At 62.4% G+C, this 84,137-nt stretch carries 95 protein-coding genes, 1 tRNA gene, 1 pseudogene and 1 riboswitch; of the genes and pseudogenes, 83 read left to right on the plus strand and 14 right to left on the minus strand.

The features are described 5' to 3' along the window. The 31 genes from HV670_RS19255 to dsbD form a co-directional block, all read left to right on the plus strand. The coding region (locus HV670_RS19255; RefSeq protein ID WP_484555933.1) for an EF-Tu C-terminal domain-related protein at positions 1 to 110 on the plus strand (110 nt) is incomplete at its 5' end. 223 nt (positions 111 to 333) lie between these two features. Beyond that, a complete protein-coding gene (gene rpsJ, locus HV670_RS19260; RefSeq protein ID WP_175106476.1) occupies positions 334 to 645 on the plus strand; it encodes a 30S ribosomal protein S10 in 312 nt (103 codons plus the stop codon). 190 nt (positions 646 to 835) lie between these two features. Then, positions 836 to 1,495, plus strand: coding sequence for a 50S ribosomal protein L3 (gene rplC / locus HV670_RS19265; protein ID WP_175106477.1), 660 nt, complete (start codon positions 836 to 838; stop codon positions 1,493 to 1,495). Then, a complete protein-coding gene (gene rplD / locus HV670_RS19270) occupies positions 1,495 to 2,115 on the plus strand; it encodes a 50S ribosomal protein L4 (RefSeq protein ID WP_175106478.1) in 621 nt (206 codons plus the stop codon). The genes rplC and rplD overlap by 1 nt, the downstream gene beginning before the upstream one ends. Continuing rightward, positions 2,112 to 2,426: a 50S ribosomal protein L23 gene (rplW, locus tag HV670_RS19275; RefSeq protein WP_175106479.1), complete on the plus strand. Its 315-nt coding sequence runs from the start codon at positions 2,112 to 2,114 to the stop codon at positions 2,424 to 2,426. Before rplD ends, rplW begins: the two co-directional genes overlap by 4 nt. 2 nt (positions 2,427 to 2,428) lie before the next feature. After that, positions 2,429 to 3,256: a 50S ribosomal protein L2 gene (gene rplB / locus HV670_RS19280; RefSeq protein ID WP_175106480.1), complete on the plus strand. Its 828-nt coding sequence runs from the start codon at positions 2,429 to 2,431 to the stop codon at positions 3,254 to 3,256. A 10-nt stretch (positions 3,257 to 3,266) separates the two neighbouring features. Continuing rightward, positions 3,267 to 3,542: a 30S ribosomal protein S19 gene (gene rpsS / locus HV670_RS19285; RefSeq protein WP_175106481.1), complete on the plus strand. Its 276-nt coding sequence runs from the start codon at positions 3,267 to 3,269 to the stop codon at positions 3,540 to 3,542. Between the two features lie 11 nt (positions 3,543 to 3,553). Continuing rightward, a complete protein-coding gene (gene rplV / locus HV670_RS19290) occupies positions 3,554 to 3,883 on the plus strand; it encodes a 50S ribosomal protein L22 (protein WP_175106482.1) in 330 nt (109 codons plus the stop codon). A gap of 11 nt (positions 3,884 to 3,894) precedes the next feature. Then, entirely contained in the window at positions 3,895 to 4,713 is an 819-nt protein-coding gene (gene rpsC, locus HV670_RS19295; protein WP_175106483.1) for a 30S ribosomal protein S3, read from the plus strand. A gap of 2 nt (positions 4,714 to 4,715) precedes the next feature. Then, a complete protein-coding gene (rplP, locus tag HV670_RS19300) occupies positions 4,716 to 5,132 on the plus strand; it encodes a 50S ribosomal protein L16 (RefSeq protein ID WP_175106484.1) in 417 nt (138 codons plus the stop codon). A gap of 13 nt (positions 5,133 to 5,145) precedes the next feature. Next, the gene (rpmC, locus tag HV670_RS19305) at positions 5,146 to 5,340 is read left to right on the plus strand and encodes a 50S ribosomal protein L29 (protein ID WP_175106485.1); all 195 of its coding nucleotides are present in this window, start codon (positions 5,146 to 5,148) and stop codon (positions 5,338 to 5,340) included. Then, complete coding sequence (gene rpsQ, locus HV670_RS19310; protein WP_175106486.1) at positions 5,337 to 5,609, plus strand: 30S ribosomal protein S17; 273 nt, start codon at positions 5,337 to 5,339, stop codon at positions 5,607 to 5,609. The genes rpmC and rpsQ overlap by 4 nt, the downstream gene beginning before the upstream one ends. 333 nt (positions 5,610 to 5,942) lie before the next feature. After that, on the plus strand, positions 5,943 to 6,311 hold the full coding sequence (gene rplN / locus HV670_RS19315) for a 50S ribosomal protein L14 (RefSeq protein WP_175106487.1): 369 nt from the start codon (positions 5,943 to 5,945) through the stop codon (positions 6,309 to 6,311). Between the two features lie 9 nt (positions 6,312 to 6,320). Then, a complete protein-coding gene (rplX, locus tag HV670_RS19320; protein ID WP_175106488.1) occupies positions 6,321 to 6,629 on the plus strand; it encodes a 50S ribosomal protein L24 in 309 nt (102 codons plus the stop codon). A 16-nt stretch (positions 6,630 to 6,645) separates the two neighbouring features. Next, positions 6,646 to 7,185, plus strand: a complete 540-nt coding sequence (gene rplE / locus HV670_RS19325; RefSeq protein WP_175106489.1) for a 50S ribosomal protein L5 — start codon at positions 6,646 to 6,648, stop codon at positions 7,183 to 7,185. A 7-nt stretch (positions 7,186 to 7,192) separates the two neighbouring features. Next, positions 7,193 to 7,498: a 30S ribosomal protein S14 gene (gene rpsN, locus HV670_RS19330; RefSeq protein ID WP_175106490.1), complete on the plus strand. Its 306-nt coding sequence runs from the start codon at positions 7,193 to 7,195 to the stop codon at positions 7,496 to 7,498. 14 nt (positions 7,499 to 7,512) lie between these two features. Continuing rightward, a complete protein-coding gene (gene rpsH, locus HV670_RS19335) occupies positions 7,513 to 7,908 on the plus strand; it encodes a 30S ribosomal protein S8 (RefSeq protein ID WP_175106491.1) in 396 nt (131 codons plus the stop codon). A gap of 20 nt (positions 7,909 to 7,928) precedes the next feature. Beyond that, positions 7,929 to 8,462 (plus strand): 50S ribosomal protein L6, encoded by a 534-nt coding sequence (gene rplF / locus HV670_RS19340; protein ID WP_175106492.1) that lies wholly within the window; start codon positions 7,929 to 7,931, stop codon positions 8,460 to 8,462. A gap of 11 nt (positions 8,463 to 8,473) precedes the next feature. Next, positions 8,474 to 8,839 carry a 50S ribosomal protein L18 gene (gene rplR, locus HV670_RS19345; protein WP_175106493.1) on the plus strand — a complete coding sequence of 122 codons (366 nt, stop codon included), beginning with the start codon at positions 8,474 to 8,476 and terminating at the stop codon, positions 8,837 to 8,839. 10 nt (positions 8,840 to 8,849) lie between these two features. Beyond that, the gene (rpsE, locus tag HV670_RS19350) at positions 8,850 to 9,368 is read left to right on the plus strand and encodes a 30S ribosomal protein S5 (RefSeq protein WP_175106494.1); all 519 of its coding nucleotides are present in this window, start codon (positions 8,850 to 8,852) and stop codon (positions 9,366 to 9,368) included. A 12-nt stretch (positions 9,369 to 9,380) separates the two neighbouring features. Then, entirely contained in the window at positions 9,381 to 9,563 is a 183-nt protein-coding gene (gene rpmD, locus HV670_RS19355; protein WP_175106495.1) for a 50S ribosomal protein L30, read from the plus strand. A gap of 17 nt (positions 9,564 to 9,580) precedes the next feature. Next, positions 9,581 to 10,015: a 50S ribosomal protein L15 gene (rplO, locus tag HV670_RS19360; protein ID WP_175106496.1), complete on the plus strand. Its 435-nt coding sequence runs from the start codon at positions 9,581 to 9,583 to the stop codon at positions 10,013 to 10,015. Positions 10,016 to 10,062: 47 nt separating this feature from the next. Then, entirely contained in the window at positions 10,063 to 11,403 is a 1,341-nt protein-coding gene (gene secY / locus HV670_RS19365) for a preprotein translocase subunit SecY (protein WP_175106497.1), read from the plus strand. A gap of 25 nt (positions 11,404 to 11,428) precedes the next feature. Further along, a complete protein-coding gene (gene infA, locus HV670_RS19370) occupies positions 11,429 to 11,647 on the plus strand; it encodes a translation initiation factor IF-1 (protein WP_003264140.1) in 219 nt (72 codons plus the stop codon). A 20-nt stretch (positions 11,648 to 11,667) separates the two neighbouring features. Then, entirely contained in the window at positions 11,668 to 11,784 is a 117-nt protein-coding gene (rpmJ, locus tag HV670_RS19375) for a 50S ribosomal protein L36 (RefSeq protein ID WP_004199844.1), read from the plus strand. 39 nt (positions 11,785 to 11,823) lie between these two features. Next, the gene (gene rpsM, locus HV670_RS19380; protein ID WP_175106498.1) at positions 11,824 to 12,189 is read left to right on the plus strand and encodes a 30S ribosomal protein S13; all 366 of its coding nucleotides are present in this window, start codon (positions 11,824 to 11,826) and stop codon (positions 12,187 to 12,189) included. A 25-nt stretch (positions 12,190 to 12,214) separates the two neighbouring features. Beyond that, positions 12,215 to 12,619: a 30S ribosomal protein S11 gene (gene rpsK, locus HV670_RS19385; RefSeq protein ID WP_121090741.1), complete on the plus strand. Its 405-nt coding sequence runs from the start codon at positions 12,215 to 12,217 to the stop codon at positions 12,617 to 12,619. Between the two features lie 228 nt (positions 12,620 to 12,847). Beyond that, positions 12,848 to 13,471: a 30S ribosomal protein S4 gene (gene rpsD, locus HV670_RS19390; RefSeq protein ID WP_175106499.1), complete on the plus strand. Its 624-nt coding sequence runs from the start codon at positions 12,848 to 12,850 to the stop codon at positions 13,469 to 13,471. A gap of 197 nt (positions 13,472 to 13,668) precedes the next feature. Next, positions 13,669 to 14,646 (plus strand): DNA-directed RNA polymerase subunit alpha, encoded by a 978-nt coding sequence (locus HV670_RS19395; RefSeq protein WP_121090743.1) that lies wholly within the window; start codon positions 13,669 to 13,671, stop codon positions 14,644 to 14,646. A 132-nt stretch (positions 14,647 to 14,778) separates the two neighbouring features. After that, positions 14,779 to 15,174, plus strand: a complete 396-nt coding sequence (gene rplQ, locus HV670_RS19400) for a 50S ribosomal protein L17 (RefSeq protein ID WP_175106500.1) — start codon at positions 14,779 to 14,781, stop codon at positions 15,172 to 15,174. Between the two features lie 278 nt (positions 15,175 to 15,452). Beyond that, positions 15,453 to 17,489 (plus strand): protein-disulfide reductase DsbD, encoded by a 2,037-nt coding sequence (dsbD, locus tag HV670_RS19405; RefSeq protein ID WP_246257711.1) that lies wholly within the window; start codon positions 15,453 to 15,455, stop codon positions 17,487 to 17,489. 1 nt (position 17,490) lies between these two features. Here the strand turns inward: dsbD and hemB are convergent, their stop codons facing one another. Beyond that, positions 17,491 to 18,489 (minus strand): porphobilinogen synthase, encoded by a 999-nt coding sequence (hemB, locus tag HV670_RS19410; RefSeq protein WP_175106501.1) that lies wholly within the window; start codon positions 18,487 to 18,489, stop codon positions 17,491 to 17,493. 242 nt (positions 18,490 to 18,731) lie between these two features. After that, entirely contained in the window at positions 18,732 to 19,412 is a 681-nt protein-coding gene (gene yihA / locus HV670_RS19415) for a ribosome biogenesis GTP-binding protein YihA/YsxC (protein ID WP_175106502.1), read from the minus strand. A 183-nt stretch (positions 19,413 to 19,595) separates the two neighbouring features. Here yihA and HV670_RS19420 point away from each other — a divergent pair, with 183 nt between their 5' ends. From HV670_RS19420 to msrQ, 5 genes are all read left to right on the plus strand, one after another. Continuing rightward, the gene (locus HV670_RS19420) at positions 19,596 to 20,261 is read left to right on the plus strand and encodes a c-type cytochrome (RefSeq protein ID WP_175106503.1); all 666 of its coding nucleotides are present in this window, start codon (positions 19,596 to 19,598) and stop codon (positions 20,259 to 20,261) included. 193 nt (positions 20,262 to 20,454) lie between these two features. After that, on the plus strand, positions 20,455 to 22,617 hold the full coding sequence (locus HV670_RS19425; RefSeq protein WP_175106504.1) for a cytochrome c biogenesis protein ResB: 2,163 nt from the start codon (positions 20,455 to 20,457) through the stop codon (positions 22,615 to 22,617). A 5-nt stretch (positions 22,618 to 22,622) separates the two neighbouring features. Further along, positions 22,623 to 23,840, plus strand: a complete 1,218-nt coding sequence (gene ccsB / locus HV670_RS19430) for a c-type cytochrome biogenesis protein CcsB (protein ID WP_175106505.1) — start codon at positions 22,623 to 22,625, stop codon at positions 23,838 to 23,840. A 259-nt stretch (positions 23,841 to 24,099) separates the two neighbouring features. Next, the gene (msrP, locus tag HV670_RS19435; RefSeq protein WP_175106506.1) at positions 24,100 to 25,077 is read left to right on the plus strand and encodes a protein-methionine-sulfoxide reductase catalytic subunit MsrP; all 978 of its coding nucleotides are present in this window, start codon (positions 24,100 to 24,102) and stop codon (positions 25,075 to 25,077) included. Between the two features lie 111 nt (positions 25,078 to 25,188). Continuing rightward, entirely contained in the window at positions 25,189 to 25,860 is a 672-nt protein-coding gene (gene msrQ / locus HV670_RS19440; RefSeq protein ID WP_175106561.1) for a protein-methionine-sulfoxide reductase heme-binding subunit MsrQ, read from the plus strand. Positions 25,861 to 25,986: 126 nt separating this feature from the next. Here msrQ and lysA read toward each other — a convergent pair whose 3' ends face one another. Both lysA and lptM read right to left on the minus strand, forming a co-directional pair. Beyond that, complete coding sequence (lysA, locus tag HV670_RS19445; protein WP_175106507.1) at positions 25,987 to 27,246, minus strand: diaminopimelate decarboxylase; 1,260 nt, start codon at positions 27,244 to 27,246, stop codon at positions 25,987 to 25,989. Positions 27,247 to 27,250: 4 nt separating this feature from the next. Then, a complete protein-coding gene (lptM, locus tag HV670_RS32270) occupies positions 27,251 to 27,583 on the minus strand; it encodes an LPS translocon maturation chaperone LptM (RefSeq protein ID WP_175106508.1) in 333 nt (110 codons plus the stop codon). Between the two features lie 36 nt (positions 27,584 to 27,619). Between lptM and cyaY the strand changes: the two genes are divergently transcribed. Then, positions 27,620 to 27,940, plus strand: coding sequence for an iron donor protein CyaY (gene cyaY, locus HV670_RS19455; protein WP_175106509.1), 321 nt, complete (start codon positions 27,620 to 27,622; stop codon positions 27,938 to 27,940). 152 nt (positions 27,941 to 28,092) lie between these two features. Here the strand turns inward: cyaY and HV670_RS19460 are convergent, their stop codons facing one another. Beyond that, positions 28,093 to 30,534 (minus strand): penicillin-binding protein 1A, encoded by a 2,442-nt coding sequence (locus HV670_RS19460; RefSeq protein WP_246257716.1) that lies wholly within the window; start codon positions 30,532 to 30,534, stop codon positions 28,093 to 28,095. Positions 30,535 to 31,135: 601 nt separating this feature from the next. Here HV670_RS19460 and pilM point away from each other — a divergent pair. Further along, positions 31,136 to 32,131 (plus strand): type IV pilus biogenesis protein PilM, encoded by a 996-nt coding sequence (gene pilM, locus HV670_RS19470; RefSeq protein ID WP_246257718.1) that lies wholly within the window; start codon positions 31,136 to 31,138, stop codon positions 32,129 to 32,131. An 83-nt stretch (positions 32,132 to 32,214) separates the two neighbouring features. Here the strand turns inward: pilM and HV670_RS19475 are convergent, their stop codons facing one another. Continuing rightward, complete coding sequence (locus HV670_RS19475) at positions 32,215 to 32,721, minus strand: hypothetical protein (RefSeq protein WP_175106513.1); 507 nt, start codon at positions 32,719 to 32,721, stop codon at positions 32,215 to 32,217. A gap of 617 nt (positions 32,722 to 33,338) precedes the next feature. Here HV670_RS19475 and HV670_RS19480 point away from each other — a divergent pair. The 6 genes from HV670_RS19480 (at position 33,339) to ugpQ (ending at position 39,873) form a co-directional block, all read left to right on the plus strand. Beyond that, on the plus strand, positions 33,339 to 34,007 hold the full coding sequence (locus HV670_RS19480) for a hypothetical protein (RefSeq protein WP_175106514.1): 669 nt from the start codon (positions 33,339 to 33,341) through the stop codon (positions 34,005 to 34,007). A gap of 317 nt (positions 34,008 to 34,324) precedes the next feature. Further along, positions 34,325 to 35,995, plus strand: a complete 1,671-nt coding sequence (locus HV670_RS19485; protein WP_175106515.1) for a type IV pilus secretin PilQ — start codon at positions 34,325 to 34,327, stop codon at positions 35,993 to 35,995. Between the two features lie 199 nt (positions 35,996 to 36,194). Beyond that, positions 36,195 to 36,710, plus strand: coding sequence for a shikimate kinase (locus HV670_RS19490; protein WP_246257730.1), 516 nt, complete (start codon positions 36,195 to 36,197; stop codon positions 36,708 to 36,710). 105 nt (positions 36,711 to 36,815) lie between these two features. Next, positions 36,816 to 37,892: a 3-dehydroquinate synthase gene (aroB, locus tag HV670_RS19495; RefSeq protein WP_175106517.1), complete on the plus strand. Its 1,077-nt coding sequence runs from the start codon at positions 36,816 to 36,818 to the stop codon at positions 37,890 to 37,892. 38 nt (positions 37,893 to 37,930) lie between these two features. Continuing rightward, complete coding sequence (locus HV670_RS19500; RefSeq protein ID WP_175106562.1) at positions 37,931 to 39,085, plus strand: deoxyguanosinetriphosphate triphosphohydrolase; 1,155 nt, start codon at positions 37,931 to 37,933, stop codon at positions 39,083 to 39,085. Positions 39,086 to 39,093: 8 nt separating this feature from the next. After that, positions 39,094 to 39,873 carry a glycerophosphodiester phosphodiesterase gene (gene ugpQ, locus HV670_RS19505; protein WP_246257722.1) on the plus strand — a complete coding sequence of 260 codons (780 nt, stop codon included), beginning with the start codon at positions 39,094 to 39,096 and terminating at the stop codon, positions 39,871 to 39,873. Positions 39,874 to 39,884: 11 nt separating this feature from the next. Here ugpQ and HV670_RS19510 read toward each other — a convergent pair whose 3' ends face one another. Both HV670_RS19510 and HV670_RS19515 read right to left on the minus strand, forming a co-directional pair. Then, positions 39,885 to 40,265, minus strand: a complete 381-nt coding sequence (locus HV670_RS19510; protein ID WP_175106518.1) for an ElaB/YgaM/YqjD family protein — start codon at positions 40,263 to 40,265, stop codon at positions 39,885 to 39,887. A gap of 554 nt (positions 40,266 to 40,819) precedes the next feature. Next, entirely contained in the window at positions 40,820 to 41,545 is a 726-nt protein-coding gene (locus HV670_RS19515; protein ID WP_175106519.1) for an OmpW/AlkL family protein, read from the minus strand. Between the two features lie 187 nt (positions 41,546 to 41,732). Between HV670_RS19515 and HV670_RS19520 the strand changes: the two genes are divergently transcribed. From HV670_RS19520 to HV670_RS19530, 3 genes are all read left to right on the plus strand, one after another. Beyond that, positions 41,733 to 42,464, plus strand: a complete 732-nt coding sequence (locus HV670_RS19520; RefSeq protein ID WP_175106520.1) for a transposase — start codon at positions 41,733 to 41,735, stop codon at positions 42,462 to 42,464. Positions 42,465 to 43,016: 552 nt separating this feature from the next. After that, entirely contained in the window at positions 43,017 to 47,723 is a 4,707-nt protein-coding gene (locus HV670_RS19525; RefSeq protein WP_175106521.1) for a glutamate synthase-related protein, read from the plus strand. 114 nt (positions 47,724 to 47,837) lie between these two features. Further along, positions 47,838 to 49,304, plus strand: coding sequence for a glutamate synthase subunit beta (locus tag HV670_RS19530; protein WP_175106522.1), 1,467 nt, complete (start codon positions 47,838 to 47,840; stop codon positions 49,302 to 49,304). A 105-nt stretch (positions 49,305 to 49,409) separates the two neighbouring features. On the opposite strand, the gene HV670_RS19535 is transcribed toward HV670_RS19530, so the two are convergent. Then, positions 49,410 to 51,215 carry an ABC transporter ATP-binding protein/permease gene (locus HV670_RS19535; RefSeq protein WP_175106523.1) on the minus strand — a complete coding sequence of 602 codons (1,806 nt, stop codon included), beginning with the start codon at positions 51,213 to 51,215 and terminating at the stop codon, positions 49,410 to 49,412. 335 nt (positions 51,216 to 51,550) lie between these two features. Further along, a riboswitch (TPP riboswitch) is annotated at positions 51,551 to 51,653 on the plus strand. Between the two features lie 187 nt (positions 51,654 to 51,840). Here HV670_RS19535 and HV670_RS19540 point away from each other — a divergent pair. The 28 genes and pseudogenes from HV670_RS19540 to tatC all read left to right on the plus strand — a co-directional run bounded on the left by HV670_RS19540 (position 51,841) and on the right by tatC (position 73,764). Then, on the plus strand, positions 51,841 to 53,034 hold the full coding sequence (locus HV670_RS19540; RefSeq protein WP_246257724.1) for an FAD-dependent oxidoreductase: 1,194 nt from the start codon (positions 51,841 to 51,843) through the stop codon (positions 53,032 to 53,034). 19 nt (positions 53,035 to 53,053) lie between these two features. Beyond that, positions 53,054 to 53,251: a sulfur carrier protein ThiS gene (gene thiS / locus HV670_RS19545; RefSeq protein WP_175106525.1), complete on the plus strand. Its 198-nt coding sequence runs from the start codon at positions 53,054 to 53,056 to the stop codon at positions 53,249 to 53,251. A gap of 106 nt (positions 53,252 to 53,357) precedes the next feature. After that, positions 53,358 to 54,164: a thiazole synthase gene (locus HV670_RS19550; protein WP_175106526.1), complete on the plus strand. Its 807-nt coding sequence runs from the start codon at positions 53,358 to 53,360 to the stop codon at positions 54,162 to 54,164. Further along, complete coding sequence (thiE, locus tag HV670_RS19555; protein WP_175106527.1) at positions 54,161 to 55,399, plus strand: thiamine phosphate synthase; 1,239 nt, start codon at positions 54,161 to 54,163, stop codon at positions 55,397 to 55,399. The genes HV670_RS19550 and thiE overlap by 4 nt, the downstream gene beginning before the upstream one ends. 75 nt (positions 55,400 to 55,474) lie before the next feature. Beyond that, complete coding sequence (locus HV670_RS19560; protein ID WP_175106528.1) at positions 55,475 to 56,311, plus strand: ABC transporter ATP-binding protein; 837 nt, start codon at positions 55,475 to 55,477, stop codon at positions 56,309 to 56,311. Continuing rightward, on the plus strand, positions 56,308 to 57,078 hold the full coding sequence (gene mlaE, locus HV670_RS19565; RefSeq protein WP_175106529.1) for a lipid asymmetry maintenance ABC transporter permease subunit MlaE: 771 nt from the start codon (positions 56,308 to 56,310) through the stop codon (positions 57,076 to 57,078). The genes HV670_RS19560 and mlaE overlap by 4 nt, the downstream gene beginning before the upstream one ends. Positions 57,079 to 57,112: 34 nt before the next feature. Next, entirely contained in the window at positions 57,113 to 57,658 is a 546-nt protein-coding gene (gene mlaD, locus HV670_RS19570) for an outer membrane lipid asymmetry maintenance protein MlaD (protein ID WP_175106530.1), read from the plus strand. Then, a complete protein-coding gene (locus HV670_RS19575) occupies positions 57,655 to 58,563 on the plus strand; it encodes an MlaA family lipoprotein (RefSeq protein ID WP_175106531.1) in 909 nt (302 codons plus the stop codon). Before mlaD ends, HV670_RS19575 begins: the two co-directional genes overlap by 4 nt. Before the next feature lie 263 nt (positions 58,564 to 58,826). After that, positions 58,827 to 59,462, plus strand: a complete 636-nt coding sequence (locus HV670_RS19580; RefSeq protein ID WP_175106532.1) for an MlaC/ttg2D family ABC transporter substrate-binding protein — start codon at positions 58,827 to 58,829, stop codon at positions 59,460 to 59,462. 22 nt (positions 59,463 to 59,484) lie between these two features. Continuing rightward, positions 59,485 to 59,763, plus strand: coding sequence for an STAS domain-containing protein (locus HV670_RS19585; protein WP_175106533.1), 279 nt, complete (start codon positions 59,485 to 59,487; stop codon positions 59,761 to 59,763). Positions 59,764 to 59,998: 235 nt separating this feature from the next. Then, the gene (locus tag HV670_RS19590; RefSeq protein ID WP_175106534.1) at positions 59,999 to 60,925 is read left to right on the plus strand and encodes an ABC transporter ATP-binding protein; all 927 of its coding nucleotides are present in this window, start codon (positions 59,999 to 60,001) and stop codon (positions 60,923 to 60,925) included. Continuing rightward, positions 60,922 to 61,677 carry an ABC transporter permease gene (locus HV670_RS19595; RefSeq protein WP_175106535.1) on the plus strand — a complete coding sequence of 252 codons (756 nt, stop codon included), beginning with the start codon at positions 60,922 to 60,924 and terminating at the stop codon, positions 61,675 to 61,677. Before HV670_RS19590 ends, HV670_RS19595 begins: the two co-directional genes overlap by 4 nt. Positions 61,678 to 61,688: 11 nt before the next feature. Further along, on the plus strand, positions 61,689 to 61,928 hold the full coding sequence (locus tag HV670_RS19600; protein WP_175106536.1) for a BolA family protein: 240 nt from the start codon (positions 61,689 to 61,691) through the stop codon (positions 61,926 to 61,928). A 227-nt stretch (positions 61,929 to 62,155) separates the two neighbouring features. Further along, positions 62,156 to 63,406, plus strand: a pseudogene (gene murA, locus HV670_RS19605) (UDP-N-acetylglucosamine 1-carboxyvinyltransferase); the annotation flags it as partial. Positions 63,407 to 63,666: 260 nt separating this feature from the next. Further along, positions 63,667 to 64,359, plus strand: a complete 693-nt coding sequence (gene hisG / locus HV670_RS19610; RefSeq protein WP_175106537.1) for an ATP phosphoribosyltransferase — start codon at positions 63,667 to 63,669, stop codon at positions 64,357 to 64,359. Between the two features lie 21 nt (positions 64,360 to 64,380). Further along, the gene (gene hisD, locus HV670_RS19615; protein WP_175106538.1) at positions 64,381 to 65,694 is read left to right on the plus strand and encodes a histidinol dehydrogenase; all 1,314 of its coding nucleotides are present in this window, start codon (positions 64,381 to 64,383) and stop codon (positions 65,692 to 65,694) included. A gap of 60 nt (positions 65,695 to 65,754) precedes the next feature. After that, positions 65,755 to 66,831: a histidinol-phosphate transaminase gene (gene hisC, locus HV670_RS19620; RefSeq protein ID WP_175106539.1), complete on the plus strand. Its 1,077-nt coding sequence runs from the start codon at positions 65,755 to 65,757 to the stop codon at positions 66,829 to 66,831. Positions 66,832 to 66,867: 36 nt separating this feature from the next. Then, the gene (hisB, locus tag HV670_RS19625) at positions 66,868 to 67,461 is read left to right on the plus strand and encodes an imidazoleglycerol-phosphate dehydratase HisB (protein WP_175106540.1); all 594 of its coding nucleotides are present in this window, start codon (positions 66,868 to 66,870) and stop codon (positions 67,459 to 67,461) included. A gap of 88 nt (positions 67,462 to 67,549) precedes the next feature. After that, positions 67,550 to 68,170: a MarC family protein gene (locus tag HV670_RS19630; RefSeq protein WP_175106541.1), complete on the plus strand. Its 621-nt coding sequence runs from the start codon at positions 67,550 to 67,552 to the stop codon at positions 68,168 to 68,170. Then, positions 68,167 to 68,808: an imidazole glycerol phosphate synthase subunit HisH gene (gene hisH, locus HV670_RS19635; protein WP_175106542.1), complete on the plus strand. Its 642-nt coding sequence runs from the start codon at positions 68,167 to 68,169 to the stop codon at positions 68,806 to 68,808. Before HV670_RS19630 ends, hisH begins: the two co-directional genes overlap by 4 nt. Positions 68,809 to 68,946: 138 nt before the next feature. Next, positions 68,947 to 69,696 carry a 1-(5-phosphoribosyl)-5-[(5-phosphoribosylamino)methylideneamino]imidazole-4-carboxamide isomerase gene (gene hisA, locus HV670_RS19640; protein ID WP_175106543.1) on the plus strand — a complete coding sequence of 250 codons (750 nt, stop codon included), beginning with the start codon at positions 68,947 to 68,949 and terminating at the stop codon, positions 69,694 to 69,696. A gap of 125 nt (positions 69,697 to 69,821) precedes the next feature. After that, complete coding sequence (hisF, locus tag HV670_RS19645) at positions 69,822 to 70,595, plus strand: imidazole glycerol phosphate synthase subunit HisF (protein WP_175106544.1); 774 nt, start codon at positions 69,822 to 69,824, stop codon at positions 70,593 to 70,595. A gap of 2 nt (positions 70,596 to 70,597) precedes the next feature. Beyond that, positions 70,598 to 70,996, plus strand: coding sequence for a phosphoribosyl-AMP cyclohydrolase (gene hisI / locus HV670_RS19650; RefSeq protein WP_175106545.1), 399 nt, complete (start codon positions 70,598 to 70,600; stop codon positions 70,994 to 70,996). Positions 70,997 to 71,060: 64 nt separating this feature from the next. Then, positions 71,061 to 71,396 (plus strand): phosphoribosyl-ATP diphosphatase, encoded by a 336-nt coding sequence (locus HV670_RS19655; RefSeq protein WP_175106546.1) that lies wholly within the window; start codon positions 71,061 to 71,063, stop codon positions 71,394 to 71,396. Positions 71,397 to 71,432: 36 nt separating this feature from the next. Further along, a complete protein-coding gene (locus HV670_RS19660) occupies positions 71,433 to 71,795 on the plus strand; it encodes a histidine triad nucleotide-binding protein (RefSeq protein WP_175106547.1) in 363 nt (120 codons plus the stop codon). 190 nt (positions 71,796 to 71,985) lie between these two features. After that, complete coding sequence (gene tatA, locus HV670_RS19665) at positions 71,986 to 72,225, plus strand: Sec-independent protein translocase subunit TatA (RefSeq protein WP_175106548.1); 240 nt, start codon at positions 71,986 to 71,988, stop codon at positions 72,223 to 72,225. Positions 72,226 to 72,245: 20 nt separating this feature from the next. After that, complete coding sequence (gene tatB, locus HV670_RS19670) at positions 72,246 to 72,779, plus strand: Sec-independent protein translocase protein TatB (RefSeq protein ID WP_175106549.1); 534 nt, start codon at positions 72,246 to 72,248, stop codon at positions 72,777 to 72,779. Between the two features lie 247 nt (positions 72,780 to 73,026). Beyond that, positions 73,027 to 73,764: a twin-arginine translocase subunit TatC gene (gene tatC, locus HV670_RS19675; RefSeq protein WP_425511444.1), complete on the plus strand. Its 738-nt coding sequence runs from the start codon at positions 73,027 to 73,029 to the stop codon at positions 73,762 to 73,764. A gap of 34 nt (positions 73,765 to 73,798) precedes the next feature. Here tatC and HV670_RS19680 read toward each other — a convergent pair whose 3' ends face one another. Next, entirely contained in the window at positions 73,799 to 75,079 is a 1,281-nt protein-coding gene (locus HV670_RS19680) for a Do family serine endopeptidase (RefSeq protein ID WP_175106551.1), read from the minus strand. Positions 75,080 to 75,486: 407 nt separating this feature from the next. Between HV670_RS19680 and petA the strand changes: the two genes are divergently transcribed. The 6 genes from petA (at position 75,487) to HV670_RS19710 (ending at position 79,783) form a co-directional block, all read left to right on the plus strand. Continuing rightward, positions 75,487 to 76,107 (plus strand): ubiquinol-cytochrome c reductase iron-sulfur subunit, encoded by a 621-nt coding sequence (gene petA, locus HV670_RS19685; protein WP_175106552.1) that lies wholly within the window; start codon positions 75,487 to 75,489, stop codon positions 76,105 to 76,107. A gap of 2 nt (positions 76,108 to 76,109) precedes the next feature. After that, positions 76,110 to 77,492: a cytochrome b gene (locus tag HV670_RS19690; RefSeq protein WP_175106553.1), complete on the plus strand. Its 1,383-nt coding sequence runs from the start codon at positions 76,110 to 76,112 to the stop codon at positions 77,490 to 77,492. A 25-nt stretch (positions 77,493 to 77,517) separates the two neighbouring features. Beyond that, entirely contained in the window at positions 77,518 to 78,261 is a 744-nt protein-coding gene (locus HV670_RS19695) for a cytochrome c1 (RefSeq protein ID WP_175106554.1), read from the plus strand. Between the two features lie 94 nt (positions 78,262 to 78,355). Then, positions 78,356 to 78,967 (plus strand): glutathione S-transferase N-terminal domain-containing protein, encoded by a 612-nt coding sequence (locus HV670_RS19700; RefSeq protein ID WP_121090813.1) that lies wholly within the window; start codon positions 78,356 to 78,358, stop codon positions 78,965 to 78,967. 65 nt (positions 78,968 to 79,032) lie between these two features. Next, positions 79,033 to 79,689: a ClpXP protease specificity-enhancing factor gene (locus HV670_RS19705; protein WP_175106555.1), complete on the plus strand. Its 657-nt coding sequence runs from the start codon at positions 79,033 to 79,035 to the stop codon at positions 79,687 to 79,689. An 18-nt stretch (positions 79,690 to 79,707) separates the two neighbouring features. Beyond that, positions 79,708 to 79,783: transfer RNA gene (locus HV670_RS19710), tRNA-Thr, on the plus strand. Between the two features lie 244 nt (positions 79,784 to 80,027). On the opposite strand, the gene HV670_RS32575 is transcribed toward HV670_RS19710, so the two are convergent. The 3 genes from HV670_RS32575 to HV670_RS19720 are packed head-to-tail and all read right to left on the minus strand — an operon-like array spanning position 80,028 to position 81,571. Continuing rightward, positions 80,028 to 80,234, minus strand: a complete 207-nt coding sequence (locus HV670_RS32575; protein ID WP_217478462.1) for a PIN domain-containing protein — start codon at positions 80,232 to 80,234, stop codon at positions 80,028 to 80,030. A 9-nt stretch (positions 80,235 to 80,243) separates the two neighbouring features. Further along, the gene (locus tag HV670_RS30600) at positions 80,244 to 80,516 is read right to left on the minus strand and encodes a PIN domain-containing protein (RefSeq protein WP_217478463.1); all 273 of its coding nucleotides are present in this window, start codon (positions 80,514 to 80,516) and stop codon (positions 80,244 to 80,246) included. Continuing rightward, positions 80,516 to 81,571: a helix-turn-helix domain-containing protein gene (locus HV670_RS19720; protein ID WP_175106556.1), complete on the minus strand. Its 1,056-nt coding sequence runs from the start codon at positions 81,569 to 81,571 to the stop codon at positions 80,516 to 80,518. The genes HV670_RS30600 and HV670_RS19720 overlap by 1 nt, the downstream gene beginning before the upstream one ends. Between HV670_RS19720 and HV670_RS31130 the strand changes: the two genes are divergently transcribed. Beyond that, on the plus strand, positions 81,555 to 81,986 hold the full coding sequence (locus tag HV670_RS31130; protein WP_246257726.1) for a hypothetical protein: 432 nt from the start codon (positions 81,555 to 81,557) through the stop codon (positions 81,984 to 81,986). The two genes, HV670_RS19720 and HV670_RS31130, sit on opposite strands and share 17 nt — an antisense overlap. A 217-nt stretch (positions 81,987 to 82,203) precedes the next feature. Further along, positions 82,204 to 82,479, plus strand: coding sequence for an HU family DNA-binding protein (locus HV670_RS19730; RefSeq protein WP_175106558.1), 276 nt, complete (start codon positions 82,204 to 82,206; stop codon positions 82,477 to 82,479). Between the two features lie 187 nt (positions 82,480 to 82,666). Here the strand turns inward: HV670_RS19730 and HV670_RS19735 are convergent, their stop codons facing one another. Next, complete coding sequence (locus HV670_RS19735) at positions 82,667 to 83,038, minus strand: DUF6697 family protein (protein ID WP_175106559.1); 372 nt, start codon at positions 83,036 to 83,038, stop codon at positions 82,667 to 82,669. Between the last annotated feature and the right edge of the window lie 1,099 nt (positions 83,039 to 84,137).

The raw sequence follows: 84,137 nt of genomic DNA on the forward strand, positions 1-84,137 counted from the left end.
TCACGGTGAAGCTGATTCACCCGATCGCGATGGAAGAAGGCCTGCGTTTCGCGATTCGCGAAGGCGGCCGTACCGTCGGCGCTGGCGTGGTCGCGAAGATCATCGCCTAAGAGGTAAACCGGGCAAGCGCGGAAAAAGGCGCGTACAATGCGCGCCTTGCCCGCGACTTTGCTGCGGGACCCGTTGTAGCCGTACAGTAGTCGCACGCACTGTATTGAAGCAGTACTGAACGTATTAGAGGCTGTACCTGGGGCGATCGACATGATCGCCCTATGCTCTTTTGCCAACCCGGCGACATCCTTTACCTGTCGCCTTGCTCTTTGAGGAAGCATCATGCCGAACCAGAAGATCCGCATTCGCCTGAAAGCATTCGACTACCGCCTGATCGATCAGTCGGCCGCCGAAATCGTCGACACTGCGAAGCGGACTGGCGCGATCGTGCGCGGCCCGGTCCCTCTGCCGACCCGCATCCAGCGCTTCGACATCCTGCGCTCGCCGCACGTCAACAAGACCTCGCGCGACCAGTTCGAAATCCGTACGCACCAACGCCTGATGGACATCGTCGATCCGACCGATAAAACGGTCGACGCGCTGATGAAGCTCGACCTGCCCGCAGGCGTCGACGTCGAAATCAAGCTGCAATAAGTTTTGAGCGGCGCCGTGATGAAAGTCACGACGCCGTAAGTCTTTGATTGCTTGCGGAAAACAAAAGGCCTGGCTATAATGCACGGCTGTTCGTCATTCCGTGACGAAAGAAGCTTGAAAAAAGGCCGCGCCCAGGCGCGGCATTTTGGACTTTAGCCCTGACCAATCGCAGTCGGGAATGGAGAAAACGATGAGCCTTGGACTCGTAGGTCGCAAGGTTGGGATGACGCGTATTTTCACGGCGGATGGGGACTCGATTCCCGTTACCGTGCTCGACGTGTCCGACAACCGCGTGACGCAGATCAAGACTGTAGAAACTGACGGCTACACAGCCGTGCAGGTGGCCTTCGGCAAGCGTCGCGCATCGCGTGTGACCAAGCCCGCGGCAGGCCACCTCGCCAAAGCCGGCGTCGAAGCCGGTGAAGTTCTCAAGGAATTCCGCATTGATGCCGCCAAGGCCGCCGAGTTGTCGAACGGCGCAGTGGTCGGTGTCGATCTCTTCGCTGTGGGCCAGAAAGTCGACGTGCAAGGCGTGTCGATCGGTAAGGGCTACGCCGGTACGATCAAGCGGCACAACTTCAAGTCTGGCCGCGCATCCCACGGTAACTCGCGCTCGCACAATGTGCCGGGCTCGATCGGTATGGCGCAGGATCCGGGTCGTGTGTTCCCGGGCAAGCGCATGACCGGTCACCTGGGCGATGCAACCGCGACCGTACAAAACCTCGAAATCGCTCGCATCGACGCGGACCGCAGCCTCTTGCTCGTCAAGGGTGCAGTGCCGGGCGCGAAGGGTGGCAAGGTTTTTGTGACGCCGGCCGTCAAGGCCCGCGTGTCGAAAGGAGCGCAATAATGGAACTTAAGCTCCTGAACGAACAAGGTCAGGAAGGCACGGGCGTCAGCGCATCGGACGTCGTGTTCGGCCGTGACTACAACGAAGCGCTGATCCACCAGATCGTCGTGGCCTACCAGGCCAACGCACGCAGTGGTAATCGTGCGCAGAAGGACCGCGAGCAAGTCAAGCACTCGACCAAGAAGCCGTGGCGCCAGAAAGGCACCGGCCGCGCGCGTGCCGGTATGACCTCGAGCCCGTTGTGGCGCGGGGGCGGTCGGATCTTCCCGAATTCGCCGGAAGAAAACTTCACGCACAAAGTCAACAAGAAGATGTTCCGCGCAGGGGTCTGCTCGATCCTGTCGCAACTGGCTCGCGAAGGCCGTCTGCTGGTGGTCGAGGATATCAAGCTCGAAGCACCGAAGACCAAGCTGCTCGCGGAGAAATTCAAGGCGATGGGCCTCGATTCCGTGTTGATCATCACCGACACGGTCGACGAGAACCTGTACCTCGCGTCCCGCAACCTGCCGCACGTCGCAGTTGTCGAGCCGCGTTTCGCCGACCCGCTGTCACTGATCCACTTCAAGAAGATCCTGGTCACGAAGGCTGCGGTTGCTCAGATCGAGGAGTTGCTGTCATGACCGAACTTCGCAAAAACGATCACCGCCTGCTGCAGGTTCTGCGCGCGCCGGTGATCTCGGAAAAGGCGACGCTGGTAGCCGACAAGAACGAGCAAGTCGTGTTCGAAATCGCTCCCGATGCGACCAAGCTGGAAGTGAAAGCGGCCGTCGAACTGATGTTCAAGGTCGAAGTCCAGTCCGTGCAAGTCCTGAACGTCAAGGGCAAGGCAAAGCGTTTCGGCCGTTTCATGGGCCGCCGCAAGGATGTGCGCAAGGCGTACGTCAGCCTGAAGCCGGGCCAGGAAATCAACTTTGAAGCGGAGGCCAAGTAATCATGGCACTCGTTAAAGTCAAACCGACCTCGCCAGGCCGTCGCGGGATGATCAAGGTGGTCCACAAGGACCTCCATAAGGGCGCCCCGCACGCCGCACTGCTGAGCAAGCAAAAGCAGAACGCAGGCCGTAACAACAACGGTCACATCACGACCCGTCATAAGGGCGGTGGTCACAAGCACCACTACCGTATGGTCGATTTCCGTCGCGACAAGGACGGCATTCCGGCAAAGGTCGAGACGATCGAATACGATCCGAACCGCAGCGCGAACATCGCTCTGGTTTGCTACGCAGACGGCGAACGCCGCTACATCATCGCCCCGAAGGGCCTGACGGTCGGCCAGACGCTGATGTCGGGCTCGGAAGCGCCGATTCGCGCAGGCAACACGCTGCCGATTCGCAATATTCCGGTCGGTACGACGATTCACTGTGTGGAAATGTTGCCAGGCAAGGGCGCGCAGATGGTGCGCTCGGCCGGGACGTCGGCGATGTTGCTGGCTCGTGAAGGTACGTACGCGCAGGTTCGCCTGCGCTCCGGCGAAATTCGCCGCGTGCACATCGAATGCCGCGCAACGATCGGTGAAGTCGGCAACGAAGAGCATAGCCTGCGCCAGATCGGCAAGGCCGGTGCGAACCGCTGGCGCGGTATTCGCCCGACCGTCCGAGGCGTCGTGATGAACCCGGTCGACCACCCGCACGGCGGTGGTGAAGGGAAGACCGCGGCTGGTCGCGATCCGGTGAGCCCGTGGGGCACGCCGACGAAGGGCTATCGCACCCGTCGCAACAAGCGCACGACGACGATGATCGTCCAGCGCCGTCACAAGCGTTAAGGAGTAGGCAATGGCACGTTCTGTTAAAAAAGGTCCGTTCTGCGACGCCCATTTGCTGAAAAAGGTTGAGGCGGCCGCATCGACGCGTGACAAGAAGCCGATCAAAACCTGGTCGCGTCGTTCGACGATTCTGCCGGACTTCATCGGTCTGACCATCGCAGTTCACAATGGTCGCCAGCATGTTCCGGTTTATATCTCGGAAAACATGGTCGGTCATAAGCTTGGCGAGTTTGCGTTGACCCGTACGTTCAAGGGTCACGCAGCCGACAAGAAGGCCAAGAAATAAGGGGCAATGAGATGGAAGTCAAAGCAATTCATCGCGGTGCTCGCATCTCGGCGCAGAAAACGCGCCTTGTGGCCGACCAGATCCGCGGTTTGCCGGTAGACAAGGCGTTGAACGTTCTGACGTTCTCGCCGAAGAAAGCTGCTGGTATCGTGAAAAAGGTCGTGCTGTCTGCGATCGCGAATGCGGAGCACAACGAAGGCGCCGACATCGATGAGCTGAAGATCAAGACGATCTACATCGACAAGGCTGCCTCGCTGAAGCGTTTCACCGCACGTGCGAAAGGCCGCGGCAACCGCATCGAGAAGCAATCCTGTCACATCACTGTGACGGTTGGGAATTAAGGGGTCATACGATGGGACAGAAAATTCATCCGACTGGCTTCCGTCTGGCCGTCAGCCGCAACTGGGCATCGCGTTGGTACGCGAACAACACCCAGTTTGCGGGCATGCTGCAGGAAGACATCGGCGTTCGCGACTTCTTGAAGAAGAAGCTGAAGAACGCCTCGGTCGGTCGCGTCATCATTGAGCGTCCGGCCAAGAATGCACGCATCACGATTTTCAGCTCGCGTCCGGGCGTCGTGATCGGCAAGAAGGGCGAGGACATCGAACTGCTCAAGTCGGAGTTGCAACGCCGCATGGGTGTGCCGGTCCACGTGAACATCGAGGAAATCCGCAAGCCGGAAACCGATGCTCAACTGATTGCCGATTCGATCACCCAGCAGCTCGAGCGCCGGATCATGTTCCGCCGCGCGATGAAGCGTGCGATGCAAAACGCCATGCGTCTCGGTGCCCAGGGCATCAAGATCATGAGCGCCGGTCGCCTGAACGGGATCGAAATTGCACGTACCGAGTGGTATCGCGAAGGTCGCGTGCCCCTTCATACGCTGCGCGCCGACATCGACTACGCGACTTCGGAAGCGAAGACGACGTACGGGATCATCGGCGTCAAGGTGTGGGTCTACAAGGGCGACACGCTTGGCCGCAACGATGCGCCGGTCGTCGAGGAAACCGCTGAAGAAAAGCGTCCTCGCCGTAACGCACGTCCGGGTGGCGATCGCCGTCCGCGCCGTGATGGCGAAGGCGGTGGTCCGGGTCAACGCCGTGGTGGTGGTGGCGGCGGTGCGGGTGCTCCGCGCCGTGGCGCCGGCACCGACGCGAAGTCTGGAGAATAAGCATGCTGCAACCGAAACGCAGAAAGTACCGTAAAGAGCAGAAAGGCCGGAACACCGGCGTCGCAACGCGCGGCAATGCCGTGTCGTTCGGCGAGTACGGCCTGAAGTCGCTCGCTCGTGGCCGCCTGACCGCACGTCAGATCGAAGCCGCGCGTCGCGCGATGACCCGCCACATCAAGCGTGGCGGCCGCATCTGGATTCGCATTTTCCCGGACAAGCCGATTTCGACGAAGCCGGCCGAAGTGCGGATGGGTAACGGTAAGGGCAATCCCGAGTACTACGTTGCCGAAATCCAGCCGGGCAAAATGCTGTATGAAATGGATGGTGTAACCGAAGAACTGGCACGCGAAGCGTTCCGTCTGGCTGCAGCCAAGCTGCCGCTGAAGACGGCGTTCATCGTCCGCCAACTCGGCACCTGACGGAGAGATAGCCATGAAAGCATCTGAACTTCGCGCCAAGGACCATTCGGCTCTGAACCAAGAGCTGTCGGATCTTTTGAAGGCGCAATTCGGTCTGCGCATGCAGTTGGCCACCCAGCAACTCGGTAACACGAGCCAGCTGAAGAAGGTGCGCCGCGACATCGCGCGTGTCCGGACCGTGTTGACCGAGAAGGCGAGCCAAAAATGAACGATAGCGTAAAAACCTCGCTCAAGCGGACGCTGGTCGGCAAGGTCGTCAGCAACAAGATGGACAAGACCGTGACCGTGCTCGTCGAGCATAAGGTCAAGCACCCGATCTACGGCAAGTACGTCGTCCGTTCGAAGAAGTATCACGCGCACGATGACGCGAACACGTACAACGAAGGTGATCTCGTTGAAATTCAGGAAACTCGTCCGATTTCCAAGACGAAGGCCTGGACCGTGTCGCGCCTGCTCGAAGCTGCGCGCGTGATCTAAGCGGTAGAAGGGTTGTAAAGCGGCTGAGCTGCAAAGCGGTTGTGGTAAGGAATCGGCGGTGCAAAGCCGCTGATTCTAAAAAAGATGTGGCGGGGCGGATATCTTCTGCTATGATTTCGCTCTTCCCTCGAATCTCAAAGAGGGAGCCCCGTCGCGGGCGATGTGGTGGGGCAAGCGATGCGGAGTCATTCGCATCGAGATTCACCTGATTGCGATGGCGGTTTCGTCTGCCGTCGCTGCTGTTCAACCCAAGCAGCCTCACGGCTGACGGGACCAAGACTGACCGGCTAAGCCAATGGTGGCGGTGCCGGATTAAGTTGGGAAAGACAAACCATGATCCAGACCGAAACTCGGCTTGAAGTGGCCGACAACACGGGTGCACGCGAAGTCCTGTGCATCAAGGTGCTCGGCGGCTCGAAGCGTCGTTATGCCAGCATTGGCGACATCATCAAGGTGACCGTCAAGGAAGCAACGCCGCGTGGGCGCGTGAAAAAGGGCGAAATTTACAACGCCGTCGTCGTTCGCACGGCGAAGGGCGTGCGTCGCCAGGATGGCTCGCTGATCAAGTTCGACGGCAATGCAGCTGTGTTGCTCAATGCCAAGCTTGAGCCGATTGGTACGCGCATTTTCGGGCCGGTCACGCGTGAACTGCGTACTGAGCGTTTCATGAAGATCGTTTCGCTAGCGCCGGAAGTGCTGTAAGGAGTCGCGATGAAAAAGATTCGCACAGGTGATGAAGTGATCGTGACCGCCGGTAAAGACAAGGGCAAGCGCGGCAACGTGCTGGCCATTGACGGCGACACGGTTACGATCGAGGGCCTGAACCTCGTCAAGAAGCACGTCAAGCCGAACCCCATGAAAGGGACGACCGGCGGCGTGGAAAGCAAGTCGATGCCGCTGCATATCTCGAACGTGTCGCTCGTCGACGCGAACGGCAAGGCGTCGCGCGTTGGCATCAAGGTCGAGGAAGGCAAGAAGGTTCGCTTTCTGAAAACGACCGGTGCGACCCTTAGCGCCTGACGCTGCGGAGTGACAAATGGCACGTTTGCAAGAAATCTATAAAGAAACGATCGTTCCCGAACTGACCAAGAAGTTCGGGTACAAGTCGATCATGGAAGTCCCGCGTATCACCAAGATCACCCTGAACATGGGCCTTGGCGAAGCAGTGGCGGACAAGAAGGTCATCGAACTCGCGGTGGGCGATCTGACGAAGATCGCGGGCCAGAAGCCGGTGATCACGAAGGCGCGCAAGGCAATTGCCGGCTTCAAGATCCGTCAGGGCTATCCGATCGGCGCGATGGTCACCCTGCGTGGCCAGACGATGTACGAATTCCTGGACCGTTTCGTGACCGTGGCCCTGCCGCGTGTGCGCGATTTCCGCGGTGTCTCGGGTCGTGCATTCGACGGTCGCGGCAACTACAACATCGGTGTGAAAGAGCAGATTATTTTCCCCGAAATTGATTACGACAAGATCGACGCGCTCCGTGGGCTGAACATCAGCATCACGACGACTGCGAAGACCGACGAAGAAGCCAAGGCACTGCTCGCCAGCTTCAAGTTCCCGTTCAGAAACTGAGGTTAACGTGGCTAAACTGGCTCTGATCGAACGTGAAAAGAAACGCGCCCGTTTGGTGCAGAAGTATTCTGCCAAGCGCGCTGCCCTCAAGGCGATCATCGACGACAGCGGCAAGTCGGACGAAGAGCGTTATGACGCACGGCTGCAAATTCAGCAGCTGCCGCGCAACGCAAACCCGACTCGCAAGCGTAACCGCTGCGCACTGACCGGCCGCCCCCGCGGTACTTTCCGCAAGTTCGGCCTGGCGCGTAACAAGATTCGCGAAATCGCGTTTCGCGGCGAGATCCCCGGCCTGACTAAGGCAAGCTGGTAATAGGAGATACGTAAATGAGCATGAGTGATCCTATCGCCGACATGCTGACTCGCATCCGCAACGCGCAGATGGTTGAGAAAGTCAGCGTCGCGATGCCGTCATCGAAGGTCAAGGTCGCGATCGCGCAAGTCCTCAAGGACGAAGGCTATATCGAGGATTTCGCCATCAAGGCGGATGGTGCGAAGGCCGAGTTGCAGATCGCATTGAAGTACTATGCCGGCCGTCCGGTTATCGAGCGTCTCGAGCGTATTTCGCGCCCGGGTCTGCGCGTGTACAAGGGCCGTAACGACATTCCCCAGGTCATGAATGGCCTCGGCGTTGCCATCGTCTCCACCCCGAAGGGTGTGATGACCGATCGCAAGGCTCGCGCAACGGGTGTCGGCGGCGAAGTTATCTGCTACGTCGCTTAACGGCCTAAGGAGAAGAAGCTATGTCTCGAGTAGGTAAGAGCCCGATCGCCGTGCCGAAGGGCGCGGAAGTGACGTTGTCGGATGCTGAAATCGTCGTCAAGGGCCCGCTGGGCACGATCAAGCAAGCGATGAATCCGCTTGTGAAGGTTGCGAACGACAACGGCACGCTGACGTTGCAGCCGGCAGATGAAAGCCGTGAAGCGAACGCGATGTCGGGCACGATGCGCGCGCTGATTGCAAACATGGTCAAGGGTGTCACGACCGGCTTCGAGCGCAAGCTCACGCTGGTTGGCGTTGGTTATCGTGCACAAGTGCAAGGCGACAAGCTGAACCTGTCGCTGGGCTTCTCGCACCCCGTCATCCATGCGATGCCGGCAGGTGTGAAGGCCGAGATGCCGACGCAGACGGAAATTATTATCAAAGGGATCGACAAGCAGCAGGTTGGCCAGGTGGCCGCCGAGGTGCGCGGTTATCGCCCCCCTGAGCCTTACAAGGGCAAGGGTGTGCGTTATGCCGACGAGGTTGTGATCCTCAAGGAAACCAAGAAGAAGTAAAGGTGCCGATCATGGATAAGAAGCAATCTCGTACGCGCCGCGCACAGCAGACCCGGATCAAGATCGCCGAGCTGCAAGTGCACCGGTTGGCAGTGCATCGGACCAACACGCATATTTACGCTCAGGTCTTCTCGGCGGACGGCACGCAAGTGCTGGCAGCCGCCTCGACCGTCGAAGCGGAAGTGCGCGCCGAGCTCGCCGGCCAGACCGGCAAGGGCGGCAACACCGCCGCAGCCTCGTTGATCGGCAAGCGTATCGCTGAAAAAGCGAAGGCCGCCGGTGTCGAGTCCGTCGCATTCGATCGCTCGGGTTTCCGCTATCACGGCCGCGTGAAGGCTCTCGCCGACGCCGCGCGTGAAGCCGGACTCAAGTTCTAAAGGATTCGTCATGGCAAAGATGCAAGCGAAAGTTCAGGCCGACGAACGCGATGATGGCCTCCGCGAGAAGATGATCGCGGTCAATCGCGTGACCAAAGTCGTGAAGGGCGGCCGGATTCTCGGTTTCGCCGCACTGACGGTGGTCGGCGACGGCGATGGCCGTATCGGCATGGGCAAGGGCAAGGCGAAGGAAGTTCCGGTTGCCGTTCAGAAGGCAATGGAACAGGCCCGCCGCAATATGTTCAAGGTGCCGCTCAAGAACGGCACGCTGCAACACGAAGTTCACGGCAAGCATGGCGCTTCGGCTGTCCTGCTGGCACCCGCGAAAGACGGTACCGGCGTGATCGCCGGCGGCCCGATGCGCGCAGTGTTCGACGTGATGGGTGTGCAGAACGTCGTGGCGAAGAGCCACGGTTCGACCAATCCGTACAACCTCGTTCGTGCAACGCTCGACGGTCTGCGCAAGCAGTCGACGCCGGGTGACATCGCAGCGAAGCGCGGTAAGTCGGTTGAAGATATCCTGGGCTGATAGGTGATCAATATGTCAGAGAAAACCGTCAAAGTTCAGCTCGTCAAGAGTCTGATCGGTACCCGCGAATCGCACCGTGCCACCGTGGTCGGTCTGGGCCTGCGCCGCGTCAACTCGGTTTCCGAGTTGCAGGACACGCCTTCGGTGCGCGGCATGATCAACAAGGTTTCGTACCTTGTGAAAGTGATCGGCTAAGCCGGCGAGGAATGAACATGGAATTGAATACTCTGAAACCGGCTGAAGGCGCGAAGCATGCGAAGCGCCGGGTAGGCCGTGGTATCGGCTCCGGCCTGGGCAAGACTGCCGGCCGCGGTCACAAGGGCCAGAAGTCGCGTTCGGGTGGTTTCCACAAGGTGGGCTTCGAAGGCGGTCAAATGCCGCTGCAACGTCGTCTGCCCAAGCGTGGCTTCTTCTCGCTGACGCACGAATTCGTCGGTGAAGTGCGCCTGTCGGACCTGCAAAAGCTGCCTGTCGACGAGATCGATCTGATCGCGTTGAAGCAAGCTGGCATTCTGGGTGTGCTCTTCACGAGCGCACGCGTGATTGCTACCGGCGAGATCAAGCGCAAGGTGACGCTCAAGGGTCTGGTCGTAACGAAGGGTGCACGCGCTGCGATTGAAGCAGCGGGTGGCTCGATCGCCGAGTAAAGACGGCGACATCGACCACGCTTCAGGCAACAGCTCGGAGAAAGCATTTGGCTAACAGCCCGACTCTCGCGAAGGCCGGCAAGTCCGCAGCGAAGTATGGCGATTTGCGTCGGCGCCTGGTGTTCCTGGCGCTGGCTCTTTTCGTGTATCGCATCGGTGCGCACATTCCGGTGCCGGGGATTGATCCGGACCAACTGGCGAAGCTGTTCCAAAGCCAGTCGGGCGGCATCCTCGGGATGTTCAACATGTTCTCGGGCGGTGCGCTGTCGCGCTTCACCGTGTTCGCGCTGGGCATCATGCCGTACATTTCGGCGTCGATCATCATGCAGTTGCTGGCGATCGTGTCGCCGCAGCTCGAGGCGTTGAAGAAGGAAGGGCAGTCGGGTCAGCGGAAGATTACGCAGTACACGCGGTACTTTACGGTGGGTCTCGCAACGTTCCAGGCGCTCGGTATTGCCGTTGCGCTTGAAAGTCAGCCGGGCCTGGTGACCGAGCCGGGCATGCTGTTCCGTCTGACGGCGGTCGTGACGCTGGTGACCGGCACGATGTTCCTGATGTGGCTGGGTGAGCAGATTACCGAGCGCGGTCTTGGCAACGGTATTTCGATCATCATCTTCGGCGGGATCGCGGCAGGTATGCCGAATGCGATCGGTGGGCTGTTCGAACTGGTTCGCACCGGCTCGATGAGCATCCTGTCGGCGATCATCGTGGTGCTGCTGATTGCGGGTGTGACGTTCGCGGTGGTATTCGTCGAACGCGGCCAGCGAAAGATTCTGGTCAACTATGCGAAACGGCAGGTTGGCAACAAGATTTACGGCGGTCAGGCTTCGCACCTGCCGCTCAAGCTGAACATGTCGGGTGTGATTCCGCCGATCTTCGCGTCGTCGATCATCCTGTTTCCGGCAACCATCGCGAACTGGTTCAGTTCGGGTCCGGACAGCAGAATGAGCTGGCTGCACGATGTCGCGAACACGTTGGCCCCCGGACAGCCGGTGTATGTGATTTTGTATTCGTTGGCGATTGTCTTCTTCTGCTTCTTCTACACCGCACTGGTGTTCAACAGCAAGGAAACGGCCGACAACTTGAAGAAAAGTGGTGCGTTCGTCCCGGGTATTCGCCCGGGTGACCAAACCGCTCGCTACATCGACAAGATCCTGACGCGACTAACACTGGCGGGTGCGATCTACATCGTACTCGTGTGTCTGCTGCCGGAGTTTCTGGTGCTGCGTTGGAATGTGCCCTTCTACTTCGGTGGAACGTCGCTGCTGATCATCGTCGTCGTCACGATGGACTTCATGGCACAGGTGCAGTCTTACGTGATGTCGCAACAGTATGAGTCGCTGCTTCGGAAAGCCAATTTCAAGGGCGGAAACCTCCCGCTTCGTTGAGCGTGGGACTTGAGCTTACGAACATATGGCAAAAGACGATGTAATCCAGATGCAGGGTGAGGTTCTGGAGAACCTTCCGAATGCGACGTTCAGAGTGAAGCTGGAAAACGGCCATGTCGTGTTGGGTCACATTTCCGGAAAGATGCGGATGCACTACATCCGCATTCTTCCCGGCGACAAGGTCACGGTAGAGTTGACGCCCTACGATTTGTCGCGTGCGCGGATCGTGTTCCGGGCGAAGTGAGTTAGAAAAAGGGTAATATCATGAAAGTGATGGCATCGGTTAAGCGAATCTGCCGCAATTGCAAGATCATCAAGCGCAAGGGTGTCGTGCGCGTGATCTGCAGCTCGGATCCGCGTCACAAACAGCGCCAAGGCTGAGCGCCGCGCTTTTTTGCGCTTTTTGTTTGAGGAACAACAATGGCTCGTATCGCAGGGGTTAACATCCCGAACCATCAGCATACCGAGATCGGCTTGACGGCGATCTTTGGTATTGGCCGCACTCGCGCTCGTACGATCTGCGCGACGACTGGCGTGCCGGTCTCGAAAAAGGTCAAAGACCTGAACGACGCAGATCTTGAAAAGCTGCGTGAAGAGGTCGGCAAGTTCGTCGTCGAAGGCGACCTGCGCCGCGAAGTGACCATGAACATCAAGCGGCTGATGGATCTCGGCTGCTATCGTGGCGTGCGTCACCGCAAGGGTCTGCCGGTGCATGGTCAACGTACCCGCACCAACGCACGTACTCGCAAGGGTCCGCGCCGCGCCGCACAGTCGCTGAAGAAGTAAGCACTGATAGTTACAGGAAAAGGTAATGGCTAAGGCTCAGAACAACTCTGCGGCGCAACGCGTTCGCAAGAAAGTGAAGAAGAGCGTTGCTGAGGGCGTTGTTCACGTTCACGCATCGTTCAACAACACGATCATCACGATCACTGATCGTCAAGGCAATGCGCTCGCATGGGCAACGTCCGGCGGCCAGGGCTTCAAGGGCTCGCGCAAGTCGACGCCGTTCGCTGCGCAGGTTGCCGCTGAGTCGGCCGGCCGGGTTGCGCTCGAATACGGTGTCAAGAACCTTGAAGTTCGCATCAAGGGTCCGGGCCCGGGTCGTGAATCCGCGGTTCGTGCATTGCACGGCCTCGGTATCAAGATCACCGCGATCTCCGATGTGACGCCGGTGCCGCACAACGGCTGCCGTCCGCCGAAGCGTCGTCGCATCTAAGTTTTACCTCGCGGCGCGGCGTCTTTTGATGCCGCCCGGGAGGCTGTCTGTCCGAGCAGGGTCAGGACTCAGGTTCTCGCCCTGCGAATCGTTGCATGGCCGGCTCGTCCGGCGGTGTGCAGAAAGGCCGTGCATGCGCGGCCTTGCTTTTCATAAGCCCACCGTTCATCCCGTCGAGGATGGACTAGCGCCGGCCTCGGGCTTGCGCGAACTACCAAGGAAATCAACGTGGCACGTTATACCGGCCCCAAGGCCAAGCTTTCCCGCCGTGAAGGCACCGATCTTTTCCTGAAGAGCGCACGCCGCTCGCTCGCCGACAAGTGCAAGCTCGACAGCAAGCCGGGCCAGCATGGCCGCACGTCGGGTGCCCGTACGTCGGACTACGGCACGCAGTTGCGCGAGAAGCAGAAGGTCAAGCGTATCTATGGCGTGCTCGAACGCCAGTTCCGCCGCTACTTCGCTGACGCCGACCGTCGCAAGGGCAATACCGGCGAAACGCTGCTCCAGTTGCTCGAAACGCGCCTGGACAACGTCGTCTACCGGATGGGCTTCGGCTCGACGCGCGCTGAAGCGCGCCAGCTCGTGAGCCATGCTTCGATCGTCGTGAACGGCGTCGTGTCGAACATTCCGTCGATGCAGGTCAAGCCCGGCGATGTGATCTCGATTCGCGAAAAGGCGAAGAAGCAGGTCCGTATCGCCGAAGCCCTGTCGCTGGCCGAGCAAGTCGGCCTGCCGAGCTGGGTGGCGGTCGACGCGAAGAAGCTCGAAGGTACGTTCAAGCAAGTGCCGGACCGCTCGGACATCGCCGGCGATATCAACGAAAGCCTGATCGTCGAATTGTATTCGCGGTAATTGAATCGTCCGCCGAGGCACACCTCATCGCGAGGATCCGTCTTTCCCTTCGGTGCGTAGCGGGGCCACATTTCGATGTGGCCTTTGTTGCGGCATGCCGGCCCCCCGCGCGAGCGAAGCCCTCGGCAGTTCATTCAGGTTGTCATCCCGTCAGCCTTATCGGTGTAACGAGCCGAGGGTATTGAAAAGGAAAACCTATGCAAACCAGTCTGTTGAAGCCCAAGATCATCGCCGTCGAAGCGTTGGGTGACAACCACGCCAAAGTCGTGATGGAGCCGTTCGAACGCGGCTACGGTCACACCCTTGGCAACGCGCTGCGCCGCGTGCTGCTATCGTCGATGATCGGCTACGCGCCGACCGAAGTGACGATCGCGGGCGTCGTGCACGAGTATTCGACGATCGACGGCGTGCAGGAAGACGTGGTCAACCTGCTGCTGAACCTGAAGGGCATCGTCTTCAAGCTGCACAACCGCGACGAAGTCACGGTGACGCTGCGCAAGGATGGCGAAGGTGTCGTGACCGCGGGCGAAATCGAAGTGCCGCACGACTGCGAGATCATCAACCCGAATCACGTAGTGGCCCATCTGTCGAAGGGCGGCAAGCTCGACGTGCAGATCAAGGTCGAGAAAGGCCGCGGTTATGTACCGGGCAATGTGCGTCGCTTCGGCGAAGACTCGGTCAAGGTGATCGGCCGCATCGTGCTCGACGCTTCGTTCTCGCCGGTGCGCCGCGTGAGCTACGCGGTCGAGTCGGCCCGTGTCGAACAGCGTACCGACCTCGACAAGCTCGTCATGAACATCGAGACCAACGGCGTGATTTCGCCGGAAGAAGCGATCCGCCAGTCGGCTCGTATCCTGGTCGACCAGCTCAACGTGTTCGCCGCGCTCGAAGGTACGGAAACGGCCGCCGAAGCGCCGTCGCGTGCACCGCAGATCGATCCGATCCTGCTGCGCCCGGTCGACGATCTCGAGTTGACGGTTCGTTCGGCGAACTGCCTGAAGGCCGAGAACATCTATTACATCGGCGACCTGATCCAGCGCACCGAGAACGAGTTGCTGAAGACCCCGAACCTGGGTCGCAAGTCGCTCAACGAGATCAAGGAAGTGCTCGCTTCCCGTGGTCTGACGCTCGGCATGAAGCTCGAAAACTGGCCGCCCGCAGGGCTGGACAAGTAATAAAATGCAGGCGTGGAGGAAATCGGCACCCGAGGGTGCGGGTTTCCACCCTTTTTAGAAACATCACCGGCCCGTGCGTCATGTCGACGCAATAGAAGAGCTGGCTCGAAAACTTGAGTTAAAGGAATCATCATGCGTCACCGTCATGGTTTGCGTAAGCTGAATCGGACCAGCAGCCACCGTCTGGCAATGCTCCGTAACATGTCCAACTCGCTGATCGAGCACGAAGTCATCAAGACGACGCTGCCGAAAGCGAAGGAACTGCGTAAGGTCGTCGAACCGCTGATCACGCTCGGCAAGAAGCCGTCGCTCGCGAATCGCCGCCTGGCATTCAACCGTCTGCGCGACCGTGACTCGGTGGCGAAGCTGTTCGACGTGCTCGGCCCGCGTTTCGAAAAGCGCCCGGGTGGTTATTTGCGCATCCTGAAGTTCGGTTTCCGTCAGGGCGACAACGCCCCGATGGCGCTGGTCGAACTGCTCGATCGTCCGGAACCGGTCGAAGGCGAAGAAGTGGTCGACGCCGAATAAAGTCGGCTGAAGTTCGAGCCCGGGTTTGGACTCGGGTTTGGGCTTCCAAGCGGTCTCTGAAGAAGGTCAGGCTTTTGCCTGGCCTTTTTTGTTTTGGGGCCCGCGAGACCATCGGTTGGCCAGCGTGCGTCATTGGGTCGCGCAACATGTTTGATCAGCGGTGGTACGATCCGGTCAGATCTCGCATGACCCGCGTCAGGCGGTTCGCACGGGCGGATTTTGTCGATGAAAGGAGTCCGCGCCGTGCCGAACCCGTCACGATGTCAATCGCGCCCCAAATGGAACCCCCTTTGCTCTCCATGGTTAAAGATTTCTGCACACGCTTTCTCGCCGTACTGATTCTCGGATTGAGCTTCATGGCTTCCGGTATGGTCGGTTCGGCGCATGCGGATGATTTTCTCGATCCCGAAGTCGCGTTCAAGTTCACGAGCGAAGAGCAACCGGGCGCAGTCGATATTCATTTTGCGATTGCCAAGGGGTATTACCTGTACCGCGAGCGGTTCGCGTTCGAGGTATCGGGCGCCACCGCGAAGCTCGGCGATGCGGTTTTCCCGGCATCGCAAAGCCATTTCGATCCCACGCTGGAAAAGACCGTCGAGACTTATCGCGGCGATATCGTCATTCACGTGCCGGTGGTCAATGCGGCGGCCCCGTTCGATCTCGTTGTGACCTCGCAGGGATGCGCGGACGCGGGCATTTGCTATCCGCCGATACAGCACAAGGTCCATGTGGCGGGAGCGGTCTTTCAGGCGGCGCCCACGTCTTCCACCAGCCTGTCCGCGCAGTCGGACAGTACGCCGCTCGCGCCGGATGCGGATGACACGGCCCGTGGTGCGAACGCTTCGCCGGCGGTTCAGGCGCCCGCTGCAGGCACGAACGCCGGCACGGGCACCGACGCGGCCTTGCAATCCGGCGCCGCACCGTCATCGGCAAGCAGTCTCCAGGACGCGCTGCAGACCGAGGGGACAGCCGAGCGCCTGCTTGCCGGCCATAGCTGGCCGTACGCGCTCGGCGCTTTCTTCCTGATCGGGATCGGCTTGAGCCTGCTGCCCTGCAGCTGGCCCATGGTTCCGATCCTGGCTTCGATCATCGTGGGCCAAGGCGCGCAAACCACACGCTCGCGCGGCTTCGTGCTCGCGATCGCCTACGTGCTGGGATCCGCCTGTGTCTATGCGATTCTCGGCGTGGCCGCAGGCCTCGCCGGCGCCTCGCTGGCAGCATGGCTGCAGAACCCGTGGGTGCTTGGCGCATTCGGCCTGCTGCTCGTCGCGTTCGCCCTGTCGATGTTCGGCCTGTACGAACTGCAGATGCCGGCCGCCTGGCAAAGCCGCGTCGATGGCGCGGCCCGCCGCGCGAGCGGCGGCCAGCTGGCCGGCGTGTTCGTGATGGGCGCTCTGTCAGCGCTCGTCGTGGGGGCCTGCATGACCGCGCCGCTATTCGCCGTCCTCGCCTACATCGCGCAGACCGGCAATGCGGCATTCGGGGGCGCAGCGCTGTTCGCGATGGCCTTGGGTATCGGTGTACCCCTGCTGGTCGTCGGAGCCGGTGCGGGGGCGCTGCTGCCCCGCGCAGGCACATGGATGGAATCGGTCAGGCGCGTGTTCGGCATGTTGCTGCTCGGGGTGGCGCTCTACATCGTCTATCCGGTCCTGCCGAACTGGGTGACGATGCTCGCGATCGCTTTGTGGGCGCTCATCGCCGCCTCGCTGCTCGGTACGTTCGAATCGGCGCCGCCGGTGAAAGGCGCGACGGGCTGGCGAATCGGCAGGGGAGCGGGGCTGGTGCTGACGGCGCTCGCCATCATCCAGCTGGTCGGCGTCGCGGGCGGCTCGCGCGATCCGCTCGCACCCTTGGGCGTGTTCACCAGCGGTGGTTCTGGCGCGAATGGGACAGGGTCCGGCGCCGCGACCGCGAATGCGGCCACCCTCGCATTCGCGCCGGTTGCGACGAGCGCTGCGCTCGACATCGCGGTGAGCACCGCGCAGCGGCCCTCGATGCTCGATTTCTATGCCGACTGGTGCGTAAGCTGCCGCGAGATGGAGAAGTTCACGTTCAGCGACCCGCGCGTGCACGCACGGCTTGTCCAACTGCAGTTGCTGCGCGCCGACGTGACGGCCAACAATGCGGACGACCAGGCGCTGCTCAAGCGGTTCTCGCTGTTCGGGCCGCCGGGCATCATCTTCTTCGACCGGCAGGGCAGTGAAGTCAAGGCCCTGCGTGTGGTCGGCTTCCAGTCGGCCGACGTGTTCCTGCGCAGCCTCGACCGTGCATTCGGTCCCGCGCCGAAGCCGGGAGACCCGGCCAAGGCGACCTGAATCAGCCCTGCTGCTTCAGCAGCCGCGCCGCATCGAGCGCGAAATAAGTCAGCACGCCATCCGCACCCGCGCGCTTGAACGCGAGCAGCGACTCCATCATGACCTTGTCGTGATCGAGCCAGCCGTTCTGCGCGGCCGCCTTGAGCATCGCGTATTCGCCGCTGACCTGATAGACGTAGGTCGGGAAGCTGAACTCGTCCTTCACGCGGCGCACGATATCGAGGTAGGGCATGCCGGGCTTGACCATCACCATGTCGGCGCCTTCGTCGATGTCGAGGGCGACTTCACGCAGGGCCTCATCGCTGTTCGACGGGTCCATCTGGTAGGTCATCTTGTTGCTCTTGCCGAGGTTCGCGGCCGAGCCCACCGCATCGCGGAATGGCCCGTAGAACGCCGACGCGTACTTGGCCGCATACGCCATGATCTTCGTATGAATATGGCCGCTTTCCTCGAGCATGTCGCGGATCTCGCCGATCCGGCCATCCATCATGTCGGACGGCGCGACGATGTCGACACCGGCTTCCGCCTGAACGCGGGCCTGTTCGACAAGAATGCGGGTCGTGACGTCGTTGATCACATAGCCGCTCTCGTCGAGTACGCCGTCCTGTCCATGGCTCGTGTACGGGTCGAGCGCAACGTCGGTGAGCACGCCGAGTTCGGGAAAGTGCTTCTTGAGCTCGCGCACTGCGCGCGGCACGAGGCCTTCGGCGCGAGTCGCCTCGATTCCGTCGAGTGTTTTCAGCGAAGGTTCGATCGCCGGGAAAAGTGAAATCACCGGCACCCCGAGTTCGACGCATTGCTGCGCCACCTGCATCAGCAGATCGACCGAGACGCGCTCGACGCCGGGCATCGAGGGTACCGCCTGACGAACTTTCGTGCCTTCGACGATAAAGACGGGATAAATCAGATCGTCGGTGCTCAGGCGATTTTCCCGCATTAAACGACGGGAAAAGTCATCACGCCGCATCCGGCGGGGACGATGGAGTGGAAAAACGCTCATTGAAACTCGCTATTAAGAAGTCATCAAATCCGAGGAGAGGTCTAAAGAACTTTCCGAATGCTTGGTATATGATACCGACCGGGTATCTCACTAAGGTGTGACACCCCCCGCTTCTCCTCCCTGAGCGGGTGCCTGTCGTTTTACGATTAGGCTGTTAGCCCGCCGTGTCTCACGGCGGGTTTTTTTATTCTTATCGTGAAATCTCATCTTCACGATATTCGAGTATGGGTCGACTACATAACTCATGTCGCAATAATCCCGCCATCTGATGCACCATCGACTGGCTTTTCGACGGGCGCAATCCAGTTTTCGATTACATCGTGAGCCGGCTCGAGCCCGACTCGCTTCAATGCGGAAAACAATTGCACGGTCAGCAAGCGCTCGCCTTCGCCCGTGTGCGGCATATATTCCTCAAGCGTCTTGCGAGTCTGCCGCAAGGCATTGATGCTTTCCTGGCGCGTGAGCTTGTCGGACTTGGTGAGCAGCACGAGGATCGGCTTGCGCGTCGGCGCAAACCAGTCGATCAACTGCATGTCGAGATCGGTACAGGGGCGCCGCGAATCCATCATCAGCACGAGGCCGCGCAATTGATGGCGGGCGTGCAGGTAATCGCTGAGCAAATGCTGCCAGTGCAGTTTCGCGGTGCCGGACACTTGCGCATAGCCATAGCCGGGCAGGTCGACCAGATAACCCACCGGTTCGTCTTCCGGACCGATCGAGAAATAGTTGATGTGCTGCGTGCGGCCGGGGGTCTTGCTCGCGAAGGCGAGACGCTTCTGATTGCACAGGATATTGATCGCGGTGGACTTGCCCGCATTTGAGCGTCCCGCGAAGGCGACTTCGGGACGCACCGTCGCCGGCAGGTCCTGCAAATGATTGACCGTCGTCAGGAAACGGGAGCGATGAAGCAGAAAAGAGCGCATGGAGGGCCGTTGGGGGCGGGTTTTCACCCACCCATAAAGGCGCGCTGGCGCGCCGGGGGTAATCGACCGCTATTGTACAATGCAGATGTTTACTCGAAGCCCGAAGGGACCGCCCACGGGGCCGGGCACCCAATCGCAGGCGATGTTGCAGAACCTCATTTCCTCACAAGAACAAGGTGTGCGATGAACCGACGGTGCAAGACTTTTTTGGTATCGCAGGTCGTGGTGGCAGGTTTGGCGGGGATCATCGCGGGATCGTCGGCCTTTGCCGCGGAGCCGGCCGCACCGGCAAAAGTGGATGTAAGCCGGGGGCAACAGATCGCAACGACGGTCTGCATAGCGTGCCATGCGGCGGACGGCAACAGCCCGAGCGCGGCCTTTCCGAAGCTCGCCGGCCAGCACGCTGAGTATCTTTACAAAGCGCTGAAGGACTTCGTCAAGCAGCCGGGCGCCAAGGCGCCTCAACGGCAGAACCCCATCATGCTCGGCATGGCCAGCGCATTGACCGATCAGGACATGCGCAACGTGTCGGAGTATTTCTCGACGCAGACACCCAAGCCGGGCGCCGCCAAGAATCCGGCGACCATTGCGCTCGGCGAGAAGATCTGGCGCGGTGGTATCAGCGAGAAGGGCGTACCAGCCTGTGCGAGCTGTCACGGCGCGACCGGCGCCGGGGTACCCACGCAGTATCCGCGCCTGTCGGGACAGTGGCAGGACTATACGGTCGCGCAACTGGCTGCGTTCCAGCATGGCACGCGTAACGACAGCGCGCCGATGACGGCCATTTCATTGCGTTTGACCGACAATGAGATCAAGGCGGTCGCCGATTACGCGGCTGGGTTGCATTGAATTGAAGACATAGCGCGACGCCGTAACAAAGCAGGCGTAGACTGCCGGCCTTGAAGCGCGCCTGTAGTAGTGGCTTAGCGTTCCGGTCTGAAGAGGCCGGGACGGCCGATGGATAGAAAGACAAAAAAAGGGTGCAGCGCGCCAATCGAGACATGGGCGCGCCCACCCTTTTCCTTTGAGTGCTGGAGCAGTAATGAGTGTCACCACCTCCGGGATAGAAATCCGGTTTGGCCACCGAGCGTGGCGCAGCGCCATCGAGTTATTCAGCTCGATGCGTTTTGCGATCAGCCTGCTGGTCATTCTCGCGAATGCGAGCATTGTCGGGACGGTGCTTACCCAGTCCGATCCCTATCCGAACTATGTGAATCAGTTCGGTCCGTTCTGGGCCGACATCTTCCGCTCGCTGGGCCTGTTCACGGTCTACAGCGCGTGGTGGTTCATGCTGATCCTGATCTTTCTCGTCATCTCGCTGTCGCTCTGCGTCATGCGAAATGGCCCGAAGATGATCGCGGACATGCGCAACTGGAAGGACAAGGTCCGCGAAGGCAGCCTGCGGGCCTTTCATCACAAGGGTGAGTTCACCTCGAGCGCCTCGCGCACCGAGGTTGCCGCGCATCTGGCCACGCTGATCGCGGAGAACGGCTACGCCTACCGGCTCAAGGACGCCGACGGTGCGACGCTGATCGCGGCCAAGCGCGGCGCGTTCACCAAGCTCGGCTACATCTTCGCGCACGTCGCGATCGTCGTGATCTGTATCGGCGGCCTGCTCGACAGCAATTTGCCGATCCGGCTCCAGATGTGGCTCGGCGACAAGACGCCGATTCGCGGCAACAGCGTGATCGACTCGATCGGGCCCGAGCACCGCCTGCCGCCGTCGAACATCACGTTCCGCGGCAATGCCTGGGTGCCCGAGGGGCAGAACGTCTCGACCGTCATCCTGAACGAGCCAGAGGGTTCGATGATCCAGGACCTGCCGTTCTCGATCCAGCTGAACAAGTTCATCGTCGACTACTACTCGACGGGCATGCCGAAGCTGTTCGCGAGCGACATCGTGGTGATCGACCACAAGACCGGTGCGCGCGTGCCGGCGCGCGTCAAGGTCAACGAGCCGTTCACCTATGATGGTGTGTCGATCTACCAGTCGAGCTTCGAGGACGGCGGTTCGAGAATGCACGTCAGCGCGTTCCCGATGAGCGGCGACGACGCGAAGCCGATCCCCCTGACCGGACTGATCGGTGGCAGTACGCCGCTGCCCGGCAACACGGGCGACACGATCGAGTTCAGTGATTTCCGCGCGATCAACGTCGAAAACCTTACCGATGCCTCGGGCAAGACCGATGTGCGCGGTGTCGCGCACGAATCGCTTCAACAGGCATTCGATGCCCGGCTCGGCTCGGGCGCGAAGTCGTCCAAACCGATGAATCTGCACAATGTCGGGCCATCGATCCAGTACAAGATCCGCGGCCGCGACGGCCAGGCCCGGCAGTTCAACAACTACATGGTGCCGCTTCAGATCGATGGAGAGTCCGTGTTCCTGGCGGGCGTGCGCGCGGATGAAGCGGACCCGTTCCGCTACCTGCGGATTCCGGCCGATGCCAACGGCAGCGTCAAGGACTGGATGCTCCTGCGCGCCGCGCTCGCCGACCCGCAGATGCGTGCGGCCGCGGCCCAGTCGTTTGCGGCCCGCGCGGCCGATCCCGCCAATCCGGAGCTGCGCGACCATCTGCGCGAAAGCGCGGAGCGCGTGATGAACCTGTTCGCCGGCGCGACACCGGTGAACGGCCCGGACGGCAAGCCCCTGCCAGGCACCGCGGGCGGCTTTGCGGCCGTTGCCGCATTCATCGATCATTCGGTTCCGCGTGCGGAACAGCCGAAGGCGGCCGACCTCCTGCTACGCATGCTCGAGGGTTCGGTCTGGGACCTTTGGCAGCTCTCGCGCCAGAAGGCCGGCGAACCCCCGCTGCCGCAGGGTGAGGACGGCACGCGCTTCGTGCGTCTGTCGATCAATGCGCTTTCCGATAGCTTTTTCTACGGCGCGCCGGTATTCCTCCAGCTCGACTCGTTCCAGCAGGTGCAAGCCTCCGTGTTCCAGCTCTCGCGCACCCCGGGCAAAAAAATCGTGTATCTTGGCAGCCTGCTCCTGGTGATCGGCGTCTTCGCGATGTTTTTCGTGCGCGAACGCCGAGTCTGGTTCTGGATTAAGGAGACGGCTGCGGGAACCGCTGTGCTGATGGCCATGTCCACGGCACGTCGCACGCTCGATTTTGAGAAGGAATTTGCCGACCTGCGCCGTGCGGTCGGTGACGAACTGGGCTCGTCAGACGGGTCTCCCGATCAGACGACCCTCACCAAGTGAACGCCATGGAAGTTACGCACTCGTCTTTACCCCAACCCGCCCGCCACGGCGCACTCAACGAATCCGCTTCGCCCGGAGCGCCGATGCGGCGCCAGCGTCCGGTCAAGCGATCGTTTTTCGCCAGCCTGACCGTGTTTGACTGGGTCTTCGCCGCCCTGCTGATTGCCGGCGCGGGATTCGCATTGAACCGCTACCACGCGCACATGAACTATTACGACAAGCTCGTGATGGTCTGTGCGGTGCCGACCTTCGCCGTGCTCGGCTGGCGCTGGAAACCTGTCCGGCCGCTGATGGTGTTGATCGCCGCGATTTCGATCGGCGCGATCCAGCTCTATCAAGGCGATCTCGGCCGGGCCGAGACGGTGTTCTTCCTCAAATACTTGATGTCGAGCCAATCGGCCATCCTGTGGATGAGCGCGCTGTTCATTTTCGCGACGCTGTTCTACTGGATCGGCATGCTGGCGCGCTCGCCGGTCGGCACCAGCATCGGCTCACGCCTGACCTGGGCTGCGGTGCTGATGGGTTTTGTTGGTCTGATGGTCCGCTGGTACGAGTCTTATCTGATCGGTGCCGATGTCGGCCATATTCCGATTTCGAACCTGTATGAAGTATTCGTGCTGTTTTGCCTGATCACTGCGCTGTTCTATCTGTACTACGAGCAGCACTACAAGACGCGAGCGCTCGGTGCCTTCGTGCTGCTCGTGATCAGCGCGGCAGTCGGGTTCCTGACGTGGTATTCGGCCGCGCGCGACGCCCAGCAGATCCAGCCGCTCGTGCCCGCGCTGCAAAGCTGGTGGATGAAGATCCACGTCCCGGCGAACTTCATCGGCTATGGCTGCTTTGCGCTGGCGGCAATGGTGTCGGTGGCCTATCTGCTCAAGGAGCGTAACGTCCTCGCGGACCGCCTGCCGACGTTCGCCGTGCTCGACGACGTCATGTACAAGTCGATCGCGGTCGGTTTTGCATTCTTCACGGTCGCGACCATTCTCGGCGCGCTCTGGGCCGCTCAGGCCTGGGGTGGCTACTGGAGCTGGGACCCGAAGGAAACTTGGGCGCTGATCGTCTGGCTCAACTATGCGGCGTGGCTGCATATGCGGCTGATGAAGGGCCTGCGCGGCTCGGTCGCGGCATGGTGGGCGCTCTCGGGGCTGGTTGTGACGAGCTTCGCGTTCCTCGGCGTCAATATGTTCCTCTCGGGATTGCATAGCTACGGAAAACTGTAAGGGCGCGATGCGGCATCGCGGCATGGCGGGATCGTGCCGCGACTGCATGGGAATCGCTCGACGATGCCATCAAGAGAACCGTCGTACACTCAGTTGTACGGCGGTTTTTTTTCGCCGTGCCCGTGCGCGCAAAGCGCGTTGTGACCCGTTTTTTTTGTGATTTTTTCATCGATCGCGCACGAACGAGCGATGTAAGGTCCGAGTCGAAACTCCGACCAAGCCGGAACACGCAGGACGTATCGATCAAGGAACAAAGACCATGCTGATCAAGACATCGACCCGCCGCGATGGCAGCGATATCGCCGCGAGCGAGATCACCCCGCAGCCAACGTTCGAGCGCCGCCGCCAACTGCTGCTCGCGGCCGGTATGAGTGCGGCGGGTCTCGCGCTGGCACCGCGGGCCCATGCTGCCAACGCGCCGGTCGACGACGCGAAGCTCGCGGCCCAGCCGAACCCGAAGTTTCAGGTGCCCGACAAGCGCACCTCGCTGCAGGACATCACAAGCTACAACAACTACTACGAGTTCGGCACCGACAAGGGCGACCCGGTCAAGAACGCGCATACCCTGCAGACGCGCCCGTGGACCGTCTCGGTCGAGGGCGAGATCCACAATCCGAAAACCTACGGTATCGACGACATCCTGAAACTCGCGCCGCTCGAGGAGCGCACGTATCGCTTGCGCTGTGTCGAGGGCTGGTCGATGGTGATTCCGTGGATCGGTTTTTCGCTGTCGGAAATCATCAAGCGTGCTCAGCCGACCGGCAACGCGAAATACGTGCAGTTCGTCACGCTCGCCGATCCGAAACAGATGCCTGGCCTGTCGTCGCATATTCTCGACTGGCCTTATTCCGAGGGGCTGCGGATGGACGAGGCGATGAATCCGCTGACGTTGCTGACCGTCGGGCTCTATGGGCAGGTGCTGCCGAAGCAGGATGGCGCACCGGTGCGCGTGATCGTGCCATGGAAATATGGCTTCAAGAGCGCGAAGTCGCTCGTGACGATCCGTTTCGTGGACAAGCAGCCGCCGACGAGCTGGAACACGTATGCGCCAAACGAGTATGGCTTCTATTCGAACGTGAACCCGGAAGTCGACCACCCGCGCTGGAGTCAGGCGACCGAACGGCGCATCGGTGAAGACGGGTTTTTCACGCAGAAGCGCAAGACCTTGATGTTCAACGGCTATGGGGAACAGGTCGCGTCGATGTATCAGGGCATGGATCTGAGGAAGTTTTACTGACGAAGACGTATTGACGACGATGCCGCGATGAACGAGCCACAAGTTGAACCTCAGGGCGCACTTCAGGGTGCGGCCCGTGCACCGAAAAGCGCTATGCCTTCCACTTCCGGCATGGCGACACCCACAGCGTCGCCGCGCGTGACGGCCGGGGCGCGTCGCGCGGCTCCCGTGACGCCGCGCCAGCTCGTGATTGCGAAGATCGTGGTCTTCATGGCCTCGCTATATCCGCTTGCGCGCCTGATCCTGTTCGGCGTGACCGGCCAGCTCGGCGCCAACCCGATCGAGTTCATCACGCGCTCGACCGGGCTCTGGACGCTCGTGTTTCTCTGCATCACGCTGGCTGTCACACCACTGCGCCGATTGACGGGGCGCGCGGAGCTGATCCGCCTGCGCAGGATGCTCGGGCTCTTCGCGTTCTTCTACGCGCTGCTCCACTTCACGACCTATTTCTGGCTCGACCAGTGGTTCGACCTGCATGCGATCGTCAAGGACGTGATCAAGCGTCCGTTCATCACGGTCGGCTTCGGTGCGTTCCTGTTGCTGATCCCGCTCGCGGCCACGTCGTTCCAGGCGGCCGTGCGCAAGCTCGGACGTCGCTGGCAGACACTGCATCGCGCGATCTATGCGATTGCAGTGCTTGCGATCCTGCACTTCTGGTGGATGAGGGCTGGCAAGAACGACCTCGAGCTGCCGCAGATCTATGCAACGATCGTCGCGGTGCTATTGGGCTTTCGGATCGTATGGGCGTTGCTCGCGCGCCGCAAGGCGGCGCGAGCGGCCTAGAAGCGCGGGGCGCATTGCGCGAGCGCCCCCGCCGCGGATCGCATCTCGCGATCCGGATGTCCTGTCTCAGCCGGTCAGGACGGGTACGCCAGGGCGGGTGCACATGGTGTTGCTGTCGCTGCCGGTCTAAGCCGTCAGTATGGTTTCACCGGCCAGCAGTTGCTCGACGGTTTCGCGGGCGCGCACGACGTGCGCCTGGTCACCGTCGACCATGATTTCGGCCGCGCGCGGACGCGTGTTGTAGTTCGAGCTCATCACGAAGCCATACGCGCCCGCCGAGCGGACCGCGAGCACGTCGCCAGCCTCGAGCGCGAGCGAACGGTCGCGGCCGAGCCAGTCGCCGCTTTCGCAGACGGGACCGACGATATCGTAGACACTGGCCGCGCCTTTGCGCGGCACGACCGCATCGATCCCATGGAAGGCCTGGTACATCGAGGGGCGGGCGAGATCGTTCATGCCCGCATCGACGATCGCAAAGTTCTTCGCGGAACCGGGCTTCAGGTATTCGACGCGTGTGAGCAGAACGCCCGCATTGCCGACCAACGAACGGCCCGGTTCGAACAGGACCTCGCGATGTGCATGGCCGCGTTCGGCAATGCGGTCGAGAATCGCGCGCACGAAGGCGCCGATTTCGGGCGGCTCTTCATCGTCATAGCGAATCCCGAGGCCGCCACCGACATCGATATGATGGATCGTCGCACCGTCGGACTCGACCTGCGTGACCAGTTCGAGCACCTTGTCGAGTGCGTCGAGGTAGGGGCTGATCTGCGTGATCTGCGAGCCGATATGGCAATCGATTCCGATGACCTCGAGGTGCTTCATCCGCGCGGCCGAGCGGTAGGTTGCGCGTGCCTCTTCGAAGGCGACCCCGAACTTGTTCGACTTGAGGCCCGTCGAGATATACGGATGGGTCTTCGCATCGACGTCGGGGTTCACGCGCAGCGACACCGGAGCTCGCAGGCCGAGTTCGCCCGCGACGGTGTTCAGCCGGTCGAGTTCGGGAATCGATTCGACGTTGAAGCATTTGACACCGACACGCAGTGCCGTGCGCATTTCATCGGCCGTCTTGCCGACACCCGAAAACACGATCTTGTCCGCGCTCGCTCCCGCCTTCAAGGCGCGCGTGAGTTCGCCCGCGGACACGATATCGAAACCCGCTCCGGCGCGTGCGAACACATTGAGCACGGCGAGATTGCTGTTCGCCTTGACGGCGACGTGGACGGTCGCGCGACGGCCCGCGCACGCGTTCGCGTAGGCGCCATAGGCCGTCTCGAGCGCGGCGCGCGAGTAGACGTAGAGGGGCGTGCCGAACTGCTCGGCGAGGCTGGCAAGCGAGACACGCTCGGCGTGCAGCACGCCGTCAGCGAAATCGAAGGGAAGGGACATCGTGTTATGGACTTTGCGAGGACGACGCCGCGTCTGCGGGCGCCGTTCTGATTAGAGGCGTTGAATCGCTATCGGATGAGCCTGCATCGGGTACGGAAGCCGCATCGGGAGCGGACGCGGGTTTGGGTACGGAGGCAGCATCCGGCGCGGAGGCCGCCTTCGAAGCCGACGCTTCGCTAACTGCCGAGGCGGCGCTTGCGGCCGCGGCGCCACGCGCCGGGGGAAGCGGCGGGACTTTCGGCAAATACAGCGCGCCACTCTGTCCGCACGAGGCCAGTGACGCAGCGATGGCAAGGAAAGCGACTACAATCGCGCTCAACCGAAAAACGACGCGCATGTCGGAACCCGGATCAAATAATCGGCGGAGTTTAGCATGACGGATAGTGAATACCTGGCCCTCGCGGAGGCGACACTCGATGCCATCGAGCGATCGGTCGACGCAAGTGGGGCGGATATCGAATGCGAGCGAAGCGGCAATGTGCTGACCCTTGAATTCGACGCGGGTGGCAAGATCATCGTGAATCTGCAGGCAGCCATGCACGAAGTCTGGGTTGCCGCGAAGGCCGGCGGTTTTCACTACCGCTATCGCGACGGGAAATGGCACGACACTCGCGACGACAGTGAACTCTTCGCCGCCCTCTCGACGCTCGCAAGCGGCCAGGGCGGTGAACCGGTCGAGCTCGTCGAGGGTTGATATCGCGGCGCTTCTCGTTGCCGGCGATAGTCGATGGCGCGTGTTGCCGCTGATGTGACCCACCGGTTCGAGCCACCGCTTACCGGTCTTTGCCGGCCGGCCCAGCTACCTGCGCCGGGTAAGTCGGACCGGATACACAGGTGTTCCCGCGCTCAATGGCGCCGGAACAGATCCATGATGTCCTGCTTCTCGTCGGGACTGACCGTCGTCGGCGGCGGGGCTTCGGGCGTCGGGAAGGCGCCCGGCGGCCCTGAGAGACCGGGCACGCCGCTCGCCTCGCCGGCGAGTTCCGCTTCGTCGACTCCGATGCTTGCGACAAAGCCGCTGCCCGGCGTGAACGCATCATAGTAGAGCTCGTCGTCCAGCGTCTCGACACCCGGCGGTTTCGGCCATTGATAGGGCGGCACGCCCTTGAGTGCCTGACGCATGTAGTCGATCCAGATCGGCAGTGCGAGGCCGCCGCCGGTCTCCTTGTCGCCGAGACTGCGCGGCTGGTCATAGCCGATCCACGCGATGGTCGCAATCGTATGTTGGAAGCCCGCAAACCACGCGTCGCGCGAATCGTTCGTCGTGCCGGTCTTGCCCGCGAGGTCGGTACGGCCCAACACATTGCTGTGCGCACCCGTCCCACGCTGCGCGACGGATTTGAGCAGGCTCGTCATCACATATTCATTGCGCGCATCGATCGCGCGCGGTGCATTGACCGCGGCTACCAGCGGTTTCGCGCTCGACACGACGCGCCCTTGAGGATCACTCACTTCAGCGATCAGATAGGGGTTGACGCGATAGCCGCCGTTCGCGAACACCGAATACGCGGTCGCCATCTGCAGTGGCGTGACGAGACCCGCGCCGAGTGCCATCGGCAGATAGGCCGGGTTGCGTGCGGCATCGAAACCGAAGCGCGTGATGTAGTTCTGCGCGTAACGTGTGCCGATGTATTCGAGGATCCGGATCGACACCATGTTCTTCGATCTCTGCAGCGCGGTGCGCATGGTGATCGGGCCGTCATAGCCACCCGCATAGTTCTTCGGCGCCCACGGTTCCTGTCCCGGACCGTTCGGCGGGAAATAGAGCGGCGCGTCGTTGATGATGGTCGCCGGTCCGAGACCCTTGTCGAGCGAAGCCGAGTAGATGAACGGCTTGAAGCTCGAACCCGGCTGGCGCCACGCTTGCGTGACGTGGTTGAACTTGTTCTTGTTGAAGTCGAATCCACCGATCAGGGCGCGAATCGCCCCGTCCTGCGGCGTCACTGAAATCAGTGCGGCCTCGACCTGCGGCAACTGCGTGATCGTCCAGCTCGCGTCGGCATTCTGGATCAGACGGATCACGGCCCCTGGGCGCACCTTGGGCTGCGCGCCCGCCTTCGCGGCCAGCATGCCGGCCGCGGGCTTGAGACCGTTGCCGCTGACGATGGCCACGCTGCCGTCCGACAGTTCCGCCTGCACTTCCTTGGGTGAGGAAGACACCACCACGCCCGCGACGATGTCGCCGTTGTCCGGATGCGCGTTCAATGCGTCGTCGATCGCCTGATCGCGTTCGCTGGTGTCGTCGCCGTTGGCCGCGGGCAGCTCGATATAGGCTTCCGGTCCGCGATAGCCATGGCGTCGCTCATAGTCCATCACCCCTTTGCGCACTGACTCGTAGGCCGCCTGCTGGAGTGCCGAGTCGACCGTCGTCGTCACGGTCAGGCCCAGCGTATAGGCCTCTTCGTGATATTGCGCGACCATCAGCTGCCGCACCATCTCGGCGAGGTATTCGGCGTGCACGCTGTACTGCGTGCGCGCGGTGCGCGTGCGGATCGGCTCGCGGATGGCTTCTTCGTACTGGGCTTCATCGATGTAGTGGACATCGAGCATTCGCTTGAGAATGTATTGCTGGCGAATCTTTGCGCGTGTCGGATTGACGATCGGGTTATAGGCCGATGGTGCTTTCGGCAAGCCCGCGAGCATCGCGGCCTGGGCCAGCGTGACGTCCTTGAGATCCTTGCCGAAGTAGACGCGTGCGGCAGCCGCGAAACCATAGGCACGCTGACCCAGATAGATCTGGTTCATGTACAGCTCGAGGATCTGGTCCTTGCTGAGGGCGGACTCGATCTTGTAGGCGAGCAGCATCTCGTAGACCTTGCGCGTGTAGGTCTTCTCGCTCGAGAGGAAGAAGTTGCGCGCGACCTGCATCGTGATCGTACTCGCGCCCTGTGCGCTTTCGCCCTTGGTCAGGTTCGCGATGCCCGCGCGCAGGACGCCCTGGATGTCGACGCCGCCGTGTTCGTAGTAGCGGTAGTCCTCGATCGCGATCACGGCCTTCTTGACGCTGTCGGGGATCTGGTCGAACGGAATGAAGCGCCGGCGTTCCTCGCCGAATTCGCCGATCAGCACGTGGTCCGCGGTATAGATCCGCAGTGGAATCTTGGGGTGGTAAGCGGTGATCGCATCGAGCGAGGGCAGGTTGGGCGCCATCACGATCAGGGCGAACAACCCTGCAAGCAAGGGTACCGCGACCGCGGCCACGATCAGCGCGACGAGCGCGATCAGGATCCTCGACAGCCATGAGCGTTTGCGCCTGGGAGGACGCCGGGGCGGCGGTTCGCCTGACACGGGAGGCTGAGGCGGTTCGGGCGGCGCAGGGGGGGCTGCGGGCGGCTGCGGTGGCTCGCGCGGCGCATGGGGACCTGCGGGCGGCTGCGGTGGCTCGCGCGGCGCAGGAGGGCCTACGCGCGGCTGCGGTGGTTCGGGCGGCGCAGGGGGGCCTCCGAGCGGTTGCGGTGGCCCGGGCGGCTGCAGCGGAGGGCTTAGTGAATCGTTCGGTTCCATGAAGTGCTTGAGCGCGAGACCGCTCGATTATAACGATCACCTTACGAAATGCTTTCCGAAAATCACTGGAGGCGCTGGAAAGTGGGCCTGAAGGGCGCAGCGCAATGGAGGAGCCGGTGCGCAGTAGGACGCCTTTGCATTGCCGACGAGCACACACATCGAGCGTGCGCATTGCCGGCGTTTTGTTAGCCGAACAGCTGAATGTTCGCGCACCTGTGTCCCCGACACAATCTCCATGGTCGATATCGCGCCCGGACGCGGCCGACAGGTCGACGCACCGGCGTCACGACGTACCGGTTCATCGACTTACCCACTTATCGACGTGGCGATGCACGGGTTCCCCCGGACCCGCGCGATCCATGAACCAACACTGGAGGGCACGCGGATGCGCAACTGGGTCAATGGCCCGCCGCTGAACTATGCGGCGGGAATCGAGATCGGCGTGAATGCAGTTCACGTCGTGGTGCTCGGATATGGGCGCCATTCCCGCCATGCTTCGCCATGGTTGCGGCTGCTCCACACGGGACGGGGCACCGTCGTCGCAGGCGCGACGTCCGGCGTCGACATACTCGAGCCGAGAGATGTCGCGAGCGCACTGGTCGATGCGTTCGGCGGCCCGCAGGAGGTCCAGGGGTGGTCAGGCGCACAGACCTCCGTGGGCCTGCCGCCGTCGACGGTTCTGACGCGGACCGTCACGCTTTCACAACTCACCGGCCACCGTGCCTCACGCGCGACGTGCCTGATGCCCGCGCAGCGGCGCGGCGAACCGACGACACTCGACCGGTTCGAGGAGGGGGTGCTTGCCGAAGCAGAGCGGATGATGTCCCTCGAGCGCAACGAATTGTGCGTGGACTGGTTTCGCGCTCCCTCGGCGAACGACGTCGAACAGGCAACGATCGTTGCGACCACGCGCCAACAAGTCCAGACGCGTGTGACGACCGCCGCGCTCGCGGGCCTTCGCGTGAGTACGGTCGATGGCGAAGCCGATGCGGCGCTGCGTGCGTGCCGCTATTGGGCACATATCCGGCATCCGGCCGCACGTGCGTGTGTCGCGCTATGGGCGGGGCCGGACGATACGCGCACCTGGTGCTTGCGCGACGGCGCGATCGAGCTGGTCATGATCGGCGATCGGGGGTTCGATATGGATCGACTGCGCGTATGGGCTCACCACGCCGCACCCGCGGTGATCGTGACGGCCGGCAGTGCGGCCGAGTTCGGCCGCCGCACGCCCGATCCGGAACATCTGGCCCGCGCGCTCGGCTGCGTGGTCGAGCCATTCGATCCCGCCCGGTGTTGTCCGTGCGTCGACCCGACGAAGAGCCTGCAGACCGGACCGCACTATGCGGTTGCATTCGGACTCGCGTTGCGGGGTGTCGAATGAAGCGCGCTTCGCCTCAGAGCCGGAAGCTCGGCTCCGGCTCATCCAGGGGGGGACGGCGGTCGTCGATCGCACATGGCGACTATTCAGCGCGTGTGCTCGTGCATCGCCGCGTCGCCTGCATCGGTTCGGAGTTCAGCCGATTCAACTTGTTTCCCTATCGACAGGTCGAGGCTCGGCGTGCGCGTCGCCGCTTGCTCGTCGAACTCGTGCTGGCCGCGGCGGTCGGCGGTGGCGCTGCGTTCGCGAATGAGCGCGTCGATCGCCATCGCGCCGTTGCAATGGCGTCTCGCCAGGCACGCGAGGTGAGCGTGCTGCGTGAGCGGCTTGTCCAGCTCAAGCCACGTGCCGCTCGCGCGGATCAGTTCGATGCCTTGCGCGAGCGCGATGGCCGCCGCCGCGCACGCATGGGGGATCTGAACGTGCGGCGCAGGCGAATCGCTGACTTGCTTGAATCGGTTGGACGCGTCGCGCCGGATTGTCCTGGCGTGGTGCTGCGCGCAATGGAAATCGACACCGGGCAGCTCTTGCTGGACGGTGCGGCCGCCGATGTGCAGGCCTTTGTTCGATGGCTCGGCGCGCTGAGGAAGCATGGAGCACTCCCTGCGCCCATCGTTGACGTTCTTGAGCGCGATGGATTGCACTTGCGATTTTCTGTGCGCGCCGATACCGGAAGTGACGCGGGGGGCATGCCGCCGGACGGCGTGTCCGAGGAGGGCGTGCCGCGGAGGCCGGCACCGGAGGGTGCGGGACGGGCGCGGGGAATGTCGAAGGATGGGCAAGCGGGAAAGGGTGCGGCCATGGACGGGGTATGAGAGACATGATGCCTTCTGCCGGTCATCGTGAAGCATTCGCGTCGACTTGCGTCCAGGCCTTCGTCGACGCAGCAGGCAGGCGTACCGGCGTGCCTGTGCATCGCTGGCGCGGGGGGCACCGCGTCGCTGCAGCATTGCTCGCGGCCGCCCTCGGGTGGGCGGCTGCGATGCAGCTCGCGCAGCAAGGTGGTGGGGAGCGCGACAGCGCGGTTGGCTCGGTTCGGGGATCAGGGAACGCGGGCGAAGCCGAACGCTTGCGAGCTGCTCTCGCGCATGAGCTCGCGCGGATTGCCTCGAGCGAGAAGGCCGAGGCTTTGCGAACCGGGTTTTTCGCCGACGCTTCGCTGAGCGACGATGACCTCGTTGAAATCCTGGGACGGTTGGCGACAGATGCGATGCTGCATGTCGAGAGCTTCAAGTCGGGTGCGCTCGATAGAGATGCCGATGGTGCGCAACGAAGCATGGCTATCACATTGAGCGGCTCTTACTTTGGTGTTGCATATTGGGTCGGCAGGCTTGGTCTGGCTGATCGCCCGATAGGCATCGACGCTCTGCACATCGAGCGTGAAAAGGCGGGGCGTTGGGTGCGCGTGAGCGCCGACTTGAAAGTTTTAGGTATGCGAACTTCCGTGGGTGACGTTCGAGTGGCCGGAGATCGATCGCCGCTGGAGGGGAATGCTCGTGTTGAGCAAGTCGTGGCTCTTGCCGATCCGTTTTCTTCCGAAACGCTCATCGCGCCGCAAATCGTCGGACGCCTGACCGGGGCGGGTCGAATCGTCGAAGTCGCTATGCGCGCCCGCGCACCTGTTGCGCAGACACCGATCGAGGGGCGTTTTCCGCCGCCGCAGGAACGCGAAGAGCGGACTGATTCGTCACAAGTGGAAGCGGCGCAAGCGGCGCAAGCGGCACAAGCGGCACAAGCGACACAAGCGACACAAGCGACCACGGAGAACGGCAATGTGTCGCATGTGAACGAGGACGTCGGGCAAACGGATCGCATCGACACGGACCGTAGTGAAGCGGTCCCGGCGGACCCGACTGTTTCGGAGGCACACGCATCATGAGATTGCGGACACGGCTCGCGCGAAACGACCGAAACGTCAGAGATGTCCGAAACGTCAGAGAAGTCCGAGACGTCAGAAGCGCACCGCGTCGCGGTGCCTGCCTGCGCGTGGCGGGCGGACTCGCAGTTCGGTCAGCGTTGTTGTTTGCCGCCGGTCAATGGTCGGAGCCTGCAGCATTCCCGCGGTCCGCATCGGCGCTTGCATGGGCGGCCTTGCCACCCTTACCGCCGGACCTTTCGCGGGATCTTCTTCGCGATGTTTCTGGCGACCTTCCGCTTGACGACTTACCGGACCATTCATCTGCTCCCCCGCGAGACTTGTCTCACGAGCGTTCCTCCAGCCTGGCGGGCACCGCGTCGTCCGCCGCGCGTCCGACAGGACGTGGCCGCCCGCTGGCGGTGGCGATTCCCGACGACGAACCGGTCTCGCTCGACTTCGACGACGCGCCGCTGCCGCTCGTACTCAAGTCGTTCGGCGAACTTGCCGGAGTCAATATCCTTGTCGCGGATGGCATCCAGGGCAGCGTCACACTGCATTTGAAGCAAGTCGGATGGCGCGATGCATTCGAGGCCCTACTCGATGCTCACGGCCTTGCCGTACGTCGGCACGGCACGATCCTCTGGCTGTCGTCGACGGAACAGTTGACTCGACGCGAACGCCGCGAGTCCGATGCGACCAACCGTCTGGCCGACGCCGAACCGCTCACGAGCACGATGTTCGAGCTTCACTACGTGCGCGCCGAGACCGCACGTGCCTTGATCGCTGGACCGGGCGACCAGCGCGTGCTGTCCCGGCGCGGCGCCGCGACGGCGGACATCCGGACCAACCAATTGTTTGTGAGCGATATCGCGCAGCGCCTCGCACAGGTCCGAGAAGTGATTGCGCGCGTCGATCGGCCGACGCGGCAAGTCCTGATCGAGGCCCGCATCGTCGAGGCGGAAGACGGCTTCTCGCGCAACCTGGGGACCCGGCTTTCGCTGCTCGGCGCGAGCCCGGCATTCGGCGGCTCCGGACATGCGACCTCGACCCGAAGCGTGCAGGACGGCACCCGCGAGAGTGCCGGCACCGGTGGTCACGGCCGCGTGAGCGGTGGCGGGGATGGCGGAGCAAGCGCACACGCAATGACGAACGTGGGCGAAGGCGGTTTAAACGTGAATTCAAGTTCGAACTCAGGCTCGGATTCAGGCTCGGGCTCAGTCCTAGGCCCAGGCTCAATTGGTGGTGTTGGTGGGGGCGGCGGCGGAGGTGAAGGTGAAGGTGGAGGTGGAGGTGGAGGTGGAGGTGGAGGTGACGGTGACGGTGGCGGTGGCGGTGGCGGCGGCGGAGCGTTCGCGGTGGTCGCCGGCGCCCTGGGTGCGATGTACAGCTTGCCTGCGGGCCCGCTCGCGGGCTTCGGCGCCGCGAGCGCGGGCCTGACCTTGCTGTCGGCCGGCGCGCGACGTGTGCTGGCGCTCGAACTCAGCGCGCTCGAGGCGGACGGACGCGGTCGCATCATATCGAGCCCGCGCATCATCACGGCGGACCGCGTCAAGGCCTTGATCGAACAGGGCACCGAACTGCCCTACCAGGCCAAGGTCGGCGAAGGCATGTCGGGCGTCCAGTTCCGTCGCGCGGGACTCAAACTCGAAGTCACGCCGCAGATCACACCGGACGGCCATGTCCTGCTCGAACTCGACATCACCAAGGACACGGTCGGCGCGACCACGCAGGCCGGCCCCGCGATCAACACCAAGCACGTACGCACGCAGGTACAGGTCGAAAGCGGGGGCACGGTCGCCATCGGCGGCATCTACATGCAGGACCAGCGGACCGATACTGTCGCAGTGCCGGGCCTCGGCTCGCTGCCGCTGATCGGTGCATTGTTCCGGCGGCAGGCCACGAGCCGTACGAAAAGCGAACTGATCGTCTTCATCACGCCCAATGTCGTCGCGGGGCCGCCCCTGCCTGCCCCAGCCTTGCTCGAAAGCGGGGCCACAATCGCCCCCTGAACCCTGGCCGGCGGGGCGCGGCGCGCCGGCCGGCAGCCTTCCGATTGTCCCGGGGCCGGTGGTTGCGACACTGCCGCCAGGATGCCCGCACTCGACAAATGCGGCGGTTTCCTCTCTAATTCGGCCGACTTGATTGTAATTTGCGAGGCATATTGTGGAAGACCCCAAGGCCCGCGCCAATGTGTTCTTCATCGGCCTGATGGGCGCTGGGAAAACCACGGTGGGACGCGCGGTCGCCAAACGGCTGGATCGGCCTTTCTTTGATTCCGACCTCGAAATCGAGGCGCGGACTGGCGTCAAGATTCCGTTGATCTTCGAGCACGAGGGCGAACAAGGCTTTCGCGTGCGCGAATCACTCGTGATCGACGACCTCAGCCAGCAAAGCGGCATCGTGCTCGCAACGGGCGGCGGCGCCGTGCTCGCGCCCCAAAATCGCGAATGGCTGAACCAGCGCGGTCTCGTGATCTATCTGCGCGCGAACCCGCATGATCTCTGGCTGCGCACCCGGCGCGACCGCAACCGGCCGCTGCTGCAGACCGAGGACCCGCGCGCGAAGCTCGAATCCCTTTATACGGTGCGCGACCCGCTCTATCGCGAGTGCGCGCACTTCACGATCGAAACCGGCCGGCCCTCGATCAACGCACTCGTCAACACGGTTCTCATGCAGCTCGAGGTCGCCGGGGTGTGGGTGCCGCCGTCTTCGGAAATTTCATAACCGCCATCGGCCGCCTGCGCGGGACATGACATGCGCGCAAGCACGGACTTGCGCGCGCATGCGTGGCGCGCCCATCGCCAGCCGCCCTGCGTCATAATGTCGAGCATGATTACCGTTACCGTCGACCTCGGCCAGCGTGCCTACCCCATTCATATCGGTCCCGCCCTGATCGATCGCACCGACTTGTTCGCGCCGCACATGCGCGGCGGGACCATTGCGATCGTGACCAACGAGACCGTGGCTCCCCTCTATGCGGACCGCCTCGAAGCGGCGCTCGCGCCGCTCGGCAAATCGCTGATCCGGATCGTGTTGCCCGATGGCGAGGTCCACAAGCATTGGGAAACCCTGAACCTGATCTTCGACCGGTTGTTGCGCGAGCGCGCCGATCGCAAGACGACGCTGATCGCGCTTGGCGGAGGCGTGGTCGGCGACATGACGGGTTTTGCGGCGGCCTCGTATATGCGAGGCGTGCCGTTCATCCAGGTGCCCACCACGCTGCTAGCCCAGGTCGATTCGTCGGTCGGCGGCAAGACGGGCATCAACCATCCGCTGGGCAAGAACATGATCGGCGCGTTCTATCAGCCTCAGGCCGTGATCGCCGACACGTCGGTGCTGCGCTCGCTGCCCGAACGCGAACTCGCGGCGGGGCTGGCTGAAGTGATCAAGACGGGGGCGATCGCCGATCACAGTTTCTTCAGCTGGATCGAGTCGAATATCGAAACGCTCACGCAATACGACGAGGCGGCTCTCGCAATCGCGGTGCGTCGTTCCTGCGAGATCAAGGCGAAGGTGGTGGGCGAGGACGAGCGCGAAAGCGGGCTGCGCGCGATCCTGAATTTCGGCCATACCTTCGGGCATGCGATCGAAGCGGGCCTCGGCTATGGCGAGTGGCTCCATGGCGAAGCCGTTGGCTGCGGCATGGTGATGGCGGCCGATCTGTCGGCCCGGCTCGGCTTGCTCAGCGAGAACGCGCGGGGCCGCCTGCTCAAGGTCACGCGCGAGGCGCATCTGCCCACGCGCGCGCCTGCGCTCGGCGACGACCGCTATATCGACCTGATGCGCGTCGACAAGAAGGCCGAGGGTGGCGAGATCAAGTTCGTGCTGCTCAAGCAGATTGGCGAAGCGGTGGTCTCCACCGTGCCGGAGGCGGACTTGCGCGCGACACTGGCCGCAGCGGTCTGATTCGTAAAAAGGGGGGGGCGGCAGTGAGCAGTACCACCATGCCGGACATGCAGTCGGCCTCGATCGACTGGGAGTCTCATCTGGCGCCCTACGCGGTGAAATCCGCGCAATCGCGCGGCCGCCGCCATCCCGAGCCGAAACCCGTCGCACGGACCGAGTTCCAGCGCGATCGCGACCGTATCATTCATTCGACCGCGTTCCGTCGGCTCGAATACAAGACGCAGGTGTTCGTCAATCACGAGGGCGACCTGTTCCGTACGCGGCTCACGCACAGTCTCGAAGTCGCGCAGATCGCGCGTTCGGTCGCGCGCAACCTGCGCCTCAACGAGGACCTCGTCGAAGCGATCTCGCTTGCGCACGATCTCGGTCATACGCCCTTTGGCCATGCGGGTCAGGAAGCGCTGCACGAATGCATGCGGGCCCACGGCGGTTTCGAGCACAACCTGCAGAGCCTCGCGGTGGTCGACCAGCTCGAGGAACACTACGGCGCCTTCGATGGACTGAACCTGTGCTTCGAGACGCGCGAGGGCATCCTCAAGCATTGTTCGCGCGAGAACGCACGGCAACTCGGTGAACTCGGCGAGCGATTCCTGCTGGGCAAGCAGCCCTCTCTCGAAGCGCAGATCGCCAATCTCGCGGATGAGGTGGCATACAACAATCACGATATCGACGATGGCCTGCGCTCGGGGCTGTTGTCGCTTGAACAGCTCGACGAGCTGAGTATCTGGCGCATTCATCGCGATGCCGCACTGGCTGCCTTTCCGTCGCTGACGGGGCGGCGCATGATCCACGAGACGATCCGCCGGATGATCAACACCTTGATCGTCGACCTCATCGAAGCGACCGCGGCGAATCTCGCGCAACACCGGCCGGGTTCGCTCGAGGAGGTGCGCAATGCGCCGCCGCTCGTCGCGCACGGGGAAGCGGTCGCCACGCAGGCGCTCGAGCTCAAACGCTTTCTGTTGAAGAATCTCTATCGCCACTATCGCGTCATGCGCATGGCCAACAAGGCCGGTCGCATCGTCAACAGCCTGTTCACGGCCTTTGCCGACGATACGCGCCTGCTGCCCCCGCAATATCAGGCGAAGGACCCGGCACAACAGCCACGGCTCATCGCCCACTACATCGCGGGCATGACCGACCGGTATGCGATCAAGGAATATCGAAAGCTCTTTGTCGTTGACGAAGGGTAGGGGATACCGTGTCGATCGATCGTCGCGATTCCTCGCCCGCTTCGTCCCTCTCATCACTGCCCACTTGGCCGTACCCGGCGCTCGTCGCCCACCGCTGCGCAGGCGTGCTCGCGCCTGAAAACACCCTGGCCGGTCTTGCCCAGGCGGCGCGCCATCATGTCGGCATGGTCGAGTTCGACGCGAAACTCTCGGCCGACGACGTGCCGTTCCTGCTGCACGACGACGATGTCGACCGGACCAGCAATGGTCATGGCCCGGCCGCCTCCCTGAGCTATGCGCGGATCGCCGCGCTCGACGCCGGTTCGTGGTTCGGTGCGGCGTTCAGCAACGAACGCATGCCGACGCTCGAGGCGGTCGCGCAGCGGTGCATCGAACTGAAGCTTTGTGCGAACGTCGAGATCAAACCCTGCCCGGGCCGTGAAGTAGTAACCGGCGTGCGCGTTGCGCAGGCCGTGCAGGTTCTGTGGAAAGATGCGCCCGTGCCGCCGCTGCTGTCATCGTTTTCCGAGGAAGCGCTGGACGCCGCGCGCCGCACCGCCCCCGAGCTGGCGCGTGGTGTCCTGTTCGGCCGTCCCCCGGGGGACTGGCTTGCGCGCGCGCAGCGGCTCGCCTGCGTATCCGTGCATTTCGACCACACGCAGATCGATCGCCTGCTGATCGACGCGATAAGGGCCGCCGGCTTTCGCACGCTGGCCTATACCGTCAACGATGCGGCACGCGCGCGAACCTTGCGGGAATGGGGTGTCGACGCGATCTGTACAGATCGCATCGACACAGTTAGCTTGTAGCGCTGTCCTCGTCAGGCAGACTTGCGGCCGATGACCGCGCCCACGATCAAGGCGATGCCTGCGAGCGCGGCCATGGTCTGCCACGGCTTCTGATGGACAAACTCATCGGTTTGGTCGAAGGCCGCCTTGGCCCGCTCACGGGCATGACCGCGCGTCGAGTCGAGCTTCGCGCGGACCGCGCCGATCCGCTCTTGCAACTGGTTGCGCAGCGTACCGAGGTCGGCCTGCGTGCCGTCGGCGAGGCTGGCCTGCAATTGGTCGAGCAAAGTCCGGAGTTCATCGCCGATATCGTCGACCGCGTGACGGCCGCGGCTTGCGATCCGCTTCGCGTGGCGGCGCGTCGCGTGCAGTGAATCATCTAAAGCATCTCGGGTGTGAAAAAACGCGGTCATGGAGTTCTCCTATCGGTGAACGAAAAGAACCGCGCAAAATGCGCGATGGAAACTGAAGGCAGCAAGTCCGGTGCCCGCCCATCGGGCATTGCGACTTTTCGCCGCTCTTGCACCTGCAAGGAGGCACGTGAGGCGACAGGGGGAAGCGCCTGCGCGGAGAAATGCTGGCGATGAATAAAATAAAGCGCGCAGCCAGTTTTACTGGTGAGCGCGCAGAGCGCTATTCGGATGGGTTAATTCGTCTCGCGTCGGCGTTTTGCGCGATGCCCAGGCAGCTCCAAGGCAAGCTGGAGACGAGCCGTAGCGGAGCTGCCGATTACGGGGCGTTACCGACATCATCGCTGTCGGACTACGCCGCCGGATAGTGGTGGGGAAGACTGACCAATCTGCCCAGACCATTGAGCAGACTGGGAAACAGGCCGCAAGGCGGACTATGCAGTGAACGTCGAATGGAGCGTGAATCCGACCACGACGCCGTCCGCATGGGCTCCGGCGCCGCAGCGATGCATCGGTAACATCGGCACGGTGCGGGAACTTGTCGGTACGGCCGTCGCTCAGAAGCGATAGCCGACGTTGATGTAGGTGACGATCGGATTGAGCTTGATGTCCGCTTTGCTCACGCTCGTCAGGTTGCCGACCGACGTGGCCGAAGTCGAGGTCAGCGTCGCTGTCGTCTTCAACGGCAGATACGAAATCGAGAGGCCTGCATACCAGTGGTCTGTGACCTGGAACGAGAAACCGCCATTGAATACCGGCACCCACTTCGACTCGACGTCGACACTGGTCGGTCCGCCGAGCAGCGGGTTCGCGAGGAACTGCTGGTTGGTGATCGCCGCATCGCTGAACCACACGCGGCTCACACCGATGCCAAGGTACGGACGCAAGCGCGACTGTGCCTGCATAAAGTAGTACTTGAGCAGCAGCGTGGGACTCCACTGCTTGGCAGACCCAAGCTTGCCGTAGGGAGCGAGTATGCCTTCGCCGCCGATGTCGAAACTGGGCGGTACGCCCATGACGCCTTCGACCGCGATGTTGTCGGTCACGAAGTACAGGGCCGTGAAACCGATCGTGTCGGAATCGCCGATCGACGCACCGGTATTCGGAATCGACCGGTTGATCGGCGACCCTCCACGCGAGACGACTGTGATCTCGCTACTGCTGTCCTGCGGCGAGAAATGGAGCCACCCTGTGCCGAGAATGAAGCTGCCCGCGGACTGTGCATGTGCGGCACTCGCGCAGGCAATCGCCATCGCCCCCGTAGCGATAAATTTTAATTTCATGGTCCCCTCCTTATGAAAGCTGTTTGGATTATGAGCATCTCGTCTGAAACGAAGAAGGCTTGCCCGTAGAGCCTTTAGCCTAAACGGGGCGCGGCTGGTCGCTTGCGCGCACCCCAAGGTCCTCTCCTACCCGGTTGAACTTTGCACGCGCGGGTATACTCCAATCGCGATCACACGGAACCTGAGCATGGCCCGACTAGCCCGCCTTTATGTACCGGACCAGCCGCAGCACGTGATACTGCGCGGTCTCGACAATCAGTCCGCCTTCGTCGACGCGCAGGACTACGCGTTGTTCCTCGATTGCCTCAAGGCCGCCGCACGCGACCATCATCTCGCTGTGCACGCGTATTCGCTGATGCCGTCCGCGGTCCACCTGCTCGTCACGCCTCGCGAAGAGTCGAGTTTGCCCAAGGCGATGCAGGCGGTCGGCCGCCGATACGTCGCCCATTTCAACCGCCGCTACGGCCGGCGAGGCACGCTCTGGGAAGGGCGCTACCGGGCCACGGTGCTCGAGAGCGAGCGCTACTTCCTGTTGTGCAGCCGGCTCGTCGAACTGCGTCCGGTGCGCGCACAAATGGTCGCGCTGCCCGAAGACTATCGTTGGACGAGTTTTGCGCATCACACGGGCGTCCTACTCGATGCATTGATCACCGATCATTCGCAGTATTGGTCTTTGGGCAATACACCATTCGAACGTCAGCAACGCTATAAAGAAATGATCGAACTTCCGCTCGACGAGCGCGCGGTCGATCTGCTTGAGCAGGCCACGCTCAAGGGCTGGGTCATCGGCTCGGATGCCTGGCTCGACTGGTGCGCGCGCCAGGCGAACCGGCGTGTGACGCCGCTGCCGCGCGGCCGGCCTCGCAAGCTCAAGACCGAACAGAGCGGTGACGATCACCAGCACCGCAAGCTCGGCTGAATACGCCCGGTTCAATGTATTGCCTCTTGCGGCGATGGATGCTCGCAACGGCCGCGAGACGACAACTTATCGTAGATTCAGCACTTCCTGAATACTGTCGCGTGGTTGCAACATCCGCGCGGTTTGGATTGTTTCGGCGGCAGGCGCTGTCTTTCAACTGCTCCTCTGCTGAAAGCGGACTTGGCCAAGTCAAAATGAGCTGCTGCCGTCCGGGTCACCCAAGGTTCTGCACGTCACTGCGCGAAGAACCTTTTTCTAAAACGCTTTCAAATCTGGCCCCATATAAGTTCACTCATATCGTGTGATTTAAGTATTAAGGGCCCGATCACGCATTTTTACTTTGTAATACGCTGATTCGTCGGGTATATTTCGAATTCCGGTAGTTTCCCCTCGCCATGCCCCCATCCGCGGCATCGAGCAGGTGTCGCCGCGTCGCATTCCCGGGTCTTATCCACGACATCGGCAGACGTACTCCGGTCGCCCGCTTCGGGCCCAAATTCGTTTTTCCGGTTCCATCGGCTGTCCCCACGGCCATCAAAACAGGGTGTCCAGATGAAAGACCCGCAACCGCCCCTCGGTACGCAAGCCTCAGCGCCCGCCGCGCAAGGTCTCTACGATCCGGCCAACGAGCACGATTCGTGTGGCGTTGGCTTTGTTGCCCATATCAAGGGCAAGAAAAGTCACGGCATCATTGAACAGGGTCTGAAGATCCTCGAGAACCTCGACCATCGCGGCGCCGTCGGCGCCGATCCGCTGATGGGCGACGGCGCGGGGATCCTGATCCAGATCCCCGACGCGTTCTATCGCGAGGAAATGGCGCGTCAGGGCATCGCGTTGCCGCCGGCCGGCGAATACGGTGTCGGGATGATCTTTCTGCCGAAGGAACATGCGTCGCGCCTCGCCTGCGAGCAGGAGCTCGAGCGCACGGTCAAGGCCGAAGGTCAGGTCGTCCTCGGCTGGCGCGATGTGCCGGTCGACCACGCGATGCCGATCTCGCCGACGGTGAAGGCGAGCGAGCCGGTGATCCGCCAGATCTTCATCGGCCGCGGGCGCGACATCATGGTGACCGACGCGCTCGAGCGCAAGCTGTACGTGATCCGCAAGACCGCCAGCCACCGCATCCAGGCCCTCAAGCTCGCGCACAGCAAGGAGTACTTCGTGCCGTCGATGTCGGCGCGCACGGTCGTCTACAAGGGCCTGCTGCTCGCGCACCAGGTCGGCGTCTACTATCGCGACCTGCAGGACGAGCGCGCGATCTCGGCGCTGGCGCTGGTCCACCAGCGTTTCTCGACCAATACCTTCCCGGCGTGGGAACTCGCCCACCCCTACCGTCTCGTCGCCCACAACGGCGAAATCAACACGGTCAAGGGCAACGTCAACTGGCTGTCCGCGCGCACGGGCGCGATCTCGAGCGCGGTGCTCGGCGACGACCTGCACAAGCTGTGGCCGCTGATCTATCCGGGCCAGTCCGACACGGCATCGTTCGACAACTGCCTTGAACTGTTGTTGATGGCAGGTTATCCGCTCGTCCACGCGATGATGATGATGATTCCCGAAGCATGGGAACAGCACACGCTGATGGACGACAACCGGCGCGCGTTCTATGAATACCATGCAGCCATGATGGAGCCGTGGGACGGCCCCGCGGCGATCGCGTTCACCGACGGCCGCCAGATCGGCGCGACGCTCGACCGCAATGGCCTGCGCCCCGCGCGCTACTGCATTACCGACGACGACATCGTGATCATGGCGTCGGAAGCGGGCGTGCTGCCGATTCCCGAATCCAAGATCATCAAGAAGTGGCGCCTGCAGCCGGGCAAGATGTTCCTGATCGACATGGAACACGGCCGCATCATCGACGACAAGGAGCTCAAGGACAACCTCGCGAACGCGAAGCCCTACAAGAGCTGGATCGACGCGGTGCGCATCAAGCTCGACGAAGTCGACACGACTTCGGGCGACACGCAGGTGCGCGATGCCGCCTCGCTGCTCGACCTCCAGCAGGCCTTCGGCTACACGCAGGAGGACCTCAAGTTCCTGCTCGCGCCGATGGCGCAGAACGCCGAGGAAGCGGTCGGCTCGATGGGCAACGACTCGCCGCTCGCGGTGATGTCGAACAAGAACAAGACGCTCTACAACTACTTCAAGCAGCTGTTCGCGCAGGTCACGAACCCGCCGATCGACCCGATCCGTGAAAACATGGTGATGTCGCTCGTGTCCTTCGTCGGCCCGAAGCCGAACCTGCTCGACACGCATCACGTGAACCCGCCGATGCGGCTCGAAGTCTCGCAGCCGGTGCTCGATTTCGACGAAATCGCGAAGATTCGCGACATCGACCAGTTCACAGGCGGCAAATTCCGTTCGTACGATCTGAACATCTGCTACCCGATCGTCTGGGGCAAGGAAGGCGTCGAGGCGCGTATCGCCTCGCTGTGCGCGGAGGCGGTCGATGCCGTCAAGTCGGGCTTCAACATCCTGATCGTGTCGGACCGCAAGTCGGACCGCGACAATGTTGCGATTCCGGCACTGCTCGCCACGTCAGCGATCCACAACCACCTGGTCTCGCAGGGGTTGCGCACGAGCACGGGTCTTGTCATCGAAACGGGTTCGGCGCGCGAGGTGCATCACTTCGCGCTGCTCGCGGCCTACGGTGCGGAAGCCGTCCATCCGTATCTCGCGATGGAAACGCTCCAGGCGATGGCAGCCGGCTTGCCGGGCGACCTGTCGCCCGCGAAGGCCGTAAAGAACTTCGTCAAGGCGATCGGCAAGGGCCTGCACAAGGTCATGTCGAAGATGGGGATCTCGACGTACATGTCGTACACGGGCGCGCAGATCTTCGAGGCGATCGGTCTCTCGAAGCAGCTCGTCAACCAGTATTTCCCGGGCACCGCCTCGAACGTCGGCGGTATCGGCCTGTTCGAAGTGGCCGAGGAAGCCGTGCGCCTGCATCGCGATGCCTACGGCGACAATCCCCTGCTGTCCGGCATGCTCGATGCGGGCGGCGAGTACGCCTACCGCGTCCGCGGCGAGGACCATATGTGGACGCCGGACGCGATCGCCAAGCTCCAGCATTCGGCGCGTTCGAACTCGTATCAGACGTACAAGGAATACGCGAACATCATCAACGACCAGGGCAAGCGTCACATGACCCTGCGCGGATTGTTCGAATTCCGCGTCGATCCGGCCAAGGCGATTCCTCTCGACGAAGTCGAGTCGGCCAAGAGCATCGTCACGCGTTTTGCGACGGGTGCGATGTCGATGGGCTCGATCAGCACCGAGGCGCATACGACGCTCGCGATCGCGATGAACCGCATCGGCGGCAAGTCGAACACGGGTGAAGGCGGCGAAGACGCGAAGCGTTACCGCAACGAACTGCGCGGCATTCCCATCCGCAAGGGCGAGACCACCGTCGGCCTGCTCGGCAATGAAGCGGTCGTGCGCGATACCGTGCTCGAAGATGGCGATTCGCTGCGTTCGAAGATCAAGCAGGTCGCCTCGGGTCGCTTCGGCGTGACCGCCGAGTACCTGAGCTCGGCCGACCAGATCCAGATCAAGATGGCGCAGGGCGCGAAGCCCGGCGAGGGCGGCCAGTTGCCGGGCCACAAGGTGTCCGACTACATCGGCAAGCTCCGGTATTCGGTGCCGGGCGTGGGTCTGATTTCGCCGCCGCCGCACCACGACATCTATTCGATCGAGGACCTCGCGCAGCTGATCCACGATCTGAAGAACGTCAACTCGCGTGCGGATATCTCGGTCAAGCTCGTCTCGGAAGTCGGCGTCGGCACGATTGCCGCGGGTGTCGCCAAGGCGAAGGCCGATCACGTCGTGATCGCCGGGCATGATGGCGGCACCGGCGCGTCGCCGCTGTCGTCGATGAAGCATGCAGGCACGCCGTGGGAGCTCGGCCTCGCCGAAACCCAGCAGACGCTCGTGCTGAACCGCCTGCGCGGCCGTATCCGCCTGCAGGCCGACGGCCAGATGAAGACCGGCCGCGATGTCGTGATCGGTGCGCTGCTCGGCGCGGACGAGTTCGGTTTCGCAACCGCACCGCTCGTCGTCGAAGGCTGCATCATGATGCGCAAGTGTCACCTGAACACCTGCCCGGTCGGCGTCGCGACGCAGGATCCGGTCCTGCGCCGCAAGTTTCAGGGCCAGCCCGAGCACGTGGTCAACTTCTTCTTCTTCATCGCTGAAGAAGTTCGCGAAATCATGGCGCAGCTCGGCGTGCGGACCTTCAACGAACTGATTGGCCGCGCCGATCTGCTCGACACGAAGAAGGGCATCGAGCACTGGAAGGCCCGCGGTCTCGATTTCTCGCGAATCTTCTACCAGTGCGACGCACCGGCCGACGTGGCGCGCATTCACGTGGACGCGCAGGACCACGGCCTCGCGAAGGCACTCGACCACGTGCTGATCGAGAAATCGCGCGCGGCACTCGAGAAGGGTGAGCATGTGTCGTTCATCCAGCCTGTGCGCAACGTGAACCGGACGGTCGGTGCGATGCTCTCGGGCGAGGTTGCGCGCCGCTACGGCCACGACGGGCTTGCCGACGACACCATCCATGTCCAGTTCAAGGGCACGGCGGGGCAGAGCTTCGGCGCCTTCCTGGCGCGCGGCATCACGCTCGACCTCGTCGGCGACGGCAATGACTATGTCGGCAAGGGCCTGTCAGGCGGCCGCATCATCATCCGTCCGACCAACGACTTCCGCGGCAAGGCTGAAGACAACATCATCTGCGGCAATACCGTGCTGTACGGTGCGGTCGAAGGCGAAGCCTTCTTCCGCGGCGTGGCCGGCGAGCGTTTCGCGGTGCGCAACTCGGGCGCGACGGCGGTCGTCGAAGGCACGGGCGATCACGGCTGCGAATACATGACGGGCGGCACGGTCGTCGTGCTCGGCGAAACGGGCCGCAACTTCGCGGCCGGGATGTCGGGCGGCGTGGCGTATGTCTACGACCCGGACGGCAGCTTCAAGGCGAAGTGCAATCCGTCGATGGTGTCGCTCGAACCGGTGCTGCCGGTCCTCGAACAGGAGCGCGTGCTCGATCGCGCACTCTGGCATCACGGCCAGAGCGACGAAGCGCAACTGCGCGACCTGATCGAGAAGCACTTTCAGTTCACGGGTTCGATTCGCGCGAAGACGCTGCTCGAAAACTGGGATACCTCACGAGACGATTTCGTGAAGATCTTCCCGGTCGACTACAAGCGCGCACTCGGCGAACTCGGCACGAAGGCCGGCAAGCAGGCGCTCGCGGCCTGACCGCGGCGTACCGATCAAGATAGAAAGGCAGGGCGGCGAGGCCGCGCGCGAACACCCCGGTGTTCGCCGCGTGCCGCGCTCGCCGGATCCTCACCAATACGGATAGAGAATCGCATGGGCAAGGCAACCGGTTTTCTCGAATTTGAACGCCGCAATGAGACGTATGAACCGTCGCAGGCGCGCGTCAAGCACTATAAGGAATTCGTCTTCGCACTCTCGGACGAAGACGCGAAGATCCAGGGCGCACGCTGTATGGATTGCGGCATCCCGTTCTGCAACAACGGGTGCCCGGTCAACAACGTGATCCCCGACTTCAACGATCTGGTCTACCGGCAGGACTGGAAGGCCGCGATCGAAGTCCTGCATTCGACCAACAATTTCCCGGAATTCACGGGCCGCATCTGTCCGGCGCCGTGTGAGGCTGCGTGTACGTTGAACATCAACGACGACGCGGTCGGCATCAAGTCGATCGAACACGCGATCATCGACAAGGCCTGGAAAGAGGGCTGGGTCGAACCGCAGCCCGCCAAACACAAGACCGGCAAGAAGGTCGCAGTGGTCGGCTCGGGCCCCGCGGGTCTGGCGGCGGCACAGCAGCTCGCGCGCGCAGGCCATGCCGTGACGGTGTTCGAGAAGAACGACCGCGCGGGCGGCCTGCTCCGGTATGGCATTCCCGACTTCAAGATGGAGAAGGGCTTGATCGACCGCCGCATCGAACAGATGGAACTCGAAGGCGTGAGCTTCCGCACGAGCGTCTTCATCGGCGGCGAAGGTTTTCCCGCGCATGTGCAGAACGGTGCGCGTGAAACGATCTCCCCCAAGGACCTGCGCGCCGAATTCGACGCGGTGGTGATCGCGGGCGGTGCCGAAATGCCGCGCGACCTGCCGGTGCCGGGGCGTGAGCTCTCGGGCACGTACTTCGCGATGGAATTCCTGCCTCAGCAGAACAAGGTCAATGCGGGCGACGTGGTCCAGGATCAGCTCAAGGCGACCGGCAAGCATGTGATCGTGATCGGCGGCGGTGACACGGGCTCCGACTGTGTCGGTACCTCGAACCGCCATGGTGCGGCAAGCGTCATGCAGTTCGAACTGCTTCCGCAGCCGCCCGAGGAAGAGAACAAGCCGATGGTCTGGCCGTACTGGCCGATCAAGCTGCGCACCTCTTCGTCGCATGAGGAAGGCTGCTCGCGCGACTGGGCTGTGGCGACCAAGCGGCTCGAAGGCAGCAACGGCAAGATCGAGAAGCTGATTGCGGCGCGTGTCGAGTGGAAGGACGGCAAGATGCAGGAAGTGCCCGGTTCCGAATTCGAGATGAAGGCCGACCTCGTGCTGCTCGCGATGGGCTTTGTGTCGCCGGTTGGCGGTGTGCTCGACGCATTCGGCGTGGAAAAGGATGCGCGCGGCAATGCGCGCGCCTCGACCGAAGGTGACAAGGCGTACTACACAAATGTCGACAAGGTGTTCGCGGCGGGCGATATGCGCCGCGGCCAGTCGCTGGTGGTCTGGGCGATTCGCGAAGGCCGTCAGGCTGCGCGTGCGGTCGATGCCTATCTCATGGGCAGTACCGAACTGCCGCGCTGATCCGCCGGTGGTTCGACGGTGAGCACGTTGTCACGGTAAAAAGGAAAGGCCACCCTCGGGTGGCCTTTCGCTTTCTCATTGCGGTCTCTGCTGTGTCTGCCGCACTTACTCTTTTGCGCCAGCTACGCCTGCTACTCCGGGCCACAGGGATCGCGCGTCCCGCAGACTTTCCCGAGGCACGGCGCGCTGGAGTTCGAGCGTTGTCGTATGGAAGCCCGCGAGCGACTCGCGATGAGCGACGCTGACAAACGCCGTCTGCGGCAGGCGGCTCAGCAAGGTTTCGTAGATATGCCGTTCGTTCGACGCATCGAGTGCGCTGGTCGCTTCGTCGAGAAACACGAAGTCGGGTTTTTGCAGCAGCACGCGGGCCGCGGCTAGGCGCTGTTGTTCGCCTGGCGACATGCGTCGTGCCCAGTGCGTACTTTCGCCGAGCTGGTCGACATAGTCGTCGAGGTGCACGGCGTGCAGGATCTCTCGGCATGCCTCGTCAGTGAAGGCGCCCGCCTCGGACGGATAGGCCAGCGCCGCCTTTAGCGTGTCGACCGGCACGTAGCTGACCTGCGGCACAAACAGCACCCTCGCGCCGACCGGCACGACGATCGTGCCGTTGCCGAACGGCCAGAGCCCTGCGAGCGCGCGCAACAGCGTGCTCTTGCCCGAGCCCGATGCGCCGCTGATCAGCAGGCGCGCGCCGGGTTCGATGGTGGTCGAGCCGACACGCGCGAGGGGCGTCCCGTTGGGCAGGGCGAGTTCGAGATTGCGTATCTGCAGCGAGGTGACATCCGACATATGCCGGTTGATACCGCCATGTTCGGTGGCCGGCGACATGGATTCACGCGTGTGCTGTTCGTCGATCGAACGGACGAATTCACGGAGCCGGTTGACGGTCGCGCGCCAGCCTGCCAGTGTCGAGAAGCTGTTGATGAACCACGAAAACGAGTCGCTGACAGTGCCGAAGGCGTCGCCGATCTGGAACAGTACGCCGATCGGGTAGGCCCCTGCGAAGTAGCGCGGTGCGGCGATCAGGATCGGGAAGACGATGGCGATTTGACCGTAGACGGACGTAACGATCGTTAGCCGCCGCGTGTAGGACATGATCCGGCGCCAGTTGTCGTAGATGCCCTGGAATGCGCGGCTCGCGTGTTTGCGCTCGGTGTCGGCGCCGTTATAAAGCGCGACCTGTTCGGCGTTTTCACGCAGGCGGATCAACAGGAAACGGAAGTCCGCCTCGACGCGCTGCTGCTGGTAGTTGATTGCCACCAGCGGCTTGCCGTAGCGCTGGATCACAAACGATCCGAACAAGGCGTAGATGGCCGCGGCCCACACCATGTAGCCGGGAATCGTCAGGTGGGTGCCGAACAGATTGAACGAGAGGGGCCCGGCGATGCGCCAGAGAATCACGACAAAGGAGAACAGCGTGACCACGGTCGACAGCAAGTCGAGCGACAGCGAGAGCGTCGTGCTGGCAAGCGTCTGGAGATCGTCGGTAATCCGCTGGTCGGGGTTGTCCGCGAGCCGGTCGCGTTCGATCCGGTAGAACGCATGACGATCGAGCCAGCGTTGCAGAAAGCGGTTGGTCAGCCACTTGCGCCAGCGGATCTCGAGCAGCTGCCGGAACCAGATTCGCGCCGTGACGATGAAGATATGGGAGAACGCGAGGATCGAGAACTCGGTCAGCGAACGGGTGAAGCCGCCCCAATTTTTCGCGGAAATCGAGTTGTAGAAGCCGACATTCCACGAATTGAAACGTACGCTGATGTAGACGAGCAGCATGTTCAGCGTGATCACCAGGGCCAGCAGACCCCACGCGCTCCATCGCTCCTCGGATACCCAGTAGGGTTTGATCAGGCTCCAGGCGGTCACCTTGGACGGGTCGGCCGGCGAAGTCGATGGGTTGATGATGGTGCTCATTCAGTCTTCTCGAAAACGGAGGATGATCGGGCAGAGTCTGGTGTGTAGCGCTTAATTGCGACTTAAGGTCGCGCCCGGATGCCCGCCACGGGCCCGCGCGAGCCAAAGGCCGTACCTTACCCGGATTGCGCCTTGTCTGTCCTCGGGAATGTGGCGAGCACAGAAAAAAAGAAAGTGGCAGGGCAGGAGCCCAGTCAGGAGAGTAGGCCGGAGCGGGCTATGCCCGAGGCACAAGCAGGGTTCCGGCGTGTTCCAAACCGGGGCGCCGCATGGCGCGGTTTCTCGCGGGGGCCGATCTGGTTTGCGGGTGCGCCGCCATTTGTGATCTAATGAACGCGACGAAACAGGGGTGCTTTGCGTGCATCGCGCAAGGCTGAGAGAAGACCCTTCGCACCCGATCCGGGTAATGCCGGCGCGGGAAGTTTTCGACACCGCCCAGCGAGTTTTCGAAGTCCACGCGCCCCGAGCGCGCGACTGGTCGAATCGTCAGCGCGTGCCGACACGTGGCTGGCTGAGCCGGATTTTCCGCCGCCCGTCGTGCGCTACGGCTGTTGAGGCCGTTCTTCCTTCCGTCCCGTTTCGTCCTGAGCTTTGCTGCCCCGTTTTTGGGAAGGAATCGATGGACGTGCCTGCTGCAAATTCTGCATTGAGTTTCAATCCGAGTGTCCCGTCGAGGTCGAACGCCGACTTCGCGGTGGTTGGCGGAGGCCTGATCGGGCGGTTGATCGCCTGGCGCCTCGCGGGGGCGGGCGCGCGCGTCGCATTGTATGAACAGGGCGACGCCGCGGGCCGTTCGGCCGCCGCGTGGGTCGCGGCCGCGATGCTGGCCCCCCTTGCCGAGGCCGCCTCGGCTGAACTGCTGATCACTGAACTCGGCGCCGCCTCGCTCGAAGCATGGCCCGCGCTGCTCGCCGAACTGCCTGCGCCAGTGTTTTTCCAGCGCAATGGCACGCTCGTCGTGTGGCATCCGAGCGATCGCGCCGAAGCGACGATCTTCACGAGCCGGCTGCGCGTGAACGCGCCGGCCTCCCTGTTGAGGGGTGGCCTCGAACCGCTCTCGGGCGCACCGTTGCTCGCAGCCGAACCGGCCCTGGGTGGCCGCTTCCAGCAGGGTTTCCTGTTGCCGAATGAAGGGCAGCTCGACAACCGGCAACTGCTTGCGGCGGTTGCCGAGGGTCTCGCCGAACGGCGTGTCGAGACACATTGGAATACGCGAGTAGAGGGGGCCGAGCTCGATACGCTGCCCGCCGGCATCGTCATCGATTGCCGCGGCCTGGGCGCGAAGACCGACTGGCGCGGCCTGCGCGGCATCCGGGGCGAGGTTGCGCGCGTGCATGCGCCGGGCATCGGCCTGAGCCGCCCGGTACGACTGCTGCATCCGCGCTACCCGCTCTATATCGCGCCGAAGCAGGACGATCTCTACGTGATCGGCGCGACCGAGATCGAGGGCGAGGACATGTCGCCGATCAGTGTGCGCTCCTCGCTCGAATTGCTGAGCGCGGCATTTTCGATCCATCCGGGGTTCGGCGAGGCGCGTATTCTCGAACTCTCGACGCAGTGCCGCCCGACACTGCCGGATCACCGTCCCCTTGTCCGTCTGGCCAGCAATCGGACAATTCGCGTCAACGGCTTGTACCGGCATGGTTATATGTTGGCGCCCGAGGTGTCGCGTGCCGCGGTCGAAATGGCGCTGGCCCACGCGGATGGGGCATTCTCCGGTACGGACTCGGCCGGCGCCGGGTCGTTCGAACAGTGGGCCTGCGCGTCGCGCTGGCCGGCGTTGTTTGCGCGGGATGCGGACGTCCTCCAGCCGACATGACATCAGACAGATGACAAGTATGGATATTCAGGTCAATCAACAGCCTTTGAGCTTGCCCGAGCGGGCCACCGTCGCCGACGCGCTTGCCGCGTTCGGCGCCCGGCCCCCTTTTGCGGTTGCCGTGAACGGCGCATTTGTCGCGCGTGCGCGACACGACGGCCATGTATTGAACGCGGGCGACCGCGTGGATGTGGTGCGGCCGGTGACGGGAGGGTAGGCGCGCGTAGTAGGTCACACGCGGGCCACACGTGGGCTACACGCGGCGCGAGCTTCGCGCGCATCCGTGCGCAAACAACCGAATACGATCGAAGAGAGATTTGCAGATGGACGATACATTGGTGCTTTATGGCGAACGGTTTGCCAGCCGCGTGTTGCTGGGCACCGCGCGCTATCCGTCGCTTGCCGCGCTGGCCGAGTCGATCGAGGCATCCCGGCCGGGTATGGTGACGGTCGCGCTGCGCCGGCAGATGGCGGCCGATGCGGACAGCAGTGTCGGTTTCTTCGAGACGCTCAAGCAATATGCGGTGCCGCTGCTGCCGAACACGGCCGGCTGCCATACCGTCCAGGAAGTCGTGACCACCGCCGAGATGGCGCGGGAAGTCTTCGGCACCGACTGGATCAAGCTCGAACTGATCGGCGACGACTACACGCTCCAGCCGGATCCGCTGGGCCTCGTCGAAGCGGCGGACCTGCTGGTCCGCGCGGGATTCAAGGTGCTCCCGTATTGCACGGAAGACCTCGTGGTCGGCCGCCGCCTGCTCGACGTCGGATGCCAGGCGCTGATGCCATGGGGCGCGCCGATCGGAACGGGCAAGGGCATCGTCAATCCCTACGGGTTGCGCGTGCTGCGCGAGCGGCTGCCCGACGTGCCACTGATTGTCGATGCCGGACTTGGCGTGCCTTCGCATGCGTGCCAGGTCATGGAGTGGGGTTTCGACGGCGTGCTGCTGAACACGGCGGTCTCGCAGGCCGCGGCCCCTGCGCGCATGGCGTACGCGTTCGCGGGCGCGGTGCTGGCCGGGCGTGAAGCCTATCTGGCGGGCCCGATGCCCGAGCGCGACAGCGCCCAGGCAAGTACGCCGGTCGTCGGCATGCCGTTCTGGCACCAGGACACGGGGCATATTGCATGAACGTGCCGCCGATTCCCCTGCCCATCGACCGGGACATCTTCTGGCCGCCGGCCGACGAGCTGCTCGAAGCCGCGGACGCGATCCGCGCCCATCTTGGCAAGGACTGGCCGGCTCCTTCCGGCCGCCTGCGCCTATGCCTGAGCGCGGCGCCGGAATTCGGGCCGGGCGATGTTCGCGTGTTCATCGATGCGAAATCTCATCCGGATGAGGAACGTCTCTGGCTCGCGGCTGGCGCGGCCGTCATCGAGGCTGCGCCCGAGCGGGTCGAACTGCGCGTCGGCACGGATGTCCGCGCGTTTTCGGGTGAGCGTTCCGACGACTGGCTCGCCGCGCTCGCGGCGTTCGCCGCGTGCGACTTCAGCCTGCACGATGCGCTGACTCTGGCGCTTGCATGGCGACCGAACCCTTCGCCTTCGGTTGCGACTCCGGCACCAGTCCCGGCCTCGATCCCGACCGCAACCGCGACCCCCACTTGGATTCCGACGTCGATCTCGTCTTCGGTCGCGACCCCGGCTCCCCTCTGGCCGATCGACCTGTCGACGTTCCCGGCGATCGAAGGCTTGCGTCCGTTCAAGCACGCATTCCCGCCGTGCCCGCTCGATCTCGGCCTTTATCCGGTCGTCCCGACCGCCGACTGGGTCGAGCGCCTGCTCGAGCTGGGTGTGCGCACGGTCCAGCTGCGCAGCAAATCGACCGACGGTGCGTTCCTCGACAGGGAAATCGCGCATGCCGTGAAGGTGGCGCGGGCCTGCGACGCACGTTTGTTTATCAACGACCACTGGCAACGCGCGATCGACGCGGGGGCCTACGGCGTCCATCTCGGTCAGGAAGACCTGCAAACCGCCGATCTCGACGCGATTGCAACCGCCGGCCTGCGACTTGGACTGTCGACTCACGGCTTCTATGAAATGCGGGTCGCCTTGCACTTCCGTCCGAGCTATCTCGCGATGGGCGCGGTCTTTCCGACCACGACCAAACAGATGCCGACCGCACCGCAAGGCCTGGTCAGGCTTGCACACTACGTTGCACTGCTACGCGGGAAGGTACCGCTGGTGGCGATCGGCGGGATCGACGCGTCGGTTATCGACGCGGTGCTTGCCACCAACGTGGGCAGCGCGGCCGTGGTGCGCGCGGTGACGGAAGCGGTCGATTTACGCGGCGCGGTAGAAAGTTTGCAAGCCCGTTTCACTTCCGCGCCGCAACCCGATTCGCAGTGCTCCGTAAGTGTCCGGTAAGATTTAAGGACGTCTGCCAAGGCAGGAGTCCGGCTTAACCCCTATAATGCGCCGTCCGGTCAGACTTTACTTAAAGTGTCCAATTCAATGCCTGATCCCATCCTGGAGTTGAAGCATGTTGAGTTCGGCTATGGCGACACGCCTGTGCTGTCCTCGCTCGACATGCGCTTTGGGCGTGGGCAGGTGGTCGCGGTGATGGGCGGATCGGGTTGCGGCAAGACGACGGTGCTGAGGCTGATCGGCGGACTCGTGCGCGCGCAGCGCGGCGAAGTACTGTTCGAAGGCAAGGATATCGGCACGCTCGACGCGACCGGACTGTACGCCGCGCGTCGCCGGATGGGCATGTTGTTCCAGTTCGGCGCGCTCTTTACTGACATGTCGGTGTTCGACAATGTGGCGTTTCCCCTTCAGGAACACACCGACTTGTCCGAGGAGATGATCCGCGACCTCGTGCTGATGAAACTCAACGCGGTCGGCCTGCGCGGCGCGCGCGACCTGACGCCCGCCGAGATCTCGGGGGGGATGGCGCGGCGTGTGGCCTTGGCGCGCGCGATCATGCTGGACCCTTCGCTGATCATGTATGACGAGCCTTTCGCAGGGCTCGATCCGATCTCGCTCGGCATTACGGCGAACCTGATCAGGACCTTGAACCGTGCGCTCGGGGCGACGTCGATCCTCGTCACGCACGACGTGCCGGAATCATTCGCGATCGCGGACTATGTCTATTTCATCGCCAACGGCGGAATTCATGCACAGGGCACGCCGGCCGAACTGCGTGCCTCGAGCGACCCGGTCGTGCGGCAGTTTATCGACGCTGAACCCGACGGCCCGTTCAAGTTCCACTATGCAAACGCCGGACTCGATGCCGACTTCGGATTCGCCGCACCGGCGGGCGAGGAGAGACGCGCGTGATTGAAGCAATCGGACGCGGTTTTCTGGGGACCGTCTCGCGCACCGGTTACGGCGCGCGCATGTTCGTCAAGCTCGTGATGCTGGTGTTCCTGATGATCCGGCGGCCGCGGCTCGTGATGAAGCAGATTCACTTTCTGGGCAACTATTCGCTGCTGATCATCGCTGTGTCCGGACTGTTCGTCGGTTTCGTGCTGGGCTTGCAGGGCTATTACACGCTCAACCGCTACGGCTCCGAACAGGCGCTGGGCCTGCTGGTCGCACTCTCGCTCGTGCGTGAACTCGGCCCGGTCGTGACCGGCCTGCTGTTCGCCGGGCGCGCGGGAACGTCGCTGACCGCCGAGATTGGCCTCATGAAGGCCGGCGAGCAACTGACCGCGATGGAGATGATGGCCGTCGACCCGCTTGCTGTCGTGCTTGCGCCGCGCTTCTGGGCCGGTGTGATCGCGATGCCGGTGCTCGCGGCGATCTTCAGTTCGGTGGGCATCATCGGCGGCTACATCGTCGGTGTACTGATGATCGGTGTCGATTCGGGTGCGTTCTGGTCGCAGATGCAGGGCGGCATCGATGTCTGGACCGATGTCGGCAACGGCGTGATCAAAAGTGTCGTCTTCGGATTCGCGGTGACGTTCATCGCGTTATATCAAGGCTTTGAGGCAAAACCGACGCCCGAAGGCGTGTCTCGTGCGACGACCCGTACAGTTGTGTTCGCTTCGCTGTCCGTGCTCGGACTCGATTTTCTGTTGACCGCGTTGATGTTTGCCAACTGATGCCCGTTCAAGGTACCGATAGCTGAGATAACGAATGAAGAAGAACGCACTGGATTTCTGGGTTGGCGTGTTTGTGATCCTGGGCTTTGCCGCCCTGTTGTTCCTCGCCCTCAAGGCGGGCAACCTGAGCGCCGTGTCGTTCCAGCCGACCTATGAAGTCAAGCTGAGTTTCGACAACATCGGCGGCCTCAAGCCGCGTGCGCCGGTCAAGAGCTCGGGGGTCGTGGTCGGCCGGGTCGCAAGCATCGCCTTTGACGACAAGTCGTATCAGGCGGTGGTGACGCTGAATCTCGACAAGCAGCTCCAGTTTCCCAAGGACACATCGGCAAAGATTCTGACTTCGGGTCTGCTCGGCGAGCAATACATCGGTCTCGAACCGGGCGGCGACACGGAAATGTTGAAGCCAGGCGATACGATCACGATGACGCAGTCCGCGATCGTGCTCGAAAACCTGATCGGACAATTCCTCTATAACAAAGCGGCCGATGCGGGGAGCAAACCCGCGGGCAGCGAGTCCCCTGCGCCGGCCGACGCGGGCGCGACGAGTGCGCCGGCCGCATCGGAAGGGGCCAAACAATGAAACTACCGCGTCCATTCCGGTGGGGTCCGGTGGCACTGGCGATTGCGCTCGCAGGCTGTTCGACCGTACGCACGCCGTCGCCGAACGATCCGTTTGAAGGCGTGAACCGCACCATCTTCACGATCAACGACACGGTCGACCGCTACACGTTCAAGCCGGTCGCCGAGGGGTACCAGTGGGCAGTCCCACAGCCGGTGCGCGCGGGCATCACCAATGTGTTCTCGAACGTGAGCGATGTGTACACGGCCGCGAACGAATTGCTCCAGCTCAAGATCGCCGACGCGGTATCGGATGTCATGCGCGTGACGATCAACACCCTCTGGGGTGTCGGCGGCCTGTTCGACGTCGCGTCGCAGGTCAACTTGCCCAAGCATCAGGAAGACTTCGGCCAGACGCTCGGCCATTACGGTGTGCCTCCCGGCCCGTATCTCGTGTTGCCGTTGTTCGGCCCGAGCGACGTGCGCGACGGTCTCGGCACGCTTGTCGACCTCGAGCTCGATCCGATGACGTACATCAATCCGGTATCGCTGCGCAACTATGTATACGTGGTGCGACTGATCAATACGCGCGCGAACCTGCTCGGCGCAAGCGATTTGCTCGCGAATGCGGCACTCGACAAGTATTCGTTCGTGCGGGATGCGTATGTCCAGCGCCGCGCGTATCTTTTGCAGGACGGCAACAGTGGTGCGCTGCCGAGCTACGACGATGTCGGCCCGACCGACGGCGCGGGGGCGGCATCGCCTGCGTCGGGCGCGGCTGGTACGGGCGAGGCCACAGGTGCCACGGCGCCGGCGCAAGCCGCGCCGCCTGTACCCGCGTCGGGCGCGGGTGAGGTGGTCCCAGCGGTCCCGGCGAAACCCGCGCCCGCCGTGCCCCCATCCGGCGCCGGGGAGGCTCTCCCGTAGTTACCCGCTCCGGTCCCGCCGTGGCACCTTCGGTGCCGATCCGCGCCGGATACCGCTTCGGCCCCGGGGGGCGGCCAGCGGCCGATCAACCCGGTCGTACCGGGTGCGGGGATGATGCCGCCGATAAAGCCGTATTTCACGCCGGCGCTCCGTCTGAAGTAACGCGCCGATACCGAATCGAACAGCTTTGCAACCCCTGGAGACTGAACTCGATGAGAGACTCGGCCTCAAATGCTTGACCCAAACTCTGTGGGAAACCCGTAATGAAGAAGCCTTTCTGGATAGCGATGCTGGTGGCGGTGATGACGTTCTGCGGTGGGGCCCAGGCCCAGGCCCAGACGGCGGCGATCGACGCGAGCACCCCCGACGGCCTGATCAAGGCCCTGACCGCCGTGGTCATGGATAGCGCCAAGAGCGACAAAAGTGTCCAGAGCGGCAATCTCGAGCACATTACCGCCCTCGTGAACGAGAAGGTCCTGCCGTACACGGATTTCGAACGCACCACTCGCCTGGCAATGGGGCGCAACTGGCAAAAGGCCACGCCCGACCAGCAGAAGCAGATCGTCGAGCAGTTCAAGCGCCTGCTGATCCGCACGTATTCGGGCGCAATCGCGCAGATCCGCGACCAGCAGGTGGAGTTCCAGCCGCTGCGCGGCGCCACGGATACGGATGCGGTGGTGCGCACACAGGTGATCAACCAGGGTCAGCCGATCCAGCTCGACTACCGGCTCGAGAAGACGCCGGACGGGTGGAAGATCTATGACATCAACGTGCTCGGCGCATGGCTGATCCAGGCCTATCAGCAGCAGTTCAACGAAAAGATCTCGCAGAGCGGGATCGACGGGCTGCTCAATTTCCTCACCAACCACAATGCGTCGACGGCCGGCGGCCAGTCCTGACGACAACGGCCGGGCCCTTCCGATGACACTCGCGACGATGTTCGAAACCGGTGCGACGTTGACCTTCGACACCGCGACCTCGGTGCTCCAGGCGGGGCTCGCACGGATCGCGGCGGGCGCGACGCGGGTCGACTGCGCCCCGCTCGAACGCTTCGACTCGTCGGCGCTCGCCGTGCTGCTTGCATGGCGCCGTGCCGCGCGCAGGCACCATGCCGAACTGCGCATCTCCAATCTCCCCGCCGGGCTCGTCAGCCTTGCCGAGGCCTACGGCGTCTCGTCGCTGCTCGAAGCCAACGCGTGAGCGAGGTGCGGGCGGCACCTGTCCGGGCGATTCACGTGCCGCCCCATGTCGTGGCGCTGATCGTGCCGATGCCCTAGCGCATATCGCTGTATTTCGCTTGGCGTCCGCCACGGGTTTGTCCAGTAGGCCGTCCCCGGCGCGACTTCGCCTATAATCAAGCGTTTTCCGTTTCCGCAGGGCACGGCATCGCGCCTTGTACCTTCTGTCGCGGCCCTTATCGGGCCGACGAGTCGTCATGTCAGCCATCGAAATACGTAACGTCAAGAAGCGCTATAAAGAGCTGCAAGCGCTCAAAGGCGTCAACCTGAGTGTCGAGCCCGGTGAGTTCTTCGGCCTGCTGGGCCCCAACGGCGCCGGCAAAACCACCCTCATCAGCATCCTGGCGGGACTCGCGCGTGCCGACGAAGGCCATATCCTCGTCGAAGGCCACGATGTCGTGACGGACTTCCAGGCCGCGCGCCGCGCGCTCGGTGTCGTGCCGCAGGAGCTCGTGTTCGACCCGTTCTTCACCGTGCGCGAGACATTGCGGATCCAGTCTGGCTACTACGGGCTGCGCCGCAACGACGACTGGATCGACGAGGTCATGGCCAATCTCGACCTGACCGAGAAGGCCGACGTCAATACGCGCGCGCTGTCCGGCGGCATGAAGCGCCGTGTGCTGGTCGCGCAGGCGCTCGTGCACAAGCCGCCGGTCATCGTGCTCGACGAGCCGACCGCGGGTGTCGACGTCGAGCTTCGCCAGGGTCTCTGGAAATTCATCTCACGGCTCAACCGCGAAGGCCACACGATCGTGCTGACCACCCACTATCTCGAAGAGGCCGAGCAACTGTGCACGCGCATCGCGATGCTCCGGCGCGGTGAGGTCGTCGCGCTCGAGCGCACGAGCGAACTGCTGCAACGCTTTTCGGCGATGCAGCTCGCGCTGCGCTTCGCCACCGGCGTGCTCCCCGTCGAGTTGCGGCACCTCGAGGCCGAGGTCGGTTCGGCCGGCGCGCGCGGACATCTGCTGCGCCTGAACAGCTACGACGACGTCGAGCCCATCCTCGCGCAATGCCGCGCGGCGGGCTGCACGTTCGAGGAAATCGAGCTCCGCAAGGCCGACCTCGAGGATGTGTTCGTGCAGGTCATGCATGATCCGGTGCTCGTGGAGGGGCTGGCATGAGCGGTTTCCAGACGCTGTTCTACAAGGAAGTCCTGCGTTTCTGGAAAGTCGCGTTCCAGACGGTCGCCGCCCCGATCGTGACCGCCTTGCTCTATCTGGCGATCTTCGGCCATGCGCTGCAGACGCATGTGAACGTGTATCCGGGTGTCGCGTACACGAGCTTCCTGATTCCCGGGCTCGTGATGATGAGCGTGCTGCAGAATGCGTTTGCGAACTCGTCGTCGTCGCTGATCCAGTCGAAGGTCACGGGCAATCTCGTCTTCGTGCTGCTCACGCCGCTGTCGCACTGGGAAATGTTCTCGGCCTATGTGCTGGCGGCTACCGTGCGCGGGATCGCGGTCGGCTTCGGGGTGTTCATCGTCACGATCTGGTTCGTGCCGATCTCGTTCGCCGCGCCGCTGTTCATCATCGTGTTCGGCGCGCTTGGCGCCGCGCTGCTCGGCACGCTGGGCCTCATCGCGGGGATCTGGGCGCAGAAGTTCGACCAGCTCGCGACCTTCCAGAACTTCCTGATCATGCCGCTGACCTTCCTGTCGGGCGTGTTCTATTCGACCCACTCCCTGCCGCCTGCGTGGCGTGCGATTTCGCAGCTGAACCCGTTCTTCTACATGATCGACGGCTTCCGCTATGGTTTCTTCGGCGCTTCCGATGTCGACCCCTGGCTGAGCCTGCTGATCGTCGGCGGCTTCCTGGTCATCGTTGCCGCGTTCGCCGTCGGAATGCTCAAGCGCGGCTACAAGCTGCGCTATTGAAAGGAATTACCATGTTGCCGACTCCAGAAGACGTCAAGCAGTACATCGCCGCAGGCCTTGCCTGCGAACACCTCGCGGTCGAGGGCGACGGCCAGCACTTCTTCGCGACGATCGTCAGCGATGCGTTTGACGGCAAGCGCCCGATCCAGCGCCATCAGCTCGTCTATGCGGCGCTTGGCGACCGGATGAAAGCGGAGATCCATGCGCTCAGCATGAAAACCCTGACGCCCGCCGAATGGCGCAAGGCCTGAGCGATACTGGGCGCGCCGGCTGATTCAAGCGATGCGCCGGCCGAAAGGGTCGGACAGAGAGCGGTCGAACACACTTTGTTTTTTTGGAATCGGTTTTGCGAATCAAAGAATCAGGCAGTGCAACGAGCAACGAATCCGTTCACGATTCACGCAGCGACGCAAGCGCCACGGCCGGCGGCACTGAACAAGCCGGCATCTCCAAGAACCATTCGTCCACGAAGGAAATCATGGACAAACTCGTGATTCAGGGCGGCCGCCGGCTTTCCGGCGAGATTACCGTCTCGGGCGCCAAGAATGCGGCATTGCCGATTCTCTGCGCAAGTCTGTTGACGGCCGACACGGTCGCCTTGTCGAATGTGCCGAATCTGCAAGACGTGCGAACGACGCTGAAGCTGCTCAGGCAGATGGGTGTGCGCGCGACGAACTCGGGCCACGAGGTGACCCTCGATGGCACGCATGTCGACAACCCCGTCGCGCCCTATGAACTCGTCAAGACGATGCGCGCGTCGATTCTCGTGCTCGGGCCGCTGCTCGCGCGCTTCGGCCATGCGAAGGTATCGTTGCCCGGCGGCTGCGCGATCGGTGCGCGGCCCGTCGATCAGCACATCAAGGGTCTGCAGGCGATGGGCGCGGAAATCTCGATCGAGCACGGCTTTATCGAGGCACGCGCCAAGCGGCTCAAGGGCAACCGGATCGTGACCGACATGATCACGGTGACCGGTACGGAAAACCTGCTGATGGCGGCCACGCTCGCCGACGGTGAGACGATCCTCGAGAACGCGGCGCGCGAACCTGAAGTGACCGACCTCGCGCACCTGCTCGTGGCGATGGGCGCGAAGGTCGAGGGCATCGGCAGCGACCGGCTCGTCGTGCAGGGTGTCGAACGCCTGCACGGTGCAAGCCACCGCGTGATCCCGGACCGCATCGAAGCGGGTACCTTCCTGTGCGCGGTCGCCGCGGCAGGCGGCGACGTGACCTTGCGCAACGTTCGGCCGGGGCTGCTCGACGCGGTGCTCGACAAGCTCCGCGAGGCGGGCGTCGAGCTGCTGTGCGGCGACGACACGATTCGCGTGAAAATGAGTCGCCGTCCCGATGCCGTGAGCTTCAAGACTTCGGAATACCCCGCGTTTCCGACCGATATGCAGGCGCAGTTCATGGTGCTCAACAGCATCGCCGCAGGCGAGTCGCGCGTGGTCGAGACGATTTTCGAGAACCGCTTCATGCATGTGCAGGAACTCAACCGGCTCGGCGCGAATATCACGATCGACGGGCACACCGCCTTCGTGACCGGGGTCGAACGCCTGTCGGGCGCCAAGGTCATGGCGACCGATCTGCGCGCCTCGGCGAGCCTCGTGATCGCAGGCCTCGTGGCCTCGGGCGAGACGCTGATCGACCGGATCTACCACCTCGACCGCGGGTATGACCAGATGGAAGCGAAGCTCTCGGCCGTGGGCGCCGAGGTGCGGCGCATCGGTGGACAACATGAGACGGTAGCCGCGGGCGATGCCGGCGGTGAAGTGCTCGAGGTGCTTGAAGTGACGAATGGTGTCGCGACGACCGGCGCCGTCGGCGAGCCGCATGAGGACGCATATGGCGTGCGCGCCAACGGCGTGAACGGCACCCATGGCGCGCACGGGTTGAATGGCGTGAACGGCGCCCACCCGGGCCACGCGGGCACCGGCGCGGGTATCCAGGCCCCGCCGCCCGGAGCGCAAGACAAGTCGACAGGGTTCGTGCAATGACGCAATCGCAGGCACCGCTGACCCTCGCGCTGTCGAAGGGCAGGATCTTCGAGGAAACGCTGCCGTTGCTCGCGGCTGCGGGCATCGAAGTCACCGAGGATCCGGAAACGTCGCGCAAGCTGATTTTGCCGACCACCAATCCGAATCTCCGCGTGATCATCGTGCGCGCGACGGACGTACCGACCTACGTCGAGTACGGCGCCGCTGACTTCGGCGTCGCGGGCAGGGACGTGCTGATCGAGCATGGCGGCGGAGGGCTCTACCAGCCGCTCGATCTCGATATCGCGCGTTGCCGGATGTCGGTCGCGGTGTCCGCCGGCTTCGACTATGCGAGCGCGGTGAAGCAGGGCGCGCGTCTGCGCGTCGCGACCAAATATGTGCAGACCGCACGAGAACACTTCGCGACGAAAGGCGTGCACGTCGACTTGATCAAGCTCTACGGTTCGATGGAACTCGCGCCGCTCGTCGGCCTTGCCGATGCGATCGTCGACCTCGTGAGTTCGGGCGGTACGCTGCGCGCGAACAATCTCATCGAAGTCGAAGAGATCATGGCGATCAGCTCGCGGCTGGTCGTCAATCAGGCTGCGCTCAAGCTCAAGCGGACCGCGCTCAAGCCGATCCTCGATGCGTTCGAACGAGCCATCGCACCGAGCGGCCCGGTCGGCCGCCAGACGGAGCCCGCACGCTAGGACGTTCGGAAAGGAAACCAGATGTCGATCAACATTCGCCAACTCGATTCGAGCAGTGCCGGCTTCAAGACGGCGCTGCGTGCGGTACTCGCTTTCGAGGCCAGCGAGGACGCGGCAATCGAAAGTTCGGTGGCGCAGATCCTCGCCGATGTGAAGTCGCGCGGCGACGAGGCCGTGCTTGAATACACGAAACGTTTTGACCGCCTCGAAGCCGCGACGCTCGATGCGCTCGAACTGCCGCGCGCGCGGCTCGAGGCCGCGCTCGAGGGCCTCGCGCCCAAGCGCCGCGCGGCGCTCGAATGTGCGGCCATGCGTGTGCGCGCCTATCACGAGAAGCAGAAACTCGAATGCGGCACGCATAGCTGGCAGTACACCGAATCGGACGGCACCGTGCTCGGCCAGAAAGTGGGTCCGCTCGACCGCGTCGGCATCTATGTCCCGGGCGGCAAGGCGGCCTATCCCTCGTCAGTGCTGATGAATGCGATTCCCGCCACCGTCGCAGGCGTCAAGGAAATCATCATGGTCGTGCCGACCCCCGACGGCGTGCAGAACGAGCTCGTGCTCGCGGCCGCGCTGATCGCCGGCGTCGACCGGGTGTTCACGATCGGTGGCGCGCAGGCTGTGGGTGCGCTCGCCTACGGCACCGCGACCGTCCCGGCCGTCGACAAGATCGTCGGTCCGGGCAATGCCTACGTCGCGGCGGCCAAGCGCCGCGTGTTCGGCGTGGTCGGCATCGACATGATCGCGGGCCCGTCCGAGATTCTCGTGATCTGTGACGGCACCACCAATCCGGAGTGGGTCGCGATGGACCTGTTCTCGCAGGCCGAACACGACGAGCTCGCGCAATCGATCCTGTTGTGCCCCGACGCCACCTTTATCGCACGCGTGCAGCAAGCCATCGAGGCGCTGCTGCCCGAGATGCCGCGCCGCGATGTGATCAAGGCCTCGCTCGAAGGGCGCGGCGCGTTCATCAAGGTGCGCGATATGGCCGAAGCCTGCGCGATCGCCAACGACATCGCACCGGAGCACCTTGAAGTCTCGGCGCTCGATGCCCAGGCCTGGGGCCAGCATATCCGCCACGCCGGAGCGATCTTCCTCGGCCGTTTCAGCAGCGAGAGCCTCGGCGATTATTGCGCGGGCCCGAATCACGTGCTGCCGACTTCGCGTACGGCACGGTTCTCTTCGCCGCTGGGTGTCTATGATTTCATCAAGCGTTCGAGCGTGATCGAGATCAGCCAGGAAGGCGCGCAGACACTCGGCGAGATCGCCGCTGAACTCGCTTATGGCGAAGGTCTGCAGGCGCATGCCCGCAGCGCTGAAATGCGCATCAAATAACGTGCGGCTGGAGCGCCGCATCCGACCCATGCAGCCACAAGAAAAGCGTTGAACGCCAATATGAATCGCACGCTGCACTCGATCGTCCGTCCCGAAATTCTGGCGATGACGAGCTACCCGGTCGCCGACGCGAGCGGCCTGATCAAGCTCGACGCAATGGAGAATCCCTACCCATTGCCCTCGGCGCTGGCAGCGCAGCTGGGTGAGCGGCTCGCCGCCGTCGCGCTGAACCGCTATCCTTCGCCGCGCCCGGCCGCGCTGCTCGACAAGCTGCGCGTGAAAATGAAGGTGCCGGCGGGCTTCGACGTGCTGCTCGGCAACGGCTCCGACGAACTGATCTCGATCGTGTCGCTCGCGCTTGCGAAGCCCGGTGCGACCGCGCTCGCGCCCGTGCCGGCTTTCGTCATGTATGAGCTGTCGGCGCGTTTCGCGCAGCTCGGCTTTATCGGCGTACCGCTTGCGGCCGACTTCGGCCTCGATCTCAGCGCGATGCTCGCCGCGATCGAGCGGCACAAGCCGGCGGTGATCTACCTTGCTTATCCGAACAATCCCACCGGCAATCTATTCGACGACAAGGCGATCGAGCAGGTGATCGCCGCCGCGCGCGGTTCGCTGGTCGTGATCGACGAGGCCTATTTCCCGTTCGCGCAACGCAGCTGGATGTCGCGTCTGCCGGAGTTCGACAATGTCGTCGTCATGCGGACGGTTTCGAAGCTCGGCCTCGCGGGTATCCGCCTTGGCTATCTTGCCGGCAGCCCCGACTGGATCGCGGAGCTCGACAAGGTGCGCCCGCCGTACAACGTCAACGTGCTGACCCAGGCGACCGCGGAGTTCCTGCTCGACCACCTCGACGTGCTCGACGAACAGGCCGCCGTGCTGCGCGCGGAGCGTGACCGGCTGATCGCGGCGATCGACGCGCTGCCGGGCACGCAAACGTTCCCGAGCGCCGCGAATTTCGTGCTCACCCGCGTGCCCGATGCCCCCAGTGTGTTCGAAACACTGCTGACCAAACGAGTGCTTGTGAAAAACGTGAGTAAAATGCACCCGCAGCTCGCGAATTGCCTGCGGCTGACGGTCGGCACGCCTGAAGAGAATGCGCAGATGCTGGCCGCGTTGGCCGTCGCGCTCCAGGCCTGAGGCCCGTTGTTCCCCATCCCGAGTCAGGAAAGACCCATGCGTATAGCGGAAGTCGTTCGCAACACCAGCGAAACGCAGATCCGTGTGAAGATCAATCTCGACGGCACCGGTCAGCACAAGCTGGCCACCGGTGTGCCGTTTCTCGACCACATGCTCGACCAGATCGCGCGTCACGGCATGGTCGACCTCGAAGTCGAGGCGCACGGGGATCTTCATATCGATGACCATCACACGGTCGAGGACGTCGGCATCACATTGGGGCAGGCGGTCGCGAAGGCGCTCGGCGACAAGAAGGGCGTGCGCCGCTACGGTCATTCGTACGTGCCGCTCGACGAGGCTCTCACGCGCGTCGTGATCGATCTGTCGGGGCGGCCGGGCCTCGAGTTCCATATTCCGTTCACGCGGGCGCGGATCGGCACTTTCGACGTCGATCTGACCATCGAGTTTTTCCGCGGCTTCGTGAATCATGCGGCCGCGACGCTGCATATCGACAATCTGCGCGGGATCAATGCGCACCATCAGGTCGAGACCGCGTTCAAGGCGTTCGGCCGCGCGCTGCGCATGGCCGTGGAACTCGACGAGCGCGCCGCAGGGCAGGTGCCGTCGACGAAGGGAAATCTGGTTGGCTGAATGCCGCCTGGCATCGGGCTGATGGCGGCAACGCAAGACAGAGCACACAGTACACGCTACCGAAACTCCGACTCGCGCCGACCTCACGATGGACTTACTCAAGTCGTTTATCTCGCTGCTCGCACTGATCAACCCGATCGGCGCGATTCCGATTTTCCTGAGCCTCACGGCCCAGCAGAACCGCGCGGAAACGCACCGGACGGTGCGCATCGCGTCGATCGCGGTGTTCGTCGTGATCGGCTTCTCCGCGACGATCGGCGAACGCGCGATCGCGTTCTTCGGCATCTCGATCGGCTCGCTCCAGGTCGGCGGCGGGATCATCATGCTGATGATGGCGATGAACATGCTCAGTGCGCGGACACCGCCCCAGCAGGCGACCCAGCAGGAGCAGACCGACGCGGAGCTCAAGGACAATGTGGCCGTCGTGCCGCTCGCGATCCCCTTGCTGACGGGGCCCGGCACCATCAGCACCGTGATCATCTATGCGGGCGAGGCGGCGCACTGGTATGACCGGCTGCCGCTGATCGCGATCGGCGCCGGGCTCGGCGGGATATGCTATGCCGCGCTGCGCGCGGCCGAGCCGATCGCGAACGTGGTCGGGCAGACCGGTATCAATATTGCCACGCGGATCATGGGTCTGATTCTCGCGGCCCTGGCTGTCGAATTTATGGTGAATGGCCTCAAATCCCTGTTTCCTGTCTTGAGATGAAAAATTCGATTGCGATTGTCGATTACGGTTCGGGCAACCTCCGCTCGGTTGCCCAGGCGCTGCGAAAGGCCGCGCCCGACGCGGATGTCGCGGTCGTTACCGAGGCGGAGCACATCCGCGCGGCCGACCGTGTCGTGCTGCCGGGGCAGGGGGCGATGCCCGACTGCATGCGCTCGCTGCGCGAATCGGGGCTGCTCGACGCGCTGCTCGAAGCATCGCGGACCAAGCCGCTCCTCGGCGTATGCGTCGGCGAGCAGATGCTGCTCGATTGGAGCGCCGAAGGCGATACCCCGGGGCTCGGTCTGATTCACGGTTCGGTCACGCGTTTTGCGCTCGACGGCCAGTTGCAGGACGACGGCTCTCGCTTCAAGATTCCGCAAATGGGCTGGAACCGCGTGCGCCAGACTTCGCCGCATCCGGTCTGGCGGGGCATCGCCGACCAGAGCTATTTCTATTTCGTCCACAGCTATTTCGTCACGCCGGACGATGCCACCCATACGGCTGGCGAGACCCTCTACGGCACCGTGTTCGCGTCGGCTATCGCGCGCGATAACATTTTCGCGACCCAGTTCCATCCGGAAAAGAGTGCCGAGGCGGGGTTGCGGCTGTACCGGAATTTTGTCGAATGGCAGCCCTGAATATTCGGCCTTTGGTAGACCGGATGACCAGTGTGGTCGTGCGGGGCGCGGTACTTGTACTAAACTAGCGTGACAGCCCGGCCTTGTGGCCGCCGCAGCACGTTCCCTAACCTTTTCTCTACGTACAACACGATTGCTATGCTGCTCATTCCGGCCATCGATCTGAAAGACGGTCAGTGTGTTCGCTTGAAGCAAGGCGATATGGACCAGGCGACCGTCTTCTCCAAAGACCCCGCCGCCATGGCGCGCCACTGGGTTAACCAGGGCGCGCGCCGCCTGCACCTTGTCGACCTGAACGGCGCCTTTGCCGGCAAGCCGAAGAACGAAGCGGCCATCCGCGCGATCATCGAGGAGGTGGGCGACGAGATCCCCGTGCAGCTCGGCGGTGGTATTCGCGACCTCAATACGATCGAGCGTTATCTCGACGATGGCCTGTCGTTCGTGATCATCGGCACCGCCGCGGTCAAGAACCCCGGTTTTCTTCAGGATGCCTGCACGGCGTTCGGGGGGCACATTATCGTCGGCCTCGATGCGAAGGACGGCAAGGTCGCGACCGACGGCTGGAGCAAGCTCACGGGCCACGAAGTCATCGACCTCGCGCAGAAGTTCGAGGACTACGGCTGCGAAGCGATCATCTACACCGATATTGGCCGCGACGGGATGCTCCAGGGCATCAATATCGAAGCGACCGTACGCCTTGCGCAATCGGTCAAGATTCCGGTGATCGCATCGGGCGGACTCTCGAAGATCGCCGATATCGATCTGCTCTGCGAAGTCGAGGAACATGGTATCGAGGGCGTGATCTGCGGCCGCGCGATCTATGCGGGCGAGCTCGATTTCGCCGCCGCGCAGTCGCGTGCGGATGCGCTGCGTGAACCCGGCGCCTGAGCCCCGGAGTTTCCGAGCCCCCGAGTCCCTGAGCTACCGCGCCCCGTGCCGCCGCCGCAGGCGGCTGAGCCAGGGCAACCGACCGATCAACGCGTGCGTGGACGCACGCGGTTTCCACTGAAATCATGGCTCTCCCCAAACGCATCATTCCCTGCCTCGACGTGACCGCCGGGCGCGTCGTCAAGGGCGTCAACTTCGTCGAACTACGCGATGCGGGAGACCCTGTCGAGATTGCCCGCCGTTACGACGGCGAGGGTGCGGACGAACTGACCTTTCTCGATATCACCGCGACCTCGGACGGCCGTGACCTGATTCTGCCGATCATCGAGGCGGTGGCCTCGCAGGTGTTCATTCCGCTGACGGTCGGCGGCGGCGTGCGCGTGGTCGAGGACATTCGGCGCCTGCTTAATGCGGGGGCCGACAAAATCAGCATGAATTCGTCGGCGGTCGCGAATCCGCAACTCGTCGCCGATTCCGCGGCGAAGTACGGATCGCAATGCATCGTCGTCGCCATCGATGCCAAGCGCGTGTCGGCCGAGGGTGAAGTGCCGCGCTGGGAAGTCTTCACGCATGGCGGGCGCAAGAATACCGGCCTCGACGCGATCGAGTGGGCGCGCAAGGTCGCGGCCCTCGGCGCGGGCGAGATCCTGCTGACCAGCATGGACCGCGACGGCACCAAGGCCGGCTTCGACCTCGGCCTGACCCGTGCGGTCTCGGACGCGGTGAGCGTGCCGGTGATCGCATCGGGCGGCGTCGGCACGCTCCAGCATCTCGCCGACGGCGTCACGGATGGCCACGCCGATGCGGTGCTCGCGGCGAGCATCTTTCACTATGGCGAACACACGATTCACGCTGCGAAGCAATTCATGGCACAACGCGGCATCGCGGTGAGACTGTAATTATGACGACCCATTGGCTCGATAAAGTTCGCTGGGATGCAAACGGCCTGGTGCCGGTGATTGCCCAGGAAGTCGGCAGTAACGATGTGCTGATGTTCGCGTGGATGAACCGTGAGGCGCTGCGTCTCACAGTTGAGCACAAGCGCGCGGTGTATTTTTCGCGTTCGCGCAACAAGCTCTGGTTCAAGGGTGAGGAGTCCGGCCACGTCCAGCATTTGCACGAAATCCGGCTCGATTGTGACGAGGATGTCGTGCTGCTCAAGGTCGAGCAGGTGTCCGGTATGGCCTGTCACACGGGCCGCCATGCGTGTTTCTTCCAGAAATTCGAAGGCACGGCCGGCGATGGCGAATGGGTGACCGTCGAGCCGGTGTTGCAAGACCCCACCACGATCTACAAATGAGCACGAGTACGGATATGCGGACGAACACAAGTACGAACACCGGTATGAACAGGAGTGCGCAGGCATGAGCACCCCCGATTCGCTGCTGAAGCTGGCCGCGGTGCTCGAGAGCCGCAAGGGCGGCGACCCGGCCGCCTCCTATGTCGCACGCCTGTTCAGCAAGGGTGACGATGCGATCCTGAAGAAGATTGGCGAGGAAGCGACCGAGGTCGTGATGGCCGCGAAGGACACGCGTCATGGCGGCGACGCGTCGAAGCTCGTCGGCGAAGTCGCCGACCTGTGGTTTCATAGTCTCGTGCTGCTTGCCCATTTCGACCTCGGTCCTGCGGACGTCATCGCGGAACTCGAGCGGCGCGAAGGCCTGTCGGGCCTCGAGGAAAAGGCAAGACGCACGCAGTAGGCCCGCAACACGCTGTTTTTACGGTGACCGATCCAGATGAGTGAAGACAACTGCCTGTTCTGCAAAATTGCCTCGGGCGAAATCCCCAGCAAGAAAGTCCATGAGGACGAGGAATTCGTCGCTTTTTACGATATCCGGCCGGCCGCACCCGTTCATCTGCTCGTGATTCCGCGCCAGCATATTGCGACGCTCTCGGAGGTGACGAAGAAGGATGCGCCGCTGCTTGGTAGAATGCTCATATTGGTGGCGAATCTCGCGGAGCAATTGGGCGTAGCCTATACAGGTGGCGAAACCGGTTTCCGGACGGTAATCAATACCGGGCCGGGCGGCGGGCAGGAGGTCTATCACCTGCACGCCCATATCCTCGCGGGCCCGCGGCCCTGGTCCCGGATGGGCTAGGGCCTGCGGCAGCTGAGAGAGTCGCCAGGCGGGACTTGAGCGGGAAAGGCGCTGAGGGTCGTAAGAGCGGTTGACATGCCAATGATGTATCTTCGGGGTAGAAAGACTTTGCCTGGGATTTTTGGCCGCGGACCATGCACGATGGATCAAACCGTGGCGTGACCGCGGTTTTCAGTAAGGGGAGAAGGAAATGGGCTCATTTAGCATTTGGCACTGGTTGATCGTGTTGTTGATCGTCGCGCTGGTGTTCGGTACCAAGAAGCTGCGCAATATCGGTACTGACCTTGGCGGTGCCGTGAAGGGCTTCAAGGATGGCATGAAGGAAGCCGAGGACGGTGCGGCCGCCACGGAGCGCAACAAGGAACTGCCGCGTGAAACGACGATCGACGTCGACGCGAAAGAGCGCGCCAAAGCGCAAGACCTTCGTTGACCGTCGGCTAGTCTTCATCGATGCTCGATCTCGGTCTTTCCAAGATGGCCCTGATTGGGGTGGTCGCGCTTGTCGTGATCGGCCCCGAACGGTTGCCAGGCGTTGCACGGCTCGCAGGGACGCTGCTCGGCCGCGCGCAGCGTTATATCAATGACGTGAAGACGGAAGTCACGCGCGAGATGGAGCTCGACGAACTCAAGAAGATGAAGAAAGGGTTCGAGGATGCCGCGCACAACGTCGAGAACACCATTCACGACACGGTCCGCGAGCAGCAGGCGAGCCTGACCGATGCGTGGACCGAGGGTGAGCACGTAACGCCCGGTGCCGACGACGTCGATATTACCGGGACATCGGTGTTTGAAGGCTTCGGCGGCGGCTCGCGCTACGGTGCCGGTGCGCCCGCGCCGATGCGCAAGAACTGGCGTATCAAGCAGACGGCGATGCCGGACTGGTACAAGCGTGCGAGCAGCACGCGCACCCGCGTGCAGTCGGGCGCGGCGCGCGTCGCGCGGCATACACCAGCCAACCTGCGGCGGCCCAGGCGTTTTCTCTAATCCTGGAGCCTCTGCCGGTACGACATTGCCAGCGCCCTATTGTCCGCACCTCATTTTCAGCTTCCCATTGCCCGCATTCCGATGCCCGCCCATGCCCGACTGCCTGACGAGCCGCACCGTTGCTCAACCCCCGCGCGAGTGGCGGCAGGGGCGGCCACCCCCGCATAACCGATATCTGTGAAGAGCTAGCGTGAGCGCACCCCCACCCAATAAAAGCGAGGGCGACGGCCAGTCCGAAGAGACATTCATGTCGCACCTCGTCGAACTGCGCAACCGGATCATGCGCGCAGGCATCGCCGTGATCGTGGTGTTCATCAGCCTCGTCTATTGGGCGCCGAACATCTTCCATCTGCTTGCGCGGCCGCTGCTGCAGAATCTGCCCAAGGACGGCAAGATGATCGTGACGGATGTCACGGGCTCGTTCTTCGTGCCGATGAAGGTGACGATGATGGTCGCGTTCGTGATCGCGCTGCCTGTCGTGCTCTACCAGATTTGGGCATTCATCGCGCCGGGCCTCTACATGCACGAGAAAAAGCTCGTGGTGCCGCTCGTGAGCAGCAGCTATATCCTGTTCCTGTTCGGCATGGCGTTCGCGTACTTCGTCGTGTTTCCGACCATCTTCCGCGTGATGGCCCACTATAACGCGCCACTCGGGGCGGAGATGTCGACTGACATCGACAATTACCTGAGTTTTGCGCTGACGATGTTCCTGTGTTTCGGGATTACCTTCGAGGTGCCGATCGTCGTCGTGCTGTTGGTCCGCATGGGCGTGCTGACGATCGCGAAGCTCAAGCAGATCCGCCCCTACGTGGTGGTCGGCGCCTTTATCGTCTCGGCCGTCGTGACGCCGCCGGACGTGCTGTCCCAGCTCATCCTCGCCGTACCGCTGATGATTCTCTATGAATTGGGCATCATTGCGGCCCGTCTGATCGTCGGCAAGGACAAGCCGAAAATCGTCGAGGCGGACAGTATCGATCCATCGTGATCCGGCTGGCCCGCGGGTCTCGCGGGCCGGCAGTCTATTCGCCCGAGCCGCCGCCGTCGTTACCGCTGCCGCCATCACCATTGCCATCACTGCCATCGCCGCTATCGCCGCCCTCGTCGCTCGGCAGGGCGCGTTTCGGCGGCGGTGGCCGCTTGCCAATCACGAGCGCGACATCGAGCGGTTTGTTCTTGCGGATCAGGTGCACCTGCGCACTCGTGCCCGGCTTGAGTTGGGCGATGACGTTGAGCAGATTCGTCGTGTCGTCGATCTTCTGGTCGCCCACGCCGATCAGGATGTCGCCGGGCTTGATGCCAGCCTGGTCGGCGGGGCCGCCCTGGAGCACGCCCGCGACGATCGCGCCGCTCTTCTGCGAGAGGCCGAACGATTCCGAGATGTCGGGCGTTACGTCCTGCGGCTCGACGCCGATCCACCCTCGTGTGACCGTGCCCGTCTCGATGATGCTTTGGAGCACCGATCGGGCGATCGAAACCGGAATCGCGAAGCCAATCCCGAGCGACCCGCCACTGCGTGAATAGATCGCCGTATTGATGCCGAGCAGGTTGCCGTGCACATCGACCAGCGCACCGCCCGAATTGCCCGGATTGATCGCCGCATCGGTCTGTATGAAGTTCTCGAAGGTATTGATGCCGAGGTGATTGCGGCCCAGTGCCGAGATGATCCCCATCGTCACTGTCTGGCCGACCCCGAAGGGGTTGCCGATCGCGAGCACGACATCGCCGACGCGCGTGGAGTCCATCCGGCCGAGCGTGATGGTCGGCAGGTTCGAGAGGTTGATCTTGAGGACCGCAAGGTCTGTTTCCGGGTCGGTGCCGATGACCTTCGCATCGGTCTTGCGGCCGTCGGCGAGCGCGATCTCGATTTCGTCAGCGCCGTCGACGACATGCTGGTTCGTTAGAATGTAGCCGTCTTCACTGACGATCACACCGGAGCCGAGATTGGAGGCCGCATGCGGAGCCGGCTTGTTCGGCACGTTGCCTTCCCCGAAGAAATAGCGGAACAGCGGGTCGTTCATGCGCGGATCGCGCGAGCCGGGCGCGCCCGCCTTGCTCGAGAACACGTTGACGACCGCTGGCATCGCTTTTTGCGCGCCATCCGCGAACGAATCCGGCGTATTGTCCGTCCGCCCCGTCAAAGCGGGTGCGACCTCTTGCAGCGCGACGATCGGCGCGGCAAGCTGGCGTCCGAACTGACCTTGCCGCTGCAGCCACTGGGGCTTCAGCGTGACGATGATGAACACCATCGCCAAGAGCACTGTCACCGCTTGTGCAAACAGCAGCCAGAAGCGTCGAAGCATAGAAAGATCAGGGGCTTATAGATGGACCGGATTGATATGGAATTGTATCTGAACAACCTTCTGCAAGCCCCGCGCTTTCACCGAGCCGACGACCCACCTCGCGCGAATCGGGCTTTGCCTGCATCGCGGCCGGGCATGACGCGAACCGAGCGATACAGCGTGCAGGCCGCCGATGTGCATCTCGAAGATGACGTCGGCACCTCTGTGTAATGATGACGAACGCAGTTCGATGGGGCAAAAAAAGCCTTTTCCGATCAAAGGTTTGCTCTTTTTCTTGTGAAGCACATTGCGAATACGACGGTCTAAATTGTCTTTTGTCAATGCTTGTAAGCGCCGCCTTCAAGCTTTTACCCCCGTCGCTATAATCTACCGTTGACGGAAAATCCAACCTAGAAGTGGGGCGTGTGATGCGAGACAACGAGAATGGTCGCGTCGACAATGGCCGCCGTACCTGGCTGATTGCGACGTCGGTTGCAGGAGGAGTCGGAGGCGTAGCAACACTGGTTCCATTCGTCGGTTCATTCGCACCGTCGGAGAAAGCCAAGGCGGCCGGGGCCCCAATCGAGGCGGATATCAGTAATCTCAAGCCAGGTGAAATGATGACTGTCGCCTGGCGCGGCAAGCCGGTCTGGATCCTCAACCGGACCGATGCAATGCTCGCGGACGTCGTCAAGGCCGATCCCGAACTGGCCGATCCGCATACGACCAACCCGTTTTCCATGCCCTTGCCCGAGTACTGCAACAATGAGTACCGGTCCCGCGCCGACCGTAAGAACATTCTCGTGCTCGTCGGCATCTGTACCCACCTCGGTTGCTCGCCGAGCCCGCGCTTCACGCCTGGGCCTCAACCCAACCTGCCCAGCGATTGGCCCGGCGGCTGGCTGTGCCCCTGCCACGGTTCGACCTTCGATCTTGCCGGCCGCGTGTTCAAGAACAAGCCCGCGCCGCAGAACCTCGACGTACCGCCGTACATGTTCGTCAATGCGACCACGCTCGTGATCGGCAAAGACGAAAAAGGGGAGGCGTAATCATGGCCGCAGAGAAGGAAGTCGACACCACCGGCCTGCTCGGCTGGATCGATCGCCGTTTTCCACTGAGCTCGCTCTGGAAAGCCCACCTTTCCGAGTATTACGCGCCGAAGAACTTCAACTTCTGGTACTTCTTCGGGTCGCTTGCGCTGCTCGTGCTCGTGCTGCAGATCGTCACGGGCATTTTCCTCGTCATGAACTACAAGCCCGATGCGACCCTCGCGTTCGCCTCGGTCGAGTACATCATGCGCGACGTGCCCTGGGGCTGGCTGATCCGCTATCTCCATTCGACCGGCGCGTCGATGTTCTTCGTCGTAGTCTACCTCCACATGTTCCGCGGTCTGCTCTACGGCTCGTACCGCAAACCGCGCGAACTGGTCTGGGTGTTCGGCTGCTTGATCTTCCTTTCCCTGATGGCCGAAGCGTTCTTCGGCTATTTGCTGCCCTGGGGCCAGATGTCGTACTGGGGCGCGCAGGTGATCGTCAACCTGTTCTCGGCCATTCCCTTCATCGGCCCGGACCTGTCGCTGTGGATTCGCGGCGACTACGTGGTGAGCGACGTCACGCTGAACCGCTTCTTCGCGTTCCACGTCATTGCGATTCCGCTCGTGTTGCTGGCCCTCGTCGTCGCGCACATCATGGCCCTGCACGAAGTGGGTTCGAACAATCCCGACGGTATCGAGATCAAGGAGACCAAGGATGCGAATGGCCGGCCGCTCGACGGCATTCCCTTCCATCCCTATTACTCGGTGCACGATTTCATGGGCGTCTCGGTGTTCCTCTTCATTTTCTGCGCGATCGTGTTTTTCGCGCCGGAAATGGGTGGCTACTTCCTCGAAGCCAATAACTTCGTTCCGGCCGATTCGCTGAAGACGCCGCCCGAAATCGCGCCGGTCTGGTACTTCACCGCGTTTTACGCGATGCTTCGCGCGGTGACCGACTACTTCAAGATCGTGTTCGAGGTGATCGCGGGGCTGCTTGGCCTGCTGGGCCTGATCAAGGCCCGGACGATCAAGTGGAAGATCGGCAGCGTAGTCATCGCCGCGATCGTGATCGCCGTGATGCTCACGACCCAGGCCAAATTCTGGGGCGTACTCGTGATGGGCGGCGCCGTCGTGACCCTGTTTTTCCTGCCTTGGCTCGATCAGAGTCCGGTCAAGTCGATCCGCTACCGGCCGCTGTTCCACAAGGTCTTCTACGGCATTTTCGTGATCGTGTTCCTGACGCTGGCTTTCCTCGGGACCAAACCGCCGACTCCCGCGGGGACGCTGATTGCGCAGATCGGCACCCTGCTGTACTTCGGATTCTTCTGGGGCATGCCTTTCTGGACCCGGCTCGGCACTTTCAAGCCCGTGCCGGACCGCGTGACTTTCAAACCTCACTGAACGCCAGCCAAACAGGGACATCCGAATGAAAAAGCTTCTTTCGATCCTTGCGATGCTCGGCGCCACTCTGCTGGGCACGCAAGTCATGGCCGAAGAGGGTGTGCACCTCGACGCGGCACCGAACCGCACCGCCGATCTCGTGTCGCTGCAGCGCGGCGCGCGGCTTTTCGTCAACTATTGCCTCAATTGTCATAGCGCCAGCGAGATGCGGTACACGCGTCTGCACGATATCGGACTGACCGATCAGGAAATTGAGGATAATTTGCTCTTTGCGACAAACAAGGTCGGTAATCCGATGACCGTCGCGATGCGGCCCGCCGACGCGAAAGAATGGTTCGGCGTCGCGCCGCCGGATCTCAGCGTCGAGGCCCGCGCGCGGGGCGCAGACTGGATCTACACTTACCTGCGCACTTTCTACAAGGACGACAGCCGGCCGACCGGGTGGAACAACGCGGTGTTCCCGAATGTCGGGATGCCGCACGTGCTTTGGCAGCTGCAAGGCGTGCGAACCGCGAAATTCGAGGATTCCACCGACGAAAGTGGGGAGGTTGAACACCGAATTATTGGATTTCAGCAAGTCACTCCCGGTACTATGTCGGCCAACGACTATGACGATGCGGTTGCCGACCTCACCTCGTACCTGGTCTGGATGGGGGAACCCGCGGCCAAGGAGCGCAAGCAGCTTGGCGCGTGGGTCTTGCTGTTCTTGGGCTTGCTGAGCTTTTTCGCCTGGCGATTGAACGCCGCCTATTGGAAAGACATCAAATAGGGCTGCATTGATTTGATGTGGGGCTAGCGAAAAGGGGCGCGCCGGGAGTGCGTTCCGCATCGCTAGCCCTTTGGCTTTTTGAGGAAACTAAAAAATGATGGTTCTTTATTCAGGCACGACCTGCCCGTTTTCCCAGCGCTGCCGCCTGGTGCTGTTCGAAAAGGGGATGGATTTTGAAATCCGCGATGTCGACTTGTTCAACAAGCCGGAAGACATCGCCGTCATGAATCCGTATGGCCAGGTGCCGATTCTCGTCGAGCGGGACCTGATCCTGTACGAGTCGAACATCATCAACGAGTACATCGACGAGCGTTTCCCGCATCCGCAACTGATGCCTGCCGACCCCGTGCAACGTGCGCGTGCGCGGCTCTTCCTGCTGAACTTCGAGAAAGAGCTGTTCGTCCATGTCGGCACCCTCGAGAACGAGAAGGGCAAGGCCGCCGAGAAGTCGCACGAGAAGGCGCGCATCGCCATTCGCGACCGGCTGACGCAGCTGGCCCCGATCTTCGTGAAGAACAAGTACATGCTCGGCGAAGAGTTCTCGATGCTCGACGTCGCGATCGCGCCGCTGCTGTGGCGTCTGGATCACTATGGAATCGAGCTGTCGAAGAATGCGGCGCCGCTGATGAAGTATGCCGAGCGCATTTTCAGCCGGCCGGCGTATATTGAGGCGTTGACGCCGTCGGAAAAGGTGATGCGTCGGTGATTGGAAGGCTCTCCATCGCGATGTATCCCGCGATGCGGGGCATGGAATGGCGATAGGAAAGACGAATGGCAGAAACACCAACCAAGCCGTATTTGTTACGTGCACTGTATGAATGGTGCACGGACAACGGTTACACGCCGCATCTTGCCGTGCGCGTGGACGACCGCACGCGCGTGCCGCGCGAGTTCGTGCGCGACGGCGAAATCGTGCTGAACATCAGCTTCGATGCGACCAGCGCGCTCAAGATGGGCAATGAGTGGATCGACTTCAGCGCCCGGTTTTCGGGGAAGTCGCATCATATCGAAGTCCAGGTGTCCAACGTGCTCGCGATTTACGCGCGCGAGAACGGGCAGGGGATGGCCTTCCCGGTCGAGGAGCGGCAGCTCGAGAGCGAGGACGACGGCGTCAGCGGCGATGAAGCGCTGAGCGGCGACTCCGACGAGTTGGCGCAGCTGGAAGACAGCGGCCCGGGCGCGGATTCGTCTTCTTCGGGCGGGGCGAGTGGTGGCTCGCCGTCGCCTTCGTCCGGGTCCAGTGGGGGAGTCGCTGCGACGCCGATGCTGGTGTCTTCGGGCAGCGGATCGGGGACGGACGAGCGCCGGACGTCGGTGTCGTCGGCGTCTGACGGCGATACTGAGCGTACGGCAGCCAAATCCGGCGACGATTCGCCTGACGACTCGCCAAACAAGGGTGGCCGAGGCCACCTCAAGGTCGTCAAATGAAGTAAAATCGCCTCCTTCGCCGGCTTAGCTCATCTGGTAGAGCAGTTGATTTGTAATCATCAGGTGGTCGGTTCGAGTCCGGCAGCCGGCACCAGTAAATTTCAAGGGGTTACAGCGTTTTCGCTGTAACCCCTTGTCTTCTTCAGCGCTATGTAACCGCTGTTAACCGGGTTCGGTCAACGCGCGGCTCGACGTGGAAAACTTTGAGAAGCGAATATCGTGATTGAGGCTGGCATGGGCCGCGGGCCAGCTTCGCTGCCACGGCTGAGCCGCCGACGTTGAATCAGTCCACGCCCTACCAACGCATCATTTTGGCTCGCCGAAGCGAACGCTCATGGTCACGCGTCCCAGCGTTCGAGCCGACGCTGGCATTCCCTCTCGGGGAATCGCGCGTTCTTTTCAAGCATGGTTCGCAGAGCCAAGGCGGCGCGCGTGGCGGCTATGACATTGTGCTCTACCATTCTGTCCAGCAGCCACAGCGCTCCGTGAACCTGAACTTTTTCGCGTTGTGCCAACGCGCGCAATGCGCCGTCGCCAGTCAACAAAGGTAGCTGTCACTCTCTGGCCAGGAAGTAGCAGGACATGTCAGCCAAAGACGGATTCTTATGCTGTTGGGTTAGCGCATGCAACTGCTGAACCTCGTCGCTGCTCAGGGACTCGATGACCAACCCGAAATCCACTAAGGGCGCTAGCTCAGGACTATCTAACTCGAGCGCGACGAAGTCCGTGCAGCACAAGGCAAACGGCAGTTGAAACAATTCTCGCAGCAGGTCGGCGTGGTGAAAATCAATCCAAATATTTGTGTCGGAAACATAAACTTTGGCCATCAAGCCTCCAGCGTTACCGAGGCTTCAGTCTCCAGCGCCGAAATTGGCCGCTGAAGGAATTCCGCGGCACGGGAAGGAGTGAACAAGCCTTCAGCCAAGCCCCAATAAACCAGCGACGTAAACCTTAACGGGTTCTCGGCTGCCATGGGCTCTGGTTCGGCGGTTCTCCATCCTCTTTTTCCCATCAGAATTTGCAGCGACTTGAACAGCGATTCGCTGACCAATCCCAAGTCCTTGAGGCGGCGCAATGCTACTTGCATGGAGACGCCATAACCGCGCTTAGCCAGCATCAGCTCCTGAAACAACACGCGATGACGCTGATGGCCGCCAAAATCAGCCTTGACGCGCTCTCGCGGATACAACAAAGCTCCAGCGAAGCGATGACAGCATGCTTCCTTCTCTTTCTCTGGCATATCCTCGGGAATTGCCATCACCCAATGACCTAGCTCATGGGCGGCCGTAAAACGCTGTCGCTCACCGGGCCGCTGGCGGTTCAACGCCACCAGCACGTGTTGCTTGTCCTGAGTGGCAACGCAAGCCCCATCGAATTTGTCTATGCCCTCGAGCAATGCCACCTTGACACCGTGCTCTTCCAATAGCTCGGTGAAGTTGGCGATTGCATCGCTCCCTAAGCGCCATTCTTCGCGCAATTTTTCCGCGGCTACTTCGGCTTCTTCTCGATTATTGACCGCCAAGAAACCCGCCGACGGGGGCTTTAGAGAAACGCCCGCCGCCTCGAAGCATTGTTCAAGCGCAAGGTACCGCTCCAAATGGTCGCGAGCTTGCTCAATGACAGACGTTTGGTCGCGCGCGGACATTTTTGAGAGTTTGCGAAATTCGACCTGAGCCAACTCAACCCCGTCCGCCCTGAAGAAGTATTCCGGCTTTACGCCGAGTGCTCGCGAGAGTTGCACAATGCGGGTCGAGTTGGGCACAGCTTCGCCCTTCTCGAATTTGCTCAGCGCCTGCTTGGTGATATCGCCCAAGCGTTGCGCCAATGCTTCAAGGCTCAGGCCGCGCAATAGCCTGGCGCGCTGGATGCGATCGCTGATCATGATGTTCTCCTTGGTTGACAAACTAAAATTTCTTGCTAGGTTTGTCAACCTTTTGCGCAAGCCGACGGGAGACTTGATAGTGTGGTGCGTGCAAACTCGCCTGGTCGTAGCCGCCGCCGCCCGGCGTTTCGATGACGAAGACGTCGCCGGGTTGGATTTTCGCCACATGCGTGGCGCCGAACCGGTCGATCGTGCCGTGCCGCGCTCGATCCCGTTCAGGCCTGGTTGCCTGTCTTCGCCGCCGACGAGGACGAAGCGGGCGACGCGCAGTCGGTTGGCGGGCATGTTTGCCGTCATTGCACCCAAGAAGCGGATAGTTCGAAGCGCGCCGTTGCCACTTGCCTGCCGGCACGGACGCTGTCTGCGTGCACCCATCGGCGTGGGAAACTCAGAAGGGTTTCAGGGCCGGCGCTGACGACATGGCGGGCGATTCGACTCAAACTTACCGGTACGGCGCCTGGCCTTGCGGCAAATATGGCTTTCGCGCATGGAGACGCGGCGGCTGAGTCACAATTTAAGACTTTCTGGGTGCGCTGTGCCGCCGGGGAGTTGCGCGGGCGTTGTGCGTAGGGCAGAGTATCAAGTCTTTGGCGTCAATCTTGGACGCCGATCCAAACCACGGAAGGGCAACCATGAACAAACAAGAGCTGATTGATGCAATCGCAGCGGTCACGGGTGACAGCAAGGCCGGAACAGCAAAATTTGTCGATGCGTTCATCGACAACGTCATTGTTGCGGTCTCCAAGGGAGACGCGGTGCAATTGGTCGGCTTCGGCTCGTTTGGTTCGGGCAACCGCGCCGCGCGCGCCGGGCGCAATCCCGCGACGGGCGAAGCCATCCAGATCGAAGCCGCCAAGACGGTGAAATTCACCGCGGGCAAGGCATTCAAGGATCTGGTCAATAGCTGATTGCCGATGCACGGTGATTGACTGGAAAATGCCTTGAATGGCTTCGCGATTCTGGCGGAGTGTGTCAGCTGCGGTTTAAGTGCGGATAGGCTTTCTCAAGCCTTTTTGACAGCGTGGCGAAACAGAGGCAATTCGAAAAACCCCGTAAAGGCGTTGCCGTACGGGGTTTTTCGTTGTTTGGTTTTATTTAGCCGCGCCGCAGTTTGATTACGCGTGAAATCTGGCGCGGGGTGAACTTGGTGTCTTTGGCGTAGGGGTCGCAGTCGGCGGGTATCGTGAGCGATTCCGTCACGGCGAAGTTGCCCACATATCGCAGACGGTCCGTCGTCTGCTCGATGAAAACGGGGATGCTGCCGTCCTGCTTGGCGAGCGTGCGTCCAGCGGCACGTGCCGCGGCACCGCTGTTGCAAATGATGACATCCGGTGCCTGAGGGTTGAGGTCCGGCCGCAGGCACGCGGCTACCACCTTACCGCGGTGAACCGGCAGAAACGATTGTTTGTTTCCGCCACAGATCGTGTGAATATATCCACGGGTGTAATCCTTGCCCATCTCAAACATGATAAGTCTCCAGCTAACGTGCAGTGCAGGGACTGCGACACAATAACCAGAGAAAATATCGGATTTCACGTAAAGCAAGGATAAAATCGGTGAGAGGGGGAATTAAGAATGCGTATTTTAAATGCGGTGACTCGCGGCACTTGAATCAGATTTGTTCTTCTCCGAAGGAATGTTTGAATTTCGCCCGGAGTTGGCGTTGCCTACCGCCAAGTAAATGTTTTGCGCTTGATCCCAGTGGTCCAATGTGCCCGGCAACCGGCAACCGGCAACCGGCAACCGGCAACCGGCAACCGGCAACCGGCAACCGGCAACCGGCAACCGGCAACCGGCAACCGGCAACCGGCAATGACGGGCCTCGCCGCGTATACGCGGTCATTGCAGTTTGAAGCATGATTGGCTGCGATCGTAGCCAATCATGCTTCAAACTCTTTCAGACATGCTCTTCGGCGGCTACCGTCGCCGGGTCCTGGGGCTACTCCTGTTGCGTCCGGGGGAGTCGTATCACGTCCGTGAAATAGCACGGCTTACCAGCACGTCTCCCGGGACACTCCATAAGGAACTCACGAAACTTGCTGATGTGGGCATTCTCGACCGGGAGCGTCGAGGAAACCAGCTTGTCTATCGCGCGAATCCTTCATCGCCCATCTTCGAGGAGCTTGCCAGCATCATGCGCAAGACCTGTAAGCGTCCGGCCACGGCATCTTGCGTCCATGGCTAAGCTGGTGCAGGTGATTGACAAAGTATTGGCAGCAGGTGAAGTGGACTAATTCCCCACGTATTTAAGTGGGAACGTAGGTCAGCTCTGGCTGCGATGGCCGGCATCATTGAGCGGCGCGAGATTCCACGGAAGCAACTCGTCAATCCTGTTGACAGGGTGATCGGCAATCCCGTAAGCGTCCAGCCAGGACATGTTGACGACGTCGAATTGGTACGCGGTTATCACGGCGAGCGCACAGGCCGTGAAGCCCCCACTTATTGCTAAGTGGGGACCTAATTAGCCTGGTTAAGCGCTGACGAGCTCGGCGTGCCGGTATTCCACGGCAACAGCGATTCGATCTCGTTGACCGGGTGATCCGCAATGCGTCCAAGCACGTCACGC

The sequence above is a fragment of the Pararobbsia alpina genome (assembly GCF_902859895.1).
Classification (GTDB): Bacteria; Pseudomonadota; Gammaproteobacteria; order Burkholderiales; family Burkholderiaceae; genus Pararobbsia; species Pararobbsia alpina.

Bases quoted from the DNA above. Each gene is read 5' to 3' on its own strand.
- rpsJ (WP_175106476.1), top strand. From the start codon at position 334: ATGCCGAACCAGAAGATCCGCATTCGCCTGAAAGCATTCGACTACCGC.
- rplC (WP_175106477.1), top strand. From the start codon at position 836: ATGAGCCTTGGACTCGTAGGTCGCAAGGTTGGGATGACGCGTATTTTC.
- rplD (WP_175106478.1), top strand. From the start codon at position 1,495: ATGGAACTTAAGCTCCTGAACGAACAAGGTCAGGAAGGCACGGGCGTC.
- rplW (WP_175106479.1), top strand. From the start codon at position 2,112: ATGACCGAACTTCGCAAAAACGATCACCGCCTGCTGCAGGTTCTGCGC.
- rplB (WP_175106480.1), top strand. From the start codon at position 2,429: ATGGCACTCGTTAAAGTCAAACCGACCTCGCCAGGCCGTCGCGGGATG.
- rpsS (WP_175106481.1), top strand. From the start codon at position 3,267: ATGGCACGTTCTGTTAAAAAAGGTCCGTTCTGCGACGCCCATTTGCTG.
- rplV (WP_175106482.1), top strand. From the start codon at position 3,554: ATGGAAGTCAAAGCAATTCATCGCGGTGCTCGCATCTCGGCGCAGAAA.
- rpsC (WP_175106483.1), top strand. From the start codon at position 3,895: ATGGGACAGAAAATTCATCCGACTGGCTTCCGTCTGGCCGTCAGCCGC.
- rplP (WP_175106484.1), top strand. From the start codon at position 4,716: ATGCTGCAACCGAAACGCAGAAAGTACCGTAAAGAGCAGAAAGGCCGG.
- rpmC (WP_175106485.1), top strand. From the start codon at position 5,146: ATGAAAGCATCTGAACTTCGCGCCAAGGACCATTCGGCTCTGAACCAA.
- rpsQ (WP_175106486.1), top strand. From the start codon at position 5,337: ATGAACGATAGCGTAAAAACCTCGCTCAAGCGGACGCTGGTCGGCAAG.
- rplN (WP_175106487.1), top strand. From the start codon at position 5,943: ATGATCCAGACCGAAACTCGGCTTGAAGTGGCCGACAACACGGGTGCA.
- rplX (WP_175106488.1), top strand. From the start codon at position 6,321: ATGAAAAAGATTCGCACAGGTGATGAAGTGATCGTGACCGCCGGTAAA.
- rplE (WP_175106489.1), top strand. From the start codon at position 6,646: ATGGCACGTTTGCAAGAAATCTATAAAGAAACGATCGTTCCCGAACTG.
- rpsH (WP_175106491.1), top strand. From the start codon at position 7,513: ATGAGCATGAGTGATCCTATCGCCGACATGCTGACTCGCATCCGCAAC.
- rplF (WP_175106492.1), top strand. From the start codon at position 7,929: ATGTCTCGAGTAGGTAAGAGCCCGATCGCCGTGCCGAAGGGCGCGGAA.
- rplR (WP_175106493.1), top strand. From the start codon at position 8,474: ATGGATAAGAAGCAATCTCGTACGCGCCGCGCACAGCAGACCCGGATC.
- rpsE (WP_175106494.1), top strand. From the start codon at position 8,850: ATGGCAAAGATGCAAGCGAAAGTTCAGGCCGACGAACGCGATGATGGC.
- rpmD (WP_175106495.1), top strand. From the start codon at position 9,381: ATGTCAGAGAAAACCGTCAAAGTTCAGCTCGTCAAGAGTCTGATCGGT.
- rplO (WP_175106496.1), top strand. From the start codon at position 9,581: ATGGAATTGAATACTCTGAAACCGGCTGAAGGCGCGAAGCATGCGAAG.
- infA (WP_003264140.1), top strand. From the start codon at position 11,429: ATGGCAAAAGACGATGTAATCCAGATGCAGGGTGAGGTTCTGGAGAAC.
- rpmJ (WP_004199844.1), top strand. From the start codon at position 11,668: ATGAAAGTGATGGCATCGGTTAAGCGAATCTGCCGCAATTGCAAGATC.
- rpsM (WP_175106498.1), top strand. From the start codon at position 11,824: ATGGCTCGTATCGCAGGGGTTAACATCCCGAACCATCAGCATACCGAG.
- rpsK (WP_121090741.1), top strand. From the start codon at position 12,215: ATGGCTAAGGCTCAGAACAACTCTGCGGCGCAACGCGTTCGCAAGAAA.
- HV670_RS19395 (WP_121090743.1), top strand. From the start codon at position 13,669: ATGCAAACCAGTCTGTTGAAGCCCAAGATCATCGCCGTCGAAGCGTTG.
- rplQ (WP_175106500.1), top strand. From the start codon at position 14,779: ATGCGTCACCGTCATGGTTTGCGTAAGCTGAATCGGACCAGCAGCCAC.
- dsbD (WP_246257711.1), top strand. From the start codon at position 15,453: ATGGAACCCCCTTTGCTCTCCATGGTTAAAGATTTCTGCACACGCTTT.
- hemB (WP_175106501.1), bottom strand. From the start codon at position 18,489: ATGAGCGTTTTTCCACTCCATCGTCCCCGCCGGATGCGGCGTGATGAC.
- yihA (WP_175106502.1), bottom strand. From the start codon at position 19,412: ATGCGCTCTTTTCTGCTTCATCGCTCCCGTTTCCTGACGACGGTCAAT.
- HV670_RS19420 (WP_175106503.1), top strand. From the start codon at position 19,596: ATGAACCGACGGTGCAAGACTTTTTTGGTATCGCAGGTCGTGGTGGCA.
- HV670_RS19425 (WP_175106504.1), top strand. From the start codon at position 20,455: ATGAGTGTCACCACCTCCGGGATAGAAATCCGGTTTGGCCACCGAGCG.
- ccsB (WP_175106505.1), top strand. From the start codon at position 22,623: ATGGAAGTTACGCACTCGTCTTTACCCCAACCCGCCCGCCACGGCGCA.
- msrP (WP_175106506.1), top strand. From the start codon at position 24,100: ATGCTGATCAAGACATCGACCCGCCGCGATGGCAGCGATATCGCCGCG.
- msrQ (WP_175106561.1), top strand. From the start codon at position 25,189: ATGGCGACACCCACAGCGTCGCCGCGCGTGACGGCCGGGGCGCGTCGC.
- lysA (WP_175106507.1), bottom strand. From the start codon at position 27,246: ATGTCCCTTCCCTTCGATTTCGCTGACGGCGTGCTGCACGCCGAGCGT.
- lptM (WP_175106508.1), bottom strand. From the start codon at position 27,583: ATGCGCGTCGTTTTTCGGTTGAGCGCGATTGTAGTCGCTTTCCTTGCC.
- cyaY (WP_175106509.1), top strand. From the start codon at position 27,620: ATGACGGATAGTGAATACCTGGCCCTCGCGGAGGCGACACTCGATGCC.
- pilM (WP_246257718.1), top strand. From the start codon at position 31,136: ATGCGCAACTGGGTCAATGGCCCGCCGCTGAACTATGCGGCGGGAATC.
- HV670_RS19475 (WP_175106513.1), bottom strand. From the start codon at position 32,721: ATGCTTCCTCAGCGCGCCGAGCCATCGAACAAAGGCCTGCACATCGGC.
- HV670_RS19480 (WP_175106514.1), top strand. From the start codon at position 33,339: ATGCTGCATGTCGAGAGCTTCAAGTCGGGTGCGCTCGATAGAGATGCC.
- HV670_RS19490 (WP_246257730.1), top strand. From the start codon at position 36,195: ATGGGCGCTGGGAAAACCACGGTGGGACGCGCGGTCGCCAAACGGCTG.
- aroB (WP_175106517.1), top strand. From the start codon at position 36,816: ATGATTACCGTTACCGTCGACCTCGGCCAGCGTGCCTACCCCATTCAT.
- HV670_RS19500 (WP_175106562.1), top strand. From the start codon at position 37,931: ATGCCGGACATGCAGTCGGCCTCGATCGACTGGGAGTCTCATCTGGCG.
- HV670_RS19510 (WP_175106518.1), bottom strand. From the start codon at position 40,265: ATGACCGCGTTTTTTCACACCCGAGATGCTTTAGATGATTCACTGCAC.
- HV670_RS19515 (WP_175106519.1), bottom strand. From the start codon at position 41,545: ATGAAATTAAAATTTATCGCTACGGGGGCGATGGCGATTGCCTGCGCG.
- HV670_RS19520 (WP_175106520.1), top strand. From the start codon at position 41,733: ATGGCCCGACTAGCCCGCCTTTATGTACCGGACCAGCCGCAGCACGTG.
- HV670_RS19525 (WP_175106521.1), top strand. From the start codon at position 43,017: ATGAAAGACCCGCAACCGCCCCTCGGTACGCAAGCCTCAGCGCCCGCC.
- HV670_RS19530 (WP_175106522.1), top strand. From the start codon at position 47,838: ATGGGCAAGGCAACCGGTTTTCTCGAATTTGAACGCCGCAATGAGACG.
- HV670_RS19535 (WP_175106523.1), bottom strand. From the start codon at position 51,215: ATGAGCACCATCATCAACCCATCGACTTCGCCGGCCGACCCGTCCAAG.
- thiS (WP_175106525.1), top strand. From the start codon at position 53,054: ATGGATATTCAGGTCAATCAACAGCCTTTGAGCTTGCCCGAGCGGGCC.
- HV670_RS19550 (WP_175106526.1), top strand. From the start codon at position 53,358: ATGGACGATACATTGGTGCTTTATGGCGAACGGTTTGCCAGCCGCGTG.
- thiE (WP_175106527.1), top strand. From the start codon at position 54,161: ATGAACGTGCCGCCGATTCCCCTGCCCATCGACCGGGACATCTTCTGG.
- mlaD (WP_175106530.1), top strand. From the start codon at position 57,113: ATGAAGAAGAACGCACTGGATTTCTGGGTTGGCGTGTTTGTGATCCTG.
- HV670_RS19575 (WP_175106531.1), top strand. From the start codon at position 57,655: ATGAAACTACCGCGTCCATTCCGGTGGGGTCCGGTGGCACTGGCGATT.
- HV670_RS19580 (WP_175106532.1), top strand. From the start codon at position 58,827: ATGAAGAAGCCTTTCTGGATAGCGATGCTGGTGGCGGTGATGACGTTC.
- HV670_RS19585 (WP_175106533.1), top strand. From the start codon at position 59,485: ATGACACTCGCGACGATGTTCGAAACCGGTGCGACGTTGACCTTCGAC.
- HV670_RS19590 (WP_175106534.1), top strand. From the start codon at position 59,999: ATGTCAGCCATCGAAATACGTAACGTCAAGAAGCGCTATAAAGAGCTG.
- HV670_RS19595 (WP_175106535.1), top strand. From the start codon at position 60,922: ATGAGCGGTTTCCAGACGCTGTTCTACAAGGAAGTCCTGCGTTTCTGG.
- HV670_RS19600 (WP_175106536.1), top strand. From the start codon at position 61,689: ATGTTGCCGACTCCAGAAGACGTCAAGCAGTACATCGCCGCAGGCCTT.
- hisG (WP_175106537.1), top strand. From the start codon at position 63,667: ATGACGCAATCGCAGGCACCGCTGACCCTCGCGCTGTCGAAGGGCAGG.
- hisD (WP_175106538.1), top strand. From the start codon at position 64,381: ATGTCGATCAACATTCGCCAACTCGATTCGAGCAGTGCCGGCTTCAAG.
- hisC (WP_175106539.1), top strand. From the start codon at position 65,755: ATGAATCGCACGCTGCACTCGATCGTCCGTCCCGAAATTCTGGCGATG.
- hisB (WP_175106540.1), top strand. From the start codon at position 66,868: ATGCGTATAGCGGAAGTCGTTCGCAACACCAGCGAAACGCAGATCCGT.
- HV670_RS19630 (WP_175106541.1), top strand. From the start codon at position 67,550: ATGGACTTACTCAAGTCGTTTATCTCGCTGCTCGCACTGATCAACCCG.
- hisH (WP_175106542.1), top strand. From the start codon at position 68,167: ATGAAAAATTCGATTGCGATTGTCGATTACGGTTCGGGCAACCTCCGC.
- hisA (WP_175106543.1), top strand. From the start codon at position 68,947: ATGCTGCTCATTCCGGCCATCGATCTGAAAGACGGTCAGTGTGTTCGC.
- hisF (WP_175106544.1), top strand. From the start codon at position 69,822: ATGGCTCTCCCCAAACGCATCATTCCCTGCCTCGACGTGACCGCCGGG.
- hisI (WP_175106545.1), top strand. From the start codon at position 70,598: ATGACGACCCATTGGCTCGATAAAGTTCGCTGGGATGCAAACGGCCTG.
- HV670_RS19655 (WP_175106546.1), top strand. From the start codon at position 71,061: ATGAGCACCCCCGATTCGCTGCTGAAGCTGGCCGCGGTGCTCGAGAGC.
- HV670_RS19660 (WP_175106547.1), top strand. From the start codon at position 71,433: ATGAGTGAAGACAACTGCCTGTTCTGCAAAATTGCCTCGGGCGAAATC.
- tatA (WP_175106548.1), top strand. From the start codon at position 71,986: ATGGGCTCATTTAGCATTTGGCACTGGTTGATCGTGTTGTTGATCGTC.
- tatB (WP_175106549.1), top strand. From the start codon at position 72,246: ATGCTCGATCTCGGTCTTTCCAAGATGGCCCTGATTGGGGTGGTCGCG.
- tatC (WP_425511444.1), top strand. From the start codon at position 73,027: ATGTCGCACCTCGTCGAACTGCGCAACCGGATCATGCGCGCAGGCATC.
- HV670_RS19680 (WP_175106551.1), bottom strand. From the start codon at position 75,079: ATGCTTCGACGCTTCTGGCTGCTGTTTGCACAAGCGGTGACAGTGCTC.
- petA (WP_175106552.1), top strand. From the start codon at position 75,487: ATGCGAGACAACGAGAATGGTCGCGTCGACAATGGCCGCCGTACCTGG.
- HV670_RS19690 (WP_175106553.1), top strand. From the start codon at position 76,110: ATGGCCGCAGAGAAGGAAGTCGACACCACCGGCCTGCTCGGCTGGATC.
- HV670_RS19695 (WP_175106554.1), top strand. From the start codon at position 77,518: ATGAAAAAGCTTCTTTCGATCCTTGCGATGCTCGGCGCCACTCTGCTG.
- HV670_RS19700 (WP_121090813.1), top strand. From the start codon at position 78,356: ATGATGGTTCTTTATTCAGGCACGACCTGCCCGTTTTCCCAGCGCTGC.
- HV670_RS19705 (WP_175106555.1), top strand. From the start codon at position 79,033: ATGGCAGAAACACCAACCAAGCCGTATTTGTTACGTGCACTGTATGAA.
- HV670_RS30600 (WP_217478463.1), bottom strand. From the start codon at position 80,516: ATGGCCAAAGTTTATGTTTCCGACACAAATATTTGGATTGATTTTCAC.
- HV670_RS31130 (WP_246257726.1), top strand. From the start codon at position 81,555: ATGCGATCGCTGATCATGATGTTCTCCTTGGTTGACAAACTAAAATTT.
- HV670_RS19720 (WP_175106556.1), bottom strand. From the start codon at position 81,571: ATGATCAGCGATCGCATCCAGCGCGCCAGGCTATTGCGCGGCCTGAGC.
- HV670_RS19730 (WP_175106558.1), top strand. From the start codon at position 82,204: ATGAACAAACAAGAGCTGATTGATGCAATCGCAGCGGTCACGGGTGAC.
- HV670_RS19735 (WP_175106559.1), bottom strand. From the start codon at position 83,038: ATGTTTGAGATGGGCAAGGATTACACCCGTGGATATATTCACACGATC.